Origin of the sequence: Nonomuraea fastidiosa (assembly GCF_042751225.1) — a bacterium.
GTDB lineage: Bacteria > Actinomycetota > Actinomycetes > Streptosporangiales > Streptosporangiaceae > Nonomuraea > Nonomuraea fastidiosa.
Genome location: NZ_CP170570.1, coordinates 8,559,861 through 8,673,295, shown reverse-complemented (window position 1 = coordinate 8,673,295; position 113,435 = coordinate 8,559,861). Strand labels below are relative to the sequence as shown.

The following is a 113,435-nucleotide window of genomic DNA, read 5'->3' as shown; positions in this document are numbered from 1 at the left end:
ATGCCGGTGAACTGCACGATCATCGAGTCGCCGTACGACGCGGCCGCCGCCTTGTCCGGCAGCACCGGGGCCAGCGCCTTGACCACCAGGTCGATGAGCAGCCCCAGGTGGGAGTAGTAGTACTGGCAGGCGGCCGGCGACTCGGCGGCCAGCATCGAGCCCGGCCTGGTGCGCACCGTCAGCGGGCGGAACGAGCCGCCGTTGAGCGGCACGTCGCCGGAGAGCAGCAGCTTGTAGCCGACCCGTACGGCCGCCACCGCCTGCGCGACGCCGCAGTTGACCGGGCCGGTCGCCTGGTCGGCGCAGTCGGTGAGGTCCACGTGCATCGAGTCGCCCGACACCGTGATCACCACCGTGACCGGCAGTGGGGTGTCCAGGTCGATGCCGTCGTTGTCGAGGAAGCCCGACGCCCGGTAGACGCCGTCGGGGATGGCCGCGATGGCGGCGCGCTCCATGCGCTCGGTCTGGTCGTAGATCTGCTCGCGCGCCTCGGCGAGCGTGTCCATGCCCCACCGGCCGGCGATCTCCTTCAGCCGCCGCCGGCCGGTCATGACGCAGCTCACCTGGGCGCGCAGGTCGCCCAGCGTGGCATGGGGGAAGCGCACGTTGCGGAAGATCACCTCGTGCAGGTCGCGGCAGGGCTCGCCGCCCTCGTACACCTTGACCGGGCCCATGCGCAAACCCTCCTGGTAGATCGAGGTGGAGTCCATGGAGCCGCCGGGGTCCTTCGAGCCGACGTCCAGCCAGTGGGCGCGCGAGGCGGCGAACCCGGCCAGCTCGCCGCCGGCGAAGATCGGCCCGTAGACGGTGACGTCGTTGAGGTGGGTACCGCCGATGTAGGAGTCGTTGAGCACCCACACGTCGCCCTCCCGCCACACGTCCCGCCCGTACCGGCGCTCGGTCTCGCGGGTGCACACCTCCAGATTCCCGAGGAAGATCGGCAGGCCGGACGACTGGCCGAGCACGTTGTGGTCGCGGTCGAGCAGCGCGACCGCGCAGTCCTTGGCCTCGTAGATGACGGGGGTGTAGGAGCTGCGGATCAGCGTGGTGTTCATGTCCTCCGCCGCCTGCAGCAACGCGCAGCGGATGATCTCCGTGGTGACAGGGGCGATCACTTGTCCACTTTCACGATGAGGAAACCGTTGCCGTCCACGCTCGCCAGGCAGCCCGGCGGGATCACCGTGGTCGCGGTCTCCTCCACCACGATCGCCGGCCCCTCCAGCTCGCCGCTCAGGCCCGCGCGCCGCAGCACCGGCGTGCGGTGCACCTCGCCGTCGAAGATCACGTCCCGTACGCCGACCTCCTGCGGCCCCGCGGCGCCCGCCTCGGGGGCGGCGGCGCGGGGGAAGGAGCCGAACCCGGTGCTGCGCAGCATGACGAACTCCACCGGCGCCTCCGGGGTGGCGTGCCCGTACCGGCTGGTGTGCGCCTCGGCGTAGCGGGCGGCGATGCACTCCAGGAAACCGGCCTGCGCGGGCTCGGTGGCGTCGCGCAGCGGGATCGTCAGCGTGTAGTCCTGGCCCTCGTAGCGCATGTCCACCGCGTGCTCCACACGGCGGCGGTCCTCGGGCACGCCCTGCGCGTCGAGCGCGGCGAGCGCCTCCCGCTCCAGCGACACCAGCCGCTGCGACATGTCGCCGCCGTCGAGGACCTCCTGCGGCCGGAAGTACGGGTCGGTCAGGTCCCTGCGCACGTCCGCCTCCAGCATGCCCCAGGCGGAGAACGCGCCGGGGAAGCGCGGCACCACCACCTCCGAGATGCCGAGCTCCTGCGCGATGAACGCGGCGTGCATCGGGCCCGCGCCGCCGAAGGCGACCAGCGCGAAGTCGCGCGGCTCCAGCCCGTGCTCCACGGTGAGCGTACGGATGGCCTGCGCCATCTTGGCGTTGGCCACCGCGCAGACGCCCTCGGCCAGCTGCAGCGGGTCGAGCCGCAGCTCACCGGCCAGATCCGCCACCGCCGCGCCGGCCGCTTCGGCGTCCAGCGTCAGCAGCCCGCCCGCGAACCAGGACGGATCCACCCGGCCGAGCGCCACGTTCGCGTCGGTGACCGTGGGCTGCGTGCCGCCCCTGCCGTAGCAGGCCGGTCCCGGCACCGCGCCCGCCGACTGGGGACCGACGCGCAGCGCGCCCGCCTCGGTACAGGCGATCGAGCCGCCGCCCGCGCCGATCGTGTGCAGGTTGACGATCGGCATCAGCACCGGGTGGCCCTCGATGCGCGCCTCCGCGTTGACGTCGGGCCTGCCGTCCACCACCAGCGACACGTCGAACGAGGTGCCGCCCATGTCGATGCAGATGGCGTTCTCCCTGCCCAGCAGCCGGGCCGCCGCCACGCCGCCCATCGTGCCGCCGACCGGGCCCGACAGCAGCGTCTGCAGCGGCCGGCGCATCGCGTACGAGGCGTTGACCAGCCCGCCCGACGACTGCATGACGTGCACGGGCACGCGAAGACCGCGCTCGGCGAAACGCCGCTCGATGCCCGCGAGGTAGTGCCGCACCACCGGCCCGGTGTACGCCTCCAGCACCGACGACGAGGTGCGCTCGTACTCGCGCCACTCGCGCGCCACCTCGTGCGAGAGCACCACCTGCACGTCGTCGCCCAGCTCCTCGCGCAGGATCCGGCCCGCCCGCACCTCGTGCTCCGGGTTGACGTACGAGAACAGCAGGCACACCGCCACCGCGTCGAACCGCTCGTCCCGCGCCCGCCTGGCCGCGTCGCGTACCGCGTCCTCGTCAAGGGGGACCAGCTCGCGGCCCCGGTAGTCCAGCCGGCCGCCCGCCTCCATCACGTGACGGCGCGGCACCAGCGGCTCCGGCTTGCGGTAGCGCAGGTCGAACATGCGGTCGCGGTTGCCGCGCGCGATCCGGTAGACGTCGCGCCCGCCCGCGCTGGCCAGCACCAGAACCCTCGAACCCTTGCGCTCCAGCAGCGCGTTCAGCCCCTGGGTGGTGCCGTGCACGAAGAACGAGATCTCCGAGAGGTCGCCGACCACCCGGCCCAGCGCGGCGAAGACGCCGTCCGCGAGGTCGCCCGGGGTGGTGGGCGCCTTCGACGCGGTCACGGCACCCGTGCGCTCGTCGTAGCAGACGACGTCGGTGAAGGTGCCGCCGATGTCCATGGCGACGCGGTAACTCATGCTGTGAACGGTATGTAACGCCGTTCACGCGATCTTGGGCGTCGCGCACAAACGGAGCCGTTCAGAAGTGCAGACCGCCCCTGCCTGCACCTCAGGGGGAAGAGTCGCGTCCGGCGCTCGCGGGCTCGGGCGTGCGGGGCAGCATGGCCGCCACCTCGGCACGCAGCAGCGGGTCGGCGCGGAACTCCTGCGTGATGGCCAGCCTCAGCGCGACCCGGCAGCTCTCGTCGTCGGGCTTGGCGCCCGCCACCGCGCCGATCACCTCGCGGGAGGCGGCGTCGCCCCGGCCGAAGATCCGCTGCAGGATGCGCGCGCCCCTGGCCATCGGCGTGGCCGAGGCCAGCTCGCGGGTCCTGGCCAGCACGCCCGTGCCGTAGGCGTCGATCGCCGCCGTCACGTACGGCATGACCGCGGCCGCAGTCTCGTGGGCCGCGGTCTCATGGGCCGCGGTCTCATGGGCCGCGGTCTTGTGGGGCGCGGTCTTGTAGGGCGCGGTCTCGTGGGGCGCGACGTCTTTCTGACTGTCCATGAGACCCCTCCCGGTCCTGGCGGCATCGACGCGATGGTAGCTCGCGCGAGGGCGGTCCGGCGTGGGCGTAATCTGTCGGATGTGCCAGCCCCGTACCTCACGTTGAACACCGTCGTCGAACACGAGACCGAGGCGCGGCGCTCGCGCTTCATCTGCGCGCTGGCCCCGGCGCGCAGCGTGGAGGAGGCCAACGCGTTCATCGCCGAGCGCCGCAGGCTCTACGCCGACGCCACCCACAACTGCACCGCCTACGTGATCGGCGAGCGCATCCAGAAAGGCGACGACGACGGCGAGCCCGGCGGCACCGCGGGCACGCCCATGGTGCAGGCGCTGGTGGGCCGGGGGTTCAGCGACGTGGTGGCGGTGGTGACCCGCTACTTCGGCGGCACCCTGCTGGGCGCGGGCGGGCTCGTGCGCGCCTACGGCTCGGCCGTCACCGAGACGCTCGACCGGGTGGAGCCCGTCCGGATGGTGCCGGCCAGGCTCGTCCACGTCTCCGTCGCGCACGACCAGGCCGGGCGGGTCGAGAACGACCTGCGGGCATCCCGGTACGCGGTGCGCGATGTCACGTACGCGGCCGAGGTGACCTTCGCCGTCGCGGTGGGGGATGACGAGGTCAAGGCGTTCACCGACTGGGTGGCCACGCTGACGGCCGGGCGCGCCCGCGTCGAGCTCGGTGACAGCCTCCACGTCCCCGCCTGACCCGCTCCGGCGGGGCGCCCCGCCTGCGTGCTCTGATCCGCCACGCCGCAGCGCCCTGCCTGGGTGCTCTGATCCGCCACGCCGCAGCGCCCTGCCTGCGTGTTCTGATCCGCCACGCCGCAGCGTCCCGCCTGCATGCTCTGGTCCGGCGTCCTTTCCCGCGCCGCCCGCCGCTTCCCCGCTCTCCGGCGTGCGGCGGGGTGGTCAGCCCTCCAGGGCGTACTGCATCACGCGGAACTTCGCCTGCGCCTCGGCCAGCTCGGCGGCCGGGTCGGAGTCGCCCATGATGCCGCCGCCGGCGAACAGCCGGGCGCGCCGCCCCTCGATCAGCCCCGAGCGCAGCGCGATGCCCCACTCGCCGTCGCCGTGCGCGTCGATCCAGCCGACGGGACCGGCGTAGCCGGCGCGGTCCATGCCCTCGAGCTCGCGGATGACCTGGATGGCGGTGTGGGTGGGGGTGCCGCCGACGGCCGCCGTCGGGTGCATGGCGGCGACCACGTCGAGCACCGACGCCCCGTCGGCCAGCCGCCCGGTGACGTGGCTGGCCAGGTGCTGCACGTTGGGCAGCACCAGCAGCTCGGGCTCGTCGGGCGTGGTCAGCGACGAGCACAGCGGGGCCAGAGTCTGGCGTACGGAGGCGATCGCGCACTCGTGCTCGTGCCGGTCCTTGGCCGAGGCGAGCAGCGCGGCGCCGCGCGCGAGGTCGTCGGCCGGGTCGGTGCCCCGCGGCGTGGTGCCGGCCAGCACCAGCGACTCGATCTCCTGCCCGGTGCGCCGGATCAGCAGCTCGGGCGTGGCGCCCACCAGCCCGGCGACCGAGAACGTGTAGCACTCGGGGTAGCGGCGGGCCAGCCGCGTCAGCAGCAGCCGCACGTCGATCGGCCGCTCGGCGGTGGCGACCAGATCGCGGGCCAGCACCACCTTCTCCAGCTCGCCCTCGCGGATGCGCTTGGCGGCCTGCGCCACGACGTGCTCCCACTCGGGGGCCGACAGGCTGCCGTCGCCGTAGCTGATGCGCCCAGGGTCGCGGATGGGCGTGAACGTCTCAAGCGGCGACTCGCCGATCGTGGTCAGCCACGCCCGGCCGCCCCGGCGGGCCAGCACGGCCTGCGGCACCACGAGCACGGAGCCGTGGGCGTCCTCGTCGAAGGTGAAGCTGCCGAAGGCGACCGCCCCGGAGCCCGGCGTGCGTACGGAGTCGTCGACCTGAGCCTCACCGAGGACGGTGGCCAGCCACTTGCGGGCCCAGGCGAACCGCCCGGGTCCCGGGGGACGGCCACCCTGGCGGCCTCACCCCATCCGACGAGGCCCTCTCCGTTCCTGACCCATGCGTACGGGGCCGTGTGGGGGAGGGATGCCAGCAGGTCACCGGGGTCGCCGACAGGGGTTGTGCGAACCGGCAGCGGGCGGGTTGTTCCGAGCGCGACACTCACTCAAGACACTCTATGCGGGAACTGAACACGTTCGACTCAGACCCCCGTGAATGCACTGTTACTGCTAAAGAACGCGGAAAGAGCCGGCTGCGGCCCGGTGCAGGGGTCGGCGGGGAGCGGCTCCGGCTGTCAAGCCGCCCTATGAACTCGGTCCTGAACAGGTAGTACGCGTCCCGAGATCATGGCAGGCCGGTGATCGCGTCTCTACCTTTGTGCCCATGATCGCTCGACTGGGCTGCGTGCTCGCCTCCGCCGTCGTCCTCACGGCCTCGGGCACGGCCGTGCAAGCCGCCCCGATCGCCCAGCCGGTGCCCCAGGTCATGGCCGCGCTCGGCGACTCCATCTCGACCGGGTTCAACGCCTGCGGCTGGTACGTCTCCTGCACCGCCCGTTCCTGGTCCACGGGTGACAACAAGACGGTCAACAGCCACTACCTGCGGCTGTCGGAGATGTCTGGAACGCTTCACAAGCACAACCTCACCTTCGCCAAGCCCGGCGCGACCAGCGCCGACCTGCTCGGCCAGGTGAAGCAGGCGGTCGCCGCCAAGGCCGACTATGTGACGATTCTCATCGGCGCCCAGGACGCCTGCGTCCGCACCGAGGAGCAGATGACGCCGGTCGCCACCTACCGCCGCCGCATCGACGCCGCGCTCGCCGAGCTGCGCGCCGGCATGCCGGGAGCGAGGGTGTTCTTCGCCAGCATTCCCGACCTGCGGCGGCTGTGGCAGGTCGGCAAGTCCAGCGCGCTGGCCAGGACGTTCTGGGGCGCGGGCCGCATCTGCCAGTCGATGCTGGCCAAGCCCGCCTCCACCCGCCGCGCCGACGAGCAGCGCCGGGCCAGGGTGCGGGCCCGCGTCATGGCGTACAACAGGGCCGCCGCCGCGGCCTGCGCCGCCTACGGCCCCTCCTGCCGCACCGACGGGGGAGCGGTCTTCGACTACCCGTTCACGCTCGACCACGTCAGCCGGTGGGACTACTTCCACCCCAACTCCGAGGGACAGCGGGTGCTGGCCGAGCAGACCTATCGCCGCGGTTTCCGCTGGCTCGACCCGCGCTGAGCCGGGGGCGCTCACCGGCACTGGGCCAGCATGATCTTCTTGTCGGCCGGACGGACCGGCAGGTCGTACTTGAGCGCGACCTGCGCGAAACGGGTCACGTACGCGCAGCGGATGCCGCGTCTCGGCGGCAGCCAGCTCGCCGGACCTGATGCGTCCTTCTGCTCGTTGGCGCGCCCGTAGACCGGCAGCAGGTTGAGCGGGTCGTTGGCGAAGTCGAGCCGTTTGGACATCGGCCAGCGCGGCGCTCCCATGCGCCAGCCGTAGTTGAGCGGTACCACGTGATCGACCTGCACCTCGTCGGCGTTCTTCTTCCGCCAATGGATGACCCGGCCCGTGTAGGGGTCGGTCAGCTCCATGGAGACGACCTCGCAGTCGGAGCCCTTGCGGAACTTCACGTTCCGCCCGTCGCGGGCCAGCAGGTCGTCGCGGGTACGGCAGCCGTTGCGCGCGTACGGCACCCCGGTGGCCGAGTCGGCCCAGTTGTCGCCGAAACGGGTGCGCGCGTATCCGGTGTTGGGGCCGAAGCCCTTCGTGCGCAGGCGTCTGATGATCCCGCGTGCCTCGGCCTTGTCGGCCTTCGAGATGATGGGGGCCAGTCCGGGCAGCGTGCCCGTGACGTTGCCCAGCGGGCTTGCCGCGGTGGCGGCCTGAGGGGTTTTCGCAGTACTGATGAGAGAAGCGACGATGATGGCTCCGGCGAGGACGGCGACCGCGTCCTTGGTGCTCAAGCAAGCCTCCATGAGCTCCGGGTTGTCTAGAGAGATTCCCGGCTGGCCGCATGACGACACGGGGAGGGTTATGTGACTGATCGTCCCACCGATGTGGATGTTGATCTTCACGTTCCCGCCCGGCGTACCGAACTCCACTGGCCGCTGCTCGCCGCGATCGCCGCGGGTGGGGCGCTGGGGGCGCTGGCCCGCCACGGTGTGCAGGCGGCGCTGCCCACGCCGTCCGGCGGGTTCCCGTGGGCGACGTTCCTGGCCAACGTGTCGGGCTGCCTGCTCATCGGGGTGCTCATGGTGGTCGTCACCGAGGTCCGCACGGCCCACCGGCTGGTGCGGCCGTTCCTCGGGGTGGGGGTGCTCGGCGGTTACACCACGTTCTCCACGTACGTCGTGGACACGCTGCGGACGGTCGCCGCGGGCGCGCCGGTGACGGCGCTCGCCTACCTCGGGGCGACCCTGGTGGCGGCGCTGCTCGCGGTGGTCGCCGGGATGCGGCTGACCCGGCGGGTGGCCGGGGTGCGTATCCGATGACGCTGCTGCTGATCGTGCTCGGGGCCGCCCTTGGCGCGCCGCTGCGCTACCTTGCGGACCGTGCCGTGCAGGCGCGCCACGACACGTCCTTCCCCTGGGGGACGCTGACCGTCAACATCGCGGGATCCGCGCTGCTCGGCTTCCTGACCGCGCTGCCTCTGGGCGATGGCGTGATGGCGCTGGCGGGCACCGGGTTCTGCGGGGCGCTGACGACGTACTCGACGTTCGGGTACGAGACGGTCCGCCTGATGGAGGAGGGCGCCCGCTTCCACTCGGTCGCCAACGCGGTGGCCAGCGTGGTCGCCGGGCTCGGTGCGGCCTACTGCGGCATGGCCATCGCCCAGACGATCGCCTGAGCCGCTGAGCAGGCGTCGCCGTCGTGCAGGCGTCCGTCTGGGCCGGGCGATGCGGCCACGCCTGCGCGGTCCGATCATTCGGGTGTGTCCGGCTTTCCGGCTGGGACGCCTTCTGGAGTTACTGTGTAAGCAAGTAATCATCTCCTGGAGGCGTGATGGCCGATCCCCTCGACGCCTACTCTCGCGTCGTGTCGTCCGTGGCGGCCGAGTTGCTGCCGAAAGTGGCCGGCGTACGGGCCGGCCGGGGGAGCGGGTCGGCGGTGGTGTTCACCGCCGACGGGTTCCTGCTGACCAACGCGCACGTCATCAACGGCGCCAGGACCGGCACCGTCGCCTTCGCCGACGGCGTCTCCGGCGGCTTCGAGGTGGTCGGCCGCGACCCGCTGTCGGACCTCGCGGTCATCAGGGCGCAGACCCCCACCCCGCCCCCGGCCGAGCTGGGCGACAGCGACGGCCTCGTGGTGGGGCAGCTCGTGGTGGCCGTGGGCAACCCGCTCGGGCTGACCGGATCGGTCACCGCAGGAGTGGTGTCCGGGCTCGGCCGTTCGCTGCCCGCCCGCAGCGGCGCCGGCATGCGGCTCATCGAGGACGTCATCCAGACCGACGCCGCGCTCAACCCCGGCAACTCGGGCGGGGCGCTGGCCGACGCGCACGCGCGGGTGGTCGGCATCAACACGGCGGTCGCCGGGGTCGGCGTGGGCCTGGCCGTGCCGGTCAACGCGACCACCAGGTCCATCATCGCCGCGCTGATCAGGGACGGCCGGGTCAGACGGGCGTTCCTCGGCCTGGTGACCACGCCCGCCCCGCTGCCCGAGCCGCTGCGGCGGCGCACCGGGCAGGACAGGGCGCTGCGCGTGGTCGAGGTGGTGCCCGGCTCGCCCGCCCAGCGCGCCGGGTTACGCGCCGGCGACCTGATGCTGAGCGCGGGCCGTACGCCGGTGAGCGACGCGCAGAGCCTGCAGCGGCTGATGTTCGCCGACGCGATCGGGCGGCCGCTGCCCATCACCGTGCACCGCAACGGGGCGCTGGTGGACGTCATCGCCGAGCCGGTGGAGCTCACCGGCACCGGCGTCTGACCTCGCGTCAGGTGGTCGCGGGCTCGGCGGGTTGCTTGGCCGCGGTCTGCTTGCGGTAGCGGGCCTCGCGGCGGGCCAGCAGGTCGGCGAGCAGCTTGTCCCACTTCTGCCCGATCACCGGAAGGTCGTACTTCCGCGCGGTCTCCAGCGCCCCCGCCCCCAGGTCGCGCCGTAGCTGCTCGTCCTCGATGACCCGGATGATGGCCGCCGCGAGGTTGGCGTTCGTACGCGGCTTGACCAGCAGCCCGTCGACCCCGTTCTTGATCATCTCCTTGGGCCCGTGCGGGCTGTTGAAGCTGACGATGGCGAGCCCCTTCGCCATGGCCTCCAGGATCGTCATCGGGAAGCCCTCGTGCCGGGAGCTCATCACGTAGATCGACGCCTTCTCCAGCTCGGCGCCGATGTCCGTGGTCGGGCCGGGCAGCTCGACCTTGCCCTCGAGCCCGGCCTCGGCGATCTGCCTGGCCAGGTTCTCCTCCTGCGGCCCCGCCCCGAAGATGCGCAGCGTCCAGTCGGGATGCGCCTGCGCGACCGTCTCCCAGGCGCTGATCAGCCGGTGGAAGCCCTTGATGCGGGTCATCCTGCCGACCGCCACCGCCACCTTGGCGTCGAGCTTCGACACCTCGCCGCTCATCGGCGGCACCGCGTTCGGGATGCGGACCAGCTTGCGCGGCTGCTTGGCGAGCGTCTCGCGGTAGTCGTTCAGGTCCGCCTTGGTGAGCGTGACCAGGGCGTCCAGGCGGCGGTAGCGCCACTTGATCAGCTCCTGCACCGGCTCGGGCTGGGTGGCCAGGGCCACGTGCTCCTGCCCGATCGTGATGACGCCGGGCGGTGCGAGCTGCGCGACCGCGAGGTTCAGCCCCGGCCGGGTGGCCATGAGCACGCCGCCGTCCACCGAGCGGATGAACCGCGCCAGCTTGAGGTCGGTCCACAGCGTGAACCGGTGGTAGGCCGACTCCTCCTTGGGGATCAGCCGGCTCGGCAGCTTCGACAGCATCGCCCGTACGGGATCACGACTCGGTTCGAGGCGATCGTCGAGGAAGCGGAACTTCACCCGCGGGTCGATCGGGAAGAACGGCTGCTCGGCCTCCCTGAGCACCGAGACGATCTCCACCTCGTGCCTGTCGGCCAGGTAAGAGGCGAGGTTGAACACGGTCCTGATCGTGCCGCCCATGCCGTGCGCATGCAGGAGGAGGATGCGTATCCGCCTCGTCGAGGGCGGCGGCGCGGTGCGTGCCTTGCGCCGGTTGTACCCCCGATACAGCCGGCCCACCGCCGACTTGCCCTTGCGTGCGAGTGCGCGCACCTGTCATATCTCCTATCAGCCGCCAATGAGCTGTACACACATCGCCGGTGGTGAGGACGTGAGCCTCGCCACCGGCCCGATCACGATCGGCGGGGTGCGCATTGTTCATCTCTTATGCGCTTTCCCCTCCTATGATCGTTAGACGCCATAAAGGTGACTAAGGTTGCATGCCGGGCCGGTGCCGGGGGTCCGGCGTGTGCGGCGGATGCTCGGCGAGCAGCTCAAGAGCGACGTCGATCGCCTTCTCCAATTGCGGGTCCACACCCCTGGCGTAATCCTGCGGCGTGATGTCCACCTCGATGTCCGGATCGGTGCCGTAGTTCTCCACCTGCCAGCCCACGTCGTCGAAGGCGAACGAGAACTCCGGCTGCGTCGTCACCGTCCCGTCCGCGAGCCGGTGGCGCGGCCAGATCCCGATCACGCCGCCCCACGTGCGCTTGCCCACCAGCGGGCCGAGACCGAGCAGCTTGAAGGTGTGGCTGAAGATGTCGCCGTCCGAGCCCGCCCACTCGTTGGTCACCGCCACCAGCGGGCCGCGCGGTGACTCCGGCGGGTACGGCTCCGCGTCGCCCCACCGCGGATAGTCGTAGCCGAGCCGCCGCCTGGACAGCTTCTGCAGCAGCAGCGCCGAGACGTGCCCGCCGCCGTTGAACCGCACGTCCACGATGAGCGCGTGGCGGTCGTACTCGGCCAGGAACCCCCGGTGGAACTCGCCGAACCCCTCGGCCCCCATGTCCGGCACGTGCAGGTAGCCCACCCGGCCGCCCGAGCGCTGGTGGCAGCGGGCCCGGTTCTGGTTCACCCAGTCGCGGTAGCGGGCCGGGCGCTCGTCGGCGAGCGCGCGTACGGTGACCGTGAACACCCGGTCGCCGCGCCGGAGCGTCAGCTCGACCTCCTCGCCCGCCTGGTTGACCAGCCGCTCGTTCGGGGTGGCCATGGGGCCGATCGGCGCGCCGTTGATCGCCAGCACCGCGTCGCCCGGCCGCACGTCGAGACCGAGCCGGTTCAGCGGCGAGGTCGCCTGCGGATCCCACCGGTCGCCGGTCACGATGGACTTGATGTGGTAGACGCCGTCCCTGAGATCCCAGTCCACGCCCAGCTTGCCCTGGGTGTAGTCCGGGCCTGGACGGTACTCGCCGCCGCTTTCGAAGGCGTGGCTCGTGGCCAGCTCACCGTGCAGCTCCCACAGCAGGTCGGAGAACTCGCTCCTGGTCGTGACCCGGTCAACCAGCGGCAGGTAGCGGTCGTACACGGCCGGCCAGTCCACGCCCGCCATGTCCTCGGTCCAGAAGTTCTCCAGCTGCAGCCGCCACGCCTCGCGGAACATCTGCCGCCACTCCGCCTCCGGGCAGACCGGCACCTTGACCCGTGACAGGTCGATCCAGCCGGTGTCGCGGCCCGGCGTGTCGCCGTCGGCCGGCACCTCGCCCGCCTTGACCACCCGCAGCCGGTCGTCGGCGCGATACAGCAGCGTGCGGTGATCGCGGCCCAGCTCGAACGCGGTGACGCCCTCGGCGAACGTCTCGTTCTCGCCCTTGGCGAAGTCGAACAGGTGCAGCGTGCCCTCGCCCTCCAGCGAGGTCGTGAGGATCAGCGCCTTGCCCTTGCGCAGCCCGGCCACCTGCTCGTAGCGGCCCTCCGGCAGCGGGAACGCCGTCACCCGCCCGGCCAGACCGTCCAGGTCCACCCGCAGTGGCTCCCCGCCCTCGTCGTCCCCCTCGTCATGGTCGTCGTCCTTGTCCTGGGTGAGCGGGCGCGGCACCGGGACGAACGGGTCCGGCACGTCCGCGCGCAGCGCCACCGCGTACGGCCGGGTGCCCAGCGGGAAGCCCAGGTCGAACTGGAGCTGGTCGTAGACCGGCGAGAAGACGCGCCGGCCGATGAAATACAGGTAGCGGCCCTCGGGGTCGAAGGCCGGCGCCGAGTCCTTCAGCACCGGCTCGCTGGCCAGGACCGTGCGGCCCGTCTCCGGATGGTGCAGCTTGATCGCGGTCGTCTGGGCGTTGAGCGGGCTCGCGTACGCCAGCCACCGCCCGTCCGGCGACCACGCCGGACCCTCGGGCGCGCCGTGCGGGTTGGCCTCCACCAGCACCGACCGGCCGTGGGACAGGTCGAGCAGGTGCAGCTCGTGGCGGTGGTTGACGATCGCCACCCGGTCGTGGACGGGGTCGGGGACCAGCTCGTTGATCCGCCCCAGGCGGGCCACCTCGGCACCGGGACTCATGCCGGAGCAGGCGCCGCTGCCTGCGTGCAGGTCGTCACCGCTTGCCAGGTCACCGACCTTGCCCGGCTCCAGGATGACCAGCCGCTCCTCGTCGCCGTCGTCGCTGGCCGCCGCGATGAGCCTGACCCCGTCGTTCAGCCAGGTGAGGAAGCGGTAGCGGACCCCGTCAGGTGAGCCGTAGCGCCGGACCGGGCCCTCCCAGTTCGCCATCCCGTACGCCTTGCCGCGCGTCGTGATCGCCACCGTGCTGCCGTCAGGGCCGAGTGTGGCGCTGTCGAGGTACTCGGCGGCGTCGACGAACCTGCGGTTGCGCTGCGTCCTGGAACTGGCCAGCCGCACCTCCACCCTTCGCGGCGGCTCGCCGGGCTCCAGCAGGTACAGGTCCGCGCCGGCGTGGTAGACCAGGCGATGCCCGTCACCTGACAGGTTGCGGGCGTAATAGTCGTCGTGATGGGTGTGCTTGCGCAGGTCGTCGCCTTCGGGGGTGCACGAGTAGACGTTCCCGACGCCCTCGTGGTCGGAGATGAAGCACACCCGGCCGTCGCTCCAGCAGGGCGAGGCCAGGTTGCCCGGCAGCCGGATCAGGCGGCGGAACTCGCCGTCGCCGGTCGGGTCGATCCACAGGTCGCCGACCGTGCCGCCGCGGTAGCGCTTCCAGCGTGCCGGGTCCGCGGTGTTGCGGCCGAGCACGATCTTGCCGTCGAGGGCGTACGCGATCGAGTTCGCCGGTCCGTACGGCAGCCGCTCCGGCACCCCGCCCGGCGCCACCCGGTGCAGCCACTTGCGTCCGTCGAAGGGCTGGTTCTGGTCGCTGGCGTACAGGATGTGCCCTTCCGGATCCCAGCCGGTCACCGTGCAGCGGGCGCCGTGGAAGGTCACCCGGCGGGCCGCGCCGCCGCCGGCCGGCATCACGTACACCTCTTCAGGGCCCTCCTCGCGTCCCACGAACGCGAGCTGGTCGCCGCGCGGCGAGATGCGCGGATAGCCGGCCTCGGCCAGCCCCGCGGTCAGCCGGAACGCGCGGCCGCCCTGGGCGGAGACCATCCACAGGTCGTCCTCGGCGGCGAACACCACCACGTCCTGGAACACGGCGGGGAAACGCAGGTAAGCCGACATGGGCGCAGCCTCACAGTCGATCGGACGGTCGAGGCCCCGGCCTCGGCCGTCCGATCACCTCACCGGACGGGCAGCCTGCGAGGGCTGCCCGGAAGATCACTCTTCGCCGGTCGGCTTGGTCTCCCGCTTGGTCTCCTTGGCCTGCCGGCTCGTCTTGATGGCCTGCTTCTTGGACTTGCCGGACTTGGCCGCGGGTTTCTTCTTCGTGTCAGCCATGAGGATCATCCCCCCTGTACGGACGTGGCGCACCGGATTGGTGCACCACGGCCCTTAATACCCATCGAACGACGAAACCCGACATACCTCCTATGTACTCTTCGTAACGCCTCGACCACGCAGCCGTATCGCCTGCGAACACCCGCGTGCGACTCTCACCGGACGGCCGCCGAGCGCGCGCCCGGGGCCGGATGGCGTACCGGCCGATCACCCGCCGCTTCCGACCACCACACCCCCTCGCCATGCGAGAGCCCGGGCAGGCGCTGCTCGAAGACGTGCACAGCCGCCGCCGGGATCTCCCCGGTCACCAGCCACGTGTCGGCCCGCCGCCACGTCTCGCGCAGCTCACCGCCCAGCGCCGCGAGCTGCGCCGTGACCGGGCCGAACGTCTCCAGCGGCACCTCCACCTCGAACCGGTGGCACGGCTCGTGCACGATCGTGCCCGCCCGGCGCAGCGCCTCCGCGAGCACCCTCGGCGCGCGGCCGCGGAAGTCGGCCGCCACCGTGGTCGGCGCGTCGTAACCGGTTTCGGTCACCGTCACCACCACGTCGGTCACCGGCCAGCCGTGCGGGCCCTCGCGCAGCGCCGCGCGTACGCTCTCTTCGATCGCCCGGTGGTACGCCAGCGGCAGCGACCCGAGCGCGACCTCCAGCCGGTAGCGCACCCCCGTGCCCGGCGGGGCCGGCTCGACCTGCAGCCCCACCGTCGCCATGAACTCGTTGGGGCCGTGCCGCTGCATCTCCTCCAGCGCCTCGCCGGTGCCCGCGGGACGTTCGAAGTAGACGGGGCGGCTCGGCTCGAACGTCGCCTCCACCCCGAACTCCCTGGCCAGGGTCTCGCCGATGACCTCCTTCTGCACCTCCCCGTACAGCAGGACCGAGGTCTCGCCGCCCGCAAGCGTGCGCGTGCCGATCAGCGGGTCCTGCTCGGCCAGCGCGAGCAGCGCCGCGTGCAGCCGCGGCTCCTCGCCGGGGACGCGCGCCCGCACCACCGTCTCCAGGCTGGGCGGCGTGAAGTGCGCCTGCCCGGCCGGGCCCGGCCCGCCCAGGTGATCGCCGACCCGGATCTCCGGCACGCCCTGCACCTTGACGATGTCGCCGGCCAGCGCCGTCCGCCGCTGCGGCGCACCGGCCACGGTGAGCGCGGTCAGCCGTCCGTCGTAGGCGTGCGTCCCGTCGCGGTAGAAGCCGATCTTCTCGCGGGTACGGAGTGCGCCCGCGCGCAGCCGTACGTACGCCGCCTTCTCCCCGGACGGGGCGCGCTCGACCGCGAACACCAGCCCGTGCGGCCGCCCTCCCTCTTCTGGCTGGGCCACGGAGGGGAGCAGGCCGGCGATGCCGTCGAGCAGCTCGGTCACGCCCTGCCCGGTGATCGCCGAGCCGAACAGCACCGGGTACGCCTCCCCGGCCGCGCACTGCCCGGCCAGCGCCGCGCGTACCTGGCCGGATGTCGGCTCGCCGCCCTCGACCAGCAGCTCCAGGAGAGCGTCGTCGCGTTCGGCCAGCACCTCTGCGGCGGGTCGCAGCGAGGCGAGCGGCCGGGTGACGGCCCCGCGCCCGCCGATCCCCTCGACGGTGGTGATCGGCACGCAGGACGGCGACAACCGCCGCCGCATCTCGTCCAGCAGGTCGTGTTCGCGCGCCCCCGCCCGGTCGATCTTGTTCACGAAGATCAGCGTCGGCAGGCGCAGCTTGCGCAAGGTCTTCATGAGGACTCGGGTGTGCGGCTGCACCCCTTCGACGGCCGACAGCACCAGCACGGCGCCGTCGAGCACACCGAGCGCCCGCTCCACCTCGGCCACGAAGTCGGCGTGCCCCGGCGTGTCCACCAGGTTGACCCGCAGGTCGCCCAGCGTGAACGAGGCCACGGCGGTGCGGATCGTGATGCCCCGGCGTCGTTCGATCTCGCCGGTGTCGGTCTGGGTGTTACCGTCGTCAACGCTGCCGAGCCGGTCGATGACGCCGGTCTCGAACAGCAGCCGCTCAGTCAGGCTGGTCTTGCCCGCATCCACGTGCGCGAGGATGCCGATGTTCAGTATGTGCATGCGTGAGGAAGCCTCGGGAGACTCTCGAGCCAACAGGGCACTGGGAGATTCCGTGGCACCTCATCTCGAACTCCTGATCATCGACGTACGCGTGCGCCGGCCATAGTCCCACCCGCACCGCTTCCGCCGCCAACGATTTTCCACGCGGGCCTCGAACCGGGACACCACCGGCCCGCGCGGTCGCCCCCGTCCTTCCGCAGGCACGCCGCCGGCCGCACGGCCGCCCCTGTCTTCCCGAGGAACGGTGTTCGCGTGGTCGTCGTGGTCGTCCCGCAGGGGTGCCGTCGGTCCGCGCGGCCGTCCTCGTCCTTGTGAGGAACGGTGTTCGCGTGGTCGTCGCGGTCGTCCTGCGGGAGTGTCGCTAGCCCGCGCGGCCGTCCTCGTCCTCCCGCAGTAAGGCGACCGCCCCCCACCCGCGCCCCGCCGGCGCGAGCGCCGCCTCGATCCCGAGTCGGTACTGTCGATCGCGGTCGGCGTGTGCAACGAGCGCGGCCGTGTTCGCGCCGCTCGGCGCGGTGCGTGAGCGCCGGGCTTCGCATTCGGCGGGTCGTCGCCGGTCTGGGCCGGATCTCACCCGCCCTCGGCCTGGCCGCGCTTCGGCTCGCTCGAGCTCGGGTTCGCCGCGCCCCGGTCACACGCAGGCGGGTCGCACGCGGCGGCGGGTACGCCGCGGCCCCTGCGGTGTCCCGGGCTCCGGGCAGGCTGCACGGCGAAGGCCCCGCCCCGTTCTCTACAGCAGGCGTAGCTGTTCGGCTTCGGCGGCGGGTTGCCTGGCCGGGGGAGCGGGGCGAGCGGGTGGGAGGCGGCGGGCGGTGGCGGGGGTGGCGCGGCCGACTCCGTGCCGTTCGGCCAGCTCCCTCACTAGCCCGATGACGCGCTGCTGGTACGCCTTCGGCGCGTAGGCGCCGCGACCGTACAGCTCCAGATAGCGCGGGACGAGTCGCGGGTGCTCGCGGGACAGCCACGACAGCCACCACTCCCGGGCCCCAGGGCGCAAGTGCAGGATTATGGGGGAGAGGTGGGTGGCGCCCGAGTCGGCGATCTCCTTGACCGTGCGGTCGAGCTGGGCGGGGGAGTCGGTGAGGTAGGGCAGGATCGGCGCCATCAGCACGCCGCAGGCGATGCCGTTGTCATTGAGCGTCGCGCACGTCTCCAGCCGCCGTCGCGGGTGCGGCGTGCCGGGCTCGACCGCGCGCCACAGCTCCTGGTCGACGAAGCCGACCGACACGTTGGCCCCCACCTCGGTCACGTCGGCGGCCTCGGTGAGCAGGTCGAGGTCGCGCAGGATCAGCGTGCCCTTGGTGAGGATGGAGAACGGGTTGGCGGCGTCGCGCAGCGCGGCCAGGATGCCGCGCATCAGCTTGTAGCGGCCCTCGGCGCGCTGGTAGCAGTCGACGTTGGTGCCCATGGCGATGTGGTGGCCGCCCCAGCGCGGCGAGGCCAGCTCCTTGCGGGCCAGCTCGGCGGCGTTGACCTTGACCACGATCTTCGAGTCGAAGTCGGCCCCGGCATCGAAATCCAGATATTCGTGCGTTTTTCGGGCAAAGCAGTAAACGCAGCGATGGGTGCACCCGCGGTAGGGGTTGATCGTGTACTCGAACGGCACCCGGCTCGCGGCGGGCACGCGGTTGATGATGGATCGGGCCTGAATCTCGTAGAAGGTCATCCCCTTGAACTCAGGGGTGTCGAACGTTCTGGTCACCGCGCCGCGAGCGAACAGCGGCACGGCCGGATCGTCCCGGCCGGGCCCGGCCAGGCGCAGGTTGTCCCAGCGCATGCCATGATTAGAACAAGTATTCGAGCTTGATCGCAAACCGAAAAGAGGTCGCAATTACATGGTCAGCAGGGGGCTAATGATCTTCATGGTTGGGCAGAAAGACGCCACGGAGCTTGCGTTCGGGAGGTGCACCTATGGCCTGGTCGCAGGACGAGGAGCGGATGCTAGCCCAGATCGAGCAGCACCTCGTCGACGACGATCCGCGACTTGTGGCTCGGCTTGAGTCCTTCAACGAGCGGGTGCGTCGTAATGAGGCGAGGTCAAAGGGGCAGCCGGGTCTCAAGCGCCGGCCGCGCCGCTCGACGGTCATCATCTTGATCAGCTGGATTCTGATCGCCACATTGGTCGCAACGTTGCTGGTCATGGTGCTCCGTCATGAGGCCGCTGCCGCCTTGGCCCTGACGACCATGCTCTGAGGGAGGTTCGGGGTAGCGGTCGGCGTCGTCTGAGGTCCGCTGAGCTTGCGTGTCTCGCCTCCGGCCATTGTGTTGTGACGGCCCCTACCGGTCGCACGGTGACAGTCCGCTCCCGGTCATACCGGCACGCCCCGCCGCCGGTCACGCCGACGTCTTGCCGTCGCGGATCTTGCACGCTCTCTGTGTGGTGGCGGGCTCGCGGTGGGCACGGGATCGTCGGGCGTTGAGCCGTCGTGCTCGTCGCCACGTCTTGTGACGGTGGCCCGGCGGGGTCGCCGCGGGCCACCGGGGATCAAGGTCAGCCGGCCACGCGGACCGTGGGCTCGTGGCGGACGGGGAAGTTGACCGAGGCGGCGATGAAGCAGGCCTTGTGGGCGTCGGCGTGCAGCGCGATCGCCGTCTCCACCATCTCCGGCGAGCTCACCGTCACCACCGGCCGCAGCACGACCTCGGTGAAGTGGCCGCCCTCTGCGGTCTCGGCCATGGTGCCCTCGGCGGTGTCGACGTAGCCGGTCACGACGACCCCGGCCGTCGAGCACTTGTGCAGGTACCAGAGCATGTGGCACTGCGAGAGCGAGCCCACCAGGAGCTGCTCGGGGTTCCAGCGCGCCGGGTCGCCGCGGAAGGCCGGGTCCGAGCTGCCGAGGATGACCTCGCGGCCGTCGGCGGTCAGCTCGTGCTCGCGGCCGTAGTCGCGATAGCCGCTGGTGCCGGTGCCTTTGTTGCCGGTCCAGGTGACGACGGTCTTGTGGTGGTGCAGGCGGCTCATCGGCGCTTCGTCCTCGCTCTCGTCGGGGGTTCGGCAGGACGAACGTATCGAAACAGCGTCGCCAGGCTTTCCATCAGGGTGGCTCTTGTTCGCACATTACTCGCATGCGTATATTCGCATACGAGTATTCGGCTGCGAGGGGGCACACCATGGGCAGGCGGCGACCGGTGACCAACCTGCTGGCGCTCGCCGTGCTCACCGCCGTCGTCCAGCGCCCCATGCACCCGTACGAGATGGCCTCCGTCCTGCGGGCGCGGGGCAAGGATCAGGACATGCCCATCAAATGGGGCTCGCTCTACACCGTCGTCCGCAACCTGCACAAGCACGGCCTGCTGGAGGAGGTGGAGAGCCGCCGCGAGGGCGGCAGGCCCGAGCGGACCGTCTACCGCATCACCGAGGCCGGTCGTCGCGAGGCCGCGGACTGGACGCGCGAGCTGCTGTCGGAGCCCGCCAGGGAACCGACGGCGTTCGAGGCGGGGCTGTCGGTGATGGGCGGGCTCGGCCCCGACGAGGTCGGCCCGCTGCTGCGCCGCAGGCTGGAACGGCTGGAGGAGCAGATCGAGGCCGACCGGCGGGCGCTGGAGGCGGAGCGGGCCGAGCTGCCGCGCCTCTTCCTCGTCGAGTCGGAGTACGCGCTGGCGATGCGCGAGGCCCAGGCCGCCTGGGTGTGCGCGCTGGTGAAGGAGCTGGAAGGCGGCACGTTCCCCGGCCTCGACGAGTGGCGGACCTATCACCGTACGGGCGAGCTCCCGGACGGATCGGCGGACGTCGCCGCCAGAGGCGCACCGGACGGCTGACCGCGAAAAGCCCGGCGGAGGTGCTGCAACACCGCCGCCGGGCGTACCTCGCATCCGAAGAACCCCTGAAGCGGAGCCTCGGCCACGAGATGGCACCGACAACGATAGCCGGGCTCCCTTCACATGACCGAACAGAGAGAGGGAGCCCTCATGACCACGACCATCACGGGCGCGGTGACGTCCGCCGACGGCACCACGATCGGCTACCACGAGGTCGGCAGCGGCCCCGGCCTGGTGATCGTGCACGGCGCCATGCAGACCGGCCGCAGCCAGCTCGACCTCGCCCGCGCCCTGGCGGACGACTTCACCTGCTACCTGCCCGACCGGCGCGGCAGGGGAGCGAGCGGCCCCGTGGGCCCCGCGTACGGGCTGGAGCGCGAGGTCGCCGACCTCGGCGCGCTCTTGGAGGCCACCGGAGCCTCCTATGTCGCCGGGGCCGGCTCCGGCGCGATCATCACGCTGCGGACGCTGCTCGCCAGGCCGGGCGGCGTGCGCAGGGCCGTCGTGTTCGAGCCGCCGCTGCTCCCCGACGCCACCGCTCTAAGAGGTCACCTGCGCCGCCTGGAGAGCGAGCTCGACGCGGGCGACACCGCCGCGGCGCTGGTCACCGGCATGAAGGCGGCCGAACTCGGCCCGCCGATCTTCAAGGTGATGCCGCGTCCGGTGCTGGAGCCGCTGACCCGCAGGATGATGAAGGGCCCGGGAGCGTCGTTCGCGGAGCTGGCGCCCACCCTGCGCCAGGACCTCGGACTGGCGCTGGAGGCGGCCGGTGACATGGAGGTCTATCGCGAGGTACGCCCGAAGGTGCTGCTGCTCGGCGGCACCAAGACCCGCCCCTACCTGCTCGCGGCGCTCGACGGGCTGGAACGGGTGCTGCCGCACGCCACCAAAGTGCTGATGGAGGGCCTCGACCACAGCGCCACCTCCGACACCGCCGAGCGCGGCAGCCCGGAGCGGGCGGCCGAGGAGATCCGCCGCTTCCTGCTGCGCGATCAGTAGTTCTTCAGGAACGTGGCCGCGACCGGCGCCGCGACCGCACCGCCGCCGCCACCGCCCTCGACGACCACCGCGAACGCCACGTCGCCCTTGAACCCCATGAACCAGGCGTGCTCGTTCAGGTCATCCCCGGTGCCGAACTCCGCGGTGCCCGTCTTGCCGTGGGTGCCCGCGGGCAGGCCGGCCTTGCTCGCGGTGCCCTTGGTCACCACGGCCGCCATCATCTGGTGCAGCCCTTGCTTGACGTCGTCGGGCAGCTTGCGCTCCTTCGCCTTCTGCTTCAGCGAGGGCACCAGCGTCGGCGGACGCCAGGTGCCGTCGGCGATCGCGGCGGCGACCGAGGCCATCGACAGCGGGCTGGCGGTGATCCTCGCCTGCCCGAACGACTCCGCCGCCAGCTCGGCGTCGGACTGCGCCCGGGGGAAGCTGGCCTTGGTGGCCGGCACGCCGATGTTGAGCGGCTGGTTGAATCCGACGTCCTCGGCCGCCTCGAGCAGCTTCTCCGCGCCCAGCTTCTCCTTCGCCAGCGGCGCGAACGTGGTGTTGCACGAGTGGGCGAAGGAGTCGAGCAGCGACACCGAGCCGAACGACTCCTCGCCGGAATTGCGGATCTTCAGGCCGCCGACGGTGGAGTATTTGGGGCAGGTGACCCGGTCCTGCGGCGACATGCCGGCCGCGAGCAGCCCGATCGCGGTCACCGCCTTGAACGTCGACCCGGGCGGATAGCGGCCGTCGAGCGCCCTGTTGAACCCGCCCACGGTGTTGACCACGGCCAGGATCTCGCCGGTCGACGCCTTGATGGCGACCAGCGACGTGGGCTTCTTCATGTGCTTGACGGCCGTCACCGCGGCCTCCTGGGCGCGCGGATCGAGGGTGGTGCGCACCGGCTTCCCACGCTTGCCCTCGATGGTCTTCAGCGTCTTGTCGCCGAGCTTGATCTCCGTCGTGGGCGTGCCCGCGAGCTGCTTCTGGAACGTCTCCTGCAGCCCGCCGCGCCCCACCGCCTGACCGACCTTGTAGGAGGAGCCGAGCTTGGCGACGTCCTTCTTGGTCGCCTTGTCCAGGTAGCCCACGAGCTGCTGCACCGAACCGCCGACCGCGCCGGTGTCGATGCGCGAGCCCTCACTGTCGGTGATCTCGGCGCGCTCGGGCCAGCGGGTCTTCAGCGCGAACTTCTCCCCGCCGGTCAGCGACGGATGCAGCGTCGAGGGCTTCCAGTCGACCTTCCACGTGCGGTCGGACACCACTAGGTCGATCTTGCCCTGGTACGTCCACTCGCCGACGTTCTTCAGGTCGAGCGTGGCGGTATAGGGGACGCTGGCCCGGTCGTCGCCCTCGGTGACCCGGCCCAGCTCGATCTTGGTGGACTTGACGGCGAGCGCGCTGCGCTGCTGGTCGTACGCGGTGAGCTGCTGCGGCTTGGCCAGCTCCTTCGTCATCGCGCTCTTATCGCCCGCCTGCCAGGCCGCGGCGAACCGCTGCGCGGTCTCGGCCGGTGTGCCGCGCGTGTGCAGCACGTAGTAGGCGCCTCCAGCCGCGGCCCCCACCGCGAGCACGGAGGTCACGGACACGATCGCGATGGTACGGCCCCGCGCCACTGATCAGCCCCCTGCTCCTCGACGACAAGTTACGAGACTAGCGGGAGCTCCCAATCAGGACATACCATTCTCGGCTTTGACGCTGGCGGCGTATCTCGGGACGTACTCCTGGCCGGACAGCTTCTGGATGGCGGCCATGATCTCGTCGGTGACCCGGCGGCGGTCCTGCGCCTTGGTGTGGTCGCCGGTGAAGTGCATGGGCGCGCCGATCGCGATGCCGATGGGCGCGGGGCGCGGCACCTTCGCGCCGTACGGCATCACCTTCTCGGTGCCGCTGAGCGCCACCGGCAGCACCGGGGCGCCGGTGCGCAGCGCCAGCCAGGCCACGCCGACCTTGCCGCGGTAGAGGCGGCCGTCGGGGGAGCGGGTGCCCTCGGGGTGGATGCCGAACAGCTCGCCGCGCTCCAGCAGCGCGGCCGCCTCCTCCAGCATGGCCTGCGCCGAGCGCCCGCTCTCGCGGTCGACCGGCAGGCTGCGGCCGAGCCGCATGAAGAAACCCGAGATGGGGTCGCCGGAGAAGTATTCGTTCTTGGCCGTGAACGTCACGTGGCGCGGCAGCAGCGCGGGCAGCAGGAACGAGTCGAGCACCGACAGGTGGTTGGCGGCCAGGATCGCCGGGCCTGTGCGCGGGACGTACGCGGCGCCGGAGATGTGGGGGCGGCACATCGCATGGACGAGCGGCGTCGAAGCGAACTTGGCCACGTGGTAAAGCAACGAGCTCTCCTGATCGTCGGGCTGGCGGCCACCCCACAATAGAGCAGGCGCCTCGCGGGTGTTGCGGGGCGCCTGAGAAAGCTTTGAGGCCGATGTGGCGGTCGCCTCCTCGGCGAGATGCACAACACGGCTCCAGCCGAACGGTATTCCGTGAAGGCGGTAATTTGCGGCCCGGGGGACACAAACCACATCGGCATCTCGAGTTAAGCACACCGGGGGTCCCTAAAGGTAATCGTGGCGGGCCTTTGGGGCCCTGATGGGCGGCTCTCCGGCGGCCTCTGAACAGGGATTTCCCGCCGCCGTAAATGACCCGACACCGGGCAGACGGCGGGGGTTTCCGTACGCGTCCGGCGGGGTTGGGTGCGGACAGCGGCGGGGTGCGCGTTCAGTGAGGCCGGGTGCTGACGGATGGCGAAGGGGTCAGGTGCGTGTCCAGCGGGGCTGGGCGACGTCGAAAACGCGCTGTTCGCGGCCGCGCAGCGCCACCTCGGCGAACTGCCACAGGATCGCACCGGTCGGCGCGTGGATCACGATGGACGGCCCCAGCGGCATCTGCAGCAGCTCGCCCCGCCAGCGCGGCACGCCGGGTGCGAGGAAACGTTCCAGCGGAACGGCGTGCACCGACGCCACCTCGCGGGGATCGGCCACCGGCTCCTGCGGCCCGCCGAACGCCACCACCGGCGTGATCACGAACCCGGAGTCGGTGACGAAGTCGTCGAGCAGCCCGGCCACCTCGACCCCGGTGACGCCGATCTCCTCGGCCAGCTCGCGCAGCGCCGCGTCCTCCGGCCGCTCGCCGTCCTCGGCGCGCCCGCCGGGCAGCGCCCACTGCCCGGCGTTGCGGCCCGCGGCGGAGCGCCTGATCACCACGACGTACGGGCTGCGCTCGGCGTCCTCGAGCACGCACACCGTGACCCCGGCCCTGCGCAGCCCGTCCGCGGGCGGGACCTGCCGCCGCCGGAAGGCGGCCAGCCGGGCGGTGACCTGCGTGCGCAGCTCGTCGATGGGCGGAAGCACCCGTCAAGGATCTCACGCCGCGCGGAAAGCGCGCCGGCTCACGGCCTGCCGACCCTGGTCAGGTCGTGGTGAGCAGGATGCCGAGCATGGTGCCGATCAGCATGGCCGCGCCCGCCGCGATGGCGGCCCAGCGGCCGAGCGGCTCGCCGCGCGTGTGCCCGATGATGCCGAGCACCACGCCGCCCAGCCCGAACAGGATGGGGATGAACAGCAGGGCCATGGCCGCGCAGGCGAACCCCATGATGGACAGCATCTGATCGCTCGTGCGGGGCTCGTCACGGGGCGTGTGCGGTGTGGCGTCGTACGGGTCATGAGGTGAGGTCATGGGCAGGCTTCTCTCAAGGCGGTGACGCGACATCACACGCCTGGGTGGGCGGAGCTGTCGAGTCGTTCGTTCCCGGCATCGGCCCATCTCAAGCCGCCTGTGGCGGGTCCGGCATGGCCCCGTGGAGACGGTGTCACCGGGCCTTCGCCGAGAGCGCGGCGACCGGCGAGTCCGCCTCCCGCGGGATCGAGAGCCGCGCGGGCAGAGGGCGGTGGTGCAGGACGTCGAGGCGGGAGACGGCGCGGGTGAGCGCCACGTACAGGCGGTTGAGGCCGCGCCGCTCGGCCTCGACGATCGCGGCGGGCTCCACGACGACGACGTGGTCGTACTCCAGGCCCTTGCACAGCGTCGCGGGCATGACGCTCAGCCGCTCTCCCGCGTCGAGGCCCTGGAGCGCGGCGGTGAGCGCGGGGACGTGGGCGTCGGCGGCGATGACGCCGATCGACCCCTCGAACGCCATGGCCTCGCGCACGGCGGCGGCGACCCCCTCGCCCAGGTCGGCGACGCGGGTCACCCGCAGCCGCCCGTCCGACCGGTACGAGCGCGTCTCGGGCACCTCGACCTCCAGCGCGGCCAGCAGCGAGTTGGCCAGATCGACCACGGCCGCCGGCACCCGGAAGCCGGTGGTGAGCGCGACGACGCGGGCCCCGGGCTTGCCGAGCAGCGCCATCCGCTCCGGCCATGAGGTGGCCGCCCACGGGGTGGTGCCCTGGGCGAGGTCGCCGAGCACGGTGATCGAGCCGTGCTCGCTGCGGCGGGCGACCGCCCGGCACTCCATCGGCGACAGGTCCTGGGCCTCGTCCACGATGACGTGCCCGTAGCCGCGTGGCCGCTCGATGAGGGCGGCGATCTCGTCGAGCAGCACGAGGTCGGCCGCCGACCACTTCGCGCTCTTCGCGCTGCGCGGCGGTCTGTCCCAGGTGAGCGCGGCGCGTTCGGCATCGGTGAGCAGGCCCCGAGCCGGGTCGGGGGCGTCGTCGGAGGGGCCGCGCAGCACCTCGTACAGGACCTGGACGGGCTTGACCGACGGCCAGACGGTGTCGAGCCAGCCGGTGACGCCCCGGCCGATCTTGCGCAGCCAGGCGGCGTTGGGGGTGGCGCCGCGCTGCTCGGCCTGGCGTCTGATCGCCTCGACGACGCGGGCGCGGACCCGCTCGCGGCCGACCGCGTACGGCACGGACTCGCGGCGCGTGTCGTCCACGATGCGGCGCAGCTCGTCTTCGTAGACCCGCCACCGGTAGGAGCCGTCGGGGACGGCCACGGGCTCGACCGGCTTGCGTATGCGCCCATAAAGCGCCCTGCGCAGCACGTCCGCCATGCGCACGTCGTGCTTGACGGCGGCCGTGTCAGGGTCGTCGACGGCGGTGACGGGGACGGTGGCGAGCAGCTGCCCGAGCGTGGTCTGCTCGACGTCCATCTCGCCGAGCGCGGGCAGCACGGCGGAGATGTAGCCGAGGAAGGCGCGGTTGGGGCCGAGGACGAGCACGCCGTCCCGCTCGAGCCGCCGCCGGTGCGCGTACAGCAGGTAGGCGGCGCGGTGCAGGCCGACGGCGGTCTTGCCGGTGCCGGGCGCGCCCTGCACGCACAGCGAGTTGTCGAGGTCGGCACGTACGAGGTCGTCCTGCTCCGGCTGGATGGTGGCGACGATGTCGCGCATCGGGCCCACGCGGGGACGCTCGATCTCCGCCGCGAGGATCCTGCTCTCGCCCTCCTCGCCCTGACCGAGCCGCTCGTCCTCGAAGCTCGTCAGGGTGGTGCCCGACCAGCCGAAGCGGCGGCGTACGGCGACGCCCTGGGGGTCGCGGGCGCTGGCCCGGTAGAAGGCGCGCGCGACCGGCGCGCGCCAGTCCACCACCACGGGCGTGCCGCCGTGCTCGCCCGCGATGTGCCGCCGCCCGATGTGGTACGCCCGCCCGCGGTGCTCGCCGGCGTCCTGGCCGAAGTCGAGCCGGCCGAAGAACGGCGGCCCCTCGGGCTCCTCGCTCAGCTCCTTGGCCAGGCTCTTCAGGTGGCGTCCCAGCCGTTCGGCGCTGTAGCGGTCGCCGGCCACGGTCTCGCCGACGATGACGTTCTCCCGCGCGTCCCGGAGCATCCTGCGCAGGCCGTCCTTGCAGCGTTCGACGTACGCGCGCTCCTCGTCGAGCGTCGCCATGACACCTCCCAAAGCGTTAACTCGGTTAAGAGATTGACCAGGTTAACACTTTGCTAGGGTTGGCCTCATGGCGGGACTTCGGGAGCTGCAGCGGCAGCGGGTGCGCGAGGCCATCTCATCGGCGGCCATCACGCTCTTTCTTGAACGCGGCTTCGACGAGGTGCCGGTGACGGAGATCGCGGCGGCCGCGGGCGTGTCCAAGCCGACGCTGTTCAAGTACTTCCCGACCAAAGAGGACCTGGTCCTGCACCGCATCGCCGACCACCTCGGCGAGTCGGCCCGCGTGGTGCGCGGGCGCGCGCCGGGGGAGTCGCCGGTCGAGGCGCTGCGCCGCCACTTCCTCGACGGCCTGGCCAGGCATGATCCCGTGACGGGGCTCAACGACGACCCCGAGGTGGTGGCGTACCACCGTATGGTCTTCTTCACCACGCCCAGCCTGCTGGCCCGGCTGCACCAGCACATGGCGCGCGACGAGGAGCTGCTCGCCGAGGCGCTGGCCGAGACCTCCGACGAGCTGACCGCCACCCTGCTCGCCGGGCTGCTGGTGTCGACCCAGCGGGTGCTCGCCCGGCGCAACTGGGCGATGCTGGCCAGCGGCAGGCCGCTCGCCGAGGTGGAGGCCGAGGCGGTGCGCGCCGCCGAGCGCGCCTTCGCGATGTTGCCCACCTGATCGCCACCGGCATGCGCACCCGATGACGACTACACAGAGTATTTGACTGAACACAGAAAGTAGTGGCTAAGATCCTGACTACTCCTTGACCACTTGCATGGCTATGCGGTCTGGAGCATCTGCGGGCTAGTCGTCGGCACTCGAAGGGAGTGAGGGTGAGCGGTTCTTTCGCGCGCCAACGCAGTAACAGCACCGATATGAACGGTCTCGCTCCGTGATAGTCGCGCTCGGCCGCCGCCTGCGTGCCCTGCTGCCGCGCCGAGGCGACCTGGCGGAGATGTGCCGCGAGCCCCGCACCGACCTCATGGCCGGGTTCACCGTCGCCGTCGTCGCGCTGCCGCTCGCGCTCGGCTTCGGCGTCTCATCCGGGCTCGGCGCCGCGTCCGGCCTGGCCACCGCCGTGGTCGCGGGATCGCTCGCCGCGCTGTTCGGCGGCTCCGCGGTGCAGGTGTCGGGCGCGAGCGGCGCGATGACCGTCATCCTCATGCCGATCATGAGCGCTCACGGCGCCACCGGGGTGTTCACCGTCGGCGTGCTGGCCGGGCTGCTGCTCATCGGGCTCGCCCTCATCGGCGCGGGCCGCCATGTGGCCATGGTGCCCGCGCCCGTGATCGCCGGGTTCACCGTCGGCATGGCCTGCGTCATCGGGCTGCAGCAGTTCCCCCACGCGCTCGGCGTGCGGGCCCACGACGGCGACAAGGTCGCCGTCATCGCCTGGCACGCCGTGCTCGACTTCCTCGCCCGGCCCCACTGGTGGGCCGTGGGCACCGCCCTGGTCGTCGCCGTCGTCCTGCTCGCCGGGGCCGCGCTGTGGCCCTCCGTGCCGTGCTCGCTGCTCGCCGTGGCCGCCGCCACGCTCGTCGCCGAGATCGCCGGGCTGCCGCTGGCCCGCATCGGGCCCCTGCCCGCCGGGCTGCCCGCGCCGTCACTCGGCTTCCTCGACCTGGACGCGCTGCCGTCACTCATCGCCCCCGCCGTCGCCGTGGCCGCACTGGCGGCGCTGGAGTCGCTGCTGTCGGCGACCGTGGCCGACAGCATGACCGGCCGCGCCCGCCACCACCCCGACCGCGAGCTGTTCGGCCAGGGCGTCGCCAACCTCGTCACCCCGATGTTCGGCGGCATGCCCGGCACCGGCGCCACCGTGCGAACGGCCGTCAACGTGCGCTCGGGAGCCCGGTCCCGGCTGGCCGCGCTCGCCCACGCCCTCATCCTGGGCGCGCTCGTCTACTCCGCCGCCGGGCTGGTCGCCCGCATCCCGCTCGCCGCGCTGGCCGGCGTGCTGCTCGCCACCGCCGTCCGCATGGTCGAGATCGGCGCCGTACGCGCCATGGTCCGCTCCACCAGGGCCGACGCCGCGGTGCTCGTTCTGACCGCCGTGGCCACCCTCACCCTCGACACCGTGCTGGCCGTCATCCTCGGCCTGGTCGTCGCCGGAGCGCTGGCGCTGCGGGCCATCGCCGGGAACGTCCGCTTCGACCAGGAGCCGCTCCGCCACGACCTGCAGCCCCAGCACACCGTGGAAGAACACGCCCTGCTGGCCGAGCACATCGTCACCTACCGCCTGGAAGGGCCGCTGTTCTTCGCCGCCGCCCACCGCTTCCTGGTGGAGGTGTCGGCGGTGAGCGGGGTGTCGGTGGTGGTGCTGCGCATGCGCCGGGTCACCACCATCGACGCCAGCGGCGCGCTCGTCCTCGGCGACGCCGTCTCCCGGCTGGAGCAGCGCGGCATCGCCGTGTACGTCTCCGGCATCCCCGACGGGCACCATCGGCCTCTGGAAGCGCTCGGCGTGATCGCCCGGCTGCACCAGGCGGGCCGGGTGTTCGCCACCACCGACGAGGCCATCGCGGCCGCTCGCGAACGCCTCCACACGACGGGCGTCGTCCCCGCCTGGCCGGCTGACCCCGTCTCACGCGGCCCCGGACTCGCGATGTACGCGGCCCGGGCCGGTTCGCCCGGCGGGACCTCGCCGCGGTCCTGCCGGACCCCTGACGTGCGCGGCCCGGGCGGGCGGGCCGCGCACACCCCCGGGTCGCGACGCGCGCTGCCTGCCCGGGAGGCCTGCACGCGTCCGGGGTTGCGACGCGCGCTACCCCCTCCCCGAGACGATCGGCACGCGCCGAGGGCGGGCTGCGATCCAGACGGGGAGTGCGCGGAGGGCGCGCTCGGAGTCGCGCGGGGCGGGACAGACGGCCAGGGCTGCGACTGGCAGCGGGTGGTGATGTGCGGCGGTCAGGAGTGTGCCGCGTGGCAAGCGGTGGTGTGCGGCGGGCGGGGTGTGCGCCGTGGCGGATGGTGATGTGCGGCGGTCAGGGTTTGGGCTCGTAGCGGGTGGCGATGGCGGTGGCGCGGGCGTGCAGATCGTCGCGTAACCACTGCGGCGACAGCGCCTCGGCGGCGGCGGCGAGCTGCCACAGCGCCCACACGGCGTGCCTGCGGTCCTGGAAGGACACCAGCAGCCGCAGCCAGCCGTCCGCGCCGGTCTCCTCGGCGTGCACGGCCAGCGCGGTGCCCACCAGTTCCTCCCGCCGCTCGGGGTGCACCCGCAGCTCCACGGTGACCTGGTCGTCGCCGTGGCGGAACCGGGTGCTGCGCTCCTGCCAGGCCCGGTCGAGATCGACGCGCTCCGGCCGCTCCGCGGGCTCGTCCAGCTCCTCGGCGGCCAGCACACGCGACAGCCGGTACGTGCGGTCCTCACCCGAGCGGATGGCCAGCAGGTAACCGCGCCCGCGTACGGTGACCAGCCCGATCGGATCGACCGTGCGCCACGACGGCTCCCGGCCGGGGGTCGCGTAGTGCAGCCGCAGCCTGCGCCCGGCGAAGACCGCGCCCAGCACCGCGGCCATCACCGCGTCGGGCACCTCGTCCATCGGCATCCGGCGCGCGAGCAGATCGGTCTCGGGCTCGATGAGCAGGCGTTCCGCGGCGCCGGCCGCCGTGTCGCGATGACCGTCCGGCAGCGCGTCCACCACCTTGAGCATCGCCGAGGCCAGCGCGGAGCCGAGGCCGAACGCCTGCGCGCCGCGCCGCGACCCGGCGACCAGCAGGGCGAGGGCTTCGTCGCGGTTCAGCCCGGTCAGCTCGGTACGGAAACCGGGCAGCAGCGCGAAGCCGCCGTGCCGCCCGCGTTCGGCGTAGACGGGGACGCCGGCCGCAGACAGCGCCTCGATGTCGCGCAGCACCGTCCGGGTGGAGACCTCCAGCTCGCGGGCCAGCGCGGTGGCGGTCATCCGGCCGTGCCGGCGCAGCAGCAGCACCAGCGCGACCAACCGGTCGGCACGCATGCGAAAACCCTACAGAGATACACGACACAAGATGTCGTGATTTGTCGGAAGGCTGAGCTGCGACGCGAACAACCGCGCCGGCGCGCCATCGTGCGCCGGCCGATACGGAAGGAGCCGATATCACCATGGAGCGAACGGCGGTCAACCCGTGGCCGTGGTCGGTGGATCTGGGCTACAACCAGGCCGAGCTCGTCTCCGGGCACACCAGGACGCTGTACTGCTCGGGTCAGACCGCGATGAGCGCCGACGGCAAGCCGCAGCACGCCGGTGACATGGCCGCGCAGCTCGCGCTGAGCCTCGACAACCTGGAGGCGGTGCTCGCCGAGGGCGGCATGTCCCTGGCGAACCTCGTCCGGCTCAACGTCTACACCACCGACGTGGACCGGGTCTTCGAGCACTACGGCGTGCTGGCGGCGCGGCTCGGCGCGGCCGGGGTCGCGCCGGCCACCACGATGCTCGGCGTGACCCGGCTCGCGCTGCCTGGCCTGATGGTCGAGCTGGAGGGCACGGCGGTGGCCTGACCCCGGCCCCGCGCCCGCCTGGCTCAGCCGGGTCCCGGCCCGTCCCCGGCCCCGGCATCCCGGCGGATTCAGACCGGGCAGGCCGGGGCTCCCTGCTCAGGCCAGAGGCCGGGGCTGGGGGAGGTGCAGGCGGTCGACCGCTTCCCTGCGGGTGCGTTCTGGGCGGCGGTCGTAGCGGGCGGTGGTGGCGGGGGAGGCGTGGCCGACCAGGGCCTGCGCGGTGGCCAGGTCGACGCCCGCGTCCAGCAGCTCGCCGATGAACGTGCGGCGGAAGTCGTGCGGGGTGCGCCGCGCCGCCCCCGCCGCCTCGAAGCGCCGGGTCAGGATGTCGGAGATGCCCTGCCCGGTCAGCCCCACGGGACGCCCGTCGCGCATCCGCAGCCGCCCTGCGGTGCTGATCGGGCTGAACAGCGCACCCGGCGTGGTGCCGCGCACCGCGAGCCACCGTTCGAGCAGCCCGATCGCGTCGGCGGTCAGGTAGACGAGCCGTTCCTTGTCGCGCTTGCCGCGCACCCGCAGCGAGCGCGCGCCGGGGTCGTAGTCGGCGAGCGTGAGCCCGCCCAGCTCGGCGCGGCGGCAGCCGGTCGAGTAGAGCACCGCGATCAGCGCCGCGTCGCGCCTGCCCGCGGGGGAGTCGTCGCAGGCCGCCAGCGCCGCGCCGACCACCTCGGGCGGCACGTGGTGCCCGGCGGGCAGCCGGCTCTGCCGTACCGGGGCCAGGTCGGAGGCGCGCGCCATGTCCTCCGCGCTGGTCTGGCCGAGCCGCCACGCCTCCTTCAGCACCCGGCGCAGCGCCACCAGATGCTTGTTGACGTACGCCGCCGACCAGCCCTGCTCGGTGAGCATCGTGCGGATGCGCACGGTGTGCTCGTACCGCAGCAGGTGCCACGGCTGGCCCGCGCCCGTCGCGTTCTCGTCGCCGGTGAGCATGCGGGCCAGCCGGTCGAGGCAGCCGCGCATGGTGCGGCGCGACTCGGGGCTGGTCAGGGAGTCGAGATAGACGTGGTACGGGTCGCGCGCCGGTTCGACCGCCGGCGCGCCCGGTGCGGATACGGCGGGCAGGCTCACCCGGACGATCTTAGAAGGGTCCGGTCAGCTCGCCCAGCTTGTCGGTCAGCTGAAGGTTCGCCGAGTAGTCGACCGGCACCGCGATCACCGACACCACGTCGTCGGCCAGCGCCTTGCGCAGCGTCGGCAGCAGCTCGCCGGCGCTGCTGATCCGGTAGCCGCGGGCGCCGAAGCTCTCGGCGTACTTCACGAAGTCGGGGTTGCCGAAGGCCACGTTGGAGTCGCGGCCCAGCTCCAGGTCCATCTTCCACTCGATCAGCCCGTACGCGCCGTCCTCCCACACCAGCACCACGAACGGGATGCGCTCGCGCACGGCGGTCTCCAGCTCCTGGGAGTTCATCAGGAACGCGCCGTCGCCGGTCGCCGCCAGCACCTTGCGCCGGGGGCAGGCGAGCTTGGCGGCCAGCGCGCCCGGCACCGCGAACCCCATCGACGACAGCCCGTTCGAGACGATCATCGTGTTCGGCTCGTACGCCGGGTACATGCGGGCCATCCACATCTTCACCGCGCCCGTGTCGGCCAGCACGATGTCCTCGCGCCCCATGGCCTCGCGGATGTCGGCGACCACGCGGCGCGGCGACAGCGGGAACCCGTGCTCCTCGCGGCCCTGCTCCAGCTCCTCGCGCAGCATGCGGCGGATCTTCTCGCCGGTGCCGTTCATGGTGAACCGGCGGTGCACGGCGTCGCCGAGCGCGTGCAGCGAGCGGGAGATGTCGCCGTGCACGCCGACCGCCACCGGGTAGTGGTCGTCCACCTCGGCGGGGAACCGGTGCACGTGGATGATCTTCTTGTCGCGGTTCGGGTTGATCTTGACCGGGTCGAACTCCTGCAGCTCGTAGCCGACCGTGATGAGCACGTCGGCCTCGTCGAAGCCGAAGTTCACGTAGTCGTGCCGCATGAACCCGACCGCGCCGAGCGCGTGCCGGTGGTCGTCGGGGAAGACGCCCTTGCCGTTGAACGTGGTCGCCACCGGCAGCCCCAGCTTCTCCGAGAAGCGCACGAGCGCGTCGGATGCGCCCGCCCGGGTGGCGCCGTGGCCGGCCAGCACGATCGGGCGGCGCGCGGTGGCCAGCACCTCGGCGGCGCGGGCGACCTGGGCGGCGGAGGGGTCCTGCGGGCGTACGACGTTGAGCGGCAGCGGCGCGAGGTCGCCGGGCGCGGGCGCGGACTCGACATCCTCGGGGATGGCCAGGTAGACGGCGCCGGGCCGCTCGGTCTGCGCGGTCTTGAACGCCTTGCGGATCAGCTCGGGCAGCGCCTGCACTGAGGGGGCCAGCTCCGACCACTTCGTGATCGGCTTGAACAGCGACACCAGGTCCACCACCTGGTGGGTCTCCTTATAGATGCGGTCGAGGCCGACCTGCGCGGTGATCGCCACCACCGGGGTGCTGTTGGTCGTGGCGTCGGCCACGCCGAGCTGCAGGTTGATCGCTCCGGGGCCGAGCGTGGCCGAGGCGACCCCGGCCTTGCCGGTCAGCCTGCCGTAGAGCTCCGCCATGAACGCCGCGCCCTGCTCGTGGCGGACGAGGATGTAGCGGATGGAGGAGTCTTTGAGCGCGTCGACGAAGTGGATGTTCTCCTCGCCCGGGATGCCGAAGACGTACTCGACGCCCTCCGCCTCCAGGGCCTGCACGATGAGCTGGGCCGCCGTCTTCTGCGTGGCCTGCGCTGACATGCGAAACGCCTTCTTTCACCTGTGACTGCATCCGTCACAGCACGCGCGCCCCGCCGTTCATTCCAGCCCCTGTGACCAGCGGTCATGGCATTGAGGATGCCTGGATGCCGCACGCGGCGGGCGAGCACTGTGGAGCCATGACGACTCAGACTGAAACGACTCGCCTCGGGACGCGCCGCCTCGGCCGTACCGGTCCTGCCGTCACCTCGCCGGGGCTCGGCTGCATGGGCCTGTCCGGCGCGTACGGACCCATGGACGAGCGCGAAGGCGTACGTGTGGTGCACGCCTACCTCGACGCCGGCGGCACCCTGCTCGACACCGGCGACTTCTACGGCTCGGGGCACAACGAGCTGCTCATCCGGCGCGCGCTCGACGAGCGCGACCGCGACGGCGTCGTGCTGTCGGTCAAGTTCGGGGCCCTGGTCGGCCCGGACGGCGTGATGACCGGGTTCGACGGCCGTCCGGCCGTCGTGGGCAACTTCCTCGCCTACACGCTGCGCCGCCTCGGCACCGACCACGTGGACATCTATCGCCCGGCCCGGCTCGACCCGTCGGTGCCCATCGAGGAGACGGTGGGTGCGATCGCCGAGTGGGTGGAGAAGGGGTACGTGCGCCACATCGGGCTCAGCGAGGTCGGTGCCGAGACCATCCGCAGGGCCGCCGCCGTCGCGCCGATCTCCGACGTGCAGATCGAGTACTCGCTGTTCAGCCGGGGCGTCGAGGACGAGATCCTGCCGGTCTGCCGCGAGCTCGGCATCGGCGTCACCGCGTACGGCGCGCTGTCGCGCGGCCTGATCGGCGGCAGCGGGACCGCCTCCGGCGGCCGCGCGGCCTACCCCCGCTTCCAGGAGGAGAACCTCGAACACAACACCGCGCTCGCCGACCGCCTGAAGGAGCCGGCCGCGGCCAGGGGAGTCTCGGTGGCGCAGCTCGCCATCGCCTGGGTCGCCGCGCAGGGCGAGGACATCGTGCCCATCGTCGGCTCCCGCACCCTGGAGCAGGTCGGCACCATGATCGACGCCGGCGGGCTCGCGCTCACCGCCGAGGAGCTGGCCGAGATCGAGGCCGTCATCCCGCGCGACGCCGCCAGGGGCGACCGTTACCCCGTGCACCTCATGGCGAGCCTGGACAGCGAGCGCCGCTGACCTCCCCCAGCCCGCAAAGCGGCCACCCCGGGTGAGAGGGGGGTGGCCGCCGCTTTCGGGCGGAAAAGTCGCTCGCGGTCGCGCCGGCCTCTCGGATACGATCGCGGGACCGTTCCGGCGGCTGGGGCCCAGGTGACGGGTGTTCGGTCGCCTTCGACCGAAAGTGGGTGTTCTGCGTGGCGTCCCGGATCAGCGAGCTGGTGCTCGCCTGCCGCGACCCTGAGCTGCTGGCGCGGTTCTGGTGCGAGGTGCTGGACTACGTCGAGCTCGACCGCGAAGAGGACGGCTCCATAGAGATCGGGCCGCGCGAGGGGTTCGGCGGGCCGCAGCCGACGATCGTGCTCAGCCCCGAGGACGACGTGCCCGACGCGGGCCTCTTCCGGCTGCACATCGACATCAACGCCACCGACCGCGATCAGGACGCCGAGCTCGAACGCCTGCTCAAGCTCGGCGCCCGCCACGCCGACGTGGGCCAGACGGGCGAGGAGCCCTGGCACGTGCTCGCCGACCCGGAGGGTAACGTGTTCTGCCTGCTCAGGAGGCGTCTCGACCCGCTGTGACGCGGTGCCGGTGCCGGCGCTGGTACGAGTACGCGACCGCGAACGTCAGCGGCCCCCACGCCAGCAGCGGCAGGTAGCAGGCGATGAGGAGTGCGTGCCCGGCACCCGACAGGAACGGGAAACCCGAGCCGAGCTGCAGGATCACCGCGAGCACCGCGTACCCGCAGAGCAGCACGATCAGCGCCGCCCCGGTGTAGGCGGCGGCGAGCACGAGGCGCGGCCGCATGCGCCGCCCGCCCACCAGCGGCAGCCAGCGGGGCGGGACCTCGCCCCAGGGCTTGACGAGCCCGATCGTCAGCAGCGCGGCCAGCTCACTGACGACGCTGAGGCCGACGATGTAGGCGACCTCTCCTGGGGGCAGGTCGCGCACCTCGGGCGGCACGTCGGCGACGTATCCGATGGGCAGCCCGGCCACGAGCGCGACGCGCCACAGTCCCGACGGCAGAGTGACGAGGGCGACGGCGTGCGCGGCGCGCACCGCCCAGCGTGGCGGCGGCGCGGGCGCCTGCCGGGCCGCCATGGAGGACGCCGGGGAAGGCGCCGTGGAAGGCGCCGGGGAAGACGCCCTGGAAAACATGCTCATGCCGGCAGTCTCGTCGCCAGAAGGGGAGCGCCGCCTCCCCCGTCAGAGGGAGGGGGGCCGCCCCGGCGGGGGAGATCGCCTCCCACGGCGGAGAGACCGCCCGCTCACCCGTCGGCCAGGATGCCGGCGACCGCCTGCACGCTGTCGGCGCTGCCCACCACGACGACCACGTCGCCGGCGGCCAGCACGAAGTCGGGGGCAGGGCTGGCGACGATCTGCGCGCCGCGCACAATGGCCACGATCGAGGCGCCCGTACGCGTGCGCACCTGCGCGTCGCCCATCGGCCGCCCCGCGTAGGGCGAGTTCGCGGGGATGGGCAGCTTCTCGCTGACCAGCCCCTCCACTTCGCGGTGCAGCTCGTTGAGCCGCCGGATGATGCGCGGCGCGCCCAGCAGCTCGGCCAGCGCGTCGGCCTCGTCGTCGTTGAGCGTGACGGTCTCGCACGCCTGGTCGGGATCGTGCGGATCGTAGATCACCAGATCGCGGCGGCCGGTGCGGTGCGACACGACGGCGACACGCCGCCCGGAGCGCGTCGTGAACTCGTGTCGCAGTCCTATCCCTGGCAGCCCTGTTTGTTCGATCTCCACCGGTCACCTCACGTCCGTCTTGCACCGCTCGACCGGGGGATCACTCCGGCGGACCTCGCCGTCGTCCCCCTATCGATCCTTTACGAGGATGACAGGATCCCGTAAGTGGACGGCAGGTGCGACTTCCGGGCTTTCTCCCTCTTTTCCGGGTACGGGAAGCCCCGCGACCATCGACATGTGCATCCACCGGCCGCGCCGTACCCCCACTGGCCCGGTGGGCCCAGGAAGATAAAGAGACCGTCCCTGCCACACGGAGGAGTCCGTCCATTCAGCTTTATCAACGTGCGATGAGAAATGATCGCCGCATGACCGCTTCACCGATGCCACGTGGGGGTTCACGATGAGTCTGCAGCAGTTGTACGGCGTTTTACTGGCCGGTGGACTGGTTTTGCTCGCGAGCATCGCCGCGGCGCGCACCGCGAGCCGGCTCGGCCTGCCCGGCCTGCTGCTGTTCCTCGCCCTGGGCGTGCTGCTCGGTGAGGACGTCCTGGGCATCGATTTCGACGACGCCCAGCTCGCGCAGACCCTCGGCACGTCGGCGCTGGGCATCATCCTGGTCGAAGGTGGTTTGAGCACCCGGTGGGCCGACATCAAGCGGCTGATGGTGCCCGCCGGGCTGCTGGCCACGCTCGGTGTGGCGGTCAGCGTGACGATCACCGCCGCTGGAGCGCATTTCCTGCTGGGCTTGAACTGGCAACTGTCCTTGCTGCTCGGCGCGATCGTGTCATCGACGGACGCCGCCGCCGTGTTCTCCGTGCTGCGCGCGCTGCCGCTGCCGCGCCGCGTGGCCGGAATGGTGGAGGCGGAGTCGGGATTCAACGACGCGCCGACCGTCATCTTGGTGCTGGTGTTCTCGACGGTGTTCACCGACCTGCCCAGCCCCGTGGAGATCGTCTCGCAGATCACGTTCGAGCTGGCGGTCGGCGCGGCGATCGGTCTCGCCTGCGGCTGGGCGGGCACGCTCGCCCTGCGGTACGTCGCACTGCCCGCCACCGGCCTGTACCCGCTGGCCACCGTCGGCCTCGGCATCATCGCGTTCGCCGCGGCCGGGGCCCTGCACGCCTCCGGCTTCATCGCCGCCTACCTGGCCGGCCTCGTCCTCGGCAACGCCGAGCTGCCGCACCGCGCCGCCACCCGGTCGTTCGCCGACGGCATCGGCTGGCTGGCGCAGATCGGCCTGTTCGTCATGCTCGGCCTGCTCGTCACCCCGCACGAGCTGCCCAGCGCGCTGCTGCCCGCCGTCGTCATCGGGCTGGTGCTGCTGCTGATCGCCAGGCCGGCGTCCGTCGCGGCCTGCCTGACCTGGTTCCGTACGGGCTGGCGGCACCAGGCGTTCATCGCCTGGGCGGGCCTGCGCGGCGCGGTGCCGATCGTGCTGGCCACCTACCCGATCGTGGCCGAGGTGCCCGGCAGCAAGCACCTGCTGAACATCGTGTTCGTCCTGGTCGTCCTCTACACCCTCGTGCAGGGCCCGACGCTGCCGCTGGTCGCCAGGCTGCTCAAGGTCACCCAGCCGCACCAGGCCAGGGAGGTCGAGATCGAGGCCGCGCCGCTCGACGTCCTCGCGGCCGAGCTGCTCACGCTCACCGTCCCGCCCGGCTCGAAGCTGCACGGCGTGGAGATCTTCGAGCTGCGGCTGCCCAAGCCGTCCATCGTCACCCTCGTCATCCGCGGCGGCGACACCCTCGTACCCGAGCCCGACACCATCCTGCGTGAGGGCGACGAGGTGCTCATCGTCACCACGCCCGCCACCCGTGCCGAGGTCGAACGGCGGCTGCGCGCCGTCGGCAGGGGCGGCCGCCTGGCCCACTGGCACGGCGAGGACGGCGAGCCCGACAACGGCCACGCCGCCGCCGCGCCGCAGGAACAGCGCCGGGAGCCCGCGGCCACGCCCGCCTCCGGCCGCCGCCGGGCCGGGCTGCGCTGGCGCACGAGGTTGACCGGTGGCCGGCAGCGCCACGTCCGGCCCATCGCGCCCCCGCAGCAGGAGCCGCCGGTCGAGCCCGGCGACGACCTGGTGCCCGGCACGGAGTCGGAGTCGGACCGCGCCGTCACCTGACGCCGTAGCGCCCTCGCGCCGCCCACCCGCTCACACGGCGGGCGCGAGGGCGCGCCGGTCCCGGGGATGGCCGGCGGTCGGAGCCGGCGCTCACACGGCGGGCGCGAGGGCGCGCCCGTCACCGCGCCTGCGGAGGTCGTCGCCCGCGCCCGCGAAGCCCGGTGGGCGCGGGACTTCTGGCGCGGTTTCGATGACATTTCCGGGCCGGACCATTACGGTGTCGTGCTGTGCTGGACACGCCGTGTGACCCCCGGAGACACTTCATGCGCTTCGCAGCAGCGATTCTCAGTTTTCTGCTCGCCGCCACCCTCCTACCGGCGAGCCAGGCGGCGGCCGCCACGTCACTGCCCGGCGGCAAGTCCACGTTCGTCGTCTCGCAAGGCCACCTGAAGGCCTCGTCGCAGCAGAACTGGGTACGGCTGGGCAACTACAGCTTCGCCAAGAACGGCACCGTGAGCGCCGGCTTCTACCTGTGGTGGCAGCGCCAGCCCAAGGCCAGGCAGAGCACCGGGACGAAGCCGGACGCGAGCTGCACCACCACGGCCGGGGGCAAGGCCACCAAGGTGCGCGCCTGCCAGGTGCTCACCGCGGGCGGCTTCACCGGCGGTCCGTCCGAGCGGCGCACCGGGACGTACACGGTGTCGGGCAACGTGCTCACGATCACGTGGAAGATCGCCCAGACCTGGACCGAGCAGTGGTACGTCCGCACCTCGCCCGACGGCAAGCTGGCCCGCCTCGACCTCAAGCGGAGCACGCTCGCCACGCACGGCTACGGCTACGGCAGCAACGCCTCCTACGCCACCCGCCGCGCGATGAGCTCGGTGAAGGCGTTTCCCGGCGGGCTCAGGCAGGACCTGACGAGCTGGGCGGGCGGCAAGCTGGTGCCGTCGGCCAACCAGCCGTTCGGCCTCTCCTCGTTCCGTCAGTGCTCCGGCACCACCTCGTGCCTGACGTACCTGCAGCCCTCGTCCAACAGCGCCTGCCAGAAGGAGGGCGGCTGCCCGAGGTACGGCGGCGGGACGAAGGCCAACATCAGCTCCATCCAGTACTACCTGACCATGGTCGGCAAGGGTGACCGCCGCGACACCCTGTGGCACTGGTGCACCTGCCTGGCGATGGAGCGCAAGCAGTTCTGCTACAACGGAAACTCCCACGTCAAGCCGCTTCTGCAGATCATCGACGACTCGGGTGCGTTCCGTGGCTGGGTCGGTGCGGAGGCGTCGTTCTCGACGGACGGCTCCCGCGCCAAGGACATGCTGGCCGTGTTCCGCATCTCCGACTTCCGCTGAGCGCCGGGCCGCCGCTCAGGCTGACCGGATGACGTACCTGTTGCTGGTCTGCGGGGACGAGGAGTCCTACCAGGCGATGCTGGCCGGCCCCGGCTTCCTGCCCGACGGCAGGCGTGGGCCGACGCGCGCGGCGACGGGCTCATCGCGAGCGGCGGCCTCGAACCGCCCGCCGACGCCACCACGGTGCGGGTGCGCGGCGGCGAGGTGCTGATGACCGACGGCCCCTTCGTCGAGCCCAAGGAAGTCGTGGCCGGGTGGCCCGCGGGCGGAGTGCCGCCCGCCCCCGGCGCGTGGCTGGCCATGACCGCCCGCGACAAGGCGATCGACCGGCTGCGCCGGGCCTCGGTGGGCGCGGCCAAGCTGCGCGAGCCGGCCGTACTCCATGAAACCGCCGAGCCGCCCGCCTCGCACGAGGGCGCCGTCGAGGACGACCGCTCCGGCTGATCTTCACGTCTTGCCATCCCCGCCTGCCGTCGAGCCGAGGGCCGCGCTCACCCTGCGCACGCTGGCGGGGCTCACCACGGCCGTGCTCGGCGTGCTCTACCTGCTCTTCTCCGAGGGGTACGCGGCGGGCGCGGGCGACGAGCCGATCCGGCGGGCGCTGACGGACGAGGCCATCCGGCTGGGGCGGCTGCTCGTCCGGCTGCTGCCCGGCGAGCCCGAGGCCGGTGGGCTGCTGGCGCTGATGCTTCTGCACGACGCCCGGCGCGCGGCCCGCGCGGACGGCGCGAGCTGGTGCCGCTGGAGGAGCAGGACCGCTCCCTGGGGGACCGCGAGCGGATCGACGAGGGCGTGGCGCTGCTCGACGACGTGCTGCGGCGGGGCGGGGCGGGGCCGTACCGGATCCAGGCGGCCATCGCCGCCTGCCACGCCACCGCGCCCTCCTTCGAAGAGACGCCGTGGCGGGAGATCGCCGCCCTGTACGCCAGGCTCGAACGCTTCGTCCCCTCCGACGTCGTCCGGCTCAACGACGACCGGCGGGGCGCGGCGGCAGCGGCGACACCCCGCCCTACGCGGTGGAGCGCGAGATCGAGGACCTCGCCGCGGTCGTCGAGGCGGCCGGGGGAGCGGCGGCGGTGTTCGGCAACTCGTCGGGGGCGGTGCTGGCGCCGCGCGCCGCCGCGGCGGGCCTGCCGATCACCCGGCTCGCGCTCTGGGAGCCGCCGCTCCAGCTCGACGCCGGCGCGCCGGACCGGGCCCGCGCCTACGCGGCCGAGCTTTCCGCCTGCCTGGAGGAGGGGCGGCGGCTCGGGCGCGGGTGTGCGGACCCGCTGGGTCGCGGCTCAGGTCACCTGCACCGGGTGGGCGACGATCGCGTCGAACAGGTAACCCATCGTGTTGAACCGCGTGGTGACCGGTTGCACGGCGCCGGTCTCGTCGGTGGCGCGGGCCAGCAGCTCCGTGCGGCCGGGACGCGGGTCGGGCCAGGTGATCTGCCAGCGCGTCCAGGGGCCGCGGCGGCCGCCGTCGAGCAGCCGGGCGTCCCGCCAGCGGGTCCCGCCGTCGGTGCTCACCTCGACGCGGGTGATCCGACCGCGCCCCGACCACGACCTGCCGCGCAGCCGGTACGGCCGTCCCGCCGGGATGCTCGCCTCCCAGCCCAGCTCGAACGCGCTCTTGGTGACCTGCCGGGTGAGCGGCGCGCTGCCCTCGTCCGGGTAGCCGGGCCCGAAGAAGCGGTAGTAGATCGTGTTCCACGGTGAGGAGAGCGGCTCGGTGGACACCTCGATGTCGCCCACCCACTTGATCGAGGCGATGCCGACCCACCCCGGCACCACCACCCGCACGGGGAAGCCGTGGTCGGGCGGCAGCGGCTCGCCGTTCATCTCGTACGCCAGCAGCACGTCGTCGAGCGCCTTGCCGATCGGCAGCGGCAGGCGCACGCGGCCGAGGTCCTGCCCGTCGCTGACATAGTTGGCGTCCAGCCCCGACGGCATGACGTCCACCGCGTTCTTCGACAGCCCGGCGCGGCGCAGCACCGCGCCCAGCGGCACGCCGCGCCAGCGCGCCACCCCGATCGCGCCGAGCCGCCACTGCGTGCCCGACGCCTGCTCGCCCTGCTGGGTGGCGAAGAACGAGCGGCCGTTGCCCGCGCACTCGATGGCCGCGTCCACCGTCACCGACGGCATCGCGCGCAGCTGCGCGTAGCTGAACTCCTGCGGGCGGCGCACTCCTGAGCCGTGCACGCGCAGCCGCCAGGTGGCCGCGTCGATCAGCGGCGTGGCGGTGTGGTTGCGGACGAAGAACCGCTCGTTGGGCACGTGGTAACCGATGTCGCGCAGCGCCTCCCAGCGGGTCTCGGCGTTCGACCCGTGCTCGATGAACACCTCGGGCGGCAGCGGCTTGACGATCGGGCCCGCCGCGCGCCTGACGGCCTCGGCCGCTCCCTGCGCTGTGGCCCCCGCCGTGCCCGCGAGCGGCCCGCTCAGCACCGCGGCCCCGCCCAAGGCGGGAAGCGCGCGGAGCACGGCGCGCCTGCCCGGCAGGTCCTCTCGTCCGGCGTTTCGATACGGCATGCGACCACCTCTCACATTCCGGCTATACCTATCAGTAGACAGGGAAATGGGAGAGGTCAAGAACACGCGTGATCGTGGTCCGGGGTTCTCGAAAGGGCCCTGGCGGGTGGGCCGCTGACGAGAGAGCGATCGAGAACCCATGTCCTCGTGCTCCGGGGCGAGGGGGACCGGAGCGGTCGCGGTCAGGGGTTGTGGAAGGTGACCTCCGGGTTGGCGCGGGTGGGGCCGTCCAGGATCGGGCGCTTCCTGCCCTGAAGGTGCCGGTCGAAGAACGCGCCCACGTACGAGGTGGTGATCTCGCCCGACCGCTTGCCGGACAGCGGCGCCGCAGGGTCGGTCATCCCGGCCTGGCCGCCCAGCACGGGCAGGTCGATGAACGTGAAGTGGCCCGAATCCTTGACGGTCAGCCAGCGCTTCCAGCCGTCCAGCCGCCGCCAGTCACGTGGCCAGCTCGTGTCGGCCGAGCCGGGGGAGTGCCCTGACTTCGTGCCGAGCATGAGGAACGGCCGGCCGCCGAGCCCCTTCGCGGGGACGGGCGCGAAGAACGTGCCGTCCATGTTCACTCCGGCGCGCACCCGGCGGTCGGCGGCCATGAGCGCGGCGGCGGCGTTCCCGCCGATCGAGTGACCGGCCGCGCCGATCCGCTTCTGGTCGATCATCGCGGCGCGCCGCCACCCCGTGACGCGGGTGACGCGGTCGATGACGAACGACAGGTCGGCCGCCCGTCCGGTGGCGACCTTGGCCAGCAGCCGCTTGCTCTCCTCGTCGGACGGCGCCTTCTCGAGCGCCTCGCACGCGGCGCAGGTCAGCGTACGGCCGCCGGGGAACCTCGTGCCGTACGACTCGTAGGCGTGGTCCACCAGGGCGACCACGTTCCCGCGCGAGGCCAGCTCCTCGGCGAGCATGGTCAGCGTGGCCCGGTTGAGGGTGAAGCCCGGCGACAGCACCACCAGGGGATACCGGCCCGAGACCGGGCGGGCGCCCTCGCGCGCGTTCGTGCGCACCCCCGCGACCTGCTCCGGTTTGACGCGGGTGTCGAGCTTCTGGGCCTTGAGCAGCGCCGCCGCCTCGGCGGTCGTCATGTACGCGGTCGGGCGGCCGCCGGAGCGCGCCGGATAGTACATCGAGACCATCAGCTCGCGAGGGGTGGCGGACGGCGCCCAGGGATCGCGGCGGCCGGTGTCCACCATGTGCAGGACGTCCCGCCCGACCTTGTACGCGCCGGTCGGCCGCGGGATCGCGAACTTCACATCGGCGGTGCGGGCGGCGGCTTCGGCGGGAAGGGCCGCGGCCGTGAGGGGGAGGCCGAGGGCGAGCATGAGAGCGGTGGTTCTGATCATGGGGAACACCTTAGGGAGCGGCCCATGGCCTCCGGCATGATCCAAAGACAGGAACGGACCCTGACTTTGGTCAGGGTCTGAGGCGTTCGGCCACCTCCAGCCAGTACGTCACCTCGGAGGCGGAGAAGTGGCGGATCGCCCAGTCCACCAGGCGCAGGCTCATGTGGGCCCAGCAGCGCAGCGCCACCGTCTCCGGCACGTCCACGTGCAGCCAGGGCGCCCGGTGCGCGAGGTCGAAGCGGAGCGTGAACAGGTCGAAGGCGGCGTCGCCGCGACGGGCGCCGTCCCAGTCGATCACGCCGGTGATGGCGCCGTCCGCGTCCACCAGCACGTTGCCGGCGTGGAAGTCGGTGTGCACGAGGTCGTCGCCGTCGAGCGCGTCATCGGGGAACGCCCTGCCGACCTCCTCGATCTGGTCGAGCAGGCGGCGGGTGCGGGCGTCGTAGCCGCGGTCCGGCGTCCCCCGTGGCAGTGACCTCGATCACAGCTGTCACAGCCGGACGGGGTGCCCCGTCTTAGAGGGCATGGAACGAACGAGTGTATTGATCACCGGTGCGAACAAGGGACTGGGTTTCGAGACGGCCAGGCGGCTCGGCGCGATGGACTGGACCGTCTTCCTCGGCTCCCGCGACGAGGGGCGGGGCCGCGCGGCCGTCGGGAAACTGGCCGCCGACGGCATCGAGGCGATCTTGGTCCCCCTGGACGTGACCTCGGACGCGTCGGTGTCGGCGGCGGTCCGGCTGGTCCGCGAGCACACCGACCGCCTCGACGTGCTGGTCAACAACGCGGGCGCGCCCGGCAGGGTGCTGCCGCCCGCGCAGGCCACGGCCGAGGAGCTGCACGCCGTCTACGACACCAACGTGTACGGCCCGGTCCGGGTCACGCACGCCTTCCTGCCGCTGCTGGAGGCGTCCGCCAACCCGCGCGTGGTGATGGTGAGCAGCGCCGGCGGCTCCTTCTCCGTCGTGACCGACCCGGAGCAGCCGGTATCGGCGATGCACGAGCTGGCGTACTCCTCGTCCAAGGCCGCGCTCAACATGCTCACCGTCCGGTACGCGCAGGCGCTCCCGCACGTGAAGTTCAACGCGGTCACCCCCGGCGAGGTCGCCAACCACGCGTTCACCGCCACCGACATGAACCACCACACCGGCACGCTCACCGTCACCCAGGGCAGCGACCCGATCGTCCACCTCGCCACCCTCGACGCGGACGGCCCGAGCGGCGTCTTCATCGACCGCCTGGGACCGGTCGGCTGGTGAGCGCTGGATACCCTGCCGGACATCGCACGAAAGGGCCCGACATGGACGATGACGACGACGACGCCTACCGGCCGCTGTTGTTCTCCATCGCGTACGGGATGACCGGGTCCGTCGGCGACGCCGAGGACATCGTGCAGGACGCCTACCTCGGACTCACCCGCGCCCGGCAGAAGGGCACCACGATCGCCGAGCCGAAGGCGTACCTGACGACGGCCGTGACCCGGCTCGGCATCGACCACCTGCGCTCGGCGCGGGTGCGAAGGGAGACGTACGTGGGGGAGTGGCTGCCCGAGCCGGTCGTCATGCCGGGCATCGGGCCGGGCGGCGAGGACATCACCGGGCCCGCCGAGCACGCCGAGCTGGCCGACTCGCTGTCGATGGCCTTCCTCGTGCTGCTGGAGTCGCTGTCGCCGGTGGAGCGCGCGGTGTTCATGCTGCGCGAGGTCTTCGGGTACGGCTACCGCGACGTGGCCCGCATCACCGGCAAGACCGAGGCGAACTGCCGGCAGATCTTCGCCCGCGCCCGGCAGCGGATCGCGGCGGGATCGCGGGGCTCCGGCGGGCCGCCCGGCCCGATGCGGCGGGCGGAGAGCGCGGAGCTGGCCCGCCGGTTCTTCGAGGCGGCGGCAGGAGGCGACCTGGACGCGCTGCTCGGCATGCTGGCGCCCGACGTGGTGCTGCACGGCGACGGCGGCGGCAAGGCGCGGGCGCTCACGATGGCCGCGAACGATCCCGTGCGGGTCGCGCGGCTGCTGCTCGGCGGCCTGCGCCGGGTCAGGGCGTACGGCGTCACGCTCCGGCTCGCCTGGGTCAACGGCAGCCCGGGAGCGGTCCTGCGCGACGCCGACGGGCGGGTGGCGAGCGTGGTCGAGCTGTCGATCGCCGACGGCGTGGTGCAGGCGGTGCACGCGGTCGCCAACCCCGACAAGCTCCGCCACCTCGGCCCGGTCTCCGACATCGGCCTCCTGCCGGGAAAGTGACTCAGCGGTGACGGGTGGCCGGGGCCGTCCAAAGGCCGGTGAGGGCGTCGATGAGGCTGGTGGCGGCATCGTCCCAGGTGGCGCGGCTGAGCGGCGCGCCCTCGTTCAGCGCCCGCTCCCGCTCGGCCAGCGCGTGCACCAGCAGCAGCAGGCTCATGTCGGAGCGGTCGCGGCGCGTCTCCTCCGACAGGCCGGGCAGCAGCCGGAACATGCCCGCGAGGCTCGCCTGCATGGACGGCGTGGCCACCGACTCGTCGATGACGATCTGCCGCATCGCGGGCACCGTGTTGATCTGCGCGATGCACTGGGCCCGCACGCTCGGCACGCCCAGCGCCTCCAGATGGTCGGTGGCGGGGCGGACCAGGCAGGAGATCCAGTCGCGCAGCTCCTCGGACTCGCCGATCTCGGCCAGCAGCCGCAGCCGCCGCCGCTCCATGTCGTAGGTGTAGCGGCGGACGATCGCCCGCACCAGCCCGGCCTTCGACCCGAAGTGGTAGCCGACGGCGAAGTTGTTGGCCTGCCCGGCGGCCTCGCTGATCTGCCGGGCGGACACCTCGCCGACGCCGCGCTCGGCGAACAGCCGCTCGGCCGTGTCGAGCAGCGCCTCGCGCGTGTCCTTGGCCCGTACGCCCCGACGCGCGGGCGCGGGCCCGTCCGATGTCACCATCTCACCGGCACCATCTCCAGCCCGCCGGCGACCAGCACGCCGGCGACCAGCCCGTCGCGGCGGCGCAGCCCGGCCGCCGCAACGGCCAGGCCGAGACCGGGCAGCCGGGCGAGCGGCACCTTCAGCACTTTCAGCACCGTCTGCAGCTCGGTGCGGGCCGGCGCCTGGCCGAGGCAGGAGTGCGGGCCGGCGCCGAAGGCCACGTGGGGGTTGGGCGAGCGGTCGAGCCGCATCTCGCCGGCGCCGTCGAACCGCCGCTCGTCGCGGTTGGCGCGCCTGCGGCCGGACAGCAGCATCGCCATCATGGTCCCGATGTTATTGGCGGACGTCTCGTGCCCGGCCCCCAACAGCCCCTGGCCGTGCTGCCGCCAGGCGCCGTGCGCGTGCCGCTCCGGGCGTCCGTACGCGCCGCATGACGGCGATGTGTGGGGCGGACGCGTGAGATGCTGCTTTTGTGACCACGACTGAGCAGGCCGAACCAGCCCCGCGCCGCCGGCGGGGCCGTCCCGGTTATGACCAGTCCGCGATCCTGCGTGCCGCCGTCGAGTTGTTCAACCGCCGCGGCTACGACGCCACCAGCATGGGCGACCTGGCCAAGGAACTCGGGCTGACCAAGGCGGCCATCTACCACCACGTCACCAGCAAGGAGCAGCTGCTCGGCCAGGCGCTCGACGACGCGCTCGACGAGCTGACCGCCGTGGTGACCGAGGCGTCCCGCGATCAGGCCGGGGGCAGCGCGTACGAGCGGCTGCGCGGCGTGGTGCGGCGCAGCGTCGAAGTGCTGGTGGCGCACCAGCCGTCGGTCACGCTGCTGCTGCGCGTACGCGGGAACAGCGAGGTCGAGCTGGCCGCGCTCGAACGGCGGCGCTGGCTCGACGACCGGCTGGCCGCGCTGGTGGCCGACGCGGTCGCCGAGGGCGCGCTGCGCGACGACGTGCCGCCCGCGCTGGTGAGCCGCCTGCTGTTCGGCATGGTCAACTCGCTGGCCGAGTGGTACCGCCCCGACGGTGCCTACGACCAGGCGATGGTGGCCGCCGCCATCACCTCCATCGCCTTCGACGGCCTGGCCAGGCACGAGACCTGACCGTCACGGACGGCACGGCCTGGCGCGACACCCGCCGGCCGCAAGTGGCGGGTCGGATGCGAGCGGCGGGGTCGAGCTGAAGCGGCGGCCGGGTGCGAGCGGCAAGGCGGCCGGGTGCGAGCGGCAAGATCGAGCCGAAGCGGCGGGGCCGGGTCCAGGCGGCCGGGCCGGGCGCGAGCACCCGGACCCGGCGCGCGTCACCAGGTGTAGAAGCCCTGCCCGGTCTTGCGTCCGAGGTGGCCGGCGGCGACCAGGTCGCGCAGGATCCGCGGCGGCTCGAAGCGCGGGCCCAGCTCGCGGGCCAGGTGTTCGGCGATGGCCAGGCGCACGTCCAGGCCCACGATGTCGGTGGTGCGCAGCGGCCCCACCGGGTGCCGGTAGCCGAGCGTCATCGCGGTGTCGATGTCGGCCGCGCTCGCCACGCCCTCTTCGAGCATGCGCATGGCCTCCAGCGCCAGGGCCACGCCGAGCCGGCTGCTGGCGAAGCCCGGCGAGTCGGTCACGGTGATGGGCGTCTTGCCGAGCGCCGTCACCCACCCCTGCGCGCGGGTCACCAGATCGGGGTCGGTGTCCGGTGCGGTCACGATCTCGACGAGGTCGCTGACCGGGACGGGGTTGAAGAAGTGCAGGCCGAGGAAGCGTTCGGGCGCGGACAGCGCGGTGGCGAGCCCGGCGACGGACAGGCTGCTGGTGTTGGTGGCGAGCACCGCGCCCGGCGCCCGCTTCTCGGCGGCGGACAGCACCTCCGCCTTCAGCGCCGCGTCCTCGGGCACGGCCTCGACGATCAGCTCGCAGCCCGCCAGGCCGGCCGGGTCGGTGGTGGTGCGCAGCCGGCCGAGCACGGCCTCCTGCGGCTCGCCGAGCGTGCCCTTCGCGGCGGCCTTGGCCAGGCTGCCGGCCACGCGCTCGCGGGCGGCGGCGGCCGTCTCGTCGGCGCTCTCCACGACGACGACGGAGCAGCCGGCGAGGAGGAAGGCGTGCGCGATGCCCGCGCCCATGCGTCCTCCGCCGTAGACGCCGACGCTGCCGGGCAGGGCGGCGGTGTCCGTGCTCAGCCGGTCATCATGCCGGTCATCAGCGGTCATGAGAGCGTCCTTTCCGCTCGCGGCGCTCCAGGAACGCCGTCATCCGCGCGTGCTTCTCCTCGGTCTCGAACAGCACCGCCTGCGCCACGTCGTCCACGAACGGGTGCGCCTGGCGCGGCGCGTGGAAGACCGCCTTCATCAGCCGGGTCGCGAGCGGCGCCTGCGCGGCGATCCGGTCGGCCAGCCGGTGCCCGGCCGCCAGCAGGTCGTCCTGCTCGACCACCTCGTTGAGCAGCCGCACCTCCCGCGCCTCCGCGGCCGACAGCACGCGCCCGGCGAGCAGGATCTCCTTGGCCAGCGGCTCGCCCACCAGCTCGGCCAGCCGCCAGGCGGCCCCGGCGGCGGCGAGGATGCCGAGCCCGGTCTCCGGGTTGCCGATCTTGGTGCGCTCGGTGCCGATGCGGAAGTCACAGGCGTAGGCGAGCTCGGCGCCGCCGCCCAGCGCGTACCCGTCGAGCAGCGCGATGGTCGGCATCGGCAGCCGGTGGATCCGATCGAAGATCTTCGAGTTGATGCCGCGCAGCGCGTCCTCGCGGCCCCGTTCACGCAGCTCGGCGATGTCCGCGCCGGCCGCGAACGTGCCGCCCTCGCCGGCCAGCAGGACGATCTTCGGCTCCGCCTCGACCGCCGCGCACGCCTCGTGCAGCGCGGCGACCAGCTCGCGGTCGATGGCGTTGCGCCGCTCGGGCCGGTTGAGCCGCCACACCACCCGGTCCGCGCCCTCCTCGACGAGGAGGCTCGGCCCGCTCACGATCGTCCCCGGCGGCGGGCGGGCACAGGCACAGGCAGGGCGAAGGAGATAGCTGACACGTGGGCTCCCGTGAGATCAGGCGTCGTAGTCGATGGTGACCTGTTCGCTCACCGGGTACGTCTGGCAGGTCAGCACGAACCCGGCGGCCAGCTCGGACGGCTCCAGCGCGTAGTTGCGCCGCATGTCCACCTCGCCCGAGCGCACGACGGCCCGGCACGTGCCGCACACGCCGCCCTTGCACGCGAACGGCAGGTCCGCCCGGCTCGCCTGGGCGCCCTCCAGCAGCGTCGTCTCCCGGGAGACCGTCGAGGTGGTGCGCAGCCCGTCGAGCACGGTCGTCAGCTCCGTGGTCGCGCCCGGCGGGACGGAGTCGTCCCTGCGCGGCGGAGGCGGCGGCGCGTCGGCGTAGAACAGCTCGACGTGCACCCGCTCGGCCGGGACGCCCAGCTCGGCGAGCACCGGCCGGGCCTCATCGATCATCTGCAGCGGCCCGCACAGCCACACGTGGTCGAACACCTCGACGGGCACCAGGCGGGTGAGCAGGCGGCGCAGCCGGTCGCCGTCCAGCCGTCCCGACAGCAGCTCCACGTCGCGCGGCTCGCGGGAGAGCGCGTGCACGATCTGCAGGCGGGGGCCGTAGCGGTTCTTCAGGTCGCCCAGCTCCTCGGCGAACATCACCGTGCGGCTGGTGCGGTTGCCGTACACGAGGGAGACCTGGGCGCGAGGGTGGGTGAGCACGGTCGAGGCGATCGACAGCAGCGGCGTGATGCCCGAGCCGGCCGCCACGCACAGGTGGCGCTCGCCGCTGTCCGGGTCGGCCTGCCAGGAGCCGGTGGGCGGCTGCACCTCGATGACGGTGCCCGGACGTACCTCGTGGACCAGCCAGGAGGAGAACAGGCCGCCGGGGATCTCCCGCACGCCGATGCGCGGCGCGGCGCCCACCGGGGCGCAGATCGAGTACGAGCGGCGCTCCTCGCGTCCGTCGATGACGCGGCGCAGCGTGAGTGACTGGCCGGCCTTGAACGCGTACGCCTCCCGCAGCTCGAGCGGCACCTCGAACGTGATCGCGACGGCGTCGTCGCACAGCCGGTCCACCGCCGACACGGCCAGCGGGTGGAAGACGGCGGCCCTGGACGGCGCGGTCCCGAGCATGGTCATCGTCAGATCTCCTTGACGTGCTCGAACGGTTCGAGGCAGGCGGCGCAGCGGTAGAGGGCCTTGCAGGCGGTCGCGCCGAACTCGGAGGTGAGCCGGGTGTCCGCCGAGCCGCAGCGCGGGCAGGGTGGCGCGGCCCGCTTCGGGCCCAGCGTGAGCAGCACGGGACCGCTCCGCCGGGGCGCGGGACCCGGCGGTGACAGCCCGGCGGCGCGCAGGGCGGCCCTGCCGCGTTCGGAGATCCAGTCGCTGGACCACGGCGGGTCGAGCACGACGCGCACCTCCACGCGCTCGAACCCGGCCTCCCTGAGCCGGTGCACGAGGTCGTCGCGCATGGTCTTCATGGCGGGGCAGCCGGTGTACGTCGGCGTGATCGAGGCGACGACCACCTCGGCGCCCTCGGCGTCGTGCGTCACCTCCACGCCGCGCAGCACGCCGAGGTCGGCGAGCGTGAGCATCGGCATCTCGGGATCGCGCACCCGCCCGGCCACCTCGGCGGCCTCGGCGGCCCGCCGCGCGGCCACCTTCCGCGCCTGAACGGTCGCCGGGGCCTCGTGCTCCTGCGCCTGAACGGTCGCCCGGCCCGCGCGCTCCTGCGCTTGAACGGTCGCCCGGTCCTCGCGCTCCTGCGCCTGGACGCCGGCGCGGGCCTCGCGGGCGCTCACCAGCGCCCCATCGGGTGTGCTCGGGCGACGACCTGCATCTCGGCGAGCAGCCTGCTCAGCGCCTCGGTGTGCATGCCGTCCCTTCCGGTACGCCCGCCGACCCCGGCCAGCGGCGCCCGCTCGGGACGTTCGACGCCGCTCACGGCGAGCACCTGGTCGACGACCGCGTCCACCTCACCGGCCACGGACGCCGGATCCACGCCCACCCCCGCGCCCGCCATCGACCGTTCGAGCGGATGGGAGGCGACCAGCTCGGCCCGCAGCGGCCACAGCGCGTCGAGCGCGGCGAGCAGCCTGCGGTGCGACTCCTCGGTGCCGCGCGCCAGCGTCAGGAACCAGCGCCCGGCCCAGTCGCGGTGGTAGGCGAGCTCCTTGACGCCCTTGCCGGCGACGGCCGCGAGCACCTGGTCACGGCTGGCGCGCAGCCGTTCGAACACCGCGAGCCGGGCCGCCGAGAACAGCAGCAGCCGCACCACCACGTGCGCGAAGTCGCCGTTCGGCACCTCGGCGAGCCGCACGTTGCGGAACTCGCGGTCGTCGCGGAAGAACGCGAGCCGGTCCTCCGGCGGCACCGGCGAACCGTCCGGCAGCACGGGCACCACGGACGGGTCGGCCGCCGCCGCCCGCGCCAGCAGCAGCCGCGCCTGCCCGAGCAGGTCGAGCGCCATGTTCGCGAGCGCGATGTCCTCTTCCAGGTCGGGCGCGCGGCTGCACCACTCCGACAGCCGCTGCGACATGATCAGCGCGTCGTCGCCGAGCATGAGGCAGTACGCCGCCAGCCCGGCCGGGTCCACCCCGTCGGGCGTGGTGGTGTCGATCCCGGCCAGCGGGTCCTCGAAGTCGGTGCCGAAGGCCCACTGCCCGGAGTCGCCGCTCTCCAGCAGGCCGTCGAAGATGCTGCCGTGTTCCTCGTTCATCAGTGATCCCATCAGATGTGCGGGACGTCAGCCGGGATCTCGTAGAACGTCGGATGCCGGTAGACCTTGTCACCGCTGGGCGCGAAGAGCGGGTCCTTCTCGTCGGGACTCGACGCGGTGATGGCGTCGGCGCGTACGACCCAGATGCTGACGCCCTCGTTGCGGCGCGTGTAGACGTCGCGGGCGTGCCGCAGCGCCATCTGGTCGTCGGGGGCGTGCAGCGAGCCGACATGCACGTGGTTGAGCCCGCGCTTGCCGCGCACGAACACCTCGTACAGCGGCCATTCCCGGCGGTCGGCGGTCATCGCGCGGCCTCCTCTCGCGAGCGCTCGGCGAACGCCATGGCGGCCTCGCGTACCCAGGCGCCCTCCTCGTGCGCGGCCCTGCGGTGGGCCATGCGCTGGGCGTTGCACGGCCCGTCGCCGCGCAGCACGGCGGCGAACTCGTCCCAGTCGGGCTCGCCGAAGTCGTAGTGCCCGCGCTCCTCGTTCCAGCGCAGCTCGGGGTCGGGCAGCGTCACGCCGAGCGCCTCGGCCTGCGGGACCGTCATGTCCACGAACTTCTGGCGCAGCTCGTCGTTGGAGTTGCGCTTGATGCCCCAGGCCATCGAACGCGCGCTGTTGGGCGAGCGGTCGTCCGGCGGGCCGAACATCATCAGCGACGGCCACCAGAACCGGTTCACCGACTCCTGCACCATGGCACGCTGCTCGTCGGTGCCGCGCATCATCGTCATCAGCAGCTCGTACCCCTGCCGCTGGTGGAACGACTCCTCCTTGCAGATGCGGATCATCGCGCGGCCGTACGGGCCGTAGGAGGTGCGGCACAGCGGCACCTGGTTGCAGATCGCGGCGCCGTCCACCAGCCAGCCGATGGTGCCGACATCGGCGTACGACAGCGTCGGATAGTTGAAGATCGACGAGTACTTCTGCTTGCCGGCGAGCAGCAGCTCGGTCAGCTCGGCCCGGGAGACGCCCAAGGTTTCGCACGCGGAGTACAGATAGAGCCCGTGACCCGCCTCGTCCTGCACCTTGGCGAGCAGGATCGCCTTACGGCGCAGCGAGGGGGCGCGGCTGATCCAGTTGCCCTCCGGCTGCATGCCGATGATCTCGGAGTGCGCGTGCTGGGCGATCTGGCGGATGAGCGTCTTGCGGTAGGCGTCGGGCATCCAGTCGCGCGGCTCGATGCGGTCGTTACGGGCGATGGTCGCGTCGAACCCGGCCTGCAGCCGGGCCTCGAGGTCCGGCTCCGCTGGAGTGGTCGTCATCTTTCCTCCGACACCTCGGGCTCATTTACTTATCGCTCGGTCAGTAATAAGGTCGCACATAGAGGGGCGCCCGCGCAAGGTCGCGCCAGGCGAGAGGAGACAGTGTGAGCACGCTGCTGGAGAGCTATGCCGCCGGACGGTGGTTCCGCGCGGCCGACGAGGGAGAGCCGCTGCTCGACGCGGCCACGGGCGAGGAGGTCGCGCGCATCTCCAGCCGCGGCCTCGACGTCGCCGCGATGGTCAGATACGCCAAGGAGACCGGCGGTCCCGCCGTGCGCTCGCTCACCTTCCACGAGCGGGCCGCCCTGCTCAAGGAGCTCGCCAAGCACCTGCTGGAGCGGAAGGAGGAGCTGTACGCCCTGTCCGTGCGCACCGGCGCCACCTCCCGCGACACCGCCATCGACGTGGACGGCGGCATCGGCACCCTGTTCAGCTACTCGAGCAAGGGCGTGCGCGAGCTGCCGAACGACACCGTCTACCTAGACGGCGGCCTGGAACGCCTCGGCAAGGGCGGCACGTTCGCCGGCCAGCACATCTACACCTCCAGGCCGGGCGTGGCCGTGCAGATCAACGCCTTCAACTTCCCCGTCTGGGGCATGCTGGAGAAGCTCGCCCCGGCCTTCCTCGCCGGCCTGCCCACGATCGTCAAGCCCGCGAGCCAGACCGCCTACCTCGCCGAACGGGCCGTCCGCCTCATCATCGACTCCGGCATCCTGCCCGAAGGCTCGCTCCAGCTCCTCGCCGGCAGCGCGGGCGGGCTGCTCGACGAGCTGACCGTGCAGGACTCCGTGGCCTTCACCGGCTCCGCCCACACCGCGGGCATCCTGCGCCGCCACCCCAACGTGCTGGACGGCGGCGTCGTGCTCGGCGTCGAGGCCGACTCGCTCAACTGCTCGATCCTCGGCCCCGACGTACGCGCCGACGACCCCGAGTTCGACCTGTTCATCAAGGGCGTCGTCACCGAGATGACGGTCAAGGCCGGGCAGAAGTGCACCGCCATCCGCCGCGTGCTGGTGCCCTCGTCCATGGCCGCGCAGGTCGAGGAGGCGCTGGCCGCCCGCCTGGCCAAGGTGACCGTCGGCGACCCGCGCAACCCCGACGTGCGCATGGGCGCGCTGGCCGGTCTCGCCCAGCGCGAGGAGGTCCGCAAGGCCGTCGAGGCCCTGCGGGCGAGCGCCGACGTGGTGTTCGGCGACCCCGCGGGCGGGCCGCTGCTGGACGGCGACGCCACGCGCGGCGCGTTCATGACCCCGCTCGTGCTGCGCGCCAGGCCGGGCGCCACCGAGCCGCACGACGTCGAGCCGTTCGGCCCCGTCAGCACCGTGCTCACCTACGACGGGCTGGACGAGGCCGTCGCCCTGGCCGCCAGGGGGCGCGGCAGCCTGGTCGCCTCCGTCGCCACCCACGACCCCGAGGTCGCGAGGTCCGTGGTGCTCGGGCTCGCGCCCTGGCACGGCCGCGTCCTGGTGCTCGACCGCGACGACGCCAAGGAGTCCACCGGGCACGGCTCGCCGCTGCCCACCCTCGTGCACGGCGGCCCCGGCAGGGCCGGCGGCGGTGAGGAGCTGGGCGGCATCCGCGGCGTGCTGCACCACATGCAGCGCACCGCCGTCCAGGCCTCGCCCGACCTGCTCACCGCCGTCACCGGACGCTGGACGACCGGCGCCGCCCGCCGCGAGAGCGACGTGCACCCCTTCCGCAAGTCGCTGGCCGAGCTGCGCATCGGCGACACCATCGCCTCCGAGCCGCGCACGGTCACGCCGGCGGACATCGAGCACTTCGCCGAGTTCACCGGCGACACCTTCTACGCGCACACCGACCCCGAGGCGGCCGCGCGCAACCCGCTGTTCGGCGGCATCGTCGCGCACGGCTACCTGGTCGTCTCGCTGGCCGCCGGGCTCTTCGTCGACCCGGCGCCCGGCCCGGTGCTGGCCAACTTCGGCGTGGACTCGCTGCGCTTCCTCACCCCGGTCAAGGCGGGCGACAGCATCGCCGTCACCCTCACCGTCAAGCAGATCACCCCGCGCCGCAGCGCCGACTACGGCGAGGTGCGCTGGGACGCCGTGGTGACCAACCAGGAGGGGCAGCCGGTCGCCACGTACGACGTGCTCACCCTGGTCGCCAAGACCTGGGACGGTGACCGCTCGTGAGCGGCGCCGCCGTACTCGTCGAACGCGACGGCGCCGTGGCGGCCGTCACGCTGAACCGGCCCGAGCGCCGCAACGCGCTCGACGCCAAGACCAAGCTGGAGCTGCGCCACGCCCTCGAAGAGATCGCCGCCGACGCCTCCGTACGCGCGGTGCTGCTGTCCGGCGCGGGCGGGGCCTTCTGCGCCGGCCAGGACCTGGCCGAGCACGCGGCGGCGCTGCGCGACGACCCCGGGCACGCCTTCGACACCGTCGAGGAGGACTACGCCCCGATCGTGCGGCTGCTCGCCACCATGGCCAAGCCGGTGGTCGCGGCCGTCGGCGGCACCTGCGTGGGCGCGGGGCTGGCCCTGGCGCTGGCCTGCGACCTGCGGGTGTTCGCCGAGAACGCGGTGCTCGGCACGGCGTTCTGCTCGATCGGGCTGACCTGCGACTCCGGCCTGTCGGCCACGCTCACCCGCTCGGTCGGCGAGTCGCGGGCCAGGGAGCTCGTGCTGCTCGCCGAGACGTTCACGCCGCGGCAGGCCGTGGAGTGGGGGATCGCGGGCCGCGTGGTGCCGCCGGAGGAGCTGGCGACGACGGCGCGCGAGCTGGCCGGACGGCTCGCGGCCGGGCCCACCGCCGCCTACGCCGAGTCCAAGCGGCTCATCGCCGACGCCTGGGGACGCGACCTCGGCGCGACGCTCGCCGCCGAGGCGCGCGCCCAGGCCCGCCTGGGGCGTACGGCCGACCACGCCGCCGCCGTCGAAGCGTTCCTGAACAAGCGCAGGCCCGCCTTCGAGGGCCGCTGAGAGGCCCGTGTTCAAGTGACGGCCGCACGTGACGGCCGCGCGCAACGGCGTCCGTGATGGCTTCGCGCAACGGCGTCACGTGACGGCCTCGCGTGACGACCTCAGATGACGGCCACGCGTGACGGCCCGATCGACGGCCACCGCCGCCCGCCCGCCGCTCCGGCGGGCAGGCACCCGCAGACCTTCGGCAAGGAGTGAGGGCATGGAGAGCCACCCGCCCACGGCACCCGGCGCGGCGGGCGTACAAGGCGGTGATGAATGGCCGGAACGCGCCGCCGCCACGCTCGACGACGTCGATCGCGCCATCATCGCCGAGCTGCGGCGCGACGGCCGCATGTCGGTGCGCACCCTCGCCGAGCACGTGCACATCTCCCGGGCCAGCGCGTACGCCCGGCTGACCCGGCTCATGGAGGACGGCGTGATCACCGGCTTCACCGCCGAGATCTCGCCGGCCAAGGCGGGCCTCGGCACCAGCGCGTACGTGTCGATCACCATCGAGCAGAACTCCTGGCGGCAGGTGTCGGCGCGGCTGCGCGAGACCCCCTACGTCGAGCACTTCGCCATGGTCGGCGGCGACTACGACGTGCTGGCGCTGGTCAGGACGCCGGACAACGCGGCGCTGCGGCACGTCGTGCTCGAACGCATCCAGGACATTCCGGGCGTGCGGGCCACGCGGACGTGGCTGGTGTTCGACGAGGCCCGCGGCCAGGGCGCACACTGGGGCCGCCCCCGCGCCTGACCGCGTCCTCGCGTCCGATCACGTTTTCGCGCCCGACCGTGCTTTCGCGCTCGACCGCGCCCCCGCGTCCGATCACGTCCTCGCCTGGAGCGCTCGCTTGCGGCTGGCTTTGCGCGTACGCCTGGTCGTGCTTCGCGCCCCGCCCGTGAGCGCGCCTTCGTATTCGGCCGCGCCCTCGCGCACAGGCGGGCCTTCGCGCCTGGGCGCGCCTCAGCCCCCTGGCCTCGTCTCGCCTTGCCTGAGTGCGCCGCCGCGTGGGAGCGGTCGGCGGTGGCCGGGAGCGGCCCGATCGCTGAGCCGGCACGGGCGGCGGACGACCGCGAACGGCGCGCGGCTGCGAACAGCCGCGACCGGCACAGGCGCGAGCGGCGCGCGGCTGCGGACGGGCGCGAGCGGCGCGCCGACCCGGCCCGAGCGCCGGGTCGGCGCGGGCGGGATGATCAGGCTCGGCGGGGGCGGCGGCAAAACGTCCGGCGGGTCCCGTTAGTGCCGGGCACTGGATCGACAAATGGCCGTCTGAAGCGTTCTTTGTGGCCATTTGTCGCCTATCGCCGCCGATGTCTTGAACGAATGGCACGCGACGCGGACGCTTCTCTTGTCCACCGTCCAGAGAAAGCGAGCGTCGCCATGTCCCATCCTCAGGTGGTCGACGGTCTCCTCCCCGCGCCCGTCCCGGTGCGCTTCGTCGCCGAGGACGGCACCGCCGTCGATCCCCCCGCCGACTACCCGATGCCGGCCGGTGAGCGGCTCACGGAGGCCTACCGCCGGATGGTCGTCGGCCGCCGGTTCGACCGCCAGGCGACCGCGCTGACCAAGCAGGGCCGGCTCGCCGTCTACCCCTCCAGCCTGGGACAGGAGGCCTGCCAGATCGGCGGCGTGCTCGCGCTGCGCGACACCGACTGGCTCTTCCCCACCTACCGCGACAGCGTGGCCCTCGTCTCCCGTGGCCTCGACCCCGTCGAGGTGCTCACGCTCCTGCGCGGCGACTGGCACTGCGGCTACGACCCGGGCGCCGTCCGCGTCGCCCCGCAGTGCACGCCGCTCGCCACCCAGACGATCCACGCGGTCGGCATGGCCGAGGCGCTGCGCCGCAAGGGCGAGGACGCCGTCGTGCTGGCCTTCATCGGCGACGGCGGCACCAGCGAGGGCGACTTTCACGAGGCGCTCAACTACGCCGGGGTGCTGCGCTGCCCGGTCGTGTTCCTCGTGCAGAACAACAAGTACGCCATCTCGGTGCCGCTGGCCAGGCAGACCGCCGCGCCCGCGCTGGCGTACAAGGGCGTCGGGTACGGCGTGCCGTCGGAGCAGGTGGACGGCAACGACCTGGTGGCCGTGCTGTCCGTGCTGACCGCGGCCGTCGAGCGGGCCCGCGGGGGCGGCGGGCCGTTCCTGGTCGAGGCGCACACGTACCGGATGGACCCGCACACCAACGCCGACGACCCCACCCGCTACCGCGACGACGACGAGGTCGCCCGGTGGGCGCAGGCCGACCCGCTGATCCGCCTGGAGACCTACCTGCGCGGCAGGGGCCTGCTGGACGACGAGGGCGTGGCCGCCGCCGCGCAGGCCGCCGACGAGTACGCCGCCCGCGTCCGCGAACGCATGAACGCCGACCCGGAGACCGACCCGTTCGAGCTGTTCGACCACGTCTTCGCCGAGCCCACGCCGCAGCTGCGCGAGCAGCGCGACCTGCTGCGGGCCGAGCTGACCGCCACGGAGGAGTGACATGACCGCCATGTCCGTATCCGCGTCCGCGCCCGTTTCCGCGCGGAAGCCGACCACGATGGCGCAGGCGCTGAACGCCGCACTGCGCGACGCGATGCGCGAGGACGAGCGGGTGCTCGTCTTCGGCGAGGACGTCGGCCCGCTCGGCGGCGTGTTCCGCATCACCGACGGGCTGACCAAGGAGTTCGGCGAGGAGCGCTGCTTCGACACCCCGCTCGCCGAGTCCGGCATCGTCGGCCTGGCCGTCGGCATGGCGATGGGCGGCTTCCGCCCCGTCGTCGAGATGCAGTTCGACGCCTTCGCCTACCCGGCGTTCGAGCAGATCGCCTCCCACGTGGCCAAGACCCGCAACCGCACCCGCGGCCGGGTGTCGCTGCCGATGGTGATCCGCATCCCGTTCGCCGGAGGCATCGGCGGGGTCGAGCACCACTGCGACTCCAGCGAGGCGTACTACGCCCACACGCCCGGGCTGAAGGTCGTCACGCCCGCCACCGTCGAGGACGCGTACTGGCTGCTCCGCGAGGCCATCGCCGACCCCGACCCGGTGATCTTCATGGAGCCCAAGCGGCTGTACTGGGCCAAGGAGGATTTCTCGCCCGCCGAGCGGCGCGCCCCCGGTTTCGGCCGGGCCGTGGTGCGGCGCGAGGGGCACGACGTCACGCTCGTCGCGTACGGGCCGGGCGTGCCCGTCGCGCTCCAGGCAGCGGAGGCGGCCGCCGCCGAAGGCCGCTCGCTGGAGGTGGTGGACCTGCGGACCATCGTGCCGTTCGACGACGAGACCGTGGTGTCGTCGGTACGCAGGACCGGGCGGTGCGTGGTGATCCAGGAGGCGCAGGGCTTCGCCGGGGTCGGCGCCGAGATCGCGGCCCGCGTCCAGGAGCGCTGCTTCCACTCCCTGGCCGCGCCCGTGCTGCGCGTCACCGGCTTCGACATCCCGTACCCGCCGCCCAAGCTGGAGCACACCCACCTGCCCGATGTGGACCGGGTGCTCGACGCGGTGGACCGGCTCCAGTTCGACGACCAGCCCGACCTGCTGCACCTGAGCAGGGAGGCGTCATGACGGCCACCGGCGCGCGTCAGGTGTTCCGGCTGCCCGACCTGGGCGAGGGGCTGACCGAGGCCGAGGTGCTCGACTGGAAGGTGGCGGTCGGCGACACCGTCGAGGTGGACCAGATCGTGGTGGAGGTCGAGACGGCCAAGGCGGCGGTGGAGGTGCCGGTGCCGTACGCGGGCACCGTGCTCGCCCTGCACGCCGCGCCCGGCGCGGTCCTGTCGGTGGGGGAGCCGCTCATCGAGATCGGCACCGCCGAGAGCCCCGAGGACCCGGCGGCCGTGCAGTACCGCGAGGAGGAGCGGGCGGGCAGCGGCAACGTCCTCATCGGCTACGGCACCGGCCACCGCCCGTCCTCCCGCCGCCGTCGCCGCACCGCCGCCAAGCCGTCTGCGGCCGGCACGTCACCCTTGACCGGCCCGCGCCCGCTCCGGCAGGCCACGCCGGAGGAGGCCGCGAAGCCGCGAGCGGCGGAGGCGCACCCTGCCGATCAGGCGGAGGCGCGTCCTGCCAGGCCGGCGGAGGCGCGCCCGCTCCGGCAGGCCGTCCCCGAGAAGCCCCGGCAGCATGCGGGGCGGCAGGCGCCGCGCGTGATCTCGCCGCTGGTCCGCAGGATCGCCCGCGAGCACGGTATCGACCTCGCCGGCGTCACCCCTACCGGCCCGCGCCAGGTGATCTTGCGCCGCGACGTCGAGCGGGCCATCGAGCGGGCGAGGCCGGCCACGAGCGAGCAGGCCGCCCGGCCGGTGACCCAGGAGGCCCGGCCGGCTCCTGCGGAGGTCGAGCGGATCCCGCTGCGCGGCGTGCGCAGGGCCGTGGCCGAGAAGCTGAGCCGCAGCCGCGCCGAGATCCCCGACGCCACGACCTGGGTGGACGTGGACGCCACCGACCTGGTCGCCGCCCGCGACGCGCTCCGCCGCAACCGCCCGCAGCTCGGCATCGGCCTGCTGGCGCTGCTCGCCCGCATCTGCGTGGACGGCCTGCGCCGCTTCCCCGAGCTGAACTCGACGGTGGACACCGACCGTTCGGAGATCGTCAGGTACGGCCGCATCCACCTGGGCTTCGCTGCCCAGACCGACCGCGGCCTGGTCGTGCCGGTGGTCCGCGACGCGCACCTGATGACGACGGCCCAGCTCGCCGCCGAGCTGACCAGGCTCACCGGCCTGGCCAGGGCGGGCAAGCTGCCGCCCGAGTCGCTGACCGGCGGCACGTTCACGCTCAACAACTACGGCGTCTTCGGCGTGGACGGCTCCACCCCGATCATCAACCACCCGGAGGCGGCGCTGCTGGGCGTCGGCCGCGTCATCGAGCGTCCGTGGGTGCACGACGGCGCCGTCGTCCCCCGCAAGATCGCCCAGCTCTCGCTGACGTTCGACCACCGGGTCTGCGACGGGGGAGCGGCGGGCGGCTTCCTGCGGCACGTGGCCGACTGCGTGGAGAACCCGGCGATCCTGCTCGCCGACCTCTGACCGCCGAGGGCCGCCCCCGGCCTGCGTGCGGCGCCGAGGGCCGCCCCCGGCCTGCGTGCGCCGCCGAAGGGCGCCCCCGGCCTGCGTGCGCCGCCGAAGGGCGCCCCGGCTTGCGCGCGTCTACGCCGTGCGCGCGGCCTCGTCCGGTGCGAGGGCGAGGCCGAGGGCGGCCTCCACGTGGATGCGGGTGGAGTCGAACACCGGGACGGGGCTGTCGTCCTGGCCCACCAGCAGGGTGATCTCGGTGCAGCCGAGGATGACACCCTGCGCGCCGCGCCCGGCGAGACCGGCGATGACCCGCCGGTACGCCTCCCGCGACGCGGGCTCCACACGTCCCAGCGTCAGCTCCTGGTAGATGACGTCGTGCACGAGCGTGCGGTCCGGCTCGTCCGGCACCAGCACGTCGATGCCGTGGCCGCGCATCCGCGCCCGGTAGAAGTCCATCTCCATGGTGAAGCGGGTGCCGAGCAGGCCGACCGTGGTGAGCCCGGCCGCCGCGATCCGGCGCGCGGTGGCGTCCACGAGGTGCACGAACGGCACGTTCACCGCGCCTTCGATGGCGTCCGCGACCTGGTGCATGGTGTTGGTGCACAGGACGATCAGGTCCGCGCCCGCCCGCTCCAGGCTCCCGGCGGCCTGCGCGAGCAGCGCGCCCGCGCGGTCCCACGCGCCGTCGCGCTGCATCGCCTCGATCTCGGCGAAGTCGACGGTCACCATGACGCTCTTCGCGCAGTGGTGCCCGCCGAGGCGGCGGCGGGTCTCCTCGTTCAGCATCCGGTAGTACTCGGCGGAGGACTCCCAGCTCATGCCGCCGATCAGACCGATGGTGCGCATCACGGACTCCACCTTGCCCGGTTCCTCCGCTTATAGGAAATCGGGAGCGGTGCGCCCGGCGCAGGTGGGGGGATCGTGCGGCGGTGCGCCCGGCGTAGGTGGGGGGATCGTGCGGTGGTGCGCCCGGCGTAGGTGGGGGGATCGTGCGGTGGTGCGCCCGGCGCCGGGCGCACCACCGCGAGGCGGACTACCCCTGTGTGTTCTCGGAGAGCGCGGGATCGCCGCTGTCGTTGAGCTGCTCATCCCCCTGGTCCCCCTGCTCTCCCTGCTCTCCCTGCTCTCCCTGGTCCCCCTGGTCCCCCTGGTCCCCCTGGTCCACCGGGTCGCCCTGATCGATCGGCGAGTCGTCGGGCTGTCCCGAGCAGGCCGGGTCGTCCGCGCACGCCTGGTCGGCCGGGGTGTCGTCCAGCCCGTCGTCCACCTGGTCGTCGGTGCCGTCGTCGGTCACCTCGCCGGACGGGTCGGACGGGTCGGCGGCGTCGTCCGACGGGTCCTTCGTCGGCTTGGGCTCCGGCGCGCTCACCAGGTCGTGCTGCTGCCCGGCGAACGAGGGCGGCGGGAACTCCTCGACCGGCTTGCCGGCCATCGCCACCGTCATGAAGTCCCGCCAGATCTTGGTGGGCGTGCCCGCGCCCTGGATGTCGCCGAGCGAGACCTCCTTCTGCAGCGCGTATCCGTTGGGGTCCCTGAGGATCTTCCCGGTCTTCGGGTTACGCTGCGGCACCTCCTTGTACATCCCGACCGCCGACGAGAGCTGCGGGGTGTAGCCGACGAACCACGCCTCCTTGTTCTCGTTGTTGGTGCCGGTCTTGCCGGCGATCGGCCGGCCGCCGGGCAGCGCGGTGCCCCGGGCGGTGCCCGACGTGACCACCTGCTGCATCGCGTACGTGGCGTCGGCCGCGGTCTCCGGGCTGATGACCGGCTTGGGAGGGTTGGCCTCTTTCATCACGGTCACGCCCTTGTTCGTCTTCACCGAGATGATCACGTGCGCGTCGTGGTGGACGCCGTTCGCGGCGAAGATGCCGTACCCGGTGGCCTGCTGGACGGGGGTGACCAGGCCCGCGCCGATGGACATGCCGTACGAGTGGGTCTTGATCGCCTCCTGAAGGTTCTTCCCGCTGATGCCCGCACCTTCGGCGATCTTCGCGACCTCCTCCAGGCCCACCTCCTGCGCCATGGTGGCGAACGCGGTGTTCACCGATTGCGCGGTGGCCCTGTCGATCGTCACGGACGCGCCGATGTCGTGCGAGTTGCGGATCGGCTTGGTGCCGGGCAGCGTGACCGGGCCCTTGCCGGAGACGTGGCTCTTGAGGCTGTAGCCCTGCTCCAGCCAGGCGGCCAGCACGTACGGCTTGAACGCCGACGCCGCCTGCTTGTGGGCGTCGAAGGCGTTGTTGGTGAAGCTCTTCAGGTAGTCGTGGCCGCTGTAGAAGGCGATCACCCGGCCGTTGCGCGGATCGACGGCCGCCATGTTGGCCCGGATGTACTTGTCGCCGATGGCGGTGAGGTTGCTCTCCACCGCCTTCTTCGCGGCCAGCATCAGCCGCCGGTCGAACGTCGTCGTCACCCGGTAGCCGCCGATGCTCAGCGCCTTGTCGTCGATGCCGCGCGAGGCCAGCTCCCGCTGGACGATGTCGACCATGTAGCCCTTGATGCCGTTGAAGGTCTCCACCTTGTCCTGGCGGGCGAGCTTGGGGAACTCGGCCGTCTTGGGCAGGTCGCCGTACCGCGCCGGGGCGATCTCGGCCATGCCGTTGATCGTGTACGTGAACCGCTCCCGCGTCGGCGCGAAGTTCTTCTCCTGCTCCGCGTTGTCGAAGTCGACCGGCCGCTGCGTGCGCCCGGCCAGGTAGGCGGCCTCGGCGACAGTGAGGTCCTCGACGTTCTTGTCGAAGAACGCCTGGGCGGCCGCCTGGATGCCGTTCGCGCCGCGCCCGAGGTAGATGGTGTTGAGATAGTTGGCCAGGATCTCGTCCTTCGACATCTCCTGGCTGGCGCGGATCGAGACGAAGATCTCCTTGACCTTGCGCTGCACGGTCCGCTCCTGGCTGAGGCCGTCGTAGTAGCCGCGCGCCATCTCCTGGGTGATCGTCGATCCGCCCTGCACCTGCTGCCCGGTCAGCGTGCTGTACGCCGCGCGCAGGATGCCGGAGATCGAGATGCCGGGGTCGGTGCGGAAGGTACGGTTCTCCGCGGCGATGAAGGCGTCCTGGACGTGCCGGGGGATCCGCGAGATGGGGACGATCTCGCGCCTGGTGCCGAGCCTGGCCAGCTCGGTCTTGCCGTCCCGGTAGTAGAGGATGCTGCCCTGCTCGGTGGCGTGCTTCTGGGTCTCCCGCGGCAGCGGGGTGTTCGCGTACGCCACCATGACCATGCCGAACAGGCCGGTCACCAGGACCATGATGCCGAGCACCACGGCCTTCCAGCTCGGCACGAACCGCCGCCACCCGGTCCTGCGGCCCTTGCCGCCTTCGCCCTCGCCACCGCCGCCACGACCGTGCCCGCCGCCACGACCGCGCCCACCGCCACGACCGCGCCCACCGCCACCGCGCCCGCCGCCACCGCGCCCGCGGTCGTCGTGCCCGCCGTCGTCGTGTGCGAGAGCGACGGACGGCTCGCGCCTGCGGCCGGCGCCGCGCGAAGGGCCGCGTATGCCATCGGAGTCCGCGCCGCTTCCCCTGCGGACGGGGCGCGAGCGCGGGGCGGGATGCGCCTCTTCAAGAGCCGCCGAACGGGCGGATCCGCGCTGCTCGAAGCTCGCCCGGTCACGGGACGGGCGGCGCCGGCCGCTGGCTGCCGCCCTCTTGCCCGGCCAGCCACCCGCGCGTAACAGGTCGCCGAGCGCCGCACGCGCCGCAGGGCGGGGCCGCCCACCGGCGGCGTCCTGCCGCCCGGACGGCTCCGGATCGTGGCTGCTGTGACTCACAGGTCCCTATTCACTCATCCGGCGGCCCGCTCCGCAGGCAAAAGGCGACATTTCACGTATTTCTCACGATCTCCGCAAAGGCCGCGCCATCCGTCGAATGGCGGCTGCGGAACACTTCCGCAAGGGCCCGCGCCATCTCTCGAAAGGCGGCTGCGGAACGACGTGACGGGCGATGCCGCGCGATAGCGTGGAGATCCCTGCGGTGTGCTCCTCGGGGGCGGAGGCATCACGATGACGAATCGCGTCTGCACGATCGGCCACTCCAACCGCGCGTTCGATGAGGTGCTGGAGATGCTGCGCGCCCACGACGTCACGTGCCTGGTGGACGTCAGGTCGTTCCCGTCGTCGCGCAAGTTCCCGCAGTGGAACCAGCCGGCCATCGTCGACGCGCTGCCTCCCGGCATCGGCTACCGCTGGATCCGCGAGCTGGGCGGACGGCGGCATACCCCGGAGGGCGTGCCGAGCCCCAACGGCGCGTGGGAGGTCAAGGCGTTCCGCGACTACGCCGACCACATGGCCACCGAGGAGTTCCGGCGCGGCCTGGACGAGCTGCTCAAGCTCGCCGGGCAGCAGCGCCCGGCGATCATGTGCAGCGAGGCCGTGCCGTGGCGCTGCCACCGCCGGCTGATCACCGACGCGCTGCTCGTCGCCGGGATCGAAGTCGTGCACATCATGTCGGCGACCTCGGCGAGACCCGCGGAGCTCAACGAGCACGCGCGGGTCGCCGGCGGGCATCTCGTCTATCCTCCGCCCGAGGGCGGCACCAGCGCGGCCGGCGGCACGTGATGCCGGCCCATGTGGATGTCGCGGTCGCACAGGCCGCCCTGCGGGATCGGCCAGGGTCCTGCGGGATCGGCCAGGGTCCTGCGGGATCGGCCGGGAGAAGAAGATCTTCACCACGTTCGGCTCGGGGCGCGCCATCGAGGAGGTCCGCGCGGCAGGCCCCGGTGACGCCCCGCTCACCCCCGGCCCCGGCGGCCGGGACACCACCGCCGAACTGGGGCAGGCCATCGCCGGACGCGTCAGGGAGCGCCGCCCCGATACGCCATGATGTTCCCGCCACAGCAGCAGCACGCCGCCGGAGTGCTGGAGAAAGGAGTGCCGCCATGGACGCGGACGTCATCATCGTGGGCGCGGGCCTGTCCGGGCTCGTCGCGGCCCAGGAGCTGACCAGCAGGGGACGCAAGGTGGCGCTGGTCGACCAGGAGAGCGCGGCCAACCTGGGCGGGCAGGCGTACTGGTCGTTCGGCGGGCTGTTCATCGTCGACTCGCCCGAGCAGCGGCGCCTGCGCGTGAAGGACTCCTTCGAGCTGGCCTGGAACGACTGGCAGGGCAGCGCCCGCTTCGACCGCCTCGACGACGAGGACCTGTGGGCCGAGCGGTGGGCCCGCGCGTACGTCGAGTGGGCCGCGAGCGAGAAGCGCTCCTGGATCGACGCCCAGGGCATCAAGCTGACCCCCATCGTCGGCTGGGCGGAACGCGGCGGCCTGCGCGCCGACGGCCACGGCAACTCCGTGCCCCGCTTCCACGTCGCCTGGGGCACCGGCACCGGCGTGGTGGCGCCGTTCGTGCGCGCCGCCCGGCGGGCCGCCGACGCCGGGCTGCTCAGCTTCCACCACCGCCACCGGGTGGACGAGCTGATCGTCCAGAACGGCGCCGTCACCGGCGTGCGCGGCAGCCTGCTCGCCGACGACGACTCGCCGCGCGGCGTCGCCTCCAACCGCGACGTGACCGGCTCCTTCGAGCTGACCGCGCAGGCCGTCATCGTCGCGAGCGGCGGCATCGGCGGCAACCTCGACCTCGTCCGGCAGTCCTGGCCGCAGCGGCTCGGCACCCCGCCGCAGAGCATGATCATCGGCGTGCCGGCGTACGTGGACGGGCGCATGCTCGGCATCAGCGCCGCCGCCGGCGCCCGCATGGTCAACCGCGACCGCATGTGGCACTACGCCGAAGGCGTCCAGAACTGGAACCCCATCTGGCCGGGCCACGGCATCCGCATCCTGCCCGGGCCGTCGTCGCTGTGGTTCGACGCGCTCGGCCGCCGCCTGCCCGACCCCTGCCTGCCCGGCTACGACACCCTCGCCACGCTGAAGTACCTGCGCACCACGCCCGACATCGCCGAGTACGACCACTCCTGGTTCATACTCAACCAGCGGATCATCGAGAAGGAGTTCGCGCTCTCCGGCTCCGAGCAGAACCCCGACATCACCAGCGGCGACCGCACGGCCGTGCTGCGCGGCCGCCTCTTCGGCAAGGGCGCGCCCGCGCCGGTCGAGGCGTTCAAGCGGCACGGCGCCGACTTCGTCGTGGCCCGCACGCTGGAAGATCTCGTCGCCAAGATGAACGAGCTCACCGACAAGCCGCTGCTCGACGCCGCCGAGCTGCGCCGCCAGATCGAGGCCCGCGACCTGCAGATCGCCAACCCCTACAGCAAGGACGCGCAGGTGCAGGGCATCCACAACTCCCGGCGCTTCCTCGGCGACCGGCTCACCCGCACCGCCGTGCCCCACCGCATCCTCGACCCGCAGGCCGGCCCGCTCATCGGCGTCAAGCTGCACATCCTGACCCGCAAGACCCTCGGCGGCATCCAGACCGACCTCGACTCGCGCGCGCTCGGCGCCGACGGCTCGCCCGTCCCCGGCCTGTACGCGGTAGGGGAGGCGGCCGGGTTCGGCGGCGGCGGCGTCCACGGCTACAGCGCCCTGGAGGGCACCTTCCTCGGCGGCTGCCTGTTCTCCGGCCGCCAGGCGGGCCGAGCCGCCGCCGACGCGGTCGCGTGACGCTCCGGCCCGGTGGCGTGGGCGCCGGCCGGGCAGCGCGAGGCGCCGGCCGGCGGTGTGAGGCGCTAGCTGGCGTTCGGCGCCGGGCCGGTGGGCTCCGCGGGCTCGCCCGGCGAGCCCGCGCCGGCGGGCTCGTTCGACCGCGCCGCGCCCACGGGTGCGGCGGGCTCGCTCGGGCGACCCGCAGACACCGGTTCGGTCGTCGCAGACCGCCCCGCGGGGAGGATGCCGGCCTCGCTCAGCAGGCGGCGGGCCGCGGCGATGGCCTCGGGCGTGGAGGCGAACACCCGCCCGGCCTCGTCCAGCCGGGCGATCACCCCGAGCGCCCGCAGCGGCTTGTGGTGGCCGTCGCGGATGCCGGAGACGAGCACCGTGACGCCGCGCCGTTCCAGCCGGGTGATCGCATCGCCGAGCACCAGCGCGCCGCTGGCGTCGATCGTGGTGACCCGCGACATGCGCAGGATGACCACGGAGACGTCGGACACCTCCGACAGCTCCAGCAGGAAGCGGTGCGCGGCGGCGAAGAACAGCGGGCCGTCCAGCCGGTAGGCCACGATGTGCTCGGCGAGCAGCGCCCGCTCCTCCTCGTCGTGGTCGCCGGGCAGGTCGGGGTGGAGCGGCACGTGGTCGAGGCGGACGTTGCGCGCGATGGCCCGCAGCGCGAGCGCACCCGCCACGATCAGGCCGATGATGACGGCCGCCACCAGGTCGAGCGCGAGCGTGGCGATCGCGGTCAGCGCCAGCACGAGGGCGTCGGAACGGGTGGAGCGGAGCATCGCGCGTACCGAGCCGACCTCGACCATGCGCACCGCCGTGGCGAGCAGCACGCCCGCCAGCGCCGCCAGCGGAATCCTGCCCACCAGATCGGCGGCGGTGAACACGATCACGCCAAGGATCGCGGCGTGCGCGAGGGAAGCAAGCCGGGACGTGGCACCCGCCCGCACGTTGACCGCCGTACGCGCGATCGCGCCCGTGGCCGGCACGCCGCCGAACAGCGGCGCGAAGAGGTTGGCCAGACCCTGACCGAACAGCTCCTTGTCGGGGTCGTGCTTGTGGTTGACGCTCATGCCGTCCGCGACGGCGGCCGACAGCAGCGACTCCAGCGCGGCCAGCGCGGCGACCGCGATCGCCGGGGCGATGAGCGAGCCGAGCGCGGAGACGTCCAGGAACGCGAGCGACGGCGCGGGCAGCCCTGCGGGCAGGTTGCCGATGCGGTCCACCGGCAGGCTCACCAGCTCGGCGACGATCGTCGCGGCGGCCACCGCCAGCAGCGAGAACGGCACGGTTGGCCGCCACCGCGCGCCCACCAGCATCACCGCGGCGACCGCGCCGGCCACCGCGAGCGCGGCCCAGTTGGGACGGGCGACGAAGTCGAGCACCGCCTGCCAGGCCACGGCCGGGACCTTGTCGCCCTCCGGCGTCGGCACGCCGAGCGCGGCGGGCACCTGCTGCAGGCCGATCACGCAGGCGATGCCCAGCGTGAAGCCCTCCACCACCGGGGCGGGCACCAGGGTCATGAACCGTCCCGCCCGTGCCAGCGACAGGCCGAGCAGGATGAGACCGGCCATCACGCCGACCGTCAGCACGCCGGTGGGGCCGTACGTGTGCGTGATCGGCACCAGCACCACCGTCATCGCGCCGGTCGGCCCCGACACCTGCAGGGCGGAGCCGCCGAACACGGCCGCCAGCGCACCCGCCACCACGGCGGTGGCCAGGCCCGCCTCGGCGCCGAGGCCGCTGGAGATGCCGAAGCCGAGCGCGAGCGGCAGCGCCACGATCGCCACCGTCAGGCCGGCCAGCAGGTCGCGGCGCGGGTGGCGGCCGAAGGCGGCCAGGTCGGCGCGGGCAGGCAGGACCGAGCGCAGGCGGGCCCAGCCCGCCAGGAGAACGTCGTTCACCGCTCGCCGGCCTCCGCTTCGAGCAGCTCGTTCAGCAGCTCGTGACGGCCGGAGAGCTTGGCCTGGAGCAGGTGACGGGCCGCGCGCAGCAGCTCGGCCACGTCGCCGCCGGACATCGCGTACACCACGGTGGAGCCGTCACGCCGTGCGGTGACCAGCTCGGAGCGGCGTAGCACGGCCAGGTGCTGCGACAGCCCGGTCGGCTCCACCTCGATCTCGGCCAGCAGGTCGCGCACCGGCTTGGGGCCGTCCTGCAGCAGTTCGAGCACCCGGATGCGCACGGGATGCCCCAGCAGGCGGAACAGCTCGGCTTTCGCCTCGTACAAGGGCACCGACATCTCTGCGTGCGTCCTTCCTTCGTGCCTTCTCAGGTGCTCGGGTCATGGGATGACTCAGGTTAGTTTCCAATGAATTGCGAAAAATCGCAATTTCGCTACTGCGACGCCCCGTCAGACGGCTCCGCGCCGGGCCGGTCGATGGGGGTGCTTGGACGGCTTTCCTGGCGTGTCCCGGTTGGGATGCGGCGTCAGATGGTTACCGTGTTGCTACGGGTCATAACCCTGCGTAATCGGGGTCAGCTCCTCTGACAGACATACGAACGGCGACAAGGAGCTGTGTGCATGGACACGGTGACGGCGCGGACCGGCCACGTACGGGAGCTGGTCGACCGGCACTTGGAGCGCCTGCTCGAACGGCAGCTCGGCCGGCTCGCGTTCCTGGACGACGAGGACGCCGGGCTGGTGCGCGAGCACCTCGTAGCCTTCGTGCTCGGCGGCGGCAAGCGGCTGCGGCCGGAGTTCGTCTACTGGGGCTACCGCGCCGGGGGCGGCGAGCGGCCGGAGGAGGTCCTGCCTGCGGCGTGCGCGGTGGAGCTCGTGCACGCGGCGGCGCTGCTGCTCGACGACATCATGGACGAAGCGGGCGCGCGGCGCGGCCGGCCGCCCGCCCACGTCGCGCTCGCCGGCCTGCACCGCGCGAAGGGCCTGCGCGGCGACCCCGAACGCTTCGGCGAGTCGGTGGCGACGCTGCTCGCGCTGCTCGCCTTGACCTGGGCCGACGCGGCCATCCTGGAAACCGGCACCCACCTGCCCGCCGCACTCGACCACCTCACCCGGCTGCGCGTGGAGGCCATCGGCGGCCAATACCTCGACCTCACCCGCACCTTCACGGCCGGCGCTCCCGCCACCCGCCCCTCTGCCACCCTCCCGCCCGGCACCCGAGCCGACGAGGAGGCGGGCGAGCACGGAGGGGGAGACGCCGCCGCAGAGACCGGTGGGAAGGCTGCCGGGCAGGGCCGTGCCGGTGAGCGGGGCGCCGGGCAGGAGGACGATGGGACGGCGGAAGAGGAGCAGGGCCGTGCCGGTGGGCAGGGCGTCGGGCAGCAGGGCGGCGGGACGGCGGAAGAGGAGCAGGCCCGGCTGATCTCGCTGTACAAGTCCGGCAAGTACACCGTCGAGCGGCCGCTTCTCCTCGGGCACGCCGTCGCGGGCGGGTCCGCGCCGACGCGCCGCCTGCTCAGGGCGTACGCACTGCCGCTGGGCGAGGCGTTCCAGCTCAGGGACGACGTCAACGGCGTGTTCGGCGACCCCGCCGTGACCGGCAAGCCCGCAGGGGCCGACCTGCTCCAGGGCAAGGCCACGTACCTGCTCGCCGAGGCCCGGAGGCTGACCGGCGGCGCTCCCGCGCTCGACGCGATCACCGGCCCCGAAGGCGTGGCCGAAGCCCGCAGGCTGATCGTCGAGTGCGGCGCCCTGGACGCGGCGGAGCGCCGCATCGCCGACCTGGTCGCCGAGGCGATCGCGGCCCTCGACCACCCGCCCGGCCTCCCACCCGACGCCCGGCGCGCCCTGACCCACCTGGCCACCACGACCACCCAGCCGCCCGACGCGCCGGCACCCCAGGCCGGACCTGCCGCCGCCCCCGGCCGCGCCACCGGACGACCGGCCGCACCCACGCCGGGGCACGGGGGCGGGGACGCCACGAAGCCCTCCGCCGGAGCCGCCTCGGACACGGGCGCGGATGCGCCTTCCGGCCCGGCTGGGAGGGCGGAGCCAGGGGCGGGCACGGATGCGCCTTCCGGCCCGGCTGCCGGGGCCGGTCCGGCCGACGCTAGGGCGGTGGCGCGTGCGGAAACCGCAGCTTCTTCATGGGCGGGCACGGAACCGGGTGCCGGCCTGGCTGCAGGAGCACCAGCGCGGGTCGGTGCCGGAGCAGGCTCCCGTCCGATCGCCGGAGGCGACCCAGAGGAGAGGGACGTGGTCGAATCCCGTACGGACCGCACGGGCCGCCCTGGGGCGTGGGCTGAAAGGCCGGGGCGATGAGCGAGGTGGTGGTCGTCGGGGCGGGGCTCGGCGGGCTGGCGGCGGCGGTGCACCTGGCGGCGGCCGGGCGGCAGGTCACGCTGGTCGAGGCCACCGCGGAGCCCGGAGGGTGCTGCGGCACCGCGAGGGTCGGACCGTACCGGTTCGATGTGGGGCCGTCGGTGCTGACCATGCCGGACGTGCTCGCCGAGGTGTTCGGAGCGGCCGGTGAGGAGCTGCGCCACTGGGTGCCGCTGCGCCGCCTCGACCCGTCGTACCGGATGGTGTTCGACGACGGGTCCAGGCTGGACGTGCTGCCCGAGCGCGAGGCGATGACCGACCAGGTCCGTACGCTGTGCGGCCCCGCAGAGGCCGCCCGCTACGAGCGCTACCGCGCGCTGCTCGATGAGATGTTCCGGGTGGAGTGGCCGGCGTTCATCGACGCCGACATGACCCGGCTGCGCGCGCTCGCCAGGCCGGCCGCGCTGCTGCGCCTGGCCGCGTTGGGCGGTTTCCGCCGGTTGGACCGCCTGGCGGCCCGCCACCTCACCGACCCGAGGCTGATCAAGGCGCACACCTTCCAGGCCCTGTACGTGGGCCTGTCGCCGCAGCGCGCCCTCGGCATCTACGCCGTCATCGCCCACATGGACACGATCGGCGGCGTCTACTTCCCGGAGCACGGCGGCATGCACGCGATCCCGCTCGCGCTCGCCGCCCTGCTGGAGAAGCTGGGCGCGACCACCAGGTACGGCGTCCGCGCCCTGGAGGTCCTGACCGACGGCGACGGCGTCACCGGCGTGCTGCTCGACGACGGCGAACGGCTGCCCGCCCGCCACGTGGTGGTGGCCTGCGACCGGCTGGCGGCCCGCAGGATGCTGCCCGCCCTGGCCGGCGACTGGCGGCTGCGCCGCCCCCGGCACTCGCCGAGCTGCCTGGTGCTGCACGCGGGTCTCGACCGCGTCCCGGACGGTCAGGCGCACCACACGCTGCACTTCGGGCGCGCCTGGCGGCGGACGTTCAAGGCGCTGGAGCAGGGCCGGCCCCAGCCGGACCCGAGCCTGCTCGTCACCTGCCCGCGCCCCGACGGCGAGTCGGCACCGCCGGGCCAGGCCACGCTGAGCGTCCTCGAACCCGCCCCCAACCTGCGCCGCGCCGACTGGCGGCGGCTGCGCCCGCTGCTGGAGTCGCGGCTGCTCGACCGCCTGGCCGCGCTCGGCTACGGCGACCTCACGGACGCGCCCCGGCTGGTGCTCGACCCGCCCGCCTGGGCGGCCAGGGGGCACAGCGCGGGGACCCCGTTCGCGCTGGACCACCGCGTCACCCAGACGGCCTGGCTGCGTCCGTCGGCGGTCGCCCGCCGGGTGCCGGGGCTGCACTTCGCCGGCATGTACACCGCACCGGGAGTCGGGGTGCCGCCGGTGCTCATCTCCGGCCGGCTCGCCGCCGCGCGCATCCTGAAGGAGCACCGTTGACGCTCACCGCCAGCTACGAGCGCTGCCGGCGGTTGCACGCCCGCTACGGCCGCTCCTACTACCTGGCCACCCGGCTGCTGCCCCGCTGGAAAAGGCGGCACGTGCACGCCCTGTACGGGTTCGCCCGCTACGCCGACGAGATCGTGGACTCGTTCACGATGACCGGCGACCGCGAGCGCGCGCTGGACCGGCTGGCCGCCCGGGTCGAGGCCGGACTGGCCGGGGAGCGGATCGCCGGCGACCCGGTGCTGCCCGCGTTCCTGCACACCGTGCGCTCGTTCGGCATCGACCACGGCGACGTCGCCGCGTTCCTGGCCTCCATGCGCGCCGACCTGTCGGTCACCCGGTACGCCACCTACGACGACCTGCTCGGCTACATGGCGGGCTCGGCCGCCGCCATCGGCACCATGATGCTGCCGGTGCTGGAGCCCGAGCCGGGCCGCGCCGAGGCGGCACGCGAGCCCGCCAAGCAGCTCGGCCTGGCGTTCCAGCTCACGAACTTCCTGCGCGACGTCCGCGAGGACCACGCCCGCGGCCGGATCTACCTGCCGATGGCCGACCTGGACAAGTTCGGGGTGCGCCCGGACGAGCTGGGCGGCCGCCGCGCCGGGCCCGCCGTGCGGGAGCTGCTCGCGTACGAAGCGGAGCGGGCCCGCGAGCACTACCGGGCGGCCGCCTGCGGCATCGGCCTGCTCACGGCGTCGTCCCGGCCGTGCGTGCGCGCCGCCTTCGAGCTGTACGGCGGCATCCTCGACGAGATCGAACGGCGGTCGTACGAGGTGCTCGCCGGCCGGGTACGCGTGCCGCGCCACCGCAAGGCCGCCGTCTTCGCCCGCCACCTGCTGCACTCGGCCCAGGCGGGCAGGGCCGAACGCCGCGTCCACGTGGAGCTGCCATGATCACCGCCCCTGCGCTCGCCGCGCCGGCCGGAGAGCCGTCGTGACCGCGGTGACCTCGGGCGGCGTGCCCGCCGCGTCACCTGGAGAGCCGCCCGTGGTGCTGGATGCGATGGGCGGCGATCACGGGCCGGCGGCGACGGTCGCCGGGGCCGTGCTCGCCCGGCGCGGACACGGGGTGCCCGTCGTGCTGGTCGGCGCGCGGCCCGTTGTGGAGGCGGAGCTGCACAGACACGATGCGCTCGGCGAGCTGGCGGTCGTGCACGCCGACGAGGTGGTGCCGATGGCCGAGAGCGGGGCAGGGGCCGCCGCGCTCACCCGGTCCAGCCTCGCCGTGGGCTGCGCGCTGGTCGGCAGGGGAGAGGGCGGCGCGTTCGTGTCGGCGGGCTCGACCGGGGCGGCCGTCTCCTGCGCGGTACGCGGCATCGGCCGCGCCCCCGGCGTACTGCGCCCCGCGCTGGCCGTGGTGCTGCCCGCGCTGCGCGGCGGCGGGAGCGTGCTGGTGGACGCGGGCGCGACCGCGGACCCGAGCCCGGCGATGATGGCGCAGTTCGCCATGCTCGGCGCGGGATACGCGCGGGCGGTGCTGGGCCGTCCCGACCCGCTCGTGGGGCTGCTGTCGATCGGCGCGGAGCCGGGCAAGGGCAACCGGCTGAGCCGCCGGGCCGAGGAGCTGCTGGCCACGCTGCCGCTGCGCTTCCACGGCAACATCGAAGGCCACGACGTGCTGGCGGGCACGGTCGACGTGATCGTCACCGACGGGTTCACCGGCAACGTGCTGCTGAAGAACGTCGAAGGCTGCGTACGCACGACGCTGGCCATGGTCGCCGAGGCCGGGATCGCGTCCCCTGAACGGCTCGCCGAGGTGGCCCGCCGCTACGACCCCGAGACCCACGGCGGCGCGGCCCTGCTGGGGCTGCGCGGCACGGTCGTCATCGCGCACGGCTCATCGCCCGCCGCCACGATCGCCCGCGCCTGCGTCGTCGCCCGGGACTTGGCCAGGCACGGCCAGGTGACCGGCATCGAGACCACGACGGCGGAGCCGGTCACATGACGCCGGGCGCGGCGGCGGGGTCAGCGGAGCGGGTCGGCGCCGTCCCACGTGCCTTCGCTGGCGTACGGGACGAACCGGGCGAACAGCTCCTCGGCGTACCAGTCGTGCGCCCGTACCCGCTCGATGACCTGCCGGTGAGCGGCGCCCCGATAGGCGAAGGCGCGCACCGCCGCCGCGTCCCGCCACAGCGAGAACGTCGCCTGCCTGGCCACCGGCCACTCGCCCATGCCGATCGAGGCCAGGCAGCCGTCCTGCCGCCGCAGCAGCTCCTCGACCGAGGGCACCGACCGGTAGAACGCGACCAGCCGCCGAGGCCGGATCGACGCCCGGGTGAGCACGGCGACGGGCCCGCCGGTCCGCACGCGTCGAGCGTCGGGCCGGTCGCCGTGCTCACCAGCCTGATCGCGGCCCTGGCCGGACCGCTCGCCGTGCTCGCCGTGCCGGCCGCCGATCCGGTCGAGGGCGAACGGGTCGCGTCCCGACCAGGTGCCGCGCGAGGTCAGCGGAGCCAGCCGCACCTGCCAACGCTCGCGCGCCTCGGCCCGCCACCGCGCGGCGATCGGCGAGGTACGCAGGAACACCTCAAGATCGTCCTCACACCGCCAGACCGCGAACAGCGCCCACCGCCGCAGGTCGGCCCCGAGCGACATGGCCCGCCCGCGCCCCGTGCCGAGCAGCCGCCAGAACCGCAGCCCCGGGGTGCCGCGCAGCAGCGGCCGGTCGAAGGCCATGTGGCTCATCGCCCCCAGCCTGTCGTACCTGACGAGGTGGAACGACGCGATGGCTGAAGCAGGGATCGTGCTGGTCGCGCTCATCGCCGGTTACCTGCTCGGCTCGGTGCCGGTCGCGGTGCTGGTGGCGCGCAGGCACGGCGTCGATCCGCGCGAGGCGGGCGACCGCAACCCCGGGTACTGGAACGTCAAGGAACAGCTCGGCCTCAGGGCGGCGATCCCGGTGTTCGCGGGGGACACGGCGAAGGGCACGCTGGCCGCGCTGGTGGCGCTGGTGCTCAGCGGCGCGCACGTCACCGGGCTCGGCACGGTCACCGGGACCAGCGTGCTGCCGGTGTACGTGGCGACGGGCGCGGCGATGATCGGGCACGCGTGGCCGGTGTTCGCCGGGTTCCGCGGTGGGCGGTCGATTCTCACCTTCGCGGGTGGGGTGGCGGTCATCTGCCCGGCGGCCTTCCTGCTCGGATCGGTGGTGCTGGCGGTGACGGCGTGGGTGACGCGGTCGTTCGCGGTGGGGGCGCGGGTGGCGGTGTTCGGGGTGCCGGTGCTGCAGCTGCTGTTCGCGCCCGTGGAGCTGGTGGCCGCGACCGGCGCGCTCATGTGCCTCATCGGGCTGCGCTTCGCCCAGGCCGCGCTCGCCGGCCGCCGGCGGTGACCGCCGGGTACGTGCGGCCCCGCCACGTACGGACCGGGCGCAGCGTCGCCATCGTGAGCCGGAGCGCGGCGGCCGGGTCGAGCAGCGGCGACAGCAGCAGTCCCGGGCCGGGATCGCGGTAGCTGCCGCGCAGCGCGTACGCCAGCGGCAGCCGCATCGCCAGCAGACCCGCGTCCAGGCCGGTGGGCCGCCCGGCGGCCACGCGCAGCGCGGGCAGCGCGCAGGTCAGCCAGATCACGGCCAGGTCGGCCGCCTGCCACCCGGGCCCGGTCACGTCGCGCAGCGGCAGCGAACGTCCCCACTCCCGCCACAGCTCGGCCACCGAGTCGTGCATGTCCACCTCGAGCAGCGAACCCGCGTCGAGGAACCCCACCGACCAGCCGCGCCCCGCCAGGCAGCGGGCCAGCGCCACATCGTCCGTCATGCGGTCGCGTACGAGCGCGAAGCCGTCCACGCGGGCGAGCTGCTCGCGGCGGAACGCCATGCACTGGCCATTGGCGACGACCCGGTGCGGAGGCGGCGGCACCGGCGGGCCCGCCGGGCCGAACCGGTAGACCAGCGTCGCCAGCATCGCCGCGTGCAGCGCCTGTTCGAGCGGGCCGTCACAGGCGAACCTCGGAGCCGCGCTCACCAGGTCGTAGCGTTCGAGCGCGGCCGCCAGCGCGCCGAACAGCCCGGGCTCGGGCCGCGCGTCGGCGTCCAGCGTGACCACGACTTCGCCGGTTGCGGCGCCGACGCCCTGGCGCAGCGCCCACTGCTTGCCCACCCAGCCGTCCGGCAGCGGCGCGCCGCTGATCACCTTGGCGCCCAGCGCGGCGGCCACATTCGCCGTGCCGTCGCGCGAGCCGTCGTCCACGACGATCACCTCGGTGACGGCCGGGGCGGCGAGCGCGGCCCGCAGGCACGGCCCGATGCGCGCCGCCTCGTCCCGCGCGGGGACGACGACGGAGATCGTCGTACGGGCGGTCATGCGCGGCGCGAGCGCCGGCAACCGCCGCCGCCCCCGCGCCAGCCGCGCCGCCGCGACGACACCGGCGACGACCTGCGCCACGGCAAGCGCCCTCACCGCACGCCGCCCAAGGAGAGCACCGAGGCAAGCGCGGGTGCGGCGGCGAGCGTTCTCACCGGGCGCCGCCGCGGCCATCGCCCACGTGCGGGAAGTCACGCGCCACCATCCCCGCCACGATCTTCGCGCCCATCGTCACCATCGGCAGCCCGCCGCCCGGATGCACGGAACCGCCGACCAGGTACAGCCCCCGCCTGGGCCCCCGGTTGCCGGGGCGGAGGAAGGGCGAGAACCGCCCCCGATGGGCGCTGCCGTAGATCGCGCCGCCCCAGGCGCCGTAGCGGTCGCGCAGGTCAGCGGGGGTGAACACGTCGGCGAAGCGCAGCCGCCCCGACAGGTCGTGTCCGCGCTCGGCCAGCCGTTCCAGCACCAGATCCCGGTACGCCTCCACCCGCATCGGCCACCGCGCCGGATCCCGGGCGGGCACGTTGACGAGCAGCGTCCAGTTCTCCGCCCCCTGCGGCGCCTGCGAGTCGTCGTCCACCGCCGAGCAGCCGGCGTAGATGGTCGGGTCGCGAGGCGGCACCCGGCGGCGGAAGATGTCGTCGAACTCCCGCTCATAGGAGGCGGAGAACAGCACCGAGTGGTGCGGCAGCCCCGGCGTCCGTCCCGCCACGCCGGCCAGCACCAGCAGCGCCGACGACGAGGGGCCGAGCCTGGCGATCCCGCGCAGCCGCCGCCGGTCCGGCAGCAGCTCGCCGTACAGGGCGGCGGCGTCGGTATTGGCGACTACGACGTCCGTGCGCACCCGCCGCCCGCTCGCCAGCCGCACCCCGGTGACACGGGAGCGGTCCGCCTCGACGGCGGCGACCGGCTCCGACAGGAACACCTGCGCGCCCGCCGCCTTGAGCATCAGCGCCAGGTCGTCGGCCAGCCGGGCGAGGCCGCCCGGCGCGTACCAGACGCCCTGCCCGTGCTCCAGCGCGGGCACGCAGCCGAGCGCGGCGGGCGCGTTGTACGGGCTCGACCCGGCGTAGGTGGCGTAGCGGCCGACGTACTGGCGCAGGCGCGGGTCGCGGAAGAAGCGGCGGGCGAGCCCGTCCAGCGTGCGGCCCGGCGCCACCGCCAGCAGATCGGACGGCCGCGCCCCGTCCGGCGGCCGGATCAGCGGCCCGGCGAACGCGGTGCGGCCGGCCGCCCGCAGGCAGCCCCTGGCCCACTCGTGGAAGGCCCGCCAGGCGCGTCCCTCGCCGGGCGCCAGCCGTTCGACGGCGGCGGCCATCAGCTCCGGGTCCCGCCGGGCGTCGAGCACGCTGCCGTCGGCGAAGCGGTAACGGCACAGCGGATCCGGCTCGATCAGCTCGCGGCGCAGGCCCAGGTCGCGAAAGAGGCCCGGCATGGTGAGCAGCGAGGGGCCGAGCGAGAACGTGAAGCCGTCCCTGCGGTGCTCGGCCAGCTTGCCGCCGAGCCGTTCGCGCTGCTCGTACAGGCGGACCTCGTGGCCCTGCCTGGCCAGCAGCAGCGCGCACACCATGCCGCCCACGCCGCCGCCGATCACCGTCACCTCTGCCACGATCGCCTCCACGCCGCAGCGGCGAATCCACCCATCGCGAGCCCGCCGGCCGCCGCCACCAGCGGGTCCGCGGGGACGAACACCGCCGCGAACGCGACCGTCTCCATCACCGCCATGACCGTGTAGAGCACGAGCAGCCCGCTCGCCGGGGCGGGCTCACGGGCGAAGCGCTCGCCGGCGGGGGCGGCCTTGCGGGCGAGGCGCTCGCCGGCCGGCGCGGGGCCACGGGCGACGCGCCCGATGACGAGCATGACCAGCGCCGACACCACCAGCCACCCGGCGAAGTTGCTCAGCGGAATGCCCCGGTAGAAGCCGTCCTCCGCCCACGCCCACAGCCCGAGCCCGACCATCTGCGGGTCGAGGAACAGATCCCACGCCGTCAGCGCACCCGCGCCGGCGCATATGCGCCCCCAGCCGGTCGCCAGCGCCGCGCCCACCGCGTACGCCGCCAGCCCCATACCGCCCCAGGCCAGCGTCACCACCACGGGCACGCCGCCCACCTGCGGCCACAGCACATCGGTGTAGGAGTAGGAGCCGAACGGGAACCCGGTCAGCACGCCGGCCAGCTCGGCCGCGTACCCGGTCAGCACCGCCGCGCAGAACGCGCCGGCCGCCCTGCGCGGCCCCCAGGCGTCCGCGGCGAAGGCGACCGCGCTCGCCGCGAGCAGCGCCACGATCGCGGTGACGTACCGGTCGGGCCGCGCGTCCAGCCCCGATGCCACCTGCAGCGCCGTCATGGCGAGCAGCGACAGCACGCCGAGCGCGCGGGCCGGCCCGATGGCCGCGCCTGCCGTCCGTTCGCCCGGCGTCCGCTTCACACTCCGTCTTCTCTGTTCGTGGGCGCTCATGAGTCCGGGGATGGTCGTGCCCGGCCGCCCGCCAAGAGATCGTCTGGAACGAGGCAAAGATCGCCTTTTTCGCTGGTGAGCGGGGTTCATTACCGAACGCGGAGGTTCATCGGGGCGCGGCCAGAGGTTGCGCCGGGAAGCCCTCGGGTAGCCGGGCAAGTCACGTTTGCTCACTCGAACCAGCGCGAAGGAGCGCACGCACATGACCTTCAACCCACTCCAGGAGCGGGGCATCCCGCTGGACAAGCAACTGCGCAACTGGCGGGAGCTGAACGTCACGCCGATCGATCCCGACCACGCCGATCCGTACACGCGGTGTCGCATCATCACGATGAACGGCATCGAGGTCGAGGCCATCATGTTCAGCCACCACATGGCCCGGCACTGCCCCGACCTCGAGATCAAGCAGCAGCTCGCCAGGGTCCGCTACATCGAGGCGCAGCAGCAGAAGGCGGTCAACTGGCTGCTGCCCGGCCTCGCCTCGGTGCTGGAGACGACGATCGCGTACGAGCAGGTCGCGGTGGACCTCACCGCCTGGGTCGCCCGCATGGAGCCGGACCCGTACCTGCAGCAGGCGTACCAGTTCGGCGTGCTGGAGGACTTCGACCACCTCTACCGGTACGCGAACCTGTACGAGATGATCGAGCACCGCAAGGCGGAGAAGATCGTCGACCAGCTCACCGAGGTCATGCCGGGCCGCCCGACGTTCATGCACCACCGCAACCCGATCGACAACGTGCGCGAGCCGTACGACCGGTCGAGCGCAGCCCCGATCTCCAAGCTGCACGCGCTGACCATCATGGCGGCCGAGCAGCAGACCATGAACTTCTACATGAACGTCGGCCCCACCTACATGGAGCCGATCGCCCGCCAGCTCTACCAGGAGATCGGCCTCATCGAGGAAGAGCACGTCACCCACTACGAGTCGCTCGTCGACCCCGGCGAGAGCTGGTGGGAGATGCTGCTCAACCACGAGTACAACGAGTGCTACCTGTACCACTCGTTCATGGAGACCGAGACCGACCCCAAGGTGAAGAACGTCTGGGAGCTCCACCTGAACATGGAGCTCGAGCACCTCCGCCTGGCCGCCGAGCTGTTCAAGCGCTTCGACGGCCGCGAGCCCGAGCAGGTGCTCGCGCCCGCGCTGCCCGCGCCGGTCACCTTCGAGCCGAACAAGGGCTACCTGCGCGAGCTGCTGGCCACCCAGATCGACTACACGACGCTGGGCACCGGCTACGTCCAGGACGCCCACGAGCGCTTCGAGAAGATGCAGGAAGCCCTCATGGGCGGCGAGAAGGCGCCGTCCGAGCGCGTCATCGACGACAACCGCGCCACCTCGGGCCACGAGTACCGGCTGCAGACCGAGGGCGAGCACCCGGTCCACAGCCTCGCCGCCAACCGCTGACCATCGGCCCCGGGCCCGCACCACGGCGGTGCCTGGGGCCGTTCAGGCGTCAGGCGCCGCTCGCGTGCGGGTCCGTGCTGTTCAGTATCGCCACGACCTCGTCGTACTCGCCGCGGACTTCGCTGTAGCGGAGGAACTTCACCCGTTCGACCTGGATCTCCTTGGCGTCCGGCCGGCTCTCCAGCAGCTCCATGGTCTCCGCGATGTACTCCTCCAGCGGCATCGCGTGCTCGTTCGTCTCCTGCCCGGGCAGCAGCGTGGTGCGTACGGACGGCGGCACGAGCTCCATCACCCGCACGCTCGTGCCGTCGAGCTGGAGCCGCAGCGTCTCGCTGAGCATGTGGATCGCCGCCTTGGAGGCGTTGTAGCTGGGCGTGATCTTCAGCGGGGTGAACGCCAGGCCCGACGAGACGGTGACGATGGTGGCGTCCGGCCGCGTCTGCAGGTGCTCGATGAACGCGGCGATGAGCCGGATCGGCCCGAGCAGGTTGGTCGTCACGACCTCCTCGGCGGCGGCGAGGAACGACTCGGGCTTGCGCCAGTCCTCGACCCGCATGATGCCGGCCATCGCGATGAGCACGTTCAGCTCGGGATGCCGGGCGATGACCTGCCCGGCGGCGGCCTGGATGCTCGCCGGGTCGGTCGTGTCGATGGTGACGGTGTCGATGCCGGGGTTCTCGGCGGCGATCCGCTCAAGCAGCTCGGTACGCCGGCCGCCCACGATCACGGTGTTGCCCTTGTCGCGCAGGGCCAGGGCGAGCGCGAGCCCGATGCCGCTCGTGCCGCCGGGGATGAAGATGGTGTTCCCTGAGATCTGCATGCTTCGAGCGTGGCCGAGCGGCGCGCGCGGGTGCAGAGAGCGTTCATCGGGGGATCGGCGATCCCTGGTTGGCGTATCGCCCGTACACATAATGGGCTGTATGGATCGCGCAGCTCTGGCGGACTTCCTGCGTCGCCGCCGTGAAGCACTGCAGCCCGAGGACGTGGGGCTCCCGTCGGGCGCCCGCCGCCGGGCTCCTGGGCTGCGGCGCGAGGAGGTGGCCTCGCTCGCGGTGATGTCGACCGACTACTACACCCGGCTCGAGCAGCAGCGCGGCCCGCAGCCGAGCGTGCAGATGCTCGCCTCGCTGGCTCGGGCGCTGCGGCTGACGGACGACGAGCGCCGCTACCTGTTCCAGATCTCCGGCCACAACGCCCCCGCGACGCTGTCGGCCGTGACGCACGTCGCCCCCGCGCTGCTGCGGATGATGGACCGCCTGTGCGACACGCCGGCGCTCATCCTGTCGGACCTGGGGGAGACGCTGGTGCAGAACCGGCCGGCCGAGGCGCTGTTCGGCGACGCCTCCGGCTACACAGGGCTGGCCCGCTACGAGATCTACCGCTGGTTCACCGATCCGGCCACGCGTCGGCGCTACCCGGAGTACGACCACGCCCGGCAGAGCCGTTCCCTGGTCGCCAACCTGCGCGCCGTCCACGGCGCACGCGGCCCCGACTCGCAGGCGGGCGAGCTGGTCAGGGCGCTGCAGAAGGAGAGCGCCGAGTTCGCCGAGCTGTGGGAGCGGCACGAGGTGGCCAAGCGGTTCGAGGACCACAAGGTGCTCATCCATCCCGAGCTCGGCGAGATCGAGGTGGACTGCCAGGTGCTGTTCACCGAGGACCAGGCCCAGGCGCTGCTGGTGCTCACCGCGCCGCCGCGCAGCGAGGGCGACGAGAAGCTGCGGCTGCTCAACGTGGTCGGGCAGCAGCGGTTCACCAGGGCCTGAGCGCCGCTCACGCGGGGATCTTCTCCCGCTCCAGCAGGCCGAAGCCGAGCTGGCAGTACAGTTCGAGCTGGTCGTAGTACTCGCGGTGCGAGCAGATCTTGCCGTCCTCGACGAACGCGGTGCAGCTCGCCCGCACCGTGATCCGGCGGCGCGTCGGCGCGATCTCCCGCCCGTTGGGCAGCAGCAGGACCCCGGTGTTCGTGCCGGTGTAGGTCCACTCGGTGATGGCCGGGTTGTCGCAGTCGCCCAGCTCGAACCAGGCCGTCGCGTGCCAGTCGGGAAAACCGCGGAACGTCTGCTGATACATCCACTCGATCTGGTCGAGTCCCTCCGCCACGCCGCACGGCGTGACGTAGACGGCGTCCTTGCTGTAGCAGTCGAGAACGAGCGGCAGGTCGTGGGCCTTGACCGCCTCGTTCAACCGGTGCTTGAGATCCCAGAACATGGACACGGCTTACCCCCGAGCCTTGTCACCGGGCGCGCCACCGGCGGTGGTGCGCCCCCTCCAGTGTCGGCGCGATCTGCGGCACGGCGCTCCCAAGCACCCGCCAAAATCGCCATCCGTGGCGGCCGTGCGCCTCAGCGCCCGGTAAACGCGGGGTCCGCCGCGCCGTCTCGGGCTGGTCCGGCGCTTTCTGGGTAGGCGTACCGCCTCGAACCGAGGGAGAGGAGCGGTGCCGTGCATGCCTATCAGGAGCCGATCGACCAGGTGCGGTCCGGGATGAAGGTCGTGGACAGCGACGGCAAAGAGCTGGGAACGGTGGAGTTCGTCAAGCTGGGCGACCCGCAGGCCGCCACCACGGAGGGGCAGGAGTCCGGCCCGCGTCCGGGCGTCGTGCCGATCCTTGCCGATGTTTTCACCGATCCTGAGCCCGACCTGCCGCCCGCGCTCGCGGCCAGGCTCGTGCGTACGGGCTTCGTCAAGGTGGACGCCAAGGGCTGGTTCTCCCGAGACCTGTACGTGACCCCCGACCAGGTCGCCAGGGTCGAAGGGAACGTCGTGCACCTCAGCGCCGACCGGGGCGCGCTGGCGATGGTGAGCTGACCGTCTCAGATCGGGCGGGCGTTTCCCGCCCGATCTGGCGGGCAACCGCCTACCATGATGCGAGCTCTCATGAAGGGCGCCGTCTGCGGCGCCGTCGCCACCGCCGCGATGAGCGGGGTCATGCTGGCCGGCAGCAGGATGGGCCTCATGCCCGACCAGCCGCCCAAACGCATCGCCCGCGCGATGCTGCCCGGCCACAAGCACCGGCCCAAGTCGGGTGAGGGGGTCGCGGGCGCCATGGCGCACTTCGGCTTCGGTGTCGGCGCGGGCTCGCTGTACGGGCTGCTGGCCCGCGGCGACCGTACGCCCTCCATCGCCGGCGTCGGCTACGCTCTGGCCATCTGGGCCGCCAGCTACCAGGGCTGGGTGCCCGGCCTCAGGATCCTGCCCGCCGCCACCCGCGACCTGCCCGGCCGCCCCGCCGTCATGATCGCCGGGCACATCGTGTACGGCATGATCCTCACCAAGGCCATGAACCGGCTCAACGCTCGTACAGCGCGGAAAGCGGACAGGAAGCGGGCACGGGGGGAGGGCGGCGAGCACCGCGAACCGGCGTACCGCCCTGAGCCCGGCACGACGGAGTACCACCGCCGCCACGCCCACGCCCGCATCTGACGGGCCTTTCCCGCGAACCGGCCCGCACCGCGAAGAGCGGTCAGGAGTCCGGGGGCTCGGTGAGGAGGTCCTGGTCGAGCACTGTGTCGAGCTGCAGCTCCCGGTACCCGGCCGTGTCGAACAGCACCGTCAGCCGGTCCTCACCGCGCGAGATGACCTCGCCCGGCCCCCAGGCGCGGTGCTCGACGCGAGCGCGCGCGGGGAACGGCCCGCTCTCCACCTCCCGGCCGGCCCGGCCGGCGGTGCCGGCCCGGCAGGTGTCGCAGTTGCCGCACGCCTCCGCGACCTGCTCGCCGAAGTAACCGAGCAGGAACCGCCGCCGGCAGTCGCCGGTCTCGGCGTAGCGGCGCATCATCTCCAGCCGGGTACGCTCCACGTCCCGGCGCCGCTCGGCCAGCTCCCTGGACAACCCGGCGGCCTCCTCTGGAGCGGGCGCATCGGGCACCGGCTCGACCCGGCGGGTGCCGACCCGTACCGCGCCGACCCGTTCCAGCAGGTCGAGCAGCGTCGTCAGGCGGCGCGCCGACACCTCGGCGCGCTCGCACAGCGTACGCCGGTCACAGGAGCCGCGCTCCGCGACGGCCCGCGCCACCCGGATCAGCGCGTCCGCGTCCGGCACGGTCCCGGTGAAGTAGCGCTGCAGCCCCAGATCCTCCTGCCGGTAGAACAGCGTCGCCGCGGCCGGCTCGCCGTCCCGACCCGCGCGGCCGATCTCCTGGTAGTAGGCGTCCGGCGAGCCGGGCACCTCGGCGTGGACGACGAACCGCACGTCCGGCTTGTCGATCCCCATGCCGAACGCGCTGGTGGCCACCACCACGTCCACATCCCCCGACATGAACCCGCCGTGCACCTCATCGCGCTCGGAGCGCCGCAGCCCGGCATGGTAGGCCGCCGCCCGCACCCCCGCCTCGGCGAGCAGCTCGCTCAGGCGGGTGGTCTGCTTGCGTACGGCCGTGTAGACGATGCCCGGCCCCGGCCGCCCGGCGACGGTGGCGACGATCTCGGACGCGGGATCGTCCAGCATCCTGCGGACGGCGAGCGAGATGTTCGGCCGGTCGAACCCCTGCACGATCTCCACCGGGTCGCGCAGGCCGAGCCGTTCGGCGATCTCCGCCCGCACGGGCGGCGCGGCGGTGGCGGTCAGCGCGGCGATCGCCGGGCGGCCCAGCGCCTCGGCGACCTGGCCGAGCCGCAGGTAGTCGGGGCGGAAGTCGTGCCCCCACGAGGAGATCAGGTGGGCCTCGTCCACGACCAGCAGCGACGGGCCCGCCGCCGCCAGGTCGCGCACGACGTCCGGCTTGGCGAGCTGTTCGGGCGCGCAGAACAGGAACTCCGTACGCCCGGCGCGCAGCGACTCGAACGCGCTGCGCCGCCGCCCCGCCGAGGTGCCCGCATCGAGGCTTACCGCCTTCTCGTCCTTTGCGCGCAGCGCCTCGACCTGGTCGCGCTGCAGCGCGATGAGCGGCGAGACCACGACCGTGGGTCCCGGCAGCAGCAGCGCGGGCACCTGGTAGATCGCGGACTTGCCGGCACCGGTCGGCATCACGGCCAGCACGTCCCGGCCCCGCGCCAGGGCGGTCATCGCGCCGAGCTGGCCCGGCCGCAGATCGGCCAGGCCGAGCGCCTGCCGGGCCACCCGCTCGCACGCCGCGCCCACGTCCTCCATCGGGCCTCCCGTCCGTTCGCCGGGCCGCGCGCCGGGCAGCCGGCTCGTTCTGCGGTGGCGACCGCTCAGTGCCTGGCGCCCGTCCGGCCCCTGGTCAGCAGCACGCCGAGCGCGACCATGCCGACGCCCAGGATCAGGTGCAGCCAGTTGTCGGCGGTGTTGAGCGGAACGAAGTTGGCCGGGCTGTCCTGCGCGACGAGCAGGCCGTACAGCCACAGCAGCAGGTAGATGATGCCGCCGACGACCAGGAAGTTCCGCGCGCCGCTCCACGTCTTCGCCAGCAGCACGCCGGCGATGCCGAAGATCAGGTGCACGATGTTGTGCAGGATCGAGACCTGGAAGAGGCCGAGCAGCAGGGCGTCGGAGTGATGCCCGGCGAACTGCAGCTGGTCGAAGTTGGTGGTCACGCCCGGAACGAAGCCGAGCACGCCGACGAGCAGGAACACCACGCCGGTGATCAGGGCCGCGAGCTGCACGGGAGTGCGGCTCGCCGTGGTGCGGTGAGTGATCATGGGGGGCCTCCTTGGTAGTTGGACCCCCCTCCTACCCACAGGGACGATCGCATGCGTCGGGGTTCAGCCGATGATCACCCGCTCCTCGGGCAGCTCGTAGCGGCGGCGACGCTGCTTCAGCGCAAGGGCCGAGCCCAGCGTGAGCGGTCCGATGCGGCCGACGAACATCAGCAGGCTCATCAGGACGTGCCCCGCCACCGGGATCTCGTTCGTGATGCCGGTCGACAGGCCGTTGGTGGAGAACGCCGAGATCGCCTCGAACAGCACCCGGTCGAGGTCGTGCACGCTGATGGTGAGCAGCAGCCAGGTCGCGAACGCCACCAGGATGACGCCGAGCAGCGTGATGGACACCGCCTGCCGCTGCGTGGAGGAGGGCAGCCGCCGGTGGCCGATGTTCACGTGGTTCTCGCCGCGCAGCTCGGCCCAGATGATGAACAGCAGGAAACCGAACGTGGTGACCTTGATGCCGCCCGCCGTGCTCGCGCTGCCGCCTCCGATGAACATCAGGATCTCGGTGATCAGCCACGACGACGGATACATCTGGCTGATGTCGAGCGTGTTGAAGCCGCCAGAACGCGGCATCACGGCGGCGAAGAACGCCGCGAGCAGCTTCCCCGAGTCGTCGAGCGGGCCCATCGTCGCCGGGTTGCGCCACTCGGTCATCAGGAACGCCAGCGTGCCCCCGGTGATGAGCAGCGCGCTCACCCCGAGCGTGACCCGCGTCAGCATCGACCAGCGGCTCGGCCGCCGCCACGTGCGCAGCAGCTCGAAGACGACCGGATAACCCAGGCCGCCGACGAGCACCGCGCCCGCGATGGTCAGGGAAATCCACGGATCGGTGACGAAGCGCATCAGGTTGTCCGGCCAGAGGGCGAAACCGGCGTTGTTGAAGGCCGACACCCCGTGGAAGACGCCGAGGTAGACCGCCCTGCCGAGCGGCTCGCCGTACCCGGTGGCGAACCGTACGGTGAGGAGCGTGGCGACCACGACCTCGCACACCACCGTGAACGTCACCACCTTGCGCAGCACATGACGCAGGTCGGCCCCCACCACCGCCTTCGTCTCCAGCTGCGCCGACAGCCGCGCCCGCAACCCGATGCGGCCCGACAGGATCACCATGACCAGCGTGGCGAGCGTCATGATGCCCAGCCCGCCCACCTGGAACAGAACGGTGATCACCACTTCGCCGAACACCGACCAGTGCGTCCCGGTGTCCACCACCGTCAGGCCCGTCAGGCACACGGCCGAGGTGGCGGTGAAGAACGCGGTGAGCCAGCTCGTCTCGCCCGACGCCGTCGCCGGCGGCGTGCCGAGCAGCAGCGTGCCGATCAGCACCGCCGAGCCGAACCCGGCCGCGATCACCACCGCCGGATGCCGCCCGCGCCCCGGCACCGCGGGTCGCCGCCCGTTCATGTGGCCACCTCCCGGCGCGAGCCACGGCCGGGCCTGTTGCGGTCGTCGTCCATGGGGGCGCCTCCGTCGGGCTCGCACGTGCCGGAGACCTCCCCGCCGACCAGGCGTTCCGGCACTTCAACGCCCTACGCTAGCGCAGCCGGCCCGGCGTACGGCGGCGCGCCCGCCGGCCGGGCGTGACGTCGCCGCAGGACCCTTCCGTGCATTCGACGGCCACCACCCGGATTTCGCCTTATCAAGTACGCCACCGACCACCCGAACCCGACCTTTGCCGATACATATACGGTGGGCTTGCCGCTAACCCGCATGGATCAATACCTTGACCGGGAAAATCCGTACGTCGGATCAGAAAGTGATCGCCATGCCCAACGGCAGCACCACGGGGGCCGTCGGCTTCGCGCCGGAAGAGATCGACCCCACCCTCCCGACCCGATCCGCCCGCCTGAAGTGGGTGATCGTCGTCAACGACTCCCTGCCCGCCGGCCGGGCCGTCAACGCCGCCGTGTGCGTCGCCGCCGCTACTTCCCGCGCGGTCACCGGCCTCCTGGGCGATGATGCGGTGGACGCCGGCGGCATCCCACACCCCGGCCTCCCCTGGGCCGGCTGCTCGGTTCTGGCCGCCGACACCGCCACCCTGCGCACGATCAGAACCAAGGCCGCCGCCTCCGACACCTGCTACGTCGCCGACATGCCCGCCGCCGCCCAGCACACCCGCGTCTACGCCGACTACCTCGCCACGGTGAAGGAAACGCAGGCGGAGGACATCGAGTACTACGCCGTCAGCCTCGTCGGCCCCCGCAACCGTATCGACAAGATCGTCGGCCGCCTCCCCCTGCTGGCCTGAGCCGTACGTTTTCGGGCGAGGCGTGCCGTTCACGTCTCGTCTTGAACCGCTGGCGAAAGGCGTATGCAGCAGTACGCGGAGTGGCGGTGCGCGATGGGTTCATACGCGATGGTGCGATAGCGAGCGGCGCCGCGGAGGACGTCATTCCCCGGTGACACAGAGGTCGATCGCTCCGAATGCGTCATGGCCAGTGCCATTCGCGCACCCCGCCCCAGACATGTCCCGATTCCGGTGACCATGCTTTCGAGCGGTGCCCCGGCTCGGGCGTGAATGCCCCCGCGTCCGGCCCGTTCGTATGACCGCGGACAGGACCGTTTCTCTTCCGCCAACCGGTCAATTCGCGCAGCCGCAAGATCCTGCGCATCATTCTCGAACCCCGTGACCGGCGCGCCAACCGCCGCCGAGTAGGCGACGCGGAGTGCCCACCGCCGAGCGTTGCGGCACGCAACGTCGTCACACGTGCGATCAGCGACCGAAGAACATTCACGCTGCGGTCGCTCGCTACGGGAAACCGCCTACATCTCCCTCGGCACCGTCACCCTGACCGCGCCGGTCATCTGGCTCCCGGCACGATCTGAGAAACAACTGCCAATGGCCCCTTGCGTCTGCTTCGGCATGGCCGATCCTCACGGAAGCCAGCTTTCCCGTTACTAAAAACAATCTTTACTGAAATCTGGCCCACGTGTCATGATCACTCGGTTCTGTCAATCTGGCGAAAGGATCCGGTGACCACAGTGCGAAGAGCGTCTGGCTTATCCGGCTGGACTAGTCGCCGCGTTGCCCTGATCGCAGTCATGGCACTGCCGCTCTCGATGATGAGCGTTCCTGCCATGGCTCAAGGCCCCACGCCATCCCCCACCCGTGACTCGACGGCCGAGCTCTCGCCGCCGAGCACTCCGACCGGGGAAGCGCTTGCGCAAGCGAAGAAGACCAACCGGCGCGTCGAAATCGAATCGCTGCGCTCCGAAAGCGCCACCTTTTATGCAAATCCGGACGGCAAGACGGTCCGGATGGAGATGTACGCCCGGCCGATCCGCGTCAAGAACATCGACGGCACCGGCTTCACGCCGATCGATACCACCCTCGTCGAGAGGGACGGTGCCATCAAGCCCAAGGCTGCGCATGGTGGTCTGGTTCTGTCCGCCGGTCGGGATAAGACCCTGCTCAGGACTCAAGCAGCGGACGCTGCAGCGCAGATCGGGACGCCGCTGGAGCTCCCCAAGCCGAGGCTTAAGGAAAACACGGCCACATATCCCGATGTTTACGGCAAGGGCCGCGATCTGGTCGTGATCGCCGACGCGACCGGTTTCCGGCAGCAAGTCACCATCGCCGAACGCCCTGTCGGCCCTGTGTCCTTCCGGGTTCCGGTGGATCTGCCGGATGGTCTGTCGTTCAAGAAGAACGTCTCGGGACGCCCTGTCATCGTGGATGAGGACGGCAAGGTACTGACCGAAGTCCGGCCAACGCTCCTGCAGGATGCGAAGGCCGCCGACGCCGATGGCCCGATCGACGCAGGGAAGATCGGCACGGCCACCGTGTCGCTCGCCGAGGACGGCCACAGTCTGGTGTTCACTCCGGATGCGACATTCTTGGCTGACCCGGCGGTCACGTACCCCGTGACGATGGCAGCCGTCGCGGACGACTGGTGGGAAACGGATACCAGCGAATGGCACCTGGGTGGTCAGGACACTTTCGTCAATGACAAGGACTACCAGGACAGCTGGAACAACTTCACCCTCGATAGGATCCTTGTCGGCAAGTCCAACAGCGGTACGGTGCGCTGGCGGAGTTATCTACGCTTCCCCGACGTGCCGGCCGTGTTCGCCGGCAGCAAGGTCGAAAACGCCGATCTGATTCTATGGAACTACCTGTCGAACGACTGTGGAAGCCGAGTAGGTTCCGGTGTCACCGCACGGCGAATCACTTCTGACTGGGATGAGGCGACGCTGACATGGAGCAGCCAGCCGTCCGTCACCAATGAGGGTGCAGACAACGAACCCGGCGCCTACAGCACCGACTGCACCGGATCGATGAACTATGCATGGGATTTGATCCACTCGGTCGATGACATCGTGCAGGCGTGGGTGGACGGCAAGCCCAACTACGGCATTCAGCTGGCGGCCGGCAGTGAATCGGACCTCACCAACTGGCGGCGGTATCGCACCGACGAGGCCGGTGGTTGCACCACGGCTCCGCGCGAGCAGTGCAAGGGCAGGCTGCATCCACCCATCCTCACTGTGGACTTCGAGCTCCCCGAGCCGCCCTTGACGCGCACCACCGTGTACGACGGCATGCCCGAGTTTCCCGAGGATGGCGTCACCTCCGAACTGCTGGAGGAGTACCGAGGCGACGAGATCACCGATGAGAGGGTCCCGCCCGCTAGGGTTTCGCGTGAACAGGCCCTGATTGAGGCCCGCAGCATGGAGGACGTCACCGAGTCCGATCCGGAGACGATGCCGCCCCCACCGGAGGGGCTCACGGACGAACAGATCGCAAACGACCTGAATCCTGATCGCGCGCCCGTGGAGATTCCCACGGAGGAGACCGTGCAGGGGCATTGGGATTTCGACGAGGGTATGGGCACCGTTGCCGCTGATTCCTCCGGGCAAGGGCACAACGCAACGCTGGGAAGTACTGCCGTGTGGACGGAGGGTAAGAACGGCACAGCTCTGTCCAACAGCCCGGCCCCGCGGATGGCCGGCACCTCACGTGCGCAGGCGCGGGCCGTTGCGTCACTGACTGCACTGAGGTCAGGCAAGCCGGTAGAGGTGGTGAGCGAAACCTCCGCAACCAGCATCACCATGGCTCAGCCGGATGGTAAGACCTTCAAGACGGAGATCGCCGCTCGGCCGGTGCGGACCCGTCAAGGCGACGAGTGGGTGCCGATCGATACGACGCTGACGGAGCAGAGTGGCACACTCAGGCCCAAGACCCTGGCCGCTGATATCAAGCTGGAAATTTCAACCGGCGGGATGCATCCGTTCGTGAGGATGTCCGCGAAGGAAAAGCAGTACTCCCTGCGCTGGCCAAGGCCGCTGCCTAAGCCCACGGTCAGGGGCAGCGTTGCCACCTATGCTGATGCTGCCGGGGTCGGGGCCGATCTTGTTGTGACGGCGTTGCCGACTGGATTCCGTTATGAGGTGGTGCTGCGACACCGCCCGTCCAAGCCGCTGGAGCTCCGTATAGGCGTCGAGGACGAGGGACTGACTCTTTCTCAAAGTGAGGGCGGGCACTTGCTCATGAGGGGCAAGGGCAAGGAGCCGGTTGCCCGATGGGCGCGGCCCATCATGACGGATGCCGGTGTCAACAGGGCCAAGCGCGGGCAAGTCAAGATGGCCTTGGCCGACGAGGAACGTCACACGTCCCTGGTCATCAAGCCTGATCAGGCGCTCCTGGCGAAGCCGGACACGGCCTACCCGGTACGAGTGGCCGCTGCGGTCACCGTGCCTCTCAGCGCCGACATGGACGTGACCACGAACGATACTGAAGACTGGCCCGCGTATCCTGACAACCAGTACCTACTGGCCGGTACGATGACGGGCGGGCTGAAGGCCCGCGTACACCTGCAATTCGACACTACGGGTCTCCAAGGCAGCACGGTGACCGACGCCACGCTGGCGATGAATACCGTCGACAGTCATGATTGCGGTGCCACCCTTGCTGATGGCATCCAAGTGGCGCGGATTACCAGCACGTGGACTCCGGACAACCTCTACTGGGACAACAAGCCCACTTACACGACCGAGGACGCATCGACCAACTTCAAAGGTGTCAGCGGCGACTGCGCCCCTTACCCGGACAGCTTGGACTGGAACGTCACCGGCATCGTTCAGGACTGGGCGGCCGGCGCACCCAACCACGGTTTGGTGCTCAAGTCGCCCAACGAAGCGAACATCGACAATTACCGAGTCTTCACGTCCTCCGAAGACACCGACTTCAACCTGCCGCCCAAGCTGATCATTACGACCAGCGGTCCCGCGTCGGCGCCTGCGATCGCCGGACTGCTGATCACGCCCTCAGAAGTCGTATCTGGGACCACTGTTACGACCTCGCTTACGCCGCAGTTGTCCGCTACTGTTTCCGACACGGTCGACGGCGAACTGACCGGGCAATTCGAGATCGAGCACGACCCCTCCGCGACAGAGCAGGGCAGCGGTCAGATCTGGGCGGGAACGTCAGCAGCCGTCGCTTCGGGCGGGCAGGTCACCGTGTCCGTTCCCGCAGGCAAACTCGCCACAGGATGGAAGATTCGGTGGCGTGGCAGGGCGGCCAACACCAGCGCCGGAACAACATCGGCATGGTCTGCATGGCAATCCGTCACCGTGAGTGCGCCATCGCAGGACCCCGAGCCACAGATAGCCGCTCTGCAGATCGAGCCGTCCCAACTGGTGGACGGTACGATTGTGACCACCTCTCTCACCCCTACGCTGCTCGCTCAAGTCACCGGCAACGGCACTCTCCGCGCGGAATATGAGGTAGAGCATGATCCCGCAGCGACAGAGCAGGGCAGTGGCCAGATATGGGCGGCATCAGTAGACGGGCTTCTTCCTGGATCTCAGGCCCGGGTAACGGTACCGGCGGGGAAGCTGGTCGATGGCTGGAAGGTGCGCTGGCGGGCCAGAGCGGTCGCCGAGGGCGCGAGTTCCGCCTGGTCAGACTGGCAGCTGTTCACCGTACGGACCGCACAACCCGGCGGGGAACCATTGGCTCGGACTGCCGGACCGGTTATCCGCACGGATGGCAGTTTCACCGTTGCGGCATGGTTGCGTTGGGCGGATGATCAAGGCGCCTACAAGGTAGTCGAACAGATGGGGACCCATAAGGCTCCCTTCCTTCTGGGTAACGCACCCGAGCGAGGTCTCATTTTCGCCTTCACGAGCGCTGACGCCGTGGACGCAACGACGGAAACGTTGTTCTCCGATGTGGCGCCTCCGGTCGACGAGTGGTTCCACTTGGCCGGCGTATACGAGGCGACGAGCAGGACCGCCACGCTGTACCTGAACGGAACTGAGATAAAGTCAGGAAAGATCAACTTTCCGGCCTGGAACGCTGAGGGGGCGCTTTCGCTCGGCACTGATATGAGCGGAGCCCTTGACGAGGTACGCCTTTATAGCAAGGCCCTGGACGCAGACGAGATCTCGGCGCTCGCAGGTGGTCCGGGGCAAGGTGGTACAGAATCGCGAAAGCGGACCACCGGCCGGCCGGTGGCTGCGGCCAACAATAACTTCGTGTACGATCGCGTCGGCTACGACGAATGCGTGAACGCGAAAGCGTATCGGAGCGCCTATGTGGCCGCCGGCAAGACCAGGCCGGCCATCAATCCCCGAGGCTACACGAAAAACCACTTCTCCTGGTGCACGAAGCAGATTCCGATGCTCGCCGTCGAGGTGTACAATCGCGCCAGGAAGCAGTGGGAAACAACGGACCTTGCTGCAGCCGAACTGGTGACGATCGGGCGTACCTTCCAAGGAAGCCGCGAGATCGAGTTCGACGTCTATATGCCTCGTCTCAACGATGCGGTGATGGGTACTGCCTTCATGGGCAAGAATTTCACCGTCGGGCTGAATGTGACGGGGGATCCCAGTTCGGCCGCCTGTAAACAGGTGGTGAACAGCCAGTATCCCGCAGTGTTCTCTGGGCCCGCACAGTACTGGGCTGGTCGCAAGGTGACCTTCAAGGTCGAGTCACCCGCGTCTGGCTGGGTGCCGGGGCCGAACAACAGGGAGCTCATCGCCACGTGTACGACCCAGCTCACCTTTACGGCTCCGAGCGTCGTCGGTATCCGGTACAACAACAAAACGGCACAGCAGGTCATCCGCTGCGATTCTGCGGAATATATCACCTGGTACCGGTCGGGGTGTATTTTTGCTCACCTCGTACCGTCCATCAAGCTCCGGCAGAAGCAGTTCCCGAACGCATACGCTCACATTTCCAAGGCGTTCTTGGCGCCGGACACCACCGTTCCGGAGACGAACACGACGGATGAGAGGATCTGGCCTCCCAAGACGAGGGTTCCGTTAGGGACTCCCAAGCTCTTCCCTGGGTTCTCGAAAACCAACACCATTCACCGTCTCTACTGGGATGAAAATCGCATAGATCGAAATAGATGGCGATCGCAGCGGATATGCGGCTACAGGTGGCATCCCTGGTGGCAGGGGAGAGATCCCGTGCCTTGGGACCCGGCGGTCCAACAGTGCGACGAGTTCCCCTTCGCCAGCACATACGAAGGATCATGGGCGGTGTGGCAGAAAACGCCTCCTGACGACCCCTGCTGCACATATCCCAAGCGGGCCAACATCACGGTGGACCTGATCCCTGCCCAAGAAAATCAAGCCTGGGGGGCAAACTGGGACACCGGCGGCCTCGGCCGCTTCTACATGGTCGATCGCATCCTGGATGAAGACGATTTCTTCATTCGGCTATATGATTCGAACGACAAGCTGGTGAACGTCAACTGATCATCGGCTGTGCTGGAGTCCGTCCGCTGAGCACATCTTGTGCGGCGGGCGGACTCCAACGTGACGACCCCGTCGCGGTATCAACGATCAGGCCAGAATTGCAGGCGATACATTTCCAAGCCTGATGGAGGGCCGTCCTCGGCGTAGCGCTCGCCCTTGCCTGGCCCCAGGCTGCATCGAACCATCCATGTCCGGTTCGGGGCTCCAAGGTTCAGAACTCGACGCGACGGGCGGCCGAGAGTCTGAACCGGTCGGACAAATCCTGAGCTGCAATACATGCGGCTGGTGATGTCCTTGACCCACCTACCTTGATCACCTGGTGGCCTATCGTCCCAGAGCTCTAGGACGATATCGGCGATATGCCAGTCTGCGGCGCTGCTTTTTATCATCGCTAGGTTGGCCGTCGTGACGAACCAGACTTTTTCATCTCGCAGCCGATGGCCCAGGTCTTCAATTGTCAGCGCGTCAGAGGGTCTATTGGCGGCGCCGTCGCGGTCGACCAGCATAAATTGATATGCGTCTACTTTGATTTCATCTTCGATGCGTTCCAGCAGCTGGGCCATTACTCTTCTTTCGCGTATCCGAGGTGAAGGGTGGTGGGGCAGGAGCGTTGTACGCTTGAAATTGCTAGAGAGTGCGGAGACGGCTTGGTCGCGGACGTCGAGCCGGTGCCCTGGGACATTGCCGTCGAATGATTATACAGAGTCTGTGCTTCTGTTTCTCAGCCGTGATCGAGAGAACTGTGGCCGGCCCGCCAAAAGCACTCGAGGGTGTCCCGGCTCGGGTCATGCTTCCCGTGCACTCGACCGCGGAACCGTTCACGCCGATGAGGGCGAGTCTTCACACGCGACCCAGCAGTGCCTGTGGTCCTGCAAAATGCGATGCACCATCACAGAGCCGGGGTGTCCGGAGCGCACCGGCAAACGGCGCAGAAGTCATGGCGGGCGAGGAGGCAGCCTTGCCGTCTTCTTCGTAGAAGAGGCCGGCATCACGTATCAGAGGCAACCAGCGTTCACTCAATCGACCCTCTTGCAGATTTCCTCTGTGTGTGCGGTGAAGGGTTTCCGGCTGTGTGTTGTTGTTAGTACTCCAGCCGCATTTAGTGATCGATGATTCGTCGCTGTCGCTGGTAATGGCAGCGGCGGGCGCGGGCTTGATGCCGACGTCGCCACTGTGACCAGCGGATTCGATGACTGGCAGGGTGCCGGGGCTGGGCAAGATGAGCATGCAGACGCCGGATCTCGTTGACGGTAAGCGGGATCAGCTCGCCGGAATCGTCACCGTTCGCACCCTCAAGCTGTGATCGTCCCTGTCGGCAGGGCCCCCTGTGTGGCCAGGCCCGAGAAAGCCTCGCCCTGCTGAGCGCCCGTTGCGCCGGGTGGGCCGGCGGCGAGGAAAGCCAGGTGAGCGTGAGCGACCATGGCCAACGTGACGTGCCGATACCAGGCCAGGTGCTTGCGGACCTGGTAATGGTCCAGGCCGACCTCGTTCTTGGTGGCCTGGAAGCATTCCTCCACGCTCCACCGCGATCCCGCCACTCGCACCAGCTCCGGCAGCGCGACCGGGCCGGTGGCCCAGCAGGTGTAGAACGCCAGCTCGCCGGAATCAGTGATGGAGCGGCGGGCCAGCAGCCACTCGGCCGGGCCGAGCGGGATCCACGCCCAGTCGTAGTAGCGGTGGCCCTTGGCACCCTGGCCGCAGGAGTAACGCTGCCACGCCTGCTCCTCCAGCGCGGCGAAGACCTCATCGGCACGCATCTTCCGGCCGGCCAGCACGATCGGGTGGTCACAGGAGACAGCGAACACGTAGCTCAAACCCCGGCTGCGGCACCGCTCACGCAACACGGGGTTGTCGCCGTAGCCCTCATCCGCGGTGAGCCAGGCGAAGGTGAGCAGCGGATCGTCGGCGGCCCGCTCGATCATCCTCCAGGCCAGCTCCGGTTTGGTCGCGAACTCCACCTGCTCCGGGATGCCGGCGTCGGTGCGCCGCTCGGGTGCGGTGAACCAGGAAGCGGGCAGATACAGTTCCCGGTCGATCAGCACCCGTTGCCGGCCGGGGTGCAGGTAGGAGGCGAACACTCCGACCTGACAGTTGGTGATCTTTCCGGCCGTGCCGGTGTACTGGCGCTGCACCCCGGCCGAGCGGCGGCCCTTCTTCTCGAACCCGGTGTCGTCGACCACCAGCACCCCGTCCAGGCACCCGAGCCGCTCGGCGACCTGGGCCCGCAGTGCATCCCGGACCGCATCGACGTCCCAGCGGGCGTGGTTGAGCAGTCGTTGCATCCCGTCGGGTGTCGCGTCTCCGGCGAACTCGGCCAGGGACCAGCCGTTCTTGCGTTCCAGCGAACTCAGCAGGCCCAGCAGGTAACCACGCGCTCTGATCCGCGGCTCACGCCGGCCGAAGAACGGTGCCACTACCTGCGCGAACAGGTCATCGAACGCATCGGCCCATACACGCGGGTCGATTTCGGCTACCGTGGCTGCCACGGCCACCGCCGATCATCTGGATTCCACACACCCACATGATCACTGCGGTGGCCGTCTCACGTCTCAGCCTCGACCAGATCGAGATCTCGAAGTGCGGCTGGAGTATTAGACCGTGGGCTTCGGCCGCCATGTCAGAGCCCATGTGGCGGTGTGCTCCACCCCATTCTTCGGTTCAATCGGTGAGCACTGCACCACTCGGGCGGTGATCTGGGATGGGGAGGTCGATCGCCAGGTCTTTGCGGCGAGGGATCTCTTGATTTCGGCCATCCGCAGATTGTTGGACCGGATTTAGGGGCTGTTTGAGGTGTGGATCTTGGTGATGGCCGGAGGCGGTCCTGGCCATGGCTTGTAGAACTCGGATGCGGCGCGCTTTGATAAGACCGATGCCGAATGGGCCTTGATCGAGCCGCATCTGCTGATGGCGGCCACTGGGCCGCTGCCGCGGCGAGTACATGATCAGTTCAATGAGGCGCCGCCCTCCTGGCCACAACCCGGCCCACCGTGGCCACGACGTCCCGACTCGACAGCGCCGCCACTCACTGATCCTTCCGCACTCCCGCCCGGCCGGGGCAGAAGGGCGGGGCAGCGACGGGGATGCGAGCGTCAGCCGGCGGCGTCGAGGACCTCGCGCGGCTTGCGGGCGGAAGGCCCCAGGCCGGCCCGCCTGAGCACCCGGGCGCGTACAACGCCAACGACCGGCACATCAGCGACAAGCTTCGATCAGCGGTCGATGGCGGCCATGTCGTCCGCGTCGTAGCGCTCGCCGGAGGCCGGAGGGAGGTCGTTCAGGCGGGCGACGTGGCCGGCGGCGGTGTTCTCCGCCAGTCCGGAGACAAGCTCGGTGCCGGGGATGGGCGCGAGTCGTCACCCTGGGCGAGCAGCCAGGCCAAGGCGACCTGTGCGGGCGTGGCGTCGATCTCGGCGGGCAGGCCCGGACCTCGTCGACGATGCGCAGGTTGCGGCACCGGCGCGTACACGATGCACTCCATCCTGCGGCGCTCCCTGCAACGCGTCCGCCCGGACGAAATCCGCAAAGCCCACGAGGTCCTGGCCCGGCACTACGGCGAGCGCGAGGAGTTCACCGCCGAGCTAGAGGCCGCCTACCACCCCAGCCACCTCGACTCCAGCGAAGGAGTCGCGGCCTGGGTCGCGCTGATGGACCGCAGCCTGGCCACCGGCCGCTTCGACCGCTGCCGTGCCCTGGCCACCCTCCTCAGCGACCTGCGCATCGACAGCGACGAGGACAAAGGCCGCTGCCTGTACCGGGTCGCCCGCGCCCACCTCGGCCTCGGCAATTGGGCTGATCAGTGCCTCGCGGGTTGCTGAGTCGGTGATGCCGGCGAGAGCGAGGTACTGGGTGGCGTCAGCTGTGGTGAGGTGGCCGACGAGGCGGTGGTCGATGTACTGGTCAGGGCTGGGGTAGACGGGGCGTTGGGCCATGGCGGGTGGATGCGGCCGGCCGCGAAGGCGATGATCCGGGCGCCGAGGTCGAGGTGGCCGAGCAGGCAGCGCAGCCATTCGTCGCGCATGAGCTTGTCGGCGTGGATGAGGCTGTCGGCGTCACCGATGGCTTCGCCGTAGAACGCTTCGTGGGTGTCGAAGAGGAGCACGATCCGGGCGTGGTCGGCGGTGGCCTCGTTCAGGTCCTGGGCGAACAGGCGTGGCAGCTCATGCAGCAGATCCGGTTCGGGGACGAGGGCGAGGATGTGGTCGGCGTCTTCGTGGGAGAGGCGGCGGCGCATGCGGCGGCGGGTGAAGCTCTCGTCCAGGCGATCGTGGTGTTCTTCGCCACCGGACGTGGCTCGGGTGCGGTCGCGAATGTCGCCGATCAGCACGGCGCGGTCAGCCGGTGGTCTCGGAGTGCGCCCGCCCGGGTGCGGCCCAGCTGCTCAGCAGCCGCAGCGCGTCGGCGGTGGGGGAGCCGGGCTCGACGTTGTAGACGCACAGCATCTGGTCGGTGTCACCGGGCGGCAGGAAGCTCTCGTACGAGAAGTGCAGCTCGCCCACCTCAGGGTGATAGTAGACCTTGGTGCCGTGGGTACGGCGCAGCACCCGATGGTCGTTCCACCAGGTCGTGAACTCGGGCGAGCGCAGCGTCAGCTCACCGACCAGGTCGGCGAGGCGCCGGTCGTTGGGGTAGCGGCCGGCCTCCAGCCGGAGCATCGCCACGGTCTCCGACGCGACCCGCTCCCAGTCGCCCACCCGCTCGCGGGCGGCGGGGTCGAGGAGGTAGTAGCGGGCGAGGTTGCGCTGCGTCGCGGGCAGGGCGTCGAAGTCGGTCAGCACCTGCCGGGCCAGGAAGTTGGCGGCGAGGACGTCCGTACGCCGCCCGACGATGAACGCCGGCACGTGTTCCAGCGTCTGCAAGGTCAGGTGCAGCCCCGGCCTGACCCGCTGCGGAGCCACCGGGGCCCGCCGCGCCGGCGTGGGCCGGGCGAGCAGGTCGAGCAGGTGCTCGTGCTCGGCGGGATCGAGCTGCAGCGCCCGGGAGAGCGACTCGATCACCTCGGGGGACGGCGACCCGGCGCGGCCCTGCTCCAGGCGGGTGTAGTACTCGGTGCTGACGCCGGCCAGCCTGGCCACCTCGTCGCGGCGCAGCCCCGGCACCCGGCGTGCCCGGCCGTCCTCGGGCAGGCCCGTCCCGTCGGGGCTGAGGCGGGCGCGCCGGGAACGGAGAAAGCCGGCGAGTTCGCTCTTGCGGTCCATGTCCTCAGTGTCGCGTGATCTCGGGCGGCCGGGCCGCGCGTAAGTGGCCCTGCCAGTACCTGTCTCCGCAATACCTGCCCGCGCAGGGCCTGCTCAGGCCCCCTTTCCGCAGGGTTTCCGGTGGTGTGCTTGACGTGGGCCGCAAAGCCGGTCCGGTTCACGTTCGTTCTCCACCTGAGGGGTACTCGATGTCCATGATGTCCACCACTTCCGGCCCGCGCACCTACCGCGCCGCCCAGGTCGGCACCGCCGGCGGCCCGTTCAGCATCGTCGAGCGCGAGCTGGCCGAGCCGCAGCCCGGGCACGTCCGCGTCGCCGTCGAGGCGTGCGGGGTGTGCCGGTCCGACTCCGGCTTCGTCAACGCGGGTTTCCCGAACGTGTCGTTCCCGCTGGTCACCGGCCATGAGATCGCCGGGCGCATCGACGCGGTCGGCGACGGCGTCGAGGACTGGAACGCCGGTGACCGCGTGGCGATCGGCTGGTTCGGCGGCAACTGCGGCACCTGCAGATCCTGCCGCGCCGGCGACTTCATCCACTGCACCCGCATGCAGGTGCCCGGCTGGGCCTACCCCGGCGGCTACGCCGAGTACACCACCGTGCCCGCCTCCGCGCTGGCCCGCATCCCCGACCAGCTGAGCGCCGTCGAGGCCGCGCCCATGGGCTGTGCGGGCGTCACCACGTTCAACTCGCTGCGGCGCAGCGCCGCGCGGCCCGGCGACCTGGTCGCCGTCCTCGGCATCGGCGGGCTCGGCCACCTGGGCGTGCAGTTCGCCAACAAGCTCGGCTTCGAGACGGTCGCCGTCGCGCGCGGCGCGGACAAGGCCGACACCGCCAAGCAGCTCGGCGCCCACCACTACATCGACTCCAACGCCGGTGACGTGGCCGGGCGGCTCCAGGCGCTCGGCGGCGCGAAGGTCGTGCTCGCCACCGCCGCCAGCTCCGAGGCGATGACCGCGGCCATCGACGGGCTCGGCAACGGCGGTGAGCTGATCGTGCTCGGTGCGACGCCCGAGCCCATCCAGGTCAGCCCGTTCCAGCTCATCTCGGCCAGCAGGACCGTGCACGGCCACCCGTCGGGCACGGCGAGCGAGGTCGAGGAGACGATGCGGTTCGCCGCGCTGACCGGCGTGCGGGCGCTCACCGAGACCCGGCCGCTCGAGGACGTCGCCGCGGCCTACGACCGCATGATGTCCGGCCAGGCCCGCTACCGCATGGTTCTCACGACCGGCCGCTGACCGCCCCTCCGCCCGCGCTTCCACTTCCACTTCCACTTCCATTTCCGCTTCCGCTTCTGCTTCCGTCGGTGGCCGTTCCCGTTTCCTGTCCCGTCGGCGGCCGTTCCCGTTTCCTGCCCCGTCGGTGGCAGGAAGTGGGGGTCCTAATGTTGTCCCGTCGGTGGCGGGAGGAGGGGCGGGTCCTGTCTCCTGGTGGCGGGAGGTGCGGCAGTGGACTCCGGTCTCGCCCGTGCGATGACGTACGCCGTCCGCCCCTGGATCGACTCCGGTGGGTGGGCGTCGTGCGCGCCTCCGGTGGCACTACGCTGATCGCGTAGGAGATCGCCGGATCTGACGGGGGACCGCCGTGACCGCCCATCGTGCTCCCGACCACCCGAAGCTGGGTGATCATCGCGTTCTCGACCGGCTGGGCGAGGGCGGCCAGGGCACGGTCTACCTGGCGGAGTCGCCGGGCGGGGCGCGGGTGGCCATCAAGGTGCTGCACGCCTCGCTCGCCGCCGACCCGGAGACGCGCCGCAGGTTCCTGCGCGAGGCCGAGGTCGCCGGGCGGGTCGCCCCGTTCTGCACGGCCAAGGTGCTCGGCACGGGGCTGGCGGGCGAGCAGCCGTACATCGTCAGCGAGTACGTGCCGGGGCCGTCGCTCGACGAGCTGGTCAAGCGCGACGGCCCGCGCACCGGCAGCGGTCTGGAACGGCTGGCGGTCGCCACGCTCACCGCGCTGGCCTCGATCCACGCGGCCGGCATCGTCCACCGCGACGTCAAGCCGGGCAACGTGATCCTCGGCCCCGAGGGGCCCGTCCTCATCGACTTCGGCATCGCCAGGGCGCTCGATGCCCGCACCAGCAGCGGCCTGGTGGTGGGCACGCCGTCGTACATGTCGCCCGAGCAGCTCTCCGACCAGCGGCTCACGCCGGCGTCCGACATGTTCTCGTGGGCCGGGACGATGGTGTTCGCCGCGACCGGACGCGCGCCGTTCCGCGCCTCGACGGTGCCCGCGACGCTGCACGCCGTGCTGCACGGCGAGCCCGACCTGACGGGGGTGCCCGAGCCGCTGCGCGGGCTGGTGGCGGCCTGTCTGGCCAAGGATCCTGCCGCGCGCCCGTCCGCCGGCCTGCTGCTGCGCGACCTCACCGGCGGCGAACGACCGGCGGCCGGGGCATCGGGGCCGGGCACGCTGGTCGATCTGCCGACCGAGCCCACGCGCCGCAGACGTCTGTCGGGCAAGTGGGCCGGTGCGGCGGCGGTCGCGGCGGCGCTGCTGGTGACGGCGGGTGTGCTGGTGGCTCCTTCGTGGTTCGATACGAAGGCCGCGGCCGTCCACCTGGTGCCGGGCCCGACCCTCGACGTGGAGGCGTACGAGCACATCGACGTCGCCGACGCGTTCACCGCCGACACCACGGGCCGCTACACCGCCTACGGGCCGTTTCCCGACAACGAGGTGCTGCCGCGCACCTCGGCGGGCGGCGGGGCCTGCACCGGCACCGGCGACAGCCCGTACTTCGGGCTCATGGCCGGGCCCGTGCTCTCCTCCGGCCAGGCGGTGGTGACGGTGACGTTCGGCTCGTTCGCCGCCACCGGCGCGGAGGAGGACAGCGTCTTCGTCGGCTGGATCAAGGACGCCGACGACTACATCACCGCCTGGTACAACAACAGCCGCGGCACCACCGGCTTCGACGTGCGGGTGGACGGCGAGCTCCGCACCGACGTGCCCGTGCAGATCCCGCACCGCTTCAGCCCGGGCGAGCGCCTGGCGCTGGTGCTGTCGGAGGCGACGATCACCGCGTACGCCGAGCACCAGGGCAGGTTCCAGCGGCTGCACACCGCGCCCATCAACGGCCTGCTCACCACCGACGAGGAGAGGCGGAGCTACCGCTACGGCTTCGGCCTGCGCGCCACCAGAGGCACGGTCTCGATCAGCCGCCTGGAGGGCCGCAGCGTGGAGGGCTGAGCTGGATCGAGACCTCGGCCCGGTCGCCGGTGACGGGGAACGGGCGAGGATCCTCGGGACACCGTGTGACCTGCTGATATGCGCGTACAAGGCGGTCTGCGGCCTGGTTGGCGCTCCAGGTCGATGGCCGAAGTGGTGGTGACATTGGGATAAGTTGTCCGATGGATCATGATCGATCTGCGTCACCCCAGAAGGAAGATGAGAGTGACCAATCGTCTGGCGCGTTGGGTGGCCGGGATCCTGGTGTCGCCGGCCATCGTCTCCTGTTCCGCGCCGGTCACCGACCCGCTGCTGAAAGACCCGGCCCAGTGGCCGCTGATGACGTTGCGAGGATTGACCGAACACGGAGAGCTGCCCGAGCAGGCCGAGCACCCGCTGGCGCAGATCAAGGTCGGCTCCTACGACATGATCGCCTGGGTCAACTCCGAAGGCCATTGCGGGCTGTCCGGCTCCGACTGGACCCTCGACCTCGACCTCACCGCCAACCAGGGCCATCCGGCCCGGCAGCAGGGCTTCTCCGGGCCCATGGAGGCGGCCGTCAGCGGTTCGCGGGAGAGCGAGGCCAGCCTGTTCTGCACCCGTACCAGGATGCTGATCAGAGTCGAGGGGCAGACGAGCGACCCGTTCGTCTCCGGAGACGCGGTGGCGCAGATCGTGGACGGCGGGCTCAACGCCGTCGTCGGCCCGCAGGAGGCGCAGCGGGAGTCCCTCCCGCGCGCCCCCATCACAGTGGCGGGTCCCGGCGTCAATCCGCTGGTCTGAGCATCGGGGTCAGCGCGCCGACGGCAGCCGCGGCGCGTGGCGGGCCGGCTCGAGCCGCTCGTGGAAGCCGCCGTCGGGGGAGCGGACGATGACGCCGCTCTCCACGCCGTGCTCGGCGGCCTCCTGCTCCGCCTGCCGCAGCGCCAGGCAGATCCACCGGGTGACGACGAAGGCGACGACGGGGCCGAGGAGCACCGCGTACCTGAAGAAGATCGTCACCGCCTCGACGGTCAGGTGGAAGTGGTGCGCGAGCTGGTCGTTGGCCGCCGCCGCCCACAGCAGGCCGTAGAAGGTGATGCCGGCGACGGCGAGCGCGGTCTTGACGGGCTTCTCGCGCGGCCGGTCGAGCAGGCCGGGCGGGGGCAGCGGCCGTCCTCGCCGCGCCGCGACGATGCGCTCGATCATCGGGTACGCGGCCAGCGCGCCGAAGAACGCGCCCGGCACCATCACGGTCGGTACCAGCACCGCGAGGCTGAGCGTGTAGCCGCCGACGGTCAGCTCCCAGCCCGGCATGATCCGCAGCGCGCCGTCGAGGAACCCCATGTACCAGTCGGGCACCGCGCCCGCCGAGATCTGCGTCGGCCTGGCCGGGCCGTACAGCCAGATGGGGGCGATCTGGAAGCCGAACCCCAGGATGACGAGCATGCCGGCCGTGGCGGCGGCCATCAGCGGGCGGCCGCCGCGGCGCACCGGCAGCGCGGCGACGAAGCGCGTGTGGCCGTTCCTGCGCAGCATCAGCTCGCGGGCGATCAGCAGCGCGCCGATGACGAGCGACAGCAGCAGGTGCCCGCCGTACAGGACCGGGACGACCTGCTCGCCGGGGAAGCCGGAGCCGAACAGCAGGGACGCCAGCCACGTCCCCACCACCGGCACCGACTGCAGGACCGAGACCATCAGCCACAGGCTGCCGCCCGACAGCATGTCGTCGGGCAGCGCGTTGCCGGTCTCGCCCGCGAACATGCCGAGCCCCAGCAGCGCCACCCAGATCAGCCACTGCCGCGTGCGCGGCCGGCGGAACGCGCCGGTGAGGAACATGCGCAGCAGGTGGAGCACGACCGCCGCCACGAACACCAGCGCCGCCCAGTGGTGCATCTGGCGGATGAGCAGGCCACCGCGCACCTCCAGGCTCAGCTGCATGGCCGAGTCGAACGCCCGGCTGACCAGGACCCCGCGCAGCGGCCCGTACGAGCCGTCATAGGTGACCTGGGTCATGGCGGGGTCGTAGAACACCATCAGCACGGCCCCGGTCACGGCAAGGACGACGAACGACCACAGGGCGATCTCGGCGAACATGAACGACCAGTGCGAGAGCTGGACCGAGCGGCTGACCGGCGATGAACGCATACGGGCCTCCCCTCCGAGGTGGTTACACCGTGGAGACGGCATAGCGCCGAGATATGTGACGGAAAGACAGGCTTTGGTGGCGGTGATCCGCGTCACTTACGCGCCGACCTGGCGATACGCCTGAAAGGCCGGGAAAAAATCGGTCGCCTGGACGGGCGGCGGACGGCACCATATCGAGGTCTGCGTCGGCGATCGGGGGAGGGCGGATGACTGTGCCGGAGACCGCGGAAGATCCCTCCGTAAGGAAATCGGCGATCGGGCTAGCGCTGCGTTACTACGCCGGCGAGATGCGCCGGCTCTGGCCGATCGCGGTGCCCACGCTGCTGCTGCCCGCGCTGGGCAACATCTGCCTGTACTACCTCGCGCCGCTCGCCGTGGCCGGGCTCGTCGGCCATCTGGCGGGCGACGGCGACGGCACGCTGCCCGCGCTGCTGCCGTACGTGCTCGGCTTCGGCGGCCTGCTGCTGGCCGGCGAGACGCTGTGGCGGCTTGGCCTGCACTTCATGAACCGCACCGACTCGCGCGGCGTCGAACGGCTGGCCATCATCGGCATGGACGAGCTGCTGGCCAAGGACGCCGCGTTCTTCCACGACAACTTCGCGGGCGCGCTGACCAAACGGGTGCTCGGCTTCGCGAACAGGTTCGAGGAGTTCGTCGACACGCTGACGTTCTCCGTCATGGCCAAGCTCGTCCCGCTGGCCTTCGCCTCCGTGGTGCTGTGGCAGTATCACCCGCTGCTGGTGGTCGTGCTCATCGGCCTGCTGATCGTCACCGGGGTGATCGTCGCGCCGCTCATCCGCCGCCGCCAGAAGCTGGTGGACGCGCGCGAGGCCGCACGCGTGCACGTGTCGGGCCACGTCGCCGACGTGCTGTCCAACATGGACACCGTACGCGCCTTCGCCGCCGAGCGCCGCGAGGCCGCCGAGCACCGCGTCAAGCTCGCCGAGCAGCAGCGGCTCACGCTCCGCTCGTGGGACTACGGCAACCTGCGGGTGGACACCGTCGTGTCCCCGCTGTCGGTCCTCGGCAGCTCGCTCGGCCTGCTGCTGGCCGTGGGACTGCGGGGCGGGCTGGGCGTCGAGGCGATCGTGGTGACGTTCACGTACTACACGAACGCCATCGGCATCATGTTCGAGTTCAACCAGATCTACCGGCGCATGGAGAGCATCATCACCGAGGCGGCGCAGTTCACCGAGCTGCTGCTCACGCCGCCCAAGGTGATCGACCCGCCCGACCCGCTGCCGCTGCGTCCCGCCGACGCCTCGGTGCGCTTCGAGCGGGTGACGTTCTCGTACAAGAGCGGCAGCCCGCTGTTCGAGGACCTCGACCTCGACATCCCCGCCGGCGCCAAGATCGGGCTGGTCGGGCAGTCGGGCGGCGGCAAGACCACGCTCACCCGGCTGCTGCTGCGCCTCATGGACATCGACTCAGGCCGCATCCTCATCGGCGGCCAGGACATCTCCCGGCTGCGCCAGGCCGACCTGCGCAGCCTCATCGCGTACGTGCCGCAGGAGCCCGCCATGTTCCACCGCACCGTACGCGACAACATCGCCTTCGCCCGGCCGGGCGCCACCGACGCCGAGATCAAGGCCGCGGCCGAGGCGGCGCACGTCATGGAGTTCGCCGACTCGCTGCCCGACGGCCTCGACACGCTGGTCGGCGAGCGCGGCGTCAAGCTCTCCGGCGGCCAGCGGCAGCGCATCGCGCTGGCCCGCGCCATCCTGCGCGACGCGCCGATCCTGCTGCTCGACGAGGCCACCAGCGCGCTCGACTCCGAGAGCGAGATCCTCGTCCAGGACGCGCTGTGGCGGCTCATGCAGGACCGCACCGCGGTCGTGGTCGCGCACCGGCTCAGCACGGTCGTCCGCATGGACCGCCTGGTCGTGCTCAACAAGGGCGCCATCGTCGAACAGGGCACCCACGCCGAGCTGCTGGAGGCCGACGGCGCGTACGCCCGCCTGTGGCGGCATCAGTCCGGCGGCTTCCTGGTGGACGACGACGCGCCCGGCGCGCTCTCCCACTGACCGCCGCCGGTCAGCCGCGGATCGGTGAGACCCCGGCTACCGAGGGGGAGCGTGGTCGCGCAGCGCGGCGCGGGCGCGGGCGGCCATCGCCTCGTCCACCATCTCGCCCTCGAACACGATCGCGCCCGCGCCGCGCGCCTGCGCCGCCTCCACGGCGGCGACCAGCCGGGCGTAGCGGTCCAGCTCCTCGGGGCCGGGGGAGAAGACCTCGTTGATCACCGGTACGTGCGAGGGGTGGATGGCCAGCATGCCCTCGTACCCGAGCGAGCGGTTCTGCTCGGCGAAGGCGCGCAGCCCGTCGAGGTCGCCGATCGCGGTCCACAGCCCGGCGACCGGGCACGGCACCCCGGCCGCCCGCACATCGAGCAGCACGCGCGAGCGCAGCTCCAGGGTCTCGGTGCCCGACGGGCTCCACCGGTAGCCGACCGCGCGTTCCACGTCGCCGCCCTTGCCGGTGACCGCGCCCAGGTAGGCGACGCGCGGCGCGGCCCGCCCGATCTCGTACGCCCCGCGCAGCGCGGCGGCGCTCTCCAGCAGCGGTACCAGCGCGACCCGCCCCTCGGGCATGCCGTGCTCGCGCTCGCACCAGGTCAGCATGCGGTCGGCGAGCACCACGTCCTCAGGACCGCGGGTCTTGGGCAGCAGCACGCCCGCCAGGCCGGGGCGGGCGACGGCGCGCAGGTCCTCGGCGGCCGCCCAGCGGTCGAGCGGGTTGATCCGCACGAAGATCGCCATCGTGCCCGAGGCGTTCGCGACGGCCTCGGCCACCCGCTCCCTGGCCGCCGCCTTCCCGCTCTCGGGGACGGCGTCTTCGAGGTCGAGCACGGCGGCGTCGGCTCCGGCTGCCTCCGCCTTGGCCAGCCACTCGACCTTGTTCCCCGGCACGAAGAGCAGCGAGCGCAGCTTGGGACGGTCAGATGACACCGCGCTTCTCCAGGTCGTCGATCTCCCGGCCGTCGAGGCCGAGCCATTCGCGGTAGACGAGGTCGTTGTCCTGCCCGAGCGCCGGGCCGGTGCGCCAGACGTTCCCCGGCTCGCGGTGGAAGTGCGGCAGCGCCGCCTGCATGCGGACGGGGCCCAGGTCGGGGTCGTCCACGGTGACGATGTCGCCGCGTTCGGCGTAGACGGGGTCGGCGGCGATGTCCGCGACCGTGAACACCCGCGAGGCGACCACCTCGGCCTCGGCGAACGCCCGCAGGCACTCCTCGGTGCCGCGCGCGGCCACCCACGACCGCAGCTCGCGATCCAGCCGTTCCCGGCCGGCGAGCTGCTGCTCGGTGGTGGCGTACTCGTCTTCGGGCAGGCCGAGCAGGCGTACGACGTTCAGCACCGAGCGGCGCGTCGCCGACGTCACGGTGATCCAGTCGCCGTCGCCCGACAGGTACGTGTTGATGACCGCCGCAGGCGCCACCGCGAGCTGGTTGCCCGACCTGCCGGGCACCACGCCGAGCTGGTCATGGGCGATGACCTGCCACTCGACCAGCCGGAACAGCGGCTCGAACAGCGCGAGGTCGATCCACTCGCCGTCGAAGTCCGGGTCGCCGGCGCGCCGGTGCAGGGCGGCGAGCACCGCGTACGCGCCCATCAACCCCGTCACCGCGTCGCCGTGGGAGAACCCGGTGTGCACCGGAGGTCCGTCCGGGAACCCGGTCAGGTGCACGACGCCGCTGCGCGCCTCGCCGACCTTGCCGAAGCCGGGCGCGTCCGCCTTCGACGACGTCGCGCCGAACCCGGAGATCTGCAGCAGCACCGCCTTCGGGTTGATCCGGTGCACGGCCTCCCAGTCCAGCTCCCAGGCCCGCAGCCGGGACGCGCGCAGCGTCACGATCACCACGTCGGCCCAGGCGACGAGCCGGTGCGCGACCCGCCGGCCGTCCGGATCGTGCAGGTCCAGGGTCACGGAACGCTTGTTGCGCCCGGCGACCTTGAACCACAGCGGCACGCCGTCCTTGGTGGGGCCCATGGCGCGGGCGGCGTCGCCGCAGCCCGGCGGCTCGACGTGGACGACGTCCGCCCCCTGGTCGGCCAGCATGGACCCGGCCAGCGGCCCGGCGACCACGTGAGCGAACTCCACCACCTTCAGTCCACGCAGTTGCCCGCGCTGTTCAGAGGCCACGCATGAGCTCCTTCGTCCGGTACGGCTGGCTTCATGGTGCCCATTCGGAGAAATGCAGGTCCAGCACGAAATTTCGATAAATTCATGCGCTTATCGCATAGGTAGCTGTGTGCCTGCAGGCAGGGTGGGGCGGACAGCGGGTGATCCAGGAGACGCCGGTGCGGTGAGACGGGTCTGCGGGTGATCCGGCCCGCCGGTGCGGTGGGGCGGGTCAGCGGGTGATCCAGGAGGCGCCGGGCGGGACGTCGCGGCCCTCGGCGCGCGCCTCCTCCAGCAGGTCGAGGAAGGCCGCGGCGGCGGGCGGCAGCGTACGGCGGGCCCGGACCACGACGTCCAGCCGCCGCTCGACCACGGGCGCGACCAGCTCCCTGTGCACCACCCGGCCGGGCCCGAGCAGCGGCAGCACCAGCGCGGGCAGCGCCGACACGCCCAGCCCGGCCGCGACCAGGCCGCCCACCGTGGCCACGTTGCTCGCCTCGGCCGCCGGCGCCGCCCCGGCCCCCGCCTGCGCGAACGCCGCGTCGGTGAGCCGCCGGACGCTGGACTCCGGCCCCACCGCGAGGAACGGCTCGGCGGCCAGGTCCTCCCAGGTCAGCTCGTCACGTTCGGCCAGCGGATGACCCTCGGGCAGGACGGCGCGGAACCGGTCGCGGATCAGCGGACGGTGTTCGAGCCGGTCGGATGCGGCCCCCACGGTGGTCACCGCGAAGTCGGCGTCCCCGGAGAGCACCCGGCCGAGCACGGCCCGCTCAAGCCCGTCCATGATCCGCACGCTCACCTCGGGCCGCTGCCGCCGGAACGCGGAGATCAGGCCGGGCAGCAGCACGGCGGCCACGGACGGCAGCGTGGCCATGGCCACCACGCCCGACTCGCCGAGCAGGTACCGCCGCAGCTCCTTCATGCCGGAGCGGTGGGCGTCCACGATCTGCTCGGCCACCCGCAGCGTCTCCACCCCGGCGGCGGTGAGCTGCACGTTCCTGGTGTCGCGCTCCAGGAGCCGGACGCCCAGCACGCGTTCGAGGTCGGCGACGGCCCGGCTCAGCGTGGACTGCGAGAGGTGAAGCTGCGCGGCGGCGGCGGTGAACCCGGCCGACTTGGCGACGGCGACGTACGCGGCGAGCTGCCGCAGAGTGGCATCCACGCCCGCAACTCTTGCGCATGCTGCATGGATAAATCCAGTTTTGATGGTGGACGCGAAACGCGGGGTGCTCGGACACTTGCCCGTAACCTCCCGGACCCGGAAAGGACCCCGATGATCGCGCTCCTGGGTTTTCTCACCATCGGCCTGTTCCTGGCGCTCACCATGACCAAGCGCATCTCGGTCCTCACCGCCCTGGTGCTCGTGCCGGTGGCGGCGGCGCTGATCGGCGGGTTCGCGTCCGACCTGGGCCCGATGATCCTCGAAGGCCTCGGCAAGGTGGCGCCCACCGGCATCATGATCGCCTTCGCGGTCCTGTACTTCAGCCTCATGATCGACACCGGCCTGTTCGACCCGCTGATCCGCGGCATCCTGCGCCTGGCCAAGGACGATCCGCTGCGCATCGCGGTCGGCACCGCCGTCATCACGATGTGCGTGGCGCTCGACGGCGACGGCGCCTCCACGTTCCTCATCACCGTCTCGGCGCTGCTGCCCGTCTACCGGCGGCTCGGCATGAGCCCGCTCGTGCTCACCGGTGTGGTCTGCCTGGGCGCGGGCGTCATGAACATGGTGCCGTGGGGCGGTCCGACGGCCCGCGCGATGGCGGTGCTGAAGCTCGACGGCTCGCAGGTGTTCACGCCCGTGCTGCCCGCGATGGGGGCCGGGATCGCGTGGGTGCTGGTGGCGTCGTTCCTGATCGGGCTGCGCGAGCGCCGCCGCCTCGGGACCGTCGCGCTGCCCGCGGATGCGCAGGCCGGCCCCGCAGAGGCGCGGGCCGTGGGTGACGGTCCCGGCACCCCGCTCGCCCCGGCCCGCAAGGGGCGGCTGCTGACCGCGTTCAACCTGGTGCTGACCCTCGCCCTGCTGGTGTGCCTGGTGCTGCAGGTGATGCCGCTGCCGGTGCTGTTCGTGCTCGGCTTCACCA

Annotated in this window: 97 protein-coding genes and 2 pseudogenes (2 of these 99 cut by a window edge); 45 read left to right on the top strand and 54 right to left on the bottom strand. The window is 71.9% G+C overall.

Annotation, left to right across the window (positions count from 1 at the left end):
- The 3 genes from ACFMQL_RS40000 to ACFMQL_RS39990 all read right to left on the bottom strand — a co-directional run.
- A protein-coding gene (locus tag ACFMQL_RS40000) for a hydantoinase B/oxoprolinase family protein (RefSeq protein WP_364064979.1) crosses the window boundary here: on the bottom strand, window positions 1-1,115 show its 5' portion. 514 nt of this gene lie to the left of the window's left edge; 1,115 of the gene's 1,629 nt are visible here — the first part of the coding sequence; the start codon lies at window positions 1,113-1,115; the stop codon falls past the left edge of the window.
- Window positions 1,112-3,136, bottom strand: coding sequence for a hydantoinase/oxoprolinase family protein (locus tag ACFMQL_RS39995; RefSeq protein ID WP_378789961.1), 2,025 nt, complete (start codon window positions 3,134-3,136; stop codon window positions 1,112-1,114). The genes ACFMQL_RS40000 and ACFMQL_RS39995 overlap by 4 nt, the downstream gene beginning before the upstream one ends.
- Before the next feature lie 91 nt (window positions 3,137-3,227).
- Window positions 3,228-3,665 carry a hypothetical protein gene (locus ACFMQL_RS39990; RefSeq protein WP_378789960.1) on the bottom strand — a complete coding sequence of 146 codons (438 nt, stop codon included), beginning with the start codon at window positions 3,663-3,665 and terminating at the stop codon, window positions 3,228-3,230.
- Between the two features lie 81 nt (window positions 3,666-3,746).
- Between ACFMQL_RS39990 and ACFMQL_RS39985 the strand changes: the two genes are divergently transcribed.
- Complete coding sequence (locus tag ACFMQL_RS39985) at window positions 3,747-4,367, top strand: YigZ family protein (protein ID WP_378789959.1); 621 nt, start codon at window positions 3,747-3,749, stop codon at window positions 4,365-4,367.
- A gap of 204 nt (window positions 4,368-4,571) precedes the next feature.
- Here the strand turns inward: ACFMQL_RS39985 and ACFMQL_RS39980 are convergent.
- Window positions 4,572-5,800 (bottom strand): annotated as a pseudogene (locus ACFMQL_RS39980) (isochorismate synthase MenF).
- A gap of 218 nt (window positions 5,801-6,018) precedes the next feature.
- On the opposite strand from ACFMQL_RS39980, the gene ACFMQL_RS39975 reads away from it, so the two are divergent.
- Window positions 6,019-6,858 (top strand): GDSL-type esterase/lipase family protein, encoded by an 840-nt coding sequence (locus tag ACFMQL_RS39975; RefSeq protein ID WP_364064964.1) that lies wholly within the window; start codon window positions 6,019-6,021, stop codon window positions 6,856-6,858.
- A gap of 11 nt (window positions 6,859-6,869) precedes the next feature.
- Here the strand turns inward: ACFMQL_RS39975 and ACFMQL_RS39970 are convergent, their stop codons facing one another.
- A complete protein-coding gene (locus ACFMQL_RS39970) occupies window positions 6,870-7,586 on the bottom strand; it encodes an HNH endonuclease family protein (RefSeq protein WP_364064962.1) in 717 nt (238 codons plus the stop codon).
- A gap of 72 nt (window positions 7,587-7,658) precedes the next feature.
- Here ACFMQL_RS39970 and ACFMQL_RS39965 point away from each other — a divergent pair, with 72 nt between their 5' ends.
- The 3 genes from ACFMQL_RS39965 (at window position 7,659) to ACFMQL_RS39955 (ending at window position 9,546) form a co-directional block, all read left to right on the top strand.
- A complete protein-coding gene (locus ACFMQL_RS39965) occupies window positions 7,659-8,114 on the top strand; it encodes a CrcB family protein (protein ID WP_364064959.1) in 456 nt (151 codons plus the stop codon).
- Window positions 8,111-8,470, top strand: coding sequence for a fluoride efflux transporter CrcB (crcB, locus tag ACFMQL_RS39960; protein WP_364064956.1), 360 nt, complete (start codon window positions 8,111-8,113; stop codon window positions 8,468-8,470). Before ACFMQL_RS39965 ends, crcB begins: the two co-directional genes overlap by 4 nt.
- A 155-nt stretch (window positions 8,471-8,625) precedes the next feature.
- Complete coding sequence (locus tag ACFMQL_RS39955; RefSeq protein ID WP_364064953.1) at window positions 8,626-9,546, top strand: trypsin-like peptidase domain-containing protein; 921 nt, start codon at window positions 8,626-8,628, stop codon at window positions 9,544-9,546.
- Between the two features lie 7 nt (window positions 9,547-9,553).
- On the opposite strand, the gene ACFMQL_RS39950 is transcribed toward ACFMQL_RS39955, so the two are convergent.
- From ACFMQL_RS39950 to ACFMQL_RS39935, 4 genes are all read right to left on the bottom strand, one after another.
- The gene (locus ACFMQL_RS39950) at window positions 9,554-10,852 is read right to left on the bottom strand and encodes a glycosyltransferase family 4 protein (RefSeq protein WP_364064950.1); all 1,299 of its coding nucleotides are present in this window, start codon (window positions 10,850-10,852) and stop codon (window positions 9,554-9,556) included.
- Window positions 10,853-11,009: 157 nt separating this feature from the next.
- Window positions 11,010-14,192, bottom strand: coding sequence for a PDZ domain-containing protein (locus ACFMQL_RS39945; protein ID WP_364064947.1), 3,183 nt, complete (start codon window positions 14,190-14,192; stop codon window positions 11,010-11,012).
- 371 nt (window positions 14,193-14,563) lie between these two features.
- Window positions 14,564-16,453 carry a GTP-binding protein gene (locus ACFMQL_RS39940; protein ID WP_378789956.1) on the bottom strand — a complete coding sequence of 630 codons (1,890 nt, stop codon included), beginning with the start codon at window positions 16,451-16,453 and terminating at the stop codon, window positions 14,564-14,566.
- A gap of 730 nt (window positions 16,454-17,183) precedes the next feature.
- On the bottom strand, window positions 17,184-18,230 hold the full coding sequence (locus ACFMQL_RS39935; protein ID WP_364064942.1) for an Rv2578c family radical SAM protein: 1,047 nt from the start codon (window positions 18,228-18,230) through the stop codon (window positions 17,184-17,186).
- A 134-nt stretch (window positions 18,231-18,364) separates the two neighbouring features.
- On the opposite strand from ACFMQL_RS39935, the gene ACFMQL_RS39930 reads away from it, so the two are divergent.
- Window positions 18,365-18,646, top strand: coding sequence for a DUF3040 domain-containing protein (locus ACFMQL_RS39930; RefSeq protein ID WP_364064939.1), 282 nt, complete (start codon window positions 18,365-18,367; stop codon window positions 18,644-18,646).
- 298 nt (window positions 18,647-18,944) lie between these two features.
- Here the strand turns inward: ACFMQL_RS39930 and ACFMQL_RS39925 are convergent, their stop codons facing one another.
- Window positions 18,945-19,415 (bottom strand): OsmC family protein, encoded by a 471-nt coding sequence (locus tag ACFMQL_RS39925; RefSeq protein ID WP_378789953.1) that lies wholly within the window; start codon window positions 19,413-19,415, stop codon window positions 18,945-18,947.
- 104 nt (window positions 19,416-19,519) lie between these two features.
- Here ACFMQL_RS39925 and ACFMQL_RS39920 point away from each other — a divergent pair, with 104 nt between their 5' ends.
- Both ACFMQL_RS39920 and ACFMQL_RS39915 read left to right on the top strand, forming a co-directional pair.
- The gene (locus ACFMQL_RS39920; RefSeq protein WP_378789951.1) at window positions 19,520-20,212 is read left to right on the top strand and encodes a PadR family transcriptional regulator; all 693 of its coding nucleotides are present in this window, start codon (window positions 19,520-19,522) and stop codon (window positions 20,210-20,212) included.
- 150 nt (window positions 20,213-20,362) lie between these two features.
- Window positions 20,363-21,211, top strand: coding sequence for an alpha/beta fold hydrolase (locus ACFMQL_RS39915; RefSeq protein ID WP_378789949.1), 849 nt, complete (start codon window positions 20,363-20,365; stop codon window positions 21,209-21,211).
- On the opposite strand, the gene ACFMQL_RS39910 is transcribed toward ACFMQL_RS39915, so the two are convergent.
- From ACFMQL_RS39910 to ACFMQL_RS39890, 5 genes are all read right to left on the bottom strand, one after another.
- The gene (locus tag ACFMQL_RS39910) at window positions 21,205-22,779 is read right to left on the bottom strand and encodes a penicillin-binding transpeptidase domain-containing protein (RefSeq protein ID WP_364064928.1); all 1,575 of its coding nucleotides are present in this window, start codon (window positions 22,777-22,779) and stop codon (window positions 21,205-21,207) included. The two genes, ACFMQL_RS39915 and ACFMQL_RS39910, sit on opposite strands and share 7 nt — an antisense overlap.
- Window positions 22,780-22,860: 81 nt before the next feature.
- Window positions 22,861-23,508, bottom strand: a complete 648-nt coding sequence (locus ACFMQL_RS39905; protein ID WP_364064925.1) for a lysophospholipid acyltransferase family protein — start codon at window positions 23,506-23,508, stop codon at window positions 22,861-22,863.
- A gap of 432 nt (window positions 23,509-23,940) precedes the next feature.
- On the bottom strand, window positions 23,941-24,537 hold the full coding sequence (locus ACFMQL_RS39900) for a CoA pyrophosphatase (protein WP_364064923.1): 597 nt from the start codon (window positions 24,535-24,537) through the stop codon (window positions 23,941-23,943).
- A gap of 58 nt (window positions 24,538-24,595) precedes the next feature.
- The gene (locus ACFMQL_RS39895) at window positions 24,596-24,862 is read right to left on the bottom strand and encodes a hypothetical protein (protein WP_364064920.1); all 267 of its coding nucleotides are present in this window, start codon (window positions 24,860-24,862) and stop codon (window positions 24,596-24,598) included.
- A 133-nt stretch (window positions 24,863-24,995) separates the two neighbouring features.
- Window positions 24,996-27,014 (bottom strand): AAA family ATPase, encoded by a 2,019-nt coding sequence (locus ACFMQL_RS39890; protein WP_364064917.1) that lies wholly within the window; start codon window positions 27,012-27,014, stop codon window positions 24,996-24,998.
- 67 nt (window positions 27,015-27,081) lie between these two features.
- Between ACFMQL_RS39890 and ACFMQL_RS39885 the strand changes: the two genes are divergently transcribed.
- Together ACFMQL_RS39885 and ACFMQL_RS39880 are read left to right on the top strand one after the other, a co-directional pair.
- Window positions 27,082-27,684, top strand: coding sequence for a TetR family transcriptional regulator (locus ACFMQL_RS39885; RefSeq protein ID WP_378789946.1), 603 nt, complete (start codon window positions 27,082-27,084; stop codon window positions 27,682-27,684).
- A gap of 277 nt (window positions 27,685-27,961) precedes the next feature.
- Window positions 27,962-29,980 (top strand): SulP family inorganic anion transporter, encoded by a 2,019-nt coding sequence (locus tag ACFMQL_RS39880; RefSeq protein ID WP_378790268.1) that lies wholly within the window; start codon window positions 27,962-27,964, stop codon window positions 29,978-29,980.
- A 10-nt stretch (window positions 29,981-29,990) separates the two neighbouring features.
- Here ACFMQL_RS39880 and ACFMQL_RS39875 read toward each other — a convergent pair whose 3' ends face one another.
- Complete coding sequence (locus tag ACFMQL_RS39875; RefSeq protein ID WP_364064911.1) at window positions 29,991-30,965, bottom strand: WYL domain-containing protein; 975 nt, start codon at window positions 30,963-30,965, stop codon at window positions 29,991-29,993.
- A gap of 125 nt (window positions 30,966-31,090) precedes the next feature.
- Here ACFMQL_RS39875 and ACFMQL_RS39870 point away from each other — a divergent pair, with 125 nt between their 5' ends.
- On the top strand, window positions 31,091-31,486 hold the full coding sequence (locus ACFMQL_RS39870) for a RidA family protein (RefSeq protein ID WP_378789944.1): 396 nt from the start codon (window positions 31,091-31,093) through the stop codon (window positions 31,484-31,486).
- A gap of 96 nt (window positions 31,487-31,582) precedes the next feature.
- Here ACFMQL_RS39870 and ACFMQL_RS39865 read toward each other — a convergent pair whose 3' ends face one another.
- Together ACFMQL_RS39865 and ACFMQL_RS39860 are read right to left on the bottom strand one after the other, a co-directional pair.
- Window positions 31,583-32,554 carry a tyrosine-type recombinase/integrase gene (locus ACFMQL_RS39865; protein ID WP_364064905.1) on the bottom strand — a complete coding sequence of 324 codons (972 nt, stop codon included), beginning with the start codon at window positions 32,552-32,554 and terminating at the stop codon, window positions 31,583-31,585.
- Window positions 32,555-32,564: 10 nt separating this feature from the next.
- The gene (locus ACFMQL_RS39860) at window positions 32,565-34,229 is read right to left on the bottom strand and encodes an acetolactate synthase large subunit (protein WP_378789942.1); all 1,665 of its coding nucleotides are present in this window, start codon (window positions 34,227-34,229) and stop codon (window positions 32,565-32,567) included.
- A 137-nt stretch (window positions 34,230-34,366) separates the two neighbouring features.
- On the opposite strand from ACFMQL_RS39860, the gene ACFMQL_RS39855 reads away from it, so the two are divergent.
- Window positions 34,367-35,374: an aldo/keto reductase gene (locus ACFMQL_RS39855; protein ID WP_378789940.1), complete on the top strand. Its 1,008-nt coding sequence runs from the start codon at window positions 34,367-34,369 to the stop codon at window positions 35,372-35,374.
- 176 nt (window positions 35,375-35,550) lie between these two features.
- Window positions 35,551-35,934: a VOC family protein gene (locus tag ACFMQL_RS39850; RefSeq protein ID WP_364064896.1), complete on the top strand. Its 384-nt coding sequence runs from the start codon at window positions 35,551-35,553 to the stop codon at window positions 35,932-35,934.
- On the opposite strand, the gene ACFMQL_RS39845 is transcribed toward ACFMQL_RS39850, so the two are convergent.
- Both ACFMQL_RS39845 and ACFMQL_RS39840 read right to left on the bottom strand, forming a co-directional pair.
- Complete coding sequence (locus tag ACFMQL_RS39845; RefSeq protein WP_378789938.1) at window positions 35,909-36,454, bottom strand: hypothetical protein; 546 nt, start codon at window positions 36,452-36,454, stop codon at window positions 35,909-35,911. The two genes, ACFMQL_RS39850 and ACFMQL_RS39845, sit on opposite strands and share 26 nt — an antisense overlap.
- A 167-nt stretch (window positions 36,455-36,621) precedes the next feature.
- On the bottom strand, window positions 36,622-37,023 hold the full coding sequence (locus tag ACFMQL_RS39840) for a TrkA C-terminal domain-containing protein (RefSeq protein WP_364064891.1): 402 nt from the start codon (window positions 37,021-37,023) through the stop codon (window positions 36,622-36,624).
- A gap of 421 nt (window positions 37,024-37,444) precedes the next feature.
- On the opposite strand from ACFMQL_RS39840, the gene ACFMQL_RS39835 reads away from it, so the two are divergent.
- The 4 genes from ACFMQL_RS39835 to ACFMQL_RS39820 all read left to right on the top strand — a co-directional run bounded on the left by ACFMQL_RS39835 (window position 37,445) and on the right by ACFMQL_RS39820 (window position 41,794).
- Window positions 37,445-39,163, top strand: coding sequence for a potassium/proton antiporter (locus ACFMQL_RS39835; protein ID WP_364064888.1), 1,719 nt, complete (start codon window positions 37,445-37,447; stop codon window positions 39,161-39,163).
- 263 nt (window positions 39,164-39,426) lie between these two features.
- On the top strand, window positions 39,427-40,452 hold the full coding sequence (locus tag ACFMQL_RS39830; protein ID WP_364064885.1) for a hypothetical protein: 1,026 nt from the start codon (window positions 39,427-39,429) through the stop codon (window positions 40,450-40,452).
- Window positions 40,453-40,641: 189 nt separating this feature from the next.
- Window positions 40,642-40,896: a hypothetical protein gene (locus tag ACFMQL_RS39825; protein WP_378789935.1), complete on the top strand. Its 255-nt coding sequence runs from the start codon at window positions 40,642-40,644 to the stop codon at window positions 40,894-40,896.
- Window positions 40,835-41,794, top strand: coding sequence for a DUF6596 domain-containing protein (locus tag ACFMQL_RS39820; protein WP_378789933.1), 960 nt, complete (start codon window positions 40,835-40,837; stop codon window positions 41,792-41,794). The genes ACFMQL_RS39825 and ACFMQL_RS39820 overlap by 62 nt, the downstream gene beginning before the upstream one ends.
- Here the strand turns inward: ACFMQL_RS39820 and ACFMQL_RS39815 are convergent.
- The 3 genes from ACFMQL_RS39815 to ACFMQL_RS39805 form a co-directional block, all read right to left on the bottom strand.
- Complete coding sequence (locus tag ACFMQL_RS39815; RefSeq protein ID WP_378789931.1) at window positions 41,736-42,968, bottom strand: sulfite oxidase; 1,233 nt, start codon at window positions 42,966-42,968, stop codon at window positions 41,736-41,738. The two genes, ACFMQL_RS39820 and ACFMQL_RS39815, sit on opposite strands and share 59 nt — an antisense overlap.
- A gap of 182 nt (window positions 42,969-43,150) precedes the next feature.
- Window positions 43,151-44,308 carry an alpha/beta hydrolase gene (locus ACFMQL_RS39810; protein WP_364064877.1) on the bottom strand — a complete coding sequence of 386 codons (1,158 nt, stop codon included), beginning with the start codon at window positions 44,306-44,308 and terminating at the stop codon, window positions 43,151-43,153.
- A 70-nt stretch (window positions 44,309-44,378) separates the two neighbouring features.
- Window positions 44,379-44,720: a phosphotransferase gene (locus tag ACFMQL_RS39805; protein WP_364065926.1), complete on the bottom strand. Its 342-nt coding sequence runs from the start codon at window positions 44,718-44,720 to the stop codon at window positions 44,379-44,381.
- Window positions 44,721-44,832: 112 nt separating this feature from the next.
- On the opposite strand from ACFMQL_RS39805, the gene ACFMQL_RS39800 reads away from it, so the two are divergent.
- Both ACFMQL_RS39800 and sigJ read left to right on the top strand, forming a co-directional pair.
- Window positions 44,833-45,567, top strand: coding sequence for an SDR family oxidoreductase (locus ACFMQL_RS39800; RefSeq protein ID WP_364064874.1), 735 nt, complete (start codon window positions 44,833-44,835; stop codon window positions 45,565-45,567).
- Between the two features lie 41 nt (window positions 45,568-45,608).
- Window positions 45,609-46,547 carry an RNA polymerase sigma factor SigJ gene (gene sigJ, locus ACFMQL_RS39795; RefSeq protein WP_364064871.1) on the top strand — a complete coding sequence of 313 codons (939 nt, stop codon included), beginning with the start codon at window positions 45,609-45,611 and terminating at the stop codon, window positions 46,545-46,547.
- Window position 46,548: 1 nt separating this feature from the next.
- Here the strand turns inward: sigJ and ACFMQL_RS39790 are convergent, their stop codons facing one another.
- On the bottom strand, window positions 46,549-47,214 hold the full coding sequence (locus tag ACFMQL_RS39790; protein WP_378789929.1) for a TetR/AcrR family transcriptional regulator: 666 nt from the start codon (window positions 47,212-47,214) through the stop codon (window positions 46,549-46,551).
- A pseudogene (locus ACFMQL_RS39785) lies at window positions 47,208-47,567 on the bottom strand (cytochrome P450); the annotation flags it as partial. The gene ACFMQL_RS39790 and the pseudogene ACFMQL_RS39785, both read right to left, overlap by 7 nt.
- A gap of 101 nt (window positions 47,568-47,668) precedes the next feature.
- Here ACFMQL_RS39785 and ACFMQL_RS39780 point away from each other — a divergent pair.
- Window positions 47,669-48,298, top strand: coding sequence for a TetR/AcrR family transcriptional regulator (locus tag ACFMQL_RS39780; RefSeq protein ID WP_364064868.1), 630 nt, complete (start codon window positions 47,669-47,671; stop codon window positions 48,296-48,298).
- A 197-nt stretch (window positions 48,299-48,495) separates the two neighbouring features.
- Here the strand turns inward: ACFMQL_RS39780 and ACFMQL_RS39775 are convergent, their stop codons facing one another.
- From ACFMQL_RS39775 to paaA, 7 genes are all read right to left on the bottom strand, one after another.
- Complete coding sequence (locus ACFMQL_RS39775) at window positions 48,496-49,383, bottom strand: 3-hydroxyacyl-CoA dehydrogenase family protein (protein WP_378789927.1); 888 nt, start codon at window positions 49,381-49,383, stop codon at window positions 48,496-48,498.
- Window positions 49,373-50,134 carry an enoyl-CoA hydratase/isomerase family protein gene (locus ACFMQL_RS39770; RefSeq protein WP_364064863.1) on the bottom strand — a complete coding sequence of 254 codons (762 nt, stop codon included), beginning with the start codon at window positions 50,132-50,134 and terminating at the stop codon, window positions 49,373-49,375. Before ACFMQL_RS39770 ends, ACFMQL_RS39775 begins: the two co-directional genes overlap by 11 nt.
- Window positions 50,135-50,209: 75 nt before the next feature.
- Entirely contained in the window at window positions 50,210-51,298 is a 1,089-nt protein-coding gene (gene paaE, locus ACFMQL_RS39765) for a 1,2-phenylacetyl-CoA epoxidase subunit PaaE (RefSeq protein ID WP_378790267.1), read from the bottom strand.
- Window positions 51,295-51,813, bottom strand: a complete 519-nt coding sequence (paaD, locus tag ACFMQL_RS39760; RefSeq protein ID WP_378790266.1) for a 1,2-phenylacetyl-CoA epoxidase subunit PaaD — start codon at window positions 51,811-51,813, stop codon at window positions 51,295-51,297. Before paaD ends, paaE begins: the two co-directional genes overlap by 4 nt.
- 137 nt (window positions 51,814-51,950) lie before the next feature.
- Window positions 51,951-52,871: a 1,2-phenylacetyl-CoA epoxidase subunit PaaC gene (paaC, locus tag ACFMQL_RS39755; protein ID WP_364064858.1), complete on the bottom strand. Its 921-nt coding sequence runs from the start codon at window positions 52,869-52,871 to the stop codon at window positions 51,951-51,953.
- Window positions 52,872-52,882: 11 nt separating this feature from the next.
- On the bottom strand, window positions 52,883-53,176 hold the full coding sequence (gene paaB / locus ACFMQL_RS39750) for a 1,2-phenylacetyl-CoA epoxidase subunit PaaB (protein WP_364064855.1): 294 nt from the start codon (window positions 53,174-53,176) through the stop codon (window positions 52,883-52,885).
- Window positions 53,173-54,135, bottom strand: coding sequence for a 1,2-phenylacetyl-CoA epoxidase subunit PaaA (gene paaA / locus ACFMQL_RS39745; RefSeq protein WP_364064853.1), 963 nt, complete (start codon window positions 54,133-54,135; stop codon window positions 53,173-53,175). The genes paaB and paaA overlap by 4 nt, the downstream gene beginning before the upstream one ends.
- A gap of 104 nt (window positions 54,136-54,239) precedes the next feature.
- Between paaA and paaZ the strand changes: the two genes are divergently transcribed.
- The 6 genes from paaZ (at window position 54,240) to ACFMQL_RS39715 (ending at window position 62,057) form a co-directional block, all read left to right on the top strand.
- The gene (gene paaZ / locus ACFMQL_RS39740; RefSeq protein WP_364064851.1) at window positions 54,240-56,285 is read left to right on the top strand and encodes a phenylacetic acid degradation bifunctional protein PaaZ; all 2,046 of its coding nucleotides are present in this window, start codon (window positions 54,240-54,242) and stop codon (window positions 56,283-56,285) included.
- Window positions 56,282-57,073 (top strand): enoyl-CoA hydratase-related protein, encoded by a 792-nt coding sequence (locus tag ACFMQL_RS39735; RefSeq protein WP_364064848.1) that lies wholly within the window; start codon window positions 56,282-56,284, stop codon window positions 57,071-57,073. Before paaZ ends, ACFMQL_RS39735 begins: the two co-directional genes overlap by 4 nt.
- 202 nt (window positions 57,074-57,275) lie before the next feature.
- Complete coding sequence (locus tag ACFMQL_RS39730) at window positions 57,276-57,812, top strand: Lrp/AsnC family transcriptional regulator (RefSeq protein WP_364064846.1); 537 nt, start codon at window positions 57,276-57,278, stop codon at window positions 57,810-57,812.
- Between the two features lie 627 nt (window positions 57,813-58,439).
- Complete coding sequence (pdhA, locus tag ACFMQL_RS39725) at window positions 58,440-59,537, top strand: pyruvate dehydrogenase (acetyl-transferring) E1 component subunit alpha (RefSeq protein ID WP_378789924.1); 1,098 nt, start codon at window positions 58,440-58,442, stop codon at window positions 59,535-59,537.
- Between the two features lie 10 nt (window positions 59,538-59,547).
- Window positions 59,548-60,597, top strand: coding sequence for an alpha-ketoacid dehydrogenase subunit beta (locus ACFMQL_RS39720; protein ID WP_378790265.1), 1,050 nt, complete (start codon window positions 59,548-59,550; stop codon window positions 60,595-60,597).
- Window positions 60,594-62,057, top strand: coding sequence for a dihydrolipoamide acetyltransferase family protein (locus ACFMQL_RS39715; protein WP_378789923.1), 1,464 nt, complete (start codon window positions 60,594-60,596; stop codon window positions 62,055-62,057). Before ACFMQL_RS39720 ends, ACFMQL_RS39715 begins: the two co-directional genes overlap by 4 nt.
- A gap of 120 nt (window positions 62,058-62,177) precedes the next feature.
- Here ACFMQL_RS39715 and ACFMQL_RS39710 read toward each other — a convergent pair whose 3' ends face one another.
- Together ACFMQL_RS39710 and ACFMQL_RS39705 are read right to left on the bottom strand one after the other, a co-directional pair.
- Window positions 62,178-62,891 (bottom strand): aspartate/glutamate racemase family protein, encoded by a 714-nt coding sequence (locus tag ACFMQL_RS39710; RefSeq protein ID WP_364064840.1) that lies wholly within the window; start codon window positions 62,889-62,891, stop codon window positions 62,178-62,180.
- A 187-nt stretch (window positions 62,892-63,078) separates the two neighbouring features.
- Window positions 63,079-65,325, bottom strand: a complete 2,247-nt coding sequence (locus ACFMQL_RS39705) for a transglycosylase domain-containing protein (protein ID WP_378789920.1) — start codon at window positions 65,323-65,325, stop codon at window positions 63,079-63,081.
- A 723-nt stretch (window positions 65,326-66,048) separates the two neighbouring features.
- Between ACFMQL_RS39705 and ACFMQL_RS39700 the strand changes: the two genes are divergently transcribed.
- Together ACFMQL_RS39700 and ACFMQL_RS39695 are read left to right on the top strand one after the other, a co-directional pair.
- The gene (locus ACFMQL_RS39700; RefSeq protein WP_364064837.1) at window positions 66,049-66,603 is read left to right on the top strand and encodes a DUF488 domain-containing protein; all 555 of its coding nucleotides are present in this window, start codon (window positions 66,049-66,051) and stop codon (window positions 66,601-66,603) included.
- A 320-nt stretch (window positions 66,604-66,923) separates the two neighbouring features.
- Complete coding sequence (locus ACFMQL_RS39695; protein WP_378789918.1) at window positions 66,924-68,597, top strand: FAD-binding dehydrogenase; 1,674 nt, start codon at window positions 66,924-66,926, stop codon at window positions 68,595-68,597.
- Window positions 68,598-68,662: 65 nt separating this feature from the next.
- On the opposite strand, the gene ACFMQL_RS39690 is transcribed toward ACFMQL_RS39695, so the two are convergent.
- The gene (locus tag ACFMQL_RS39690) at window positions 68,663-70,495 is read right to left on the bottom strand and encodes a SulP family inorganic anion transporter (protein ID WP_378789916.1); all 1,833 of its coding nucleotides are present in this window, start codon (window positions 70,493-70,495) and stop codon (window positions 68,663-68,665) included.
- Window positions 70,492-70,833, bottom strand: a complete 342-nt coding sequence (locus ACFMQL_RS39685) for a metalloregulator ArsR/SmtB family transcription factor (protein ID WP_364064827.1) — start codon at window positions 70,831-70,833, stop codon at window positions 70,492-70,494. The genes ACFMQL_RS39690 and ACFMQL_RS39685 overlap by 4 nt, the downstream gene beginning before the upstream one ends.
- A 282-nt stretch (window positions 70,834-71,115) precedes the next feature.
- On the opposite strand from ACFMQL_RS39685, the gene ACFMQL_RS39680 reads away from it, so the two are divergent.
- From ACFMQL_RS39680 to ACFMQL_RS39665, 4 genes are read left to right on the top strand one after another with little or no spacing between them, the layout of a single operon-like run.
- A complete protein-coding gene (locus tag ACFMQL_RS39680) occupies window positions 71,116-72,816 on the top strand; it encodes a polyprenyl synthetase family protein (protein WP_378789914.1) in 1,701 nt (566 codons plus the stop codon).
- Complete coding sequence (locus ACFMQL_RS39675) at window positions 72,813-74,267, top strand: phytoene desaturase family protein (protein WP_364064823.1); 1,455 nt, start codon at window positions 72,813-72,815, stop codon at window positions 74,265-74,267. Before ACFMQL_RS39680 ends, ACFMQL_RS39675 begins: the two co-directional genes overlap by 4 nt.
- Window positions 74,264-75,166: a phytoene/squalene synthase family protein gene (locus tag ACFMQL_RS39670; RefSeq protein ID WP_364064820.1), complete on the top strand. Its 903-nt coding sequence runs from the start codon at window positions 74,264-74,266 to the stop codon at window positions 75,164-75,166. The genes ACFMQL_RS39675 and ACFMQL_RS39670 overlap by 4 nt, the downstream gene beginning before the upstream one ends.
- A 40-nt stretch (window positions 75,167-75,206) precedes the next feature.
- Window positions 75,207-76,217, top strand: a complete 1,011-nt coding sequence (locus ACFMQL_RS39665; RefSeq protein WP_378789912.1) for a phosphate acyltransferase — start codon at window positions 75,207-75,209, stop codon at window positions 76,215-76,217.
- 20 nt (window positions 76,218-76,237) lie between these two features.
- On the opposite strand, the gene ACFMQL_RS39660 is transcribed toward ACFMQL_RS39665, so the two are convergent.
- Window positions 76,238-76,957 carry a spheroidene monooxygenase gene (locus tag ACFMQL_RS39660; protein WP_378789910.1) on the bottom strand — a complete coding sequence of 240 codons (720 nt, stop codon included), beginning with the start codon at window positions 76,955-76,957 and terminating at the stop codon, window positions 76,238-76,240.
- A gap of 40 nt (window positions 76,958-76,997) precedes the next feature.
- On the opposite strand from ACFMQL_RS39660, the gene ACFMQL_RS39655 reads away from it, so the two are divergent.
- Window positions 76,998-77,603: a glycerol-3-phosphate acyltransferase gene (locus ACFMQL_RS39655; protein ID WP_364064813.1), complete on the top strand. Its 606-nt coding sequence runs from the start codon at window positions 76,998-77,000 to the stop codon at window positions 77,601-77,603.
- Here the strand turns inward: ACFMQL_RS39655 and ACFMQL_RS39650 are convergent.
- The 3 genes from ACFMQL_RS39650 to ACFMQL_RS39640 all read right to left on the bottom strand — a co-directional run bounded on the left by ACFMQL_RS39650 (window position 77,554) and on the right by ACFMQL_RS39640 (window position 81,000).
- A complete protein-coding gene (locus ACFMQL_RS39650) occupies window positions 77,554-78,654 on the bottom strand; it encodes a glycosyltransferase (protein WP_378789908.1) in 1,101 nt (366 codons plus the stop codon). The genes ACFMQL_RS39655 and ACFMQL_RS39650 overlap by 50 nt on opposite strands.
- Before the next feature lie 70 nt (window positions 78,655-78,724).
- Window positions 78,725-80,182, bottom strand: a complete 1,458-nt coding sequence (locus ACFMQL_RS39645; protein ID WP_378789907.1) for a phytoene desaturase family protein — start codon at window positions 80,180-80,182, stop codon at window positions 78,725-78,727.
- Window positions 80,170-81,000: a carotenoid biosynthesis protein gene (locus ACFMQL_RS39640; protein WP_364064806.1), complete on the bottom strand. Its 831-nt coding sequence runs from the start codon at window positions 80,998-81,000 to the stop codon at window positions 80,170-80,172. Before ACFMQL_RS39640 ends, ACFMQL_RS39645 begins: the two co-directional genes overlap by 13 nt.
- Before the next feature lie 232 nt (window positions 81,001-81,232).
- Between ACFMQL_RS39640 and ACFMQL_RS39635 the strand changes: the two genes are divergently transcribed.
- Complete coding sequence (locus ACFMQL_RS39635; RefSeq protein WP_364064804.1) at window positions 81,233-82,435, top strand: hypothetical protein; 1,203 nt, start codon at window positions 81,233-81,235, stop codon at window positions 82,433-82,435.
- A gap of 49 nt (window positions 82,436-82,484) precedes the next feature.
- Here the strand turns inward: ACFMQL_RS39635 and ACFMQL_RS39630 are convergent, their stop codons facing one another.
- On the bottom strand, window positions 82,485-83,255 hold the full coding sequence (locus tag ACFMQL_RS39630; protein WP_364064801.1) for an SDR family NAD(P)-dependent oxidoreductase: 771 nt from the start codon (window positions 83,253-83,255) through the stop codon (window positions 82,485-82,487).
- A 100-nt stretch (window positions 83,256-83,355) separates the two neighbouring features.
- On the opposite strand from ACFMQL_RS39630, the gene ACFMQL_RS39625 reads away from it, so the two are divergent.
- Window positions 83,356-84,198, top strand: coding sequence for a helix-turn-helix transcriptional regulator (locus ACFMQL_RS39625; RefSeq protein ID WP_364064799.1), 843 nt, complete (start codon window positions 83,356-83,358; stop codon window positions 84,196-84,198).
- A 7-nt stretch (window positions 84,199-84,205) separates the two neighbouring features.
- Here the strand turns inward: ACFMQL_RS39625 and ACFMQL_RS39620 are convergent, their stop codons facing one another.
- A complete protein-coding gene (locus ACFMQL_RS39620) occupies window positions 84,206-84,643 on the bottom strand; it encodes an ester cyclase (RefSeq protein ID WP_378789903.1) in 438 nt (145 codons plus the stop codon).
- Window positions 84,644-84,877: 234 nt separating this feature from the next.
- Here ACFMQL_RS39620 and ACFMQL_RS39615 point away from each other — a divergent pair, with 234 nt between their 5' ends.
- Together ACFMQL_RS39615 and ACFMQL_RS39610 are read left to right on the top strand one after the other, a co-directional pair.
- Entirely contained in the window at window positions 84,878-85,243 is a 366-nt protein-coding gene (locus ACFMQL_RS39615; RefSeq protein WP_364064794.1) for a hypothetical protein, read from the top strand.
- Window positions 85,244-85,312: 69 nt separating this feature from the next.
- The gene (locus ACFMQL_RS39610) at window positions 85,313-85,858 is read left to right on the top strand and encodes a DUF6789 family protein (RefSeq protein ID WP_364064792.1); all 546 of its coding nucleotides are present in this window, start codon (window positions 85,313-85,315) and stop codon (window positions 85,856-85,858) included.
- 40 nt (window positions 85,859-85,898) lie between these two features.
- Here the strand turns inward: ACFMQL_RS39610 and ACFMQL_RS39605 are convergent, their stop codons facing one another.
- From ACFMQL_RS39605 to ACFMQL_RS39595, 3 genes are all read right to left on the bottom strand, one after another.
- Complete coding sequence (locus ACFMQL_RS39605) at window positions 85,899-87,524, bottom strand: RecQ family ATP-dependent DNA helicase (protein ID WP_364064790.1); 1,626 nt, start codon at window positions 87,522-87,524, stop codon at window positions 85,899-85,901.
- 65 nt (window positions 87,525-87,589) lie between these two features.
- Window positions 87,590-88,036, bottom strand: a complete 447-nt coding sequence (locus ACFMQL_RS39600) for a DUF4383 domain-containing protein (RefSeq protein ID WP_364064787.1) — start codon at window positions 88,034-88,036, stop codon at window positions 87,590-87,592.
- A gap of 63 nt (window positions 88,037-88,099) precedes the next feature.
- Complete coding sequence (locus ACFMQL_RS39595; protein WP_364064785.1) at window positions 88,100-89,449, bottom strand: potassium transporter TrkG; 1,350 nt, start codon at window positions 89,447-89,449, stop codon at window positions 88,100-88,102.
- Between the two features lie 361 nt (window positions 89,450-89,810).
- Here ACFMQL_RS39595 and ACFMQL_RS39590 point away from each other — a divergent pair, with 361 nt between their 5' ends.
- Together ACFMQL_RS39590 and ACFMQL_RS39585 are read left to right on the top strand one after the other, a co-directional pair.
- Window positions 89,811-90,293 (top strand): DUF2000 domain-containing protein, encoded by a 483-nt coding sequence (locus ACFMQL_RS39590; RefSeq protein ID WP_364064782.1) that lies wholly within the window; start codon window positions 89,811-89,813, stop codon window positions 90,291-90,293.
- A 794-nt stretch (window positions 90,294-91,087) separates the two neighbouring features.
- A complete protein-coding gene (locus tag ACFMQL_RS39585) occupies window positions 91,088-96,751 on the top strand; it encodes a DNRLRE domain-containing protein (protein WP_378789899.1) in 5,664 nt (1,887 codons plus the stop codon).
- 80 nt (window positions 96,752-96,831) lie between these two features.
- Here the strand turns inward: ACFMQL_RS39585 and ACFMQL_RS39580 are convergent, their stop codons facing one another.
- The 3 genes from ACFMQL_RS39580 to ACFMQL_RS39570 form a co-directional block, all read right to left on the bottom strand.
- Window positions 96,832-97,314, bottom strand: a complete 483-nt coding sequence (locus tag ACFMQL_RS39580; RefSeq protein WP_364068047.1) for a hypothetical protein — start codon at window positions 97,312-97,314, stop codon at window positions 96,832-96,834.
- 277 nt (window positions 97,315-97,591) lie between these two features.
- The gene (locus ACFMQL_RS39575) at window positions 97,592-97,978 is read right to left on the bottom strand and encodes a hypothetical protein (protein ID WP_378789898.1); all 387 of its coding nucleotides are present in this window, start codon (window positions 97,976-97,978) and stop codon (window positions 97,592-97,594) included.
- Between the two features lie 65 nt (window positions 97,979-98,043).
- On the bottom strand, window positions 98,044-99,180 hold the full coding sequence (locus tag ACFMQL_RS39570) for an IS701 family transposase (protein ID WP_364070935.1): 1,137 nt from the start codon (window positions 99,178-99,180) through the stop codon (window positions 98,044-98,046).
- A gap of 651 nt (window positions 99,181-99,831) precedes the next feature.
- Here ACFMQL_RS39570 and ACFMQL_RS39565 point away from each other — a divergent pair.
- Complete coding sequence (locus ACFMQL_RS39565) at window positions 99,832-100,563, top strand: hypothetical protein (protein WP_364068046.1); 732 nt, start codon at window positions 99,832-99,834, stop codon at window positions 100,561-100,563.
- Here ACFMQL_RS39565 and ACFMQL_RS39560 read toward each other — a convergent pair.
- Together ACFMQL_RS39560 and ACFMQL_RS39555 are read right to left on the bottom strand one after the other, a co-directional pair.
- Window positions 100,542-101,072: a hypothetical protein gene (locus ACFMQL_RS39560; protein ID WP_364068045.1), complete on the bottom strand. Its 531-nt coding sequence runs from the start codon at window positions 101,070-101,072 to the stop codon at window positions 100,542-100,544. The genes ACFMQL_RS39565 and ACFMQL_RS39560 overlap by 22 nt on opposite strands.
- 7 nt (window positions 101,073-101,079) lie before the next feature.
- Window positions 101,080-101,943, bottom strand: a complete 864-nt coding sequence (locus ACFMQL_RS39555) for a helix-turn-helix transcriptional regulator (RefSeq protein ID WP_364068044.1) — start codon at window positions 101,941-101,943, stop codon at window positions 101,080-101,082.
- A gap of 188 nt (window positions 101,944-102,131) precedes the next feature.
- Here ACFMQL_RS39555 and ACFMQL_RS39550 point away from each other — a divergent pair, with 188 nt between their 5' ends.
- From ACFMQL_RS39550 to ACFMQL_RS39540, 3 genes are all read left to right on the top strand, one after another.
- On the top strand, window positions 102,132-103,178 hold the full coding sequence (locus tag ACFMQL_RS39550; protein WP_364068043.1) for an alcohol dehydrogenase: 1,047 nt from the start codon (window positions 102,132-102,134) through the stop codon (window positions 103,176-103,178).
- A 346-nt stretch (window positions 103,179-103,524) separates the two neighbouring features.
- Window positions 103,525-105,126, top strand: coding sequence for a serine/threonine-protein kinase (locus tag ACFMQL_RS39545; RefSeq protein ID WP_378789895.1), 1,602 nt, complete (start codon window positions 103,525-103,527; stop codon window positions 105,124-105,126).
- 204 nt (window positions 105,127-105,330) lie between these two features.
- Complete coding sequence (locus ACFMQL_RS39540) at window positions 105,331-105,888, top strand: hypothetical protein (RefSeq protein WP_378789893.1); 558 nt, start codon at window positions 105,331-105,333, stop codon at window positions 105,886-105,888.
- 9 nt (window positions 105,889-105,897) lie between these two features.
- On the opposite strand, the gene ACFMQL_RS39535 is transcribed toward ACFMQL_RS39540, so the two are convergent.
- Complete coding sequence (locus tag ACFMQL_RS39535) at window positions 105,898-107,232, bottom strand: cytochrome bc complex cytochrome b subunit (RefSeq protein ID WP_378789891.1); 1,335 nt, start codon at window positions 107,230-107,232, stop codon at window positions 105,898-105,900.
- 206 nt (window positions 107,233-107,438) lie between these two features.
- Here ACFMQL_RS39535 and ACFMQL_RS39530 point away from each other — a divergent pair, with 206 nt between their 5' ends.
- Window positions 107,439-109,256 carry an ABC transporter ATP-binding protein gene (locus ACFMQL_RS39530; protein ID WP_378789889.1) on the top strand — a complete coding sequence of 606 codons (1,818 nt, stop codon included), beginning with the start codon at window positions 107,439-107,441 and terminating at the stop codon, window positions 109,254-109,256.
- Window positions 109,257-109,292: 36 nt separating this feature from the next.
- On the opposite strand, the gene ACFMQL_RS39525 is transcribed toward ACFMQL_RS39530, so the two are convergent.
- From ACFMQL_RS39525 to ACFMQL_RS39515, 3 genes are all read right to left on the bottom strand, one after another.
- Window positions 109,293-110,180, bottom strand: coding sequence for a CoA ester lyase (locus tag ACFMQL_RS39525; RefSeq protein ID WP_364068037.1), 888 nt, complete (start codon window positions 110,178-110,180; stop codon window positions 109,293-109,295).
- Window positions 110,170-111,372: a CaiB/BaiF CoA transferase family protein gene (locus tag ACFMQL_RS39520; protein ID WP_378789887.1), complete on the bottom strand. Its 1,203-nt coding sequence runs from the start codon at window positions 111,370-111,372 to the stop codon at window positions 110,170-110,172. The genes ACFMQL_RS39525 and ACFMQL_RS39520 overlap by 11 nt, the downstream gene beginning before the upstream one ends.
- A 211-nt stretch (window positions 111,373-111,583) precedes the next feature.
- The gene (locus ACFMQL_RS39515) at window positions 111,584-112,513 is read right to left on the bottom strand and encodes a LysR substrate-binding domain-containing protein (protein ID WP_364068035.1); all 930 of its coding nucleotides are present in this window, start codon (window positions 112,511-112,513) and stop codon (window positions 111,584-111,586) included.
- Between the two features lie 111 nt (window positions 112,514-112,624).
- Between ACFMQL_RS39515 and ACFMQL_RS39510 the strand changes: the two genes are divergently transcribed.
- Window positions 112,625-113,435, top strand: the 5' portion of a protein-coding gene (locus ACFMQL_RS39510) for a citrate:proton symporter (RefSeq protein WP_364068034.1). 515 nt of this gene lie beyond the right edge of the window; 811 of the gene's 1,326 nt are visible here — the first part of the coding sequence; the start codon lies at window positions 112,625-112,627; its stop codon lies off the right edge, out of view.

Bases quoted from the DNA above. Each gene is read 5' to 3' on its own strand.
- ACFMQL_RS39820 (WP_378789933.1), top strand. From the start codon at position 40,835: ATGAAACCGCCGAGCCGCCCGCCTCGCACGAGGGCGCCGTCGAGGACG.
- ACFMQL_RS39655 (WP_364064813.1), top strand. From the start codon at position 76,998: ATGGCTGAAGCAGGGATCGTGCTGGTCGCGCTCATCGCCGGTTACCTG.
- ACFMQL_RS39940 (WP_378789956.1), bottom strand. From the start codon at position 16,453: ATGCACATACTGAACATCGGCATCCTCGCGCACGTGGATGCGGGCAAG.
- ACFMQL_RS39710 (WP_364064840.1), bottom strand. From the start codon at position 62,891: ATGCGCACCATCGGTCTGATCGGCGGCATGAGCTGGGAGTCCTCCGCC.
- ACFMQL_RS39920 (WP_378789951.1), top strand. From the start codon at position 19,520: ATGCGTATATTCGCATACGAGTATTCGGCTGCGAGGGGGCACACCATG.
- ACFMQL_RS39575 (WP_378789898.1), bottom strand. From the start codon at position 97,978: ATGCTCATCTTGCCCAGCCCCGGCACCCTGCCAGTCATCGAATCCGCT.
- ACFMQL_RS39975 (WP_364064964.1), top strand. From the start codon at position 6,019: ATGATCGCTCGACTGGGCTGCGTGCTCGCCTCCGCCGTCGTCCTCACG.
- ACFMQL_RS39700 (WP_364064837.1), top strand. From the start codon at position 66,049: ATGACGAATCGCGTCTGCACGATCGGCCACTCCAACCGCGCGTTCGAT.
- ACFMQL_RS39565 (WP_364068046.1), top strand. From the start codon at position 99,832: ATGCGAGCGTCAGCCGGCGGCGTCGAGGACCTCGCGCGGCTTGCGGGC.
- ACFMQL_RS39580 (WP_364068047.1), bottom strand. From the start codon at position 97,314: ATGGCCCAGCTGCTGGAACGCATCGAAGATGAAATCAAAGTAGACGCA.
- ACFMQL_RS39600 (WP_364064787.1), bottom strand. From the start codon at position 88,036: ATGATCACTCACCGCACCACGGCGAGCCGCACTCCCGTGCAGCTCGCG.
- ACFMQL_RS39955 (WP_364064953.1), top strand. From the start codon at position 8,626: ATGGCCGATCCCCTCGACGCCTACTCTCGCGTCGTGTCGTCCGTGGCG.
- ACFMQL_RS39925 (WP_378789953.1), bottom strand. From the start codon at position 19,415: ATGAGCCGCCTGCACCACCACAAGACCGTCGTCACCTGGACCGGCAAC.
- ACFMQL_RS39895 (WP_364064920.1), bottom strand. From the start codon at position 24,862: ATGACCTCACCTCATGACCCGTACGACGCCACACCGCACACGCCCCGT.
- ACFMQL_RS39680 (WP_378789914.1), top strand. From the start codon at position 71,116: ATGGACACGGTGACGGCGCGGACCGGCCACGTACGGGAGCTGGTCGAC.
- paaC (WP_364064858.1), bottom strand. From the start codon at position 52,871: ATGAACGAGGAACACGGCAGCATCTTCGACGGCCTGCTGGAGAGCGGC.
- ACFMQL_RS39815 (WP_378789931.1), bottom strand. From the start codon at position 42,968: ATGCCGTATCGAAACGCCGGACGAGAGGACCTGCCGGGCAGGCGCGCC.
- paaA (WP_364064853.1), bottom strand. From the start codon at position 54,135: ATGACGACCACTCCAGCGGAGCCGGACCTCGAGGCCCGGCTGCAGGCC.
- ACFMQL_RS39695 (WP_378789918.1), top strand. From the start codon at position 66,924: ATGGACGCGGACGTCATCATCGTGGGCGCGGGCCTGTCCGGGCTCGTC.
- ACFMQL_RS39625 (WP_364064799.1), top strand. From the start codon at position 83,356: ATGGATCGCGCAGCTCTGGCGGACTTCCTGCGTCGCCGCCGTGAAGCA.
- ACFMQL_RS39835 (WP_364064888.1), top strand. From the start codon at position 37,445: ATGAGTCTGCAGCAGTTGTACGGCGTTTTACTGGCCGGTGGACTGGTT.
- ACFMQL_RS39550 (WP_364068043.1), top strand. From the start codon at position 102,132: ATGTCCATGATGTCCACCACTTCCGGCCCGCGCACCTACCGCGCCGCC.
- ACFMQL_RS39885 (WP_378789946.1), top strand. From the start codon at position 27,082: ATGGCGGGACTTCGGGAGCTGCAGCGGCAGCGGGTGCGCGAGGCCATC.
- ACFMQL_RS39870 (WP_378789944.1), top strand. From the start codon at position 31,091: ATGGAGCGAACGGCGGTCAACCCGTGGCCGTGGTCGGTGGATCTGGGC.
- pdhA (WP_378789924.1), top strand. From the start codon at position 58,440: ATGTCCCATCCTCAGGTGGTCGACGGTCTCCTCCCCGCGCCCGTCCCG.
- ACFMQL_RS39875 (WP_364064911.1), bottom strand. From the start codon at position 30,965: ATGCGTGCCGACCGGTTGGTCGCGCTGGTGCTGCTGCTGCGCCGGCAC.
- ACFMQL_RS39635 (WP_364064804.1), top strand. From the start codon at position 81,233: ATGACCTTCAACCCACTCCAGGAGCGGGGCATCCCGCTGGACAAGCAA.
- ACFMQL_RS39685 (WP_364064827.1), bottom strand. From the start codon at position 70,833: ATGTCGGTGCCCTTGTACGAGGCGAAAGCCGAGCTGTTCCGCCTGCTG.
- sigJ (WP_364064871.1), top strand. From the start codon at position 45,609: ATGGACGATGACGACGACGACGCCTACCGGCCGCTGTTGTTCTCCATC.
- ACFMQL_RS39880 (WP_378790268.1), top strand. From the start codon at position 27,962: ATGTGCCGCGAGCCCCGCACCGACCTCATGGCCGGGTTCACCGTCGCC.
- ACFMQL_RS39990 (WP_378789960.1), bottom strand. From the start codon at position 3,665: ATGGACAGTCAGAAAGACGTCGCGCCCCACGAGACCGCGCCCTACAAG.
- ACFMQL_RS39555 (WP_364068044.1), bottom strand. From the start codon at position 101,943: ATGGACCGCAAGAGCGAACTCGCCGGCTTTCTCCGTTCCCGGCGCGCC.
- ACFMQL_RS39590 (WP_364064782.1), top strand. From the start codon at position 89,811: ATGCCCAACGGCAGCACCACGGGGGCCGTCGGCTTCGCGCCGGAAGAG.
- ACFMQL_RS39890 (WP_364064917.1), bottom strand. From the start codon at position 27,014: ATGGCGACGCTCGACGAGGAGCGCGCGTACGTCGAACGCTGCAAGGAC.
- ACFMQL_RS39775 (WP_378789927.1), bottom strand. From the start codon at position 49,383: ATGACCGCTGATGACCGGCATGATGACCGGCTGAGCACGGACACCGCC.
- ACFMQL_RS39620 (WP_378789903.1), bottom strand. From the start codon at position 84,643: ATGTTCTGGGATCTCAAGCACCGGTTGAACGAGGCGGTCAAGGCCCAC.
- ACFMQL_RS39610 (WP_364064792.1), top strand. From the start codon at position 85,313: ATGAAGGGCGCCGTCTGCGGCGCCGTCGCCACCGCCGCGATGAGCGGG.
- ACFMQL_RS39800 (WP_364064874.1), top strand. From the start codon at position 44,833: ATGGAACGAACGAGTGTATTGATCACCGGTGCGAACAAGGGACTGGGT.
- paaB (WP_364064855.1), bottom strand. From the start codon at position 53,176: ATGACCGCCGACCGCCGGGAATGGCCGCTGTACGAGGTGTTCGTGCGC.
- ACFMQL_RS39730 (WP_364064846.1), top strand. From the start codon at position 57,276: ATGGAGAGCCACCCGCCCACGGCACCCGGCGCGGCGGGCGTACAAGGC.
- ACFMQL_RS39630 (WP_364064801.1), bottom strand. From the start codon at position 83,255: ATGCAGATCTCAGGGAACACCATCTTCATCCCCGGCGGCACGAGCGGC.
- ACFMQL_RS39535 (WP_378789891.1), bottom strand. From the start codon at position 107,232: ATGCGTTCATCGCCGGTCAGCCGCTCGGTCCAGCTCTCGCACTGGTCG.
- ACFMQL_RS39530 (WP_378789889.1), top strand. From the start codon at position 107,439: ATGACTGTGCCGGAGACCGCGGAAGATCCCTCCGTAAGGAAATCGGCG.
- ACFMQL_RS39830 (WP_364064885.1), top strand. From the start codon at position 39,427: ATGCGCTTCGCAGCAGCGATTCTCAGTTTTCTGCTCGCCGCCACCCTC.
- crcB (WP_364064956.1), top strand. From the start codon at position 8,111: ATGACGCTGCTGCTGATCGTGCTCGGGGCCGCCCTTGGCGCGCCGCTG.
- ACFMQL_RS39790 (WP_378789929.1), bottom strand. From the start codon at position 47,214: ATGGTGACATCGGACGGGCCCGCGCCCGCGCGTCGGGGCGTACGGGCC.
- ACFMQL_RS39995 (WP_378789961.1), bottom strand. From the start codon at position 3,136: ATGAGTTACCGCGTCGCCATGGACATCGGCGGCACCTTCACCGACGTC.
- ACFMQL_RS39930 (WP_364064939.1), top strand. From the start codon at position 18,365: ATGGCCTGGTCGCAGGACGAGGAGCGGATGCTAGCCCAGATCGAGCAG.
- ACFMQL_RS39935 (WP_364064942.1), bottom strand. From the start codon at position 18,230: ATGCGCTGGGACAACCTGCGCCTGGCCGGGCCCGGCCGGGACGATCCG.
- ACFMQL_RS39715 (WP_378789923.1), top strand. From the start codon at position 60,594: ATGACGGCCACCGGCGCGCGTCAGGTGTTCCGGCTGCCCGACCTGGGC.
- ACFMQL_RS39945 (WP_364064947.1), bottom strand. From the start codon at position 14,192: ATGTCGGCTTACCTGCGTTTCCCCGCCGTGTTCCAGGACGTGGTGGTG.
- ACFMQL_RS39675 (WP_364064823.1), top strand. From the start codon at position 72,813: ATGAGCGAGGTGGTGGTCGTCGGGGCGGGGCTCGGCGGGCTGGCGGCG.
- ACFMQL_RS39845 (WP_378789938.1), bottom strand. From the start codon at position 36,454: ATGGCGGCCCGGCAGGCGCCCGCGCCGCCGCCACGCTGGGCGGTGCGC.
- ACFMQL_RS39915 (WP_378789949.1), top strand. From the start codon at position 20,363: ATGACCACGACCATCACGGGCGCGGTGACGTCCGCCGACGGCACCACG.
- ACFMQL_RS39720 (WP_378790265.1), top strand. From the start codon at position 59,548: ATGTCCGTATCCGCGTCCGCGCCCGTTTCCGCGCGGAAGCCGACCACG.
- ACFMQL_RS39605 (WP_364064790.1), bottom strand. From the start codon at position 87,524: ATGGAGGACGTGGGCGCGGCGTGCGAGCGGGTGGCCCGGCAGGCGCTC.
- ACFMQL_RS39585 (WP_378789899.1), top strand. From the start codon at position 91,088: ATGGCACTGCCGCTCTCGATGATGAGCGTTCCTGCCATGGCTCAAGGC.
- ACFMQL_RS39810 (WP_364064877.1), bottom strand. From the start codon at position 44,308: ATGATCAGAACCACCGCTCTCATGCTCGCCCTCGGCCTCCCCCTCACG.
- ACFMQL_RS39660 (WP_378789910.1), bottom strand. From the start codon at position 76,957: ATGAGCCACATGGCCTTCGACCGGCCGCTGCTGCGCGGCACCCCGGGG.
- ACFMQL_RS39855 (WP_378789940.1), top strand. From the start codon at position 34,367: ATGACGACTCAGACTGAAACGACTCGCCTCGGGACGCGCCGCCTCGGC.
- ACFMQL_RS39595 (WP_364064785.1), bottom strand. From the start codon at position 89,449: ATGAACGGGCGGCGACCCGCGGTGCCGGGGCGCGGGCGGCATCCGGCG.
- ACFMQL_RS39860 (WP_378789942.1), bottom strand. From the start codon at position 34,229: ATGTCAGCGCAGGCCACGCAGAAGACGGCGGCCCAGCTCATCGTGCAG.